Origin of the sequence: Corynebacterium sp. KPL1814, assembly GCF_000478175.1 — a bacterium.
Taxonomy (GTDB): domain Bacteria; phylum Actinomycetota; class Actinomycetes; order Mycobacteriales; family Mycobacteriaceae; genus Corynebacterium.
On record NZ_KI515774.1, the window covers coordinates 540,324 to 655,666 of the forward strand.

Consider the following 115,343-nt stretch of genomic DNA (forward strand, 5'->3'; position numbering starts at 1 on the left):
CGCGGCCCGTGGTCGTTGACCATCACCGGGGAATCCGCCGACGTCGCCGATATGCACTCTGCCCTCGATAACGAGCGCCCATTGGAATCGGTCAAGTCCATCTTCTTCGGCGGGAAGTCCGGAGCGCGCACTACCGCTACCACCCAGGTGATCATCACCTTGGACGAGCTCGACCGCATCGTCGATGGCGATGGCGAGGAAATAACCTTGCAGCTCACCAATGGCTCGCGAATCAGGGGCGCTGACTTCGTCACCCGGGTCCTAAGCTCCCACGGGTACATCACGCTGGTACACCCTGTAGAGGCCAAGGGCCAAGGTTGTTGATGGTGATCCGGTAGAGGTCTCGGGGGTCTTGCGCACGGCCCGGGCAGCCCAGGCTTCCATGATCTGCTGGACGGTGCGCTTGCGGGCTGGGGTCGATCCACTCCTCGCGGTGAAGCGCGCGCACTTGCTCCTGGAGCCAGGCTTTGGCCTGCTTCTCGGTGTCGAAGGTCTTGGAGTGCTCCCGGTCGATGTTGTTCCGGTAGCGGGCTACCCAGCGGGTGCGGCCTTTGGTGTAGGTGCTGTCGGCCTTCTTGCGGGGTTTGGTGACGCGGCGTTGGATAGCCGTGCTATGCTCCTTGGAGGTGTTTGATCCTCGTGGTGGGGGACAGGCCCGTTGTTTCCCCGGTGGTGCGCAGGCCATCGGGGATTTTCTCATTGGGATCCAAGCATAGCACGGAGGGCCACGGGTGATGTTCCCGTGTCCCACTGTGCTGGGTTTATCCTTTTGGTATGGGAGCGAAGGTTCCGTCTAGCACTATTTTTGCTGGACTCATTTTCGCTTCAACTGCTATGGATACGGCTTCGTCAAGATGTACAGCCATGAGAGAGATTGGATGGTTGTCATCCCTAGCGCATCTCTCAAAGTAGTCTATCCACTCTGAATCGATTAGTGCTATCGGAATGGAACTGACTACGTTCTTGGCGTGACCTCGGACTATATTGACCCTTAACCCATCGTCATCTTCCATAAGATGGAGCCGCTTGTGGTTAGCAAAGTATGCCACGAGTTGCTCCTTGATGGAGTTGGCCTGGGGTGACATCAGTTGCACCCGTCATCCGTCGGAAAAGTGGTGAGCACTTCATGCTTGTCGGTCAGGATCGTCCTTGTTCGCTTTGTCTTGACGACTTCTCCAGAGTCCTTGTTGACGAGATAGATCTCTGAGCTGACACACCATTTGCCACCATCTTGCGGGGCAGTTTGATCGGGATTAGTGATGTTCTTGGTGAGCGCCATGTCTGCGATGTCGCGCCAGTCACGTCCCTCGATGTCGGCGAGTGTTTGCCACTGCGGGCCGTGGCGGTTGACAATGTGGCGGAATCCGACGTTCTCAGTTCCGCATTTCAGGGTGATGTCGCCAGCGCCAAGCTGGTTTTCTGGCGGCCCGTAGGGGCCACCGTGCCATGTGCGGATCACCTTGCCAATGTCTTTTGCTCCGTCTTGTGGGCAAGCGCCCCAAACCGCAGGATCTGGCATGTCAACAGCCTGCGCGGGGATCGTAGTGAGTGGGCCGAATACCGCTGCGCTAAGGCTGACCGCAAGTAGTCTTTTGATTCTAATGTCCCCTCCTTAACTAGTGTGACTGGGATATCAATCATGGTAGGGTAGCGCCGCAGGTTTCACAACCGAGAAGAAGAGATTCCCCTCACGTCAGATATGTACGAAAGCGCCCCTGGCTTGCATGAGGTCAGGGGCAGGTAAGGAGTTTTGCAGGGGGCTACAGGGCGGCGTCGAACTTCGCTGCGCACTGTTTCGTCCATCCGGTGGTGCCGTCGGTGAATACCGTGGTGCCACGCTGGTAAAGGGTGTGGTCGGTGAGGCAGTGGGAGGTGGTCTGCCCGGTGTCCTGTACGGGCGGGGCAGGCGGTGCCGTGGCGTCATCGACCGGCTGGGCGGGTTGCGCGGGTAGCTTTGAGGTGTTGTCATCACCTTGAGCAGGGGCCGGAGCCCCCGGAAGATCCAGTACCCAAGCCTTCGTCGCACCTCGGGGTGAGATGGTGAGATTTTCCGCGTTCGCAGGTACCGCGTAGACGTTCTGCGTGCGCTGTTTTCACCCACGCGGGTGAGGCTATCCCCTGTGGGGGACAAAGATTCGCAATCGAATGCGATGCCCAGCGGCTCCGAATATCCGTCCTTCGTGAGCACTTTCGCGTCGCCGGTGGTGAAGGAGAAGTTATCCGACCAGGAGTACTCATTGACGGCGATCTCCGCGTCAAAGGTGAGATAGGTCTGCTCCTCGGTGGGGCGTCTACGTAGCTGGCGACTCGGGGACACTGGTCATGTAGAGCCACGTTGCTGATAGTGACGTCAATGTCGCAGGTCCGATCACCATCGCAGGTGATGGTGAAAGGCTCTCCTTCATTGATGGTGTCCAGTGTGGGGTCCGAGGACGCAGCCACCTCGGTGGAAGGAGCGGCTTCCGCAGTCGTGGTGATGTCCTCCTTGGCCTCATTAGCGCTGCTGCACGCGGACAGGAGCAGGGCAGCGGGGATCAAGACGCCCAGGGGCCGGATAGTGGTGCACTGCATGATGGGTTCCTTTCTAGGTGGGGCTACTCGCAGGCCACGCCGTCGCCGTCTTTGTCGAGATCGCGGCTGTTACCGGAGCTGTCTGTGTAGAGCGGAGCAGCACCGGCAGCACGCACGGCTGCGCAGTTCTTGTAGTAGGTGGATGCTGCAGGGGCGGGGCGACAGGAGCTTCATAGGCGGGAGCAGGATCCGCCACAGGGGCCGGAGCGTTAGCCTCCTCCACGTCCCCCGCAGCTGTGTCGTTGCTCTCCTCGACAGCGGTTTCCACCGGCTCCTCAACCTGCTCTGGCTCCTCCTCCTGGGTGACCACCTCGGTCAGGGTGACCTCTGCGGTCACAGCCCCCTCTGAGGTCACCTCCACAACGCAGGTCTGCATCGCCGTAGGAGTCTCCACCACAGGCTCCTTCTCGGGTACGTCGCTCTCTGTCGCCGGGACAATCGCAGACCCCACAACCAGCCCCACGATGGACCCGATGGCAATGACAGGCCACCGCCGGTTGACCTTCTCAGCGGCGGGCGGCTTACCAAGCAGGTACGATCCGCTTCGGACAAGAACGTGTAATTCTCAACCCCCTTCGCGGCTTCCGCAGAGCGTCCCTGTCGTGCTTCTCACAGTACATCCACCAGCCGCCAGGCAAGATGATCGCGACCCCCATGATGACCGCACCGATGAAGGTTCCAACACCGCCCTTCCCGATGCTGAGGAGACCTCCGAGCACCAACAGCACCCCGAGGATGATGGAGGCCCAGGCCAGGACGGTTTTCCAGGTTGGCGGTTTATGCTGCTCAGCCATAATTCAACTCCCAGTATCTCGTGTCACAGGGGGTACGAAAGTATCCTAAGCCGCCCAGCTCGCAAGGCAGAACACAACGCGGGTAGCGGGGGGACACCCCCAGGATCCCGCAAAAATCCCGCAAGCCACGCCGGAACCCCTGGAATGGCCGGAATAACCTGAATGCTCGGACGGTTCTGACCTGCGGAACTGTGAAACCACTGGTAGTGGAATCGGGTTGCAACGTTTGCAGAGAATATCGGCGTTATGGCTGCCACGCGCGTCTATTCCACGGCCGCGTATTGGGTTGCCGCCCTGACCGCTATTTTGCTGGCGTTCGTCCCGAAGTTCGGTGCGCTGATTTTCTCCATTCCCACCGGCGTGCTTGGCGGGGCCACCCTCGTGCTCTATGGGCTTATCGGCATGCTGGGCGTGCGGATCTGGATGGATAATGAGGTCAACTTCAATAACCCGGTGAACCTGACGGCGGCCGCGGTGGCCTTGATCGCGGGCATCGGCAACCTGACCCTGACCGTGGGCGGGGTGAGCCTGGAGGGCATCGCCTGGGGTTCTGTCGGCATCATCATTGCGTATCCCATCATGCGGCGGCTGTACGAAACCGTGGGCGAAGGCCACGACGCTAAATACTAAAATCTGTGGATAACTTTGTTGACCCCGCCGCGAAATAGCGCCGTGGCGGTAAGGTTCGCAGCGTAATCCACAGGCCTTCGTGCGTGCGGTCGCCGTTGCGCCGGATTGTGCGTTGTACTAGGCGGCATGAACGCACTCGACCGTTATTTAACCGCGCTGGGCCAAGGTATGGATATCATCGCCGCCGCCCGGGGCTTAAGCGAGCGCGACGTGGTGCAGCGCGGCGCCAGCGACATCGCCGCGCGCGAGGTGGTGCATCTTTGCGATGTCTATTTTGGCCGCTGTGCCTTTAGCGCCAAGCAACGCACGGCGCGCTCGACGACGCACCCGCTCGACGTGCTCAGCCTCATCGAAAAGTTCGCGCTGCGCGCTCGCACCCAACGCGATGCTTGGGCCATACGCTCCGAGTTATGTGAGTTCCGCGGAAGCGCCACTGCCTTGCGTAAGCGGGCGCGCGACCTCTTGCGGGAGCTACAGCCGCCCCGCACTCCCAAGAAAGGCGTGCGGATCACCCGCCGGCCGCGGCCCGTGGTCGTTGACCATCACCGGGGAATCCGCCGACGTCGCCGATATGCACTCTGCCCTCGATAACGAGCGCCCATTCGAATCGGTCAAATCCATCTTCTTTGGCGGGAAGTCTGGGGCGCGCACCACCGCCACTACGCAGGTGGTCATCACCTTGGACGAGCTCGACCGCATCGTTGATGGCGATGGCGAGGAAATAACCCTCCAGCTCACCAATGGCTCGCGCATCAGCGGCGCCGACCTCGCGAGCCGGGTTTTAAGCGATCATGGATACATCACGCTTGTGCATCCCGTTGAGGGGCCGGTCAACTTGTACCGCACGTCCCGGTTTGCCAACGCGAAGCAGCGCTTGATGGCGGCCGCCGTCAATCCCGTATGCCCCTGGGAAAAGTGCAATTATCCTGCCGATGAGTGCCAGATTCACCACCTAGAAAGCTGGCAGCACGGTGGCAATACCAATGCCGCTAACCTCGCTACTTGTTGCCCGTACCATAACGGCGTCAACGATGATGACCCGCAGGCCCCGCCGCGGCGCGGGCGATTGGCCCGAATACAAGGAAAAGTCCGCTGGCTTCCGCCGTGGGCCACGAACCCCGGCAGCCCGAACGAAAACGACCGGCCGCCATCCTAAGAATCCGGGACAAGAGGATTAGCGCAAAAGGATCCGCGCGCCCGCACCGATCCACAGGCTCAGGGCCAAAAATCTAAGCGACCGCGCTTGTGCGCCGCGCGAGCTGAATAGCCGGCGCAATGGGCACTAGGAAACCCGCCGATGGATCGCAAAAGCTCCCCGCCGTCAAGGCGAGGAGCGTACGAGTCGTGTTTAAACGCTAGTTATGAGCAGCAGCGCTTAGGAAGCGTCGAGATCCTGCTCGATGAGGCCGGCGATCTTCTCAACGGCTTCTTCGTTATCAGAGGTAACGGTGACCTCGTCGCCCTGCTCGGCACCGAGGGCCATGATCATCAGGGAAGAAGCGGCGTCGGTTTCGTTATCGTCATCTTCACCAACGAGGTTCAGGAAGATATCCTCGTCGAATTCGCCGGCAGCGTCAGCAATGATGGAGGCAGGACGTGCGTGCAGTCCTACGGAGGAGCCGACCTTTACAGTCTTGGAAGCCATGGAAATTATCCTTTCTGTGGTTAATTTATCGTGATCCAGTGTACGAGTGATTGGTTTATGCCGCCACGTTCTGGGAACCGGTCTTGGACTCTGGAGCAGCCTTTTGAGCAGCTTGCTGGACGGTTTTATTGGGCCAGAATTGCTTCATGGCCAAGACCGCGACGGTGGACACCGCCACGCCGGCAAGGATTGCGACCAGGTAGGCCCAGAACGGATCGATGGCGAAGGCGACGAAGACACCACCGTGCGGGGCACGGGACTCGACCGACAGCGCCATGGAGATAGCACCCGTTACGGCACCACCGGCCATCATGGAAGGGATGACGCGGAACGGATCGGCCGCGGCGAAGGGGATGGCGCCTTCGGAGACGAAGGACAGGCCGAGTAGCCAGGCGGACTTACCGTTTTCCTGCTCGGCAGGGGTAAATAGCGACTTGCGAATGAAGGTTGCCAAGGACAGTGCGATGGGCGGCACCATGCCGGCGGCCATGACAGCGGCCATGATTTGCATGGAGGCTGCGTCGCCGGTGGACAACCCCGCGGTGGCAAAGAGGTATGCGGCCTTGTTGACTGGGCCGCCCAGGTCGACGCACATCATCAGGCCTAAGATGATGCCGAGCACTACGGTAGAAGACCCAGACATGGAAGACAGCCAATCTTGCAGGCCCTCCATCAGCGCGGCCAGTGGGGCGCCCAAGAGCAGGTACATCGACAGGCCAACGACGAGGGAGGTCAAAAGCGGAATGATGACCACCGGCATGAGGGAACCGAGCCAGCGCGGGACCTTCCAATTGCCAATCCAGAGGGCGATGAAGCCGGCCAACAAACCGGTGACCAGGCCACCGATGAAGCCCGCGTCGAGGGTCACAGCGATAGCACCGCCGACAAAGCCCGGCGCAATACCAGGGCGCCCGGCCAGGGCGTAGGCGATATAGCCAGAAAGTGCGGCGACAATAAAGCCCATTGCGGCCTGGCCGATGGCAAAAAGCACCGCGCCTATATAAAGCGAGTAGCCGGAATGCTCGAACGACATCGTCTCACCGTCGACGATGATGTCATTGCCCGGCAGGTTGGATAGGGAGTAATCCGTGGAAAGCGCCTGCCAGCCATTGGCCATATCGGCGCCGCCGAAGAGGAATCCGAGGGCGAGCAGCAGGCCGCCGGCGGCAACGAACGGCACCATGTAGGACACGCCGGTCATAATCGCCTGTTGGATGCGCTTGCCCCAACCCAGCGATTTTCCTTCTTCTTCGGCGGAGGAGGAAGAGGCGGTGCCAGAGACCTTTCGGGCATTCGGGTTCTTCGCCGCCGCGATGGCTTCATCGAGCATCTTGCCGGGCTCGTTGATGGCCCGCTTGACGCCGGATTCGATGACGGGTTTGCCCGCGAAGCGTTCGCGGTCGCGCACGCCAACGTCCGTGGCAAAGATGACCGCGTCGGCAGCGTCGATGGTGGACTGCGAGACCGATTCATTATTGGACGAGCCCTGGGTTTCGACGGTGAGGTCGACGTCGTCGCGCTCGCCGGCGGTTTGGGTTAGGGCATCGGCAGCCATGTAGGTGTGCGCGATGCCGGTCGGGCAGGCCGTGATGGCAACGATGCGGGTAGCTTGTGCCGAGGAGCCCGCGCTTTCCGATGCCCCCGCTGAAGCGCCCGCCGCAGCCTCCGCGTTGTCCTGCTTTTTCTTCTTCGGCTTTTCCGCGTTGACGACGGCGAGGATTTCCTTAACAATTTCTTCCTTCGTCGATGCGGTGCGCAGGGCCTCTAGGAAGTCCTTGCGCACGAGGGCGCGGGCGAGTTTGGAAAGAATTTGCAGGTGGGCCTTGCCGCCGCCGGCGGGTGCGGCGATCAGAAAAACTAACTGGGCGTCGCCGTCTGGGCCGGAAAAATCCACGCCACGGGATAAGCGGACTAAGGCCAGTGTTGGCTCGGTGACGGCTTCGGAACGGCAGTGGGGAATGGCCACGCCGCCGGGCACGCCGGTGCCGGCCTTGGCTTCGCGGTCGATGGCGGGCTGGGCGAGGCCTGAAACCTCGGTTGCGCGCCCGGTATCGTGCACCAAGGTGGCGAGGTTGGTGATTACGGATTCGACGCTATCGCCGAAGTCGGCGTCAAGCGCTACCAGTTCGGTAGTGATGAGATCGGATGCCATGATGGAAGGCTCCTTTAGCTAGAGAGCGGAGATGGAGGTTCGGGCGGTATCGAGTTCTTCGGGGTGGGGGAATTGGGTGCCGGGCTTTGCTGCCGCAGCGGTGCCATAAGCCACCGAGAGCGCGAGGGATTCTGCCGGTCCTTGCCCCTGCGTGCGCCCCAGTAGGTATCCGGCCAATGCGGCATCACCCGCGCCAACCGTGGATTTCACCGTGGCGGGAGGCGGTGTAGCAGCCCATGCGCCATCTGCGGTGACCAGCACGGCGCCGGCGCCGCCGAGGGTGACAAGCACTTCCTTGATGCCGCGCTTCACGACATCCCTAGCAGCCTTCACGACCGGGCTATAGTCCCCAGCTGCAGCGGCGCGCTCGAGGGCGAGGCCATCCTGGCCGGTGAGCTGCCCCAGTTCGAAACCGTTAGGTTTGATGAGATCTGGGGCTGCGGAATCGAGCTGCTCGGCGATGGCTTTCATCGGGGCATCGGAAGTATCGACGGCGATGCGCGCCTGCGGGGCGGCATTCCGGATTTCCTTGATGAGGTCGGTGTACCACCCGGCGTCAATGCCTTTGGGCAACGATCCGGCAAGGGCTACCCAATCGGCGGATTGGGCATGACGGGTAAGGGTTGCGATGAGGTGGTTTTGGGTGGCATCGGAAAGCAGCGGGCCCGGGCCGTTGACCTTGGTGGTCGTGCCATCTGGCTCGGTGATGGTGGTATTGACGCGCACGCCGCCATCCATGTCCACGTTGGCGTAGGGGAGGTCGACGTCGTGGATGAGGTTGATGAACGGATCGGCCGCGCGGGCAGGGAAGAGGGCTAGGGTTTCTTTCCCTGCGAGGTGCACCGCGTGGGCGACGTTGACGCCTTTACCGCCAGCAACCTGGGTAACACTGGCGGCGCGGTGGACATCGCCTGAGGTTAAAGGCTGATTGAGCGCCAAGGTGGCATCAATGCTTGGGTTTGGGGTGAGCGTGAGGATCATCGAGAACTTATCCCTTTCGCAGTGTGCGTATATTGGGGGCCACACGCAGTCCGGTCCGGTTGGAACTCGCGCTTAAGCCCGCCGTTAATGTTTATTCTTGCCCGATTGTGTTGGAAAGTCAATAGAAACCGTGTGGCATACATTGCATTTCTGTTGGATTTGTGATGATCTGGAAATAAATAAGCCGCTATCTTCGAAGGAAGTATCGCCATGGAAAATACGCTTCAGTCCACTGTTAAAGGAACCGGCGTTGTCGCTGGAGTTGCCTATGCAGAAGCCGTATGGGTGCGCCCCCGCCCGGAGCTGCCTACTGAAGGAAGTATTGACCAAGAGGCCAGCAGCGAAGCCGAATACGATCGCTTCCTCGAGGCAGTCGATGTCGTCGCCGGCCGCTTGGAAAACCGCGCCGCAGCCGCCGAGGGCCAAGCCTCGGAAGTGCTGACGGCCACCGCCGGCATGGTCAAGGACCGCGGGTGGCACAAGGCCGTGCGCAAGAACATTCGCTCGGGCAAGAATGCCGAGTTCGCCACGGTGGGAGCCACGGATAAGTTCGTCACCATGTTTGAAGCGGCAGGCGGCGTCATGGCCGAGCGCACCACCGATCTGAAGGACGTGCGCGACCGTGTCATCGCCCAGCTGCGCGGCGAGCAGGAGCCTGGTTTGCCCATGGTGGAGGGCCAAGCGGTGCTTTTTGCCGATGACCTCGCGCCTGCCGATACCGCCACCCTGGATACCGCGCATATTCGCGCGCTCGTCACCGAGCTGGGCGGGCCTACTAGCCACACCGCGATCATCGCCCGCCAGCTCGATATTCCGTGTATCGTCGCCGTGGGAAATAAGCTGCGGGAGATCGAAAGCGGCACTCTGGTCTTCGTCGACGGTGCGCTCGGAACCGTGACGCTGGGTGCGGACGAGGAAGAATCCACCAAGGCGGTCGCGGAATACCGCGAGCGCGCCGCCCGCGTGGCCGAATGGACTGGGCCGGCGCAAACCAAGGACGGCCACCGCGTGCAGCTGTTGGCCAACGTGGCCGATGGCAACGCCGCCCGCATTGCCTCCGACTCGCAGGCAGAGGGCATTGGCCTCTACCGCACGGAGTTGTCGTTCCTGTCCGCGAGCGAGGAGCCTTCCGTTGACGAGCAGGCAAAAATTTACAAGAAGGTCTTTAACGCCTACCCCAATTCCAAGGTCGTGGTGCGCACCTTGGACGCTGGCTCCGATAAGCCGATTTCTTATGCCACGTTGTCCTCGGAAGAGAACCCGGCGTTGGGTGTACGCGGTCTGCGCATTGCCCGCGATAACGAGTCCCTGTTAACCCGCCAGCTGGACGCCATCGCCCAGGCCGCGGAGTCCCGCGGCGGCGATGCCGAGACTTGGGTCATGGCACCGATGGTGGCGACGTCGAAGGAAGCCCAGTGGTTTGCGGAGCTGTGCCGGGAGCGCGGCCTGACCGCGGGCGCGATGATTGAGGTGCCCGCAGCAGCGCTGATGGCGGATAAGATCATGCCGCATCTGGACTTCGTTTCCATCGGCACCAATGACCTCACCCAGTACACGATGGCCGCTGACCGCCTGTCGCCGCAGCTGGCGTACCTCACCGACCCGTGGCAGCCGGCCGTGCTGCGCCTGATCCAGCACACCTGCATCGCCGGACACGAATACAACGTACCGGTTGGCGTGTGCGGCGAGGCCGCGGCCGATCCGCTATTGGCCTGCGTATTGACCGGCCTAGGCGTCAACTCCTTGTCGGCTGCATCGACCGCAGTCGCTGGCGTTGGTGCCCAATTGGCCGAGCTGACCTTCGATCAGTGCCAGCAACTTGCCGATGCTGCCCTCAACTCCGAAGGCCCCTCCGCCGCCCGCGCCGCAGCGATGGAGCAGATAGAAAAGTTCAACTAGCGGCATAAGGTTTCGCCCTCCCTACCTCGGTGAGAAATGGCACCGGAGTAGGGAGGGCGAAGTCGTGCGCGTGCTGGAGCTATTCGCTGGCGAGCACGACGTCTATTTCGCGCTCGCGCAGGGCATCGACGAAGGATTCCGGTGCGCCGGAATCGGTGATGACGACATCGATATCTGCAATGGAGGCGAAGCTCACCAAGTAGTCGTTGCCCAATTTGCTGGAATCACACATGACCACGACCTTGTGGGCATTCGTGACGAAGGCGGATTTGATGGCTGCTTCTTGGGAATCGGCCGTCGACAAGCCGTGATCGAGGGTCAACGCATTGGTGCCGATGAAGGCGACATCGGCGCGCATGAGCGCCATGGTGCGCAGGGCGGTATCGCCGACGACGGCCTGGGTGATAGCGCGTACGGTCCCGCCGAGGAGCTGGACATCGGGAACGCCGCTATTGGCTAGCGACAGTGCGATGGGCAGGCTATTGGAGACGATATTGAACTGCGCCTGCGGGTATTGCTGGCTAATGAGCTCGGCAAAGGTATTAATCGTGGTGCCGGCGTCCAGGAATATGCTGCCGCCGCCAGGGGGAAGGAAGTCGAGCGCGGCGTGCGCGATGGCGGCCTTGGCCCCAGATGCGGAACGCTGGCGGGTATCAAGCGTGAGCTCCGCGGTCTGGAACGCTTGCGAAGCAACGGCGCCACCGTGAACGCGGTGGACAACGCCCTCTCGATCCAGTACGGCCAAGTCGCGGCGGATGGTTTCGGCAGTCACGTCGAAACGCTCTGATAAATCGGTGACGTTGACGCGACCCTCGACAGCAGTTTGGGACGCGATTTGGCGGCGTCGCTCCTCTGCGTACACGGATCCTCCTTGCTCCTCGCCTTCGGCCGAGCGTGAACTCTATTTGCGAATGCACGCGCGCGGTGAAAGCTAAATCATGTGGGGTTTCTCCCTCCATTGTGTCAAAATTCGGCGGTAATCGGACGAAAACAAAAATCCAGATTTGTTCCGTTGTCTGGTTTGAACAAAAATTGCTGGTCAGTAAGTTCTAATTCCCCTAGATGAAAGTCGGCCCTGTTAGCGCTTTACTTACGGATCCGTTATTTTGGGGGTGCTTTATCAATAGGCCCCGCGCGCTTAAGTTGGCTTTTTGGGGCGCGCTTGCGAGGCAGAAAGGCGTGGAATGCGTTAAAACTCGAACGGCCCTGCTCCCCAAGCAAGGGAACAGGGCAGCGTACGACGTGCAAAGAGCGGGTTTCAAGAAAGCGGGCGCAGAGTGCAGGCGGCGACAAGAACTGCAGGCGAAAACTCGCGTGCGGCTTGGTTAAAGTAGCTTGCCGAGGCCTAGAGCTTGCGGAACACGGATACCACCTTTCCCATAATCTCTGCATCATCGCCGTTGATGGGCGGATAGGCATCGTTGTGCGGAAGGAGCCAAACGCCAGAGGAGTCGCGGTGGAATTCCTTGACGGTGGCCTCGGAGCCATCGAGAAGCGCGGCGACAAACTCGCCTTCCTCAGCCACTGACTGTGACCGGATGATGACCCAGTCGCCGTTGAGGATGCCGGCATCCTGCATGGAATCGCCCACAACCTGCAACATATAAAGCTCGCCTCCGCCGACGACCTCGTCTGGCATGGGGAAATACGTGTCGATATTTTCCTCTGCGGTGATCGGTGCACCGGCAGCAATGCGTCCCACGACGGGAATATAAGCTACGGCAGCGGACTCTTCAGCGCTGCGGGCAGAGGTATCGGTGGCCTCTTTAGATTTACGCCCCGGTTTCTTTTCGCCGTCGTCAGTATTGAGGTGACGCACATCGACCGCGCGTGGCTTATTAGGATCGCGGCGCAAGAAACCCTTTTCTTCAAGCTGCTTGAGCTGATAGGCCACGGACGAAGTGGATTGCAGGCCTGCGGCATCGCCGATTTCGCGGATGCTGGGTGGGTATCCGCGTAGCATCACCGCATCGCTGATGACGTTAAGGATGCGGCGTTGCCTTTCGGAAAGGGAAGCGTAATCGTTCTTTGCATTGCTTGCTTTTTTGCGGCCCATGTGCGGCTCCTAGCTAGGGGTCTGAGATTCTGCGGTCGTAGCTTGAAAAGGGACTGGGTGGCAGCTGCGTGCCATAACCCATTTGTAGCACGAAAAGTACAGGCGTTCGAGATTTGCGCCGAAAACTGGACAGGTTTTCGAAAGGGTGCTATAAATCGAACATAGAATCAATCTCGAACACAGGAGCGACATTGTGCTCCTGTCGTGTCAAGGGGCCGCTTTAGACTTATTGCGGTCGTCGAAAGGAAAAAATGTCTCAACTACTTAACTCTCGCAATAACATGGTTAAACAGCACTCGGCACGTCCACAGATCGTACCTTCAGCCGCCATCTGGGATATCGATGATCGTAGGTGGGGTGCGCAGCATCCCCGCTCTGGAATAGAAAAAATTAGGACGCTAGATTCTGAATATCGAACGAATCCTAAAGAGGATTCGAATATGTGGACTGACGAATATTCGCTGCTTAATGTGGCAAACAACGCGATTGAAAAAGACGATACACAGAGTTCACGCAAAAACTACCTGCTTGGTGCTGTGTTCGGCGCTGCGGTATTTTTTGGCACGGTCGTCGGTGGATTGATGGGCACGAGCGCTGAGGCACCGACTGAACCTGGTACTTCGGTACAGCAAGTAGAAGCAGCGATCGTTAAGTAATGCATCTAGTACTTAAGCGGGCGCTGGGAAGGCTCTAGGTTGGGCGTCTTATCTGCCATCAGCTTGCCTCCTAGGGCAGGGGTGACCTTGCTCGCTTAAGGAGGCAGGCATGCGGGCAGCACGAGTCTGGAGTAGCGGCGTCCGATTCTTGGCTTGGCCTCGGGAGTAAACTAAGCCGAGAAGCTAAATTAGCGAAAGGACTAGTGTGTACTGCCCGTTTTGCCATAACGAACAATCCCGCGTTATCGACTCTCGCGTGGTAGATGCAGGCGCATCGATACGGCGGCGTCGCGAGTGTGCTTCGTGTAAAGGGCGTTTTACCACTGTGGAAAAAGCTGTACTGCTGGTCGTTAAGAGAAATGGCCTTGCAGAACCATTTAGCCGGGATAAACTCATTCGGGGTGTCAGGCGCGCTTGCCAAGGCCGAGATGTTAGCGATGACGCCCTTAAAAAGTTGGCGCAAGAAGTTGAGGAAACCGTGCGGGGGCATGGGTCTTCACAGGTTAATGCCAACGAAATCGGGTTAGCGATCCTTGAGCCATTGCGTGACCTAGACGAGGTCGCATATCTGCGCTTCGCCTCGGTATATAAATCTTTCGAGAGCGCGGATGACTTTGAATCGGAGATTCGACTGATGCGGCGACGCGATCGCGGGGGCCTTTAAACTGCGGGGGTTTAGGGCAGGCTCGAAGCAGCTTTAACTGGGGTTTTGGGCCCATGATTTTGGTGAGGCCGCCTAATTCTGACGTCACTGGCGGCTGAGAGAACAGATTTCCTTGTTGGTGACTGGCAGCGGTTTCTTGCCGACAGTGGTGCTTGGGCGCAAGCAGTGCTTGGGCAGCAGATGTGGCTGGGCAGCAGCTTTGGCTAGCTGGTGGGGTTTGGCCGGCCAACCAGCCAGCGATGGTGGGAGCGGAGCTCCCGGCGAGTGCCGGGAATGCGGTGATAGGAACGTCAGCGCAGCTTATCCACTGCCTTTTGGATTCTCCGCAGGGACACTGCGTGCGCCGTGCCGAGGCGCTGGGCAAATAGGGAGACCCGCAGTTCCTCGATCATCCAATGAATGTCCTTGACTTCGCGCGTCTTTTCGCGGCCCGCAGGGAGATTTCGTAGCCGGTTTGCAAGATAGGCCTTGGCATTATCGACTTCGGCCTGACGGTCGGCATCGCGATCCGGATCGAGCGACATGTCCTCCAGGCGGATGCGCATTGCCTGGATATAGCGGGGAAGGTGGCGCAGGTGCGTGGCTCCGTGCACGGTGATGGCATTCGGCGGAAGAAGGAAATTAAGTTGCTTTTCCATATCGTCGATGGCGGGACCGTCCCACTGGGAAAGCTCGGCACGGAGGTTGGAGTACTCAGCCAAGCCAGGCGCGATCGAGACGATTGATTGCCGCACGCGGCCGGGAACCTGCGGCTTCACGGTATCCTTGAGCTCGGAAAACGCTTCTGGCGAGCGCACGGGGCCGCCGGCTTCGAGCATGAGGTCGCGGATTGCTGCGACGCGGGCGTCATTGACCAGCCCGTCGGCCCCGCCATGCGGATAAGAATCCACGGCGACGCGCTGCTGCAAGGGAAGCCCCTTGACCATTTGCGCGGTCGAGACGGAAATCTCGCGCATCAAAAGCGTGAGGGTGGTGGTGACCATGGCGGCATCGGCAGCCGCCTTGGTGGGATGAACCTTAAGCTCCACGCCATCCTTGGTGGCCACCAGCGCTGGGTAAGCGGTGACCTCGTGGCCATCGACGGTGGTGGTGACGGTCTTGTCAACGGTGCCGAGGGTATCGTCGGTCCATTCGCTGACCGCGGTGGATTCGGCTGTCCGGCTTACCCGCGATACGGACGATTTAATGTGGCCAGCCTGGCGTTCGCGCAGGGCGGCAAGGTTCCTATCGGAATCGATGATGGTGCCACGCTTGTCGATGGCCGCGTAATTCATCCGCAAATGTTCCGGCAGCTTGTCCGGTTGGAAATCGGAGGCGTTGATGCCGTGGCCGCCGAGCTCGCGCAGGACATCGGCAAGTTGCTGGGTAAGGGGGCCTTCGAAGGGGATGAGGCGTTCCATGGCGCGCTCGGCAAATTCCGGGGCGGGCACGACGGTGCGCCGTAGGGCCTTGGGAAGGGAACGAATAAGTTCGTTGACGAGCTCGAATCGCAGGCCGGGGACGAGCCAATCGAAGCCTTCGGTATCAAGCCCGGCAAGCATGGGCACAGGCACCATCACGGTGACGCCATCGAGCGGGTCGCCGGGTTCGAATTTATAGGCCAGCTCGTAATCGATGGAGCCCTTGCGCCAGTGATCGGGGAAGGAGACTTCGGTGACGTCGTGGGAGTCATCGACAAGCGTGGCTGGATCGAAATTCAGCAGATCGGGTTCCTGGCGGCGCTTTTTCTTCCACCAGGAATCGAAATGGCGGCCCGTGGTGACCTTGGCGGGAATGCGCTGGTCATAGAAATCAAAGAGGGTATCCTCATCCACGATGAGGCCGCGGCGGCGGGCCTTTTCCTCGTATTCGGCCGCCTCATCAAGGGCTTGCGCATTTGCCTTGAGGAAGTCGTGGTGCGCATTCCACTCGCCGGCGATGAGCGCATTGCGGATGAACATATCGCGTGCCGCGACGGGATCCACGCGGTGGTAGGGAACGGTGCGATCCGCAACGATGGGCACACCATAGAGCGTGGACTTTTGGTGTGCGATGGCGGCCGCACGCTTGCGGGACCACGTGGGGTCGGAATAGTTGTGCTTGAGCAGGTCCGCGCCGAGCTTTTCCACCCAGGCCGGATCGATGGCGGCAACGTCGCGGGCCCAAAGCCGAGAGGTTTCGACGAGCTCTGCCGCCATGAGGAACTCGGGTGGCTTTTTGGCCAACGCGGAACCTGGAAAGACAAGGAAGCGGGTATTGCGCGCGCCGTGGAACTCTTTGGAATTGCCGTCACGGGCGCCAATATTGGACAGCAGGCCAGATAGCAGCGCGATGTGAATATCGTCGGAACGGCGCTCGGTGGCTTCCTGGTAGTTCCACCCCAGCTGCTTGGATACGTCTTTGAGCTGGCGGACCAAGTCGAACCACTCGCGGATGCGCATGTAGTGGAGGAACTCCTGCTTCATGCGCTTGCGGAACTTATTGCCCGATTGCTCATTGCGGGTCTGTTTGATGTAGTCCCACAACTTCAGCATGGACAAAAAGTCAGAGGTCTTGTCCTTAAAGCGCGCGTGCGCTTGATCGGCTTGTGCTTGGTAGTCCAGCGGGCGTTCGCGTACGTCTTGGATGGTCATGGCGGCGACGATGACGATGACATCGTGGAGGCAGCCGTTGGTATGGGCCTCGATAAGCATGCGCGCCATGCGGGGATCGAGTGGGATCCGGACTAAATTGCGGCCGGTTTCGGTCAGCGTCGGTTTCTCGTGCTTGTCCTGGAGGGCACCGAGCTCGTGGAGGAGGTTGAGGCCATCGCGAATGGCCTTGAACTCGGGGGGCTGGAGGAAGGGGAATTTCTCGATATCGCCGAGCTTGAGCGAGACCATTTGCAAAATGACGCTGGCCAGGTTGGTGCGCAGGATTTCCGGGTCAGTAAACTCCGGGCGGCTTTGAAAGTCTTTCTCGCTATAGAGGCGGATGGCGATGCCATCGGCGACGCGGCCGCACCTACCGGAGCGCTGATTGGCAGAGGCTTGCGAAATGGGCTCGATGGGCAGGCGCTGCACCTTGGTGCGCGTGGAATAGCGCGAGATACGCGCGGTGCCGGTATCCACGACATAGCGGATTCCGGGTACGGTCAGCGAGGTTTCGGCGATATTGGTAGCCAAAACGATGCGCCGCCCGCGGTGATTGCTAAATACGCGGTGTTGTTCCTGGTTGGATAGGCGCCCGAAGAGGGGCGCGACCTCGACGTTCTTCCATTTTTTGGCCTCGATTGCTTCCATGGCATCGCGGATATCGCGCTCGCCTGGGAAAAAGCAGAGGATATCGCCGTCGCCTTCTGCCATGAGCTCCTCGATGGCCTCGGTTAAGCCATCGAGCGGGTCTTGATCCACCAGCTTTCCACCGGCCTCGAATTCGAGGGGACGGTAGCGGATTTCTACCGGATAGGTGCGCCCGGATACCTCGATGATGGGCGCAGGGGTGCCATCGGGCTGGGCGAAGTGCTCGGCAAAACTTTCCGGATCGATCGTCGCGGAGGTGATAATCACCTTGAGATCGGGCCGCTTGGGGAGCAACCGCTTGAGGTATCCCAAGAGGAAGTCGATATTCAGCGAGCGCTCGTGCGCCTCATCGATAATGATGGTGTCGTATTTATTAAGGAAGCGATCGCGCTGCATTTCCGCGAGCAGGATACCGTCCGTCATGAGTTTTACGGCGGTGCTATCAGAAACCTGGTCATCGAAGCGGATGGCGTAGCCTACAGATTCCCCGATATCTTGGTCCAGCTCGGAGGCGATGCGCTCGGCGACGGTCCGCGCGGCAATGCGGCGCGGCTGCGTATGGCCGATAAGGCCGCGGCGGCCCCGGCCGATGTCGAGGCAGATTTTAGGGATCTGCGTGGTTTTACCGGAACCGGTTTCGCCGGCAATGATGACGACCTGGTTTTCTTCAATCGCGGCAGCAATATCGTCTTTGCGGCCGCTGACCGGCAGGGAATCGGGGTAGGTGAGTGGGGGAACGGCGGCATCGACAAGCGCTAGGCGATCTGCGGCAGCCTGGATATCCTGGCCGACTTCGCGCAGGGCCTTGGGGGCGCGTGCCTTCGATAGGCGGCGGCGGAAGCTGCGGGCCTCGGCGATGGTGACGTTGTCTAATGCGGCAAAAAGTTCATCGCGGCTAGGGGCCTGCGATGTCGTGGTTTCATGCTGTGTCATGGCTAATCTATGAGCTTACCCCGGTTTCGTGGAGTGGAAAAAGTTGCTATTGTGAAAATACTTATCCCAACGATACTTTTCTCGTTGCGCCCAACCCGAATGCAGAAGGAAGGCACCGCTGATGAACGACGATAAATCCGGTGGAAATGACGATTTTCCACGCTACGAACCGACTGACCACCCGGAGGATCAGCCGAGCTACGGAAACCTGCCGTCCTATGGCGGTAGCCACGAGAGCTCTGGCAATCAAGGATATGCGGGCTACCAAGCACAGGACAACACCGTAAACAACGGCGGGTTTACCGGAAAACCCTCGGCCATCGATTCTATTTCGTGGGCCTTTCGTACGGTATTTAAGAATTGGAAATTGTGGATCCTCGGTAGCTTGCTCGTTGGCGTGATTGCCATCGCTTTCTCCATCTTGGGCGCGGCCGTTGCTCCCTCAGAGGGTGCGGAGGCCTTCGGTGGAGAAGCCATTGTGCAGATCGTGTCCTATGTGTTCGTGGCCGTCATTAGCCTGATGGCGCTGCGACTGGCGCTATTCCAAATCGATGATCCGCGCACTGGTTGGAACTATGTGGGCAAGGACGTGCGGTGGTGGCAGCCGCTAGCGATCATGATCATCATCGGCATTATTACCTGGTTAGTAATGTTCATCTTCGTTGGTGGTTCATTCTTCCTTAGCCCTGATATGGGGACCGGTGCCACAGAGGAAGAGGCGTTGGAATCCATGGCAGGCCTTTTCGGAGTTGTGGCTTTATTGACTCTCATCGGCCTGTTTATTCAGCCGCTTTATATGTTGATGCAGTGGTTTGCGGCCGATGGCGACGGAGTTGGCCAAGCCATCAAGAACGGTTTTAAGGCCGGTAAAGGAAACTACGGCCAGCTTTTGCTGCTAACGGTGCTCAACATGCTGATTACGATTGGCGGTTTCATCGTGCTCCTTGTTGGCTTGATTGTTACTATACCGGTTACCTTACTGTCTACGGCTTATTTGTTCCGCCAGTGTGCAGGCCGCGCAGTCGGTCAAGCTGGGTAATCGCTTTGCCATTGTTTAAGGCCACCGAGGCACTGCTTCGGTGGCCTTAAACGTGCGTGGCGGTTTTAACCCTCCAGCGAGCGGACGAGGGCATTTTCATAAGCTGCGGTTATCAGGGTGCCGAATTCGCGGAATTCTTCACTGCGTGCGGCAGAGGAGCGGAAGACGAGGCCGATTTCGCGCTCTGCGGTGACATCGGGGGAAAAATAGGCTACACCGAGGTTCTTGCCGTGGCATTCGGTGGCCAACGCGGACTTGGGGACGAGGGTACAGCCGAGCCCACCCATGACCAGTTGCATAATAGTGGTCAATGATGAGGCGCGAGTGACGGAATTTGTTGCCTCTGCCGGGTTGACGTGGGCGTGCCGGCAGAGATCGACGATTTGGTCGCGGAGACAGTGGCCATCGTCAAGCAACAGCAAATCCAAGTCCCGCAGCTCCGCCACCTGGACGTCCGTACGCCCGGCGATGGGGTGATCGGGCGGGCTGACGATGGCGAAGTCCTCGGTGTACAGCGGGCTGTCGACCATGCCCGTGGCCTCTGAAGGCAGCGCAAGGACGGCTAAATCGAGGTTGCCGTTGCGCAGGCGGGCGATAAGGTGCTGGGTTTGCTCCTCCACAAAACGCGGCTCCAGCTCCGGGTAGGTCTCCGTAATCTTCGCCAGCAAGTCCGGGAGGATATACGGGGCGATGGTCGGGATAACGCCAATGGTCAGGGGGCCGGACAGGGTGCCGTGGGCACCGCGGGCATGCGCGAGGAAGGTATCAGCGGCCTCAAGCGTGGATTTGGCATAGGGTAGAAGGGTTTCACCGGCCGAGGTCACGATGACCTTGCGGGTGGAGCGCTCGATGAGCTGCACGCCGAGCCCCTGCTCGAGCGCCACGAGGCCCTGGGAGAGGGAAGGCTGAGAGATCTCCAGCTTGGCGGCAGCGGTGCCGAAGTGCTTGTTTTCCGCCACGGTGACGAACGTGCGCAGCTGGGCAAGTGTTGGTCGATACTCTTTATTATGCATGCCTATCACTCTAACATTTATCTATAGGATTAGCTATTGACGTGACCGGAATTAATGGTATTGTCTTTGGTGTTGGGCCGGAGAGGGTCCGGCCCGTGGTCCTCGGTACGGGACTGTCGGAAACTTGAAAAAGATTACCCTTTTAAGAAGGAGTTGAAGAACATGCCTATCATGACCGTTGGCGAAAAGTTCCCAGAATTCGACCTCACCGCCCTGACCGGCGGTGACCTGCACGACGTTAATGCTAGCCAGCCAGAGGACTACTTCGAGCAGGTTTCTTTGGACAAGTACGAGGGCAAGTGGAAGGTCGTATTCTTCTACCCTAAGGACTTCACCTTCGTTTGCCCGACCGAGATCGCTGCCTTTGGCAAGCTGGACGAAGAGTTCCAGGACCGCGACACTCAGGTGCTGGGCGGCTCCACCGATAACGAGTTCGCTCACTTCAACTGGCGCGCAACCCACCCGGACCTGAAGGACGTTCCGTTCCCGATGTTCTCCGACGTGCGCCACGACCTGATCCGCGCCCTGGGCGTAGAAAACGCTGATGGCGTTGCTGACCGCGCAACCTTCATCATCGACCCAGATGGTGTTATCCAGTTCGTCTCCGTTACCCCGGACGCTGTGGGACGTAACGTTGATGAGGTCCTGCGCGTTCTCGACGCCCTGCAGTCCGAAGAGGTCTGCGCCTGCAACTGGGAGAAGAACGACCCAACCAAGAACATCGACAAGATGGATGTCGTTCAGTCCCAGCTTTAAGCCTTAGTTATCAGTAGGTGCTTTCCCCGCCGTTCTGGCGGGGCACGCACTTGCCTTGCAATTTAAATTACTGAGAAAAGATTTAGAAGGAGAAAAACCGTGTCTATCGAGAACTTGAAGTCCTCGCTACCCGAGTACGCCAAGGATCAGAAGCTCAACCTCGGCGCGCTGACCCGCACGACTGAGCTGAATGAGGAGCAGCTGTGGGGCACCCTGTTGGCATCGGCTGCAGCTACCCGCAATGACACCGTGATTTCTGAAATCGCGGAAGAGGCGCAAGAGCACCTCTCCGAGGAAGCTATCAACGCCGCTTACGGCGCTGCCACCGTGATGGCAATGAATAACGTTGCTTACCGCGCCAAGGGCTGGTTGGGCGATGACTACGCACAGGTTAAGTTTGGTCTTCGGATGAACTTCATCTCCAAGCCGGGCGTGGAGGACGCAAACTTCGAGCTGTGGAATATCGCCGTTTCCGCCATCAACGGCTGCGAGCACTGCTTGGGCGCACACACCCAGAAGCTCAACGATACTGGCGCGACCAAGGAACAGGTCTGGGAGGCCATCAAGGTTGCTTCTGTCATTCAGGCAGTCGCACAGGCCGTTCAGATTGAGGCTGCACGCTAAAAGCGCTGCTTAATCGCCCTTTAAACTAAGCCACCCCCGCGCGCTGTTTGACTCGGTGTCCCTCACAGGACGCTGGGTGCAGCGGAGGGGGGTGGCTTAAGTCGTTTTACCCAGCCCGCACGCGCCTAATACTCAACGCGCAGCTCTGAGAGGCGGACCTCACCGGCTTCATCAGAGGCGTCCAGATCGACGGTACCGACGAATTGATAGGCGCGATCGCCTGCCGGATCCTTAATGATTTGCCGCACGGGCCAGCTGCGGGAGCTTGATTCCTCCAACCGGAAGTACTCTGGTCCGCGCGCCTCAGGGCCGGTATCAATATCGTCGTATTCGTCGAAGTAGTCATCCAAGACGGCACCAAAATCGGGAATTTCGTCCAGATAATCCAATACCTCGGCGAGGCGATCTTCTTCCTCCAACGCGAAGAGCTGCGCGAGGCGGAACATGTAATTGCGCACCATAATGCCAAAGGCGCGGCGGTTGGCGGTAAGCGCAGTAGGGTCTTCGACGCCGAAGGCTAGCTCTCGGTCGAGCGTATCTTGATCGATGGGGGAGTCTTCGCCGGCCATCTGCGCCCATTCATCGACAAGCGAGGAATCCACCTGGCGGATAAGTTCGCCTAACCAGATAATGATGTCTTCAATTTGGGGCGTCGTATATTCATCGGGGATGGACTGCTTCAGAGTCCGCCACGCGTCGGTGAGGTAGCGAAGGATAACGCCCTCAGACCGGGCTAAGCCGTAGGTGGCGACCAAATCCGAGAAGGTCATGGCGTTTTCCACCATGTCGCGCACCACGGATTTGGGCCGCAGCTCGAATTCCTTTACCCACGCATTGGTCTCCGCAAAGGTATCGTAGGCCTGCTCAAGCAGCTCCTCTAGCGGCTTGGGCCAGGTGATATCCTCCACGATATTCATGCGGTCGGTATAGTCCACCCCGTCCGCCTTGAGTGCGGCAATTTCTTCCCCGCGTCGTTTCTTCTGCTGGGCTTGTAGGACCTGCCGGGGATCATCGAGGATGGCCTCAAAGACCGAGATCACATCAAGGTGATAGCTCTCCGCCTCCGGGTCCAAGAGGGAGAGCGCGGCCAATGCAAAGGGGCCAAGGGGCTGGTTCAGGGCAAAGTCACGCGGCAACTCCCGCACGAGGTGGTAGGGGCGGCCGTAGATATCGAGCCCCTTCGTGGATTTTTGGACCACACCGGAATCTACCAATCCGCGGAAGAGGTCGAGGGCGGTGAGGATGTCCTTGTTCTGCTTGCTGCGGGGATCATGATTATCGCGCAAGAGGTGGCGCATATGCGCATAACCATCGCCGTGGCGGGCTAAGACATTGAGCAGCATCGAATTCGAGACCCGGAATTGCGAGGTCAACTGCTCCGGTTCTGCTTCTGTCAGCCGCGCAAACGTCTTCTCGGACCACGAGACTTCGCCCTCGCGTGCGGATTTCTTCTTGAGCTTTTTCAGCCGCTTCGGGTCATCGCCAATGCGCCTGCGGGCCTTGGCATTTTCAATCTCGTGCTCAGGGGCCTCGACGACGACGGTGCCTTCCGTGTCATAGCCCGCGCGCCCAGCCCTCCCTGCAATCTGGTGGAATTCGCGGGACTTCAAGATGCGCTGGCGTTGCCCATCAAACTTGGCCAGGCCGGTCATCAAGACGGTGCGGATGGGCACGTTGATGCCTACGCCCAAGGTATCGGTGCCGCAAATAACCTTGAGGAGGCCGCGCTGCGCGAGGCGCTCCACAAGTCGCCGGTACTTGGGCAGCATTCCCGCATGGTGGATGCCAATGCCCTTGCGAAGCAACTTTGAGAGATCCTTGCCAAAGGCGGTGGTAAACCTGAATCCGCCGATTTCTTCAGCGATTTCCGCTTTTTCCTCTTTGCTAATGATGCCAGAAAGCGAGGTCAGGGCTTGGGCCCGCTCGGCCGCCTCGCGCTGGGAAAAGTGCACAACGTAAATGGGGGCCTTGTTATCGGCGAGCAGCTCTTCGATAGTTTCGTGTACCGCGCTGAAAACATAAGAAAAATCCAGCGGCACCGGGCGGGTAGAGCCGGCCACCAGATTAGTCTCGCGCCCCGTGCGGCGGGTGAGGTCTTCTTGCAGCCAGTCGGTATCACCGAGCGTGGCCGACATCAAGAGGAATTGCGCCTTGGGCAGTTCCAAGAGCGGCACCTGCCATGCCCAGCCGCGGTCAGGATCGGAGTAGTAGTGGAATTCATCCATGACTACCTGGTCGATGTTGGCCTCGGCGCCATCGCGAAGCGCGATATTGGCAACGATCTCAGCGGTGGCGGCGATGATGGAGGCGTTGCCGTTTACGGTGGCATCGCCAGTCATCATGCCCACGTTCTCCGCGCCGAAGATTTCACACAGCGCAAAGAACTTCTCGCTGACCAGCGCCTTAATGGGCGCGGTATAAAAACTCCGCTGCCCGCGGGCGAGGGCGATGAAGTGGGCGGCGTTGGCCACCATGGACTTTCCCGAACCCGTTGGGGTGGCGAGAATGACATTATCTCCGGCCAGGATGCCGAGCGAGGCCTCCTCCTGCGCGGGATATAAATCGATTCCCTTGCTAGTGGTCCACGAGTTAAACGTATCCCAAATGGCCTCATCGATGAGGGACTCGGGGACTTCCGTTAAATCTGGCAGCTGCTGAGATAAGTTCACCCCCACCACCTTAGCGGCGATGGGGGCGGGTTCGTTAGATATCGTCGCCTAAGTCTCTGTCATCGTCATCAGCAGAGTCTTCGCGGTCATCAATATCGGTATGGATAATCTCTTCGCTATCGGCCTCATCGAGCGAGGCGAGGAAGGCCTCGAATTCTTCGCTGATTTCCTCAGCGCTGGGCACGGCTTCCTCGCCCGGCATGATGGCCTGCGGGTGATCCTGACGGTAGCGTTCCATGAAGGCATCGTACTGCTGCTCCAATTGCTGGACCACGCCCTCAATCTCTTCCGAGCCATTGACCTGCTCATCCAGCTGGCCCTCGACGCGGGAAATATCCGCCTCGATGCTGCCCAGCGGAATATTCAGCCGGGCGGCCTTAGCCACGGAGTCAAGGAGCTCCAGGGTCGCCTGCGGGTACGGGGACGCGGCCAAGTAATGCGGCACGTGCGCGGTATAGCCCGCTACCGTCCGGCCCTTATCCGCCAAGGCCTTTTCTATATAGAGCGCCGCGGCACCAGGAACCATCATCGTCGAATCCATCTTGACCATGCCTTCCGTCAGGCGGGAGGTAGTACCGTGCGCGGTGACCACGGTGGGGCGGGTGTGCGGCACGGGCATCGGCGCGGCGTAGAGCATGATGGTGTCTTCAATATCGAATTTCTCCACCAGCTTCACTACCGCCGTGGTAAACGCTTCCCAGCGCATATCCGGCTCTGGGCCAGACAGAAGAAGGAAAGACTTGCCGGAATTATCCCGGAGGACCTTCAAACCCAAATCCATGGGTTCTACCTCTAGGGCCCGGTCATTATCGATGGTGATGGCGGGGCGGCGGGAGCGGTAATCGATGAGCTCATCAGAGTTAAAGGAGGCTAGCTGGCGGTTTTCCAGCGCGGCCTTGAGATGATCGGCGCTCGACTCAATGGCCTGGCCTGCATCGGCATAGCCGTGCATGGCAACAATCATGGTGGGGCCTTTTCCTTCACCGGAATTGTCCTTAACCACCGGAGCGGGGTACTCCAATTCGTACATGCTGCGCTCTTCTTCGTGCATGATGTGTTACCTCCTTGGTCTCTTAATCTAGATCAACGACCGCCAGGACCGCACTATTCCCACACGCACTCAGTTCAGTGTTCGCGGAGTAGTTAAATAACCCATTATGCCCTAACGAGGAAACCCGCGCTAGGCCCGGTGCGGTGGGCCTGTGCATAACTGCTTGCCGATGCCCCTTTCCGCCCACCTTATCCACAGATTTCGGCCCTCTGCCTGTGATGGGCTTTCGGTACTTGCCGCAGGCCCCGAAGCTAGAAGCCATGAAGATCACAACACCACAAAAGCCCATCCGTACACCCGGCGATATCCTTGCCAATATTCCAGGAATCCTCGGATTCTTCCCAGCAGAATCAATCGTCCTCATCTCCATCGAACCAACCCCAGAAGGCCGCACCATGGGGCCAGTCGCGCGCGTAGACCTTTCCGATGTCCCCGCAGCCCTCGCAGAGATCATGAGCGCCTTTCACTGCGGTAATCCCGAAGTCGTTCTAGGCTTTATTATCTCTCAGCGCGAGGAAGTAGAGCTCTGGGAGATGATCGAGGCGCTCTACCACTTCGAAGATGACAGGGGCACCGGAATTGATGCCTGCTGGCTGGTGGAAGAAATCGCCACATCCACCGCCTACGACCTCGTATTCGGCTTTAGCACTGGGAACGGGAAGGGCCCGATGAAAGCCTGGACCGAAGGGACCATTCCCGCTATTTCCACCAGCTCTTCCATGCGCGCCTGCGTAGAAAACGGCACTTTGCCGGAGCTTTCCCGAGACGAACTGGTGCAGCAATTCGCCCCGCATAACCCGAACTTCGGCCAAGAAGAAATCGTGTCCATGCGGCGCTGCGCCGAGGAATTGTCCCGGCAGATGCGCGCCGGCCACGGCTACGGCACAACGGATCCAACCCGGGTGGTTCAGCATCTCATCGCGGATGTGCAGTATGTATTAAGCGAGGTAGAAACCCTGGAAGAGACCCTGGATAACGAAGAATTACTTTGCGTCGGAGCAATGTGGATGTCGACGACGTGGATGCGCGACTTGGTCATCCGGGACCTCGTCGAATCCCCGCACGCGGCCGGTACCTTGCTCCTAGCCACGGCGCGCACCTTTGGCGGCACCATCCGTTATAACGCGCTGGCGTTATTTGCAGCGACCCAGGTGGCGCAGAAATTCGGGCTCTATGCCGGCCCAGCGCTTACCGTCGCCCTCGATGAGGCACCGGGTCACAATTTGAGCCAGCTCATTGCCCAAGCCTATCGCAGCGGAATGGGGGAACGCCTCATTACCAGCCTGAGCCGCGGTTGCGACGCGGCGCGGGAGGCAGCGGGGATTGATGCCGATGGCTTTGTGTAGCCCCGCGTTTTAGCGCCGCGCCGAATGCGCCCGGTCGCCCAATTGCCGAGTGAAATTCCACGCGTCGGTCACGATGGTTTCCAAGTCGGTGCGCTGAGGATTCCAGTCCAGCTCCCGCTTGATCTTGTCTGAGGACGCAATCAGCGTGGCTGGATCTCCGGCGCGGCGCGGGGCGATCTCCGCCGGAATCTCGTGGCCGGTGACTTTCCGGCACATCTCGATGACCTGCTTGACGGAATATCCCTCGCCGGAACCCAAGTTATAGATCCGGTGGGTGCCGGGGGCATTGCTGTGGAGGGCAAGCACGTGGGCATCGGCAAGATCGCGGATATGGATGTAGTCGCGCACCGGCGTGCCATCCGGGGTATCCCAATCCGTGCCAAACATGAAAATCTTATCGCGGTGCCCCAGAGCAACCTGCAGCACAATGGGGATGAGGTGGGTTTCAATCTCGCGGTTTTCGCCGATGGAGCCGTAGGCACCAGCGACGTTGAAATAGCGCAGGGACGTTGCCGCGAGCCCAAAGGCTTGTGCAAAAGAGGTAATCATGTAGTCGATAGCCAATTTGCTAGCGCCATAGGGATTCGTGGGCTGGGTCGGCATGTTCTCAGTAATAGGGACCTGCTCCGGTTCGCCGTAGGTGGCTGCGGTAGAAGAAAAGACGAGGCTTTTGACATCGTTATCGCGCATGGCGTTGAGCAAGCGCAGCGTGGTCACGACGTTGTGCTGCCAATATTCGTCCGGCTTTTCCACGGATTCACCGACGAGCGAGCGGGCGGCGAAGTGGAGGACGCCCTCGAAGCCGCCTTCGCCCAGTACTTCTGCAGCCTTGTCGGCCACATCGCCTTCTACCACGCGGGCTGCGGGCGGCACGGCATCCCGGTTTCCCGTGGAAAAGTTATCGATGATGGTGACGTCGTGGCCTTGCTCAACGAGGACTGCGGAGCACACGCTGCCGACATAGCCGGCACCGCCAGTAACCAAAAGCTTCATGGCCTAGACCTCCACGCGCACGGCGTGTGCGAGATCATCTGACAAGGTGATGACCTTTCCCGAGGGAGTGGTAAGCGAAATCGTACCGCCATTATTGACCACGGTGACCTCGGTACCGATCCGGATTCCAGCCTCAGCAAGGTCCCGGAAGGTAGCCTCATCTACCTGCAGGATCTCATTGATCTGGATAATCTTGGCGGATTTTTCTTCGCCATCGGGGAGATCGATAGCCCGCGTCCCAATTGATGGTTCGGGGACCTGGAAGCCCAGTTGCGCCAGCGCCGGAATGGGGTTACCAAAAGGCGAGCGGCTGGGGTCATCGAGGACCGATACCATGCGCTTTTCTACCTCTTCGCTCATTACGTGCTCCCAGCGGCAGGCCTCATCGTGGACCTTGCTGATATCGAGCCCGAGGACATCAGTAAGCAAACGCTCCGCGAGTCGGTGCTTGCGCATAACCGCCGTGGCCAATTCGCGTCCCTTTTCGGTTAGATCCAAGCTCCTGTCCGAACGAACGTGGAGGAGGCCATCGCGCTCCATGCGAGCAACGGTTTGGGATACGGTAGGTCCGGACTGCTCTAGGCGTTCCGCAATCCGGGCGCGCAGGGGAGTGATGCCTTCTTCTTCCAATTCATAAATGGTCCGAAGGTACATCTCAGTAGTATCAACGAGGTCCCTCACGTGGGCATACCTTTCTTTGAAAACAGTAATGCGTGCCGTGCGCAAAGCAGACAGCGCTTTTTACATTCTGTATCCAGACTAGCTTAAGTTGCCCTAAGTTTGCTGGAGAGATTTTAAGGAGACGAGTTTGCGCTCGCCGCTTGCATAGAGAACGCGACCTCGAAAGCGCACTGGGAAAATTCTCGGCGGCACAGTCGAGGTCGCGATTAAAGAAGGTTCAGGAGGCGAAGAGTTCTATTGCGCGTACTCGCGGAGGCGATCGGCGCGGTTGCCATCGCGCAACTTCGCCATGACCTCACGCTCGATTTGGCGTACGCGTTCGCGGGAGAGCCCGAACCGGCGACCAATCTGGTCAAGGGTGCGTGGCACGCCGTCATCCAAGCCGTAGCGCAGGCGGATGACGTCCTGCTCGCGCTTTTCTAGCGTATCGATGACACCGCGGATATCGGAGTGGCGCATAGAGGCCACGACGGCGGTCTCAGCATCGGTAGCCTCAGCATCTTCGATGAAGTCGCCCAATGGGGCTTCCTCGTCAGTGCCGACAGGCATGTCGAGTGAGACGGGATCGCGGGACTGGCGCAGCAGCATCTCGATCTTGTCCTCATCGATGCCAGATTCCTCGGACAGTTCCTCATTGGTCGCCTCGCGGCCCAAGGACTGATACATCTCGCGCTTGATGCGGGAAAGCTTATTTACCTGTTCCACAAGGTGGACTGGGAGGCGGATAGTGCGCGACTGATCTGCCATGCCGCGGGTAATGGCCTGACGGATCCACCACGTGGCGTAGGTGGAAAACTTAAAGCCCTTGGCGTAATCGAACTTTTCCATAGCGCGGATAAGGCCAAGGTTGCCCTCTTGAATGAGGTCCAATAGCGGCATTCCGCGGCCGGTGTAACGCTTGGCCAAGGAGACTACGAGGCGCAGGTTTGCCTCCAGCAGGTGGGAGCGGGCCTTCTTGCCCTCGCGGGCCAAGATCTTCAGGTCGCGCTTTTCTGCACGGGTCAGCTTCTCCGCGTTATTGAGCTTGTACTCTGCATACAGGCCCACCTCAATGGTTTGCGCGAGTTCAACCTCGTCCTCAGCACTGAGCAGGGCGGTCTTGCCGATTCCGTTGAGGTAGACACGTACCAAGTCAGCGGAGGGGTTGTCATTGGTTTGATTGCGGCGAGACCCGCGGTCTACTTCCTGTTCCTCATCAGTAGTGGCAGTCGAAGTGCCATTGGCGGTGTTGGCAGATGGATTCGTCATCTTTTCAGCCTCCTGAAATTGTCGCCTGTTTCAAAAAGTACAACGGTGTGAGGACGCATTTAGTTCCCACGCATCCTGAAATGTTTAAAACGGCGACGTGCAGGCCGCTGTGCCCCACCTTTTTGGGGGCGTCGGCAAGCGCATGCGCCACGTGGATGCAGTAAAACTGCTACATCCAGGTGGCGGGGAAGTCTTAGCCGCGGACCTGTACGAGGTAGCGATAGACCGTGGGTTCAGATACTCCGAGCCGGGTGGCCGCCGCGGCAATGCCGCCTTTGAGGAGGAAGAAGCCAGCATCCTCGAGGGAAGCGATGACCTCTAGCCGTTCGTGGCGCTGCATCGACTCGACCGGGGTGGAGTGCGTGGAAATCGCGGAATCCAGCATGGAGTCCAAAAGGTGCTCAACGTTGGAACGCAGCGATTCGCTATAGGGCGCTTCCGGCTTTTTCTGCGCGGGCGCTTCCGGTGCGGGAGTGCGCTGCGGTGCGGTGGTGCCGGGGTAGCCGCCGAAGGCCTTCGCCTTATCGATGGCCGGCTCGGTACCGCCTATCAACGCGTTAGCGGCATCGCGGATCTGGATAAGCTCGGATAATTCCACATTGATACAAAGCATGCCGCGCATATGCCCGGTGGCATCGCGCAGGAAATAGCTCGAGGAGCGGCAGACTTTTCCCTCGCTATTGACCGCGCGGTACCCGGTCATCATAGGAACGGCAGCGGCGTCGCCCTGTTTCATGAACCAGAGCGCAAAGTCTGTAACCGGGCCGCCTAGTTCGCGGCCGGAAATGTGACCGTTGGCAATGGCGATGATGGATTTATCGGGTACATCGAGATCATGGAGCACGATTTCGGTGTTAGGGCCCATGGCCTGACCGAGGAAATCGACGAGTGGTATGTACTGCTCGAGGAAGTTTTCTTCGGGGGCATGGCTGCTAGAAAGGTTCATTAGCTGAAGCATGTCCTTATAATTCCTGTCAGATTATTGATAAGGTACCACAAAGTAACGACAAAGGAGGCGAGTACCCGGCCGTGCCCAAGTACTCACCTCCTTATATGGTGCTCTTTCCGGAGCCTAGGTTGCCGGCATTAACCACATACCGGGATGGGCGGGTGGACGGCTAGGGCGAGGCCGCCTTGTGAGGTTTCCCTGTACTTGGCGTTAATGTCCTTACCGGTGTTGTACATAGTCCAGATGACCTCATCGAGGCTGACACATGGCTTGCTTTCGCGGTCCAAGGCCATGCGTGCGCTGGTAATGGCGTCTACCGCAGCCACGGCATTGCGCTCGATGCAGGGGACTTGCACTTGGCCTAGGACCGGGTCGCAGGTCAGGCCCAATTTGTGTTCCATGCCGATTTCAGCCGCGACGCAGACCTGTTCCGGTGTTGCCCCCATCAGTTGGGCCAGCCCGGCCGCTGCCATGGAGCAGGCGACGCCAATTTCTCCTTGGCAGCCTACTTCCGCACCGGAAATGGAGGCGTTCATCTTGTAGAGCGCGGCGATGTGGTTGCAGGCGAAGATATAGTCCGCGAACATGCTCGGGGTAACTGGCTCGACGAATTCATCGAAATAGGCCAGTACCGCAGGAACGACGCCGCATGCGCCGTTAGTAGGTGCGGTGACGACGCGGCCACAGGCGGCATTTTCCTCCGAAATGGCCAGGGCAAACATGTGTACCCAACTCAAAATGTTGAGGCCATCGTGGGGGTCGGATTGTTCCAGCCTGCGCTTCAGGGCTGCGGCGCGGCGCGGTACGAGCAGGGCACCGGGCAGCGGGCCATCGGTTGTGGAGCCACGCTTGATGCCGGTGTACATGACATCGCGGACCTTGCGCAGGTGCTCGTCGATGTCCCCCTCGCTGCGCAGCGCCTTTTCATTGGCCCTGCCGAGCTCCGGGAGCGTCATATTATTGGTTTCACACAGCGCCAGTAATTCTTCCGCGCTGGCATAAGCGAATGGGATGTCAACGGTATCTCGGGTGCGCATGGCGAAGTCTTCTTGCTTGACGATGAACCCGCCACCCACTGAGTAGTAGGTCTTGTGCAAGATGTCTTCCTCGCCGGCAAAGGCGATAAGGCACATGCCGTTTTCGTGCATGGGGAGGTATTCATCGTGGAAGTAGAATCCGCCGTCTTTGGGGAAGCTCACCTTGTGCGTACCACCGAGAAGCAGCGTTTCGCTCTGGCTGACCTCTTTCATGAAGGCGGAGATGCCGTCGATATCGACGGTTTCTGGTTCTTCGCCGGCCAGTCCCAACAGGATGGCTTTATCGGTGGAGTGGCCCACACCGGTCAAAGACAGGGAGCCGTAGACATTGGCTTGGACGCGGGTGACCTTATCCATGAGGTCTTTTTCTTTGAGCTCGTCAACGAAGGCCTTGCCGGCTTTCATTGGCCCAAGGGTGTGTGAGCTTGAGGGGCCGATGCCGATCTTGAACATATCGAAGATGCTGATGAACATGGTTTTCTCCTGGAAAATCCTGAGAAGCAAGTGCTGCTTAGAAAGCCTGCACGATGGAGTAGATGATGGTGGCGAGGGCAATAAGACCCATGATGAACACGAAGTAGTTGGAGGCCTTGCCCTTAAAGCGGGCGAGTGCTGGAACCTTGTGGATGGCAATCATCGGGATGAGGAACAGCATGATGGCGATGGTCGGACCGCAGAGGGTTTCAATCATGCCGAGGATGGAAGGATCTGCCCAGGCAACGAGCCATGCGGTTACCAGCATGAAGACAAGCGTGATGGTGTCGAGCTTGTGGCTGGATTCTGCGTCATCTTTATTGGCATTCTTGCTGCCTTTGACCAGGAGGCCCTCGAAGCCTTCTGCAGCGCCGAGGTAGTGACCTAAGAAGGACTTGGCTACGGCAATCATGGCGATGATAGGGGCAATCCACTGGATGACGGGGTTATCAAAGTGGTTGGCCAGGTAAGACAAGATGGTGATGTTTTGTTCCTTGGCCTCGGCCATATCCGCAGGCGATAGGCTGAGCGCGCAGGAGAAGACGAAGAACATCACGACGGCGACCATGAGGATTTCCGCGCGGAGCAATATCTTGCGGGACTTGTATTCCGCGTACTTGCCGTAGGTTTGGCGGCGGTCAACGGCGAAGGAAGAAATCATGGGCGAGTGGTTGAAGGAAAAGACCATGACTGGGACTAGGAGCATCAAGGTAATGCCCATGCCGTGGCCGGAGGCTTCGCGCGCGACGTCGAGGTCGAAGCTATCAAAGAGTGCGGTATTCCACTTGGGGATGAGGTACAGCGAGAGTAGGACTAGGATGCCGATGAACGGATACACCAAGTAGGACATGACGTGGACGACCACGCTTTTGCCCATGCGTACGACGAGGATGAGGCCGCCTACGAGAACCAGCGAGGTAAGCCACCGATCCGGTGAGGTGATGCCTAATTGGTGTTCCAAAAAGGAATTGACCGTGTTGGTGATGGTTACCGAGTACACCAACAGGATGGGGTAGACGGAGAGGAAGTAGAGGATATTCATCAGCACGCCGGCTTTAACACCGAAGTGTTCCTCCACGACGTCGGTGAGATCGCCATCTGGCTTTGAGCTTGATAGGACCAGGCGGGTCATGCCGCGGTGGGCCCAGTAGGTCATCGGCAAGGCGACGACGGTCATAATAAGAAGCGGGATGATGCCGCCGATGCCAGCGTTGATAGGGAGGAAGAGCACGCCGGCTCCAATGGCGGTGCCGAATAGGGAGAGCATCCAAACGGTGTCTTCTTTGTTCCACGCTGGGGCGCCTTCTTGGCCCGCAAATGGGGTTTCTATGCCGTCAGCGGGTGGCTTTTCTTCTGCGGGTGGTTGTTCCGGAATTTGCGCACTGTGTTCCGGGTGTTCGACTTGTCCGTGGCGCAAGAGCTTGTGGGACATCTTCTTTCCTCCTCTGCATGGGGTTGACCGAAGCTTGAGGGCTCCTGTCACCCTGGAGTGAGAAAATATTTTCTCTCACCAGCGTGCCCGGGCAAGGGTCTGAAATTAAACTTTCAGCTTGTATCCAGCCCATTCGCTTCGTTACGCGTTAAGTATAAGCCCGCAGTAATGCCAAGTGATAATAATTTATTACATTTTGGGATGGGTTAATTATCACTCTGAAAAAGCTTGCGCGGCGCCCAGCGATATGCATTGTTGAACAATATCGGCCTCTTTGCGAGCTAGCTCATAGATAATCATGGGTGTGAGTGGGCGCTCGTGCAGGTAAACGCCGGATGAAGGGAAAATGCGTGAGAGGAAATTAGGTCTCGACCAAAACCGTAAACGGGCCTTCGTTGACGGACGATACGCGCATCATAGCCCCGAATTGGCCTGATTCGACCGCGATAGTGCGTTCGCGGAGGCGCTCGATGATGTACTCAATGACCGGCTCGGCCTCTTCTCCTGGAGCCGCATTGGCCCACGACGGGCGCCTCCCCTTGGCGGTGCGGCCATACAGCGTGAATTGGCTGACCACTAATACTGGGGCTCCGGCATCTGCAACCGATACTTCACCGTCTAGGATGCGCAGCTCCGCTATCTTGCGGGCCATCTTTTCTGCACGCGGTTTCCAATCGGCTAAATCCTCCCGGGAGACACCGACGAGGGCTAAAAGCCCGCCCGTTTCAGGGCAGTCGATGGCGCCGACGGTCTCGCCCGCGACGGTGACAGCTGCTTCGGATACGCGGGTTAGAACTGCGCGCATGCCTGTATCTTCCTTTCCTGACTATTCGGTGCTCTTCAGTGTTATTCAGTGTGGGCAGCCGGGGAAGTATCGTCCTCGAGCAGCAGATCGGCCGGGATGAGCAGGCCATGGCGAACCATATCGATAATGGCGGGAAGCGCGGCCGCGGTCAGTTCTGCCTCATCGAAGCCGTGCGCTACCGCATACAGGCCAACGGTCTCTCCAAGGTTAAGCCCGTGGGGAGATAGGCCAGCTACGATTGCTGCCAAGTGTTCATCGACTTCGTGGCTCCACCGGGGACCATCGGTACGCGTCAGGCGGATAACCGCCCGGTTAAAGCCTTGTTTATTATCGGTATCGGCCACGCTGACTTCTTCCTTGGCTACCTGAGGGCGCACCCGGAAGTGCTTTCCCTCCAGCTCACCAGGAACCAAGTCGCGCAGCCATGCCACGCGGGCGAAGTATTCCTCCACCTCGGGTCCCAATGGGTCACTAAAGTGCTGTGGCATTTCTTCGGCCAAGATATCGGAGGGCGCGTCTTCGGCGATCTTTTGGATGGCGACGAATCCAAACCCGATTCCCGTGACATCGTGGTGGTGGAAATGATCCAGCCAGGCCTTTGAGCGCGCCTTGCCCTCATCGCTGCGCACATCAAGCGATTCGTCCTTGAGCCAGGTGGATACGTAGAGGGAAGGATCGGCGACATCCCGCTGAATGATCCAGGCAGCCACGCCCTTATCCGGCAGCCACGAGGCCACGCGCTGCTGCCAAGTCTGCCCACCGGTATGCACCCAGGCGGCGAGCAAATGCGCGGTTCCGCCCGGGGTGAGGTGATCCACTGCCTGGGATACCACCAATTCGCTAGCCCCATCCAAGTTCAGGCCAGAATCGCGGTAGACATGGCCCACCTCAGGAAGGCCAACGACGAATGGGGGATTGGCAACGATGCGGTCAAAGGTGCGCCCCGCAACGGGCTCGAACCACGAGCCCTCAACTAGCTCTACCTCTGTACTAGTCCCTGAGGCAGCGACGGTGGCACCGGCCAAATCAAGCGCGCGCCGGTGGACATCCGTCGCCGTAATGCTGCGCGCGCACTCGAGCTGACCCAACAATTGCACTCCCGAACCGGTGCCCAGATCGAGCACCGTTGATACCGGGCTTACCGGCGTCGATTGCAAGAGTGAGAGGCTTGCCGCCCCGACGCTCAAGACGTGATCCGCGCCGGGGACGTGGTCCACCAGCGAGGCATCGACATCGGAAAAGACGAGGCGGTTGGAGCCGACGATGATATGGGGCCGGATATCGAGGGCAATGTAGATGCTGCCGCGATCATCGGAAAGCGCCACGCCGGCATCCAGGAGCTTGGCGGCAAGGCGGGCCCCGAGGGCATCGGCAAGCAGCGTGGCCGGCAGATGCTCATGCAGCAGGAAGAAGCGGATGAGCGTATCCAGCTGGGTATTACCCGCGGTTCCGCGCGCCACCGCGGCAGGCTCACCACGGTAGAGCGCCTCCGTAAGCTCTGGGCCCAAATGCCCCGCTAAACCATCGGTAGTAAAACCGGACTGCGAAAAAGCCTCCGCTAACTCTGGGGCAAGATCGCGCAGAGCGGCGGCGTCGAAATTAGGGCCAAAGGACGTCATGCTGGGAGAAGTTCCTTTCCAGTCGTGCTGAAGATGCGGCTAGTCGGAGGCTGCATCGTCATGGTCAATAACGGAATGCTGAGATTCGATTGCCTTGGAGCCGCCGCGGGAAATCTGTTGGTTCTGATACTGCGAATATAGCTGACGATTCATCGCGGGTTTATAGACATTTTTATCCCGCTTGTCCTTCTTCTCACCGCGGCTATTGCCAATGACCACGGCAATCCACGGCAAGGGAAAAGTCACGCCCACGATAATCGCCGCGATTAACCACCAATGCAGGTACAAAAAGACCCCGGCAATGAGCAGCGATGGCACGCGCAAGAATTGGAAAAAGCCGTACCACAGCTCCCGGCGCCTGCGATCTTGTGCGGGCGAGAGCTTGGCATCCGTGATGAGAAAACGTTCCTTTTTGCCAAACACTTAAACTACGCACCTCCCTGGAGCCCGCCGCGTAACCCTACAACAGGGGACGGGAAAGCCGGCGTTGGCGTGCGTAGAGTGTGCATGTTCTCCAAGGGTAGACGCATGACTCGCAAAGTTCGATGCTGATGCGGCAAAATGGGGTGCGTGACTACGACTACGAAGACAATTGAACGGCCAGATATTCGTGAAGACACTTCGAAGACGGATAATGACACGCCGAAGTTCTTCCACTACGTCAAAAAGGATCAGATTCTTGATTCCGCAGTCAACGGCAAGTACGTCGTTGCCCTGTGCGGTGAGACCTTCCCGGTAACCAAACAGGCAAAGCCGGGCTCGCCGGTCTGCCCCGATTGCGAACGCGTTTTTAAGGGTCTTCGCCGCAAGTGAGGACGTTTAAGAAGACGAACCTCCGCGCGTGGCAGCAATCAGCCCTCGATAAATTCCTCGCCACCAAGCCACAAGATTTTATGGCCGTGGCGACCCCCGGTGCGGGTAAAACCACCTTTGCTCTGCGCATCGCAACGGAGCTCATGGAAGACCGCACGGTAGAGCGCGTCATCGTCGTGGTACCTACCGAGCACCTGAAGACGCAGTGGTCTGCCGCCGCCGCGCGGGTGGGCTTGGCCTTGGATCCTGCCTTCACGAATTCCTCTGCTGTTAACCCCAGCATGGATGGCATCGTGGTGACCTATGCCCAAGTGGGCATGCATCCCTTCAAACACCGCGCCGTTGCCTCTGCGCGGCGCACGCTCGTGATCTTGGACGAGATTCACCACGCCGGCGACGCCAAAAGCTGGGGCGATGGCGTCAAGGAGGCCTACGACGACGTCAACCACCGCCTCGCGCTGACCGGTACGCCGTTTCGCTCCGATGAATCGCCCATCCCCTTTGTGCGCTATGAGGACGATGGGGAAGGACACAAGGTCTCGCGCGCCGACCACACCTACGATTACGGCGATGCGCTTGCCGATGGCGTCGTGCGCCCCGTCGTCTTCCTGTCCTACTCCGGCGAGGCGCGCTGGCGGGACTCCGCCGGGGAGGAGCACTCCGCGCGCCTGGGTGACATCATGAACGTGGAACAAACCGCGCGCGCCTGGCGAACCGCGCTCGACCCCAAGGGCGAATGGATCCCCGCCGTGCTGCAGGCGGCGCATACCCGCTTGATGCAGATGCGGCGCAATATGCCGGATGCCGGCGGGCTCGTGCTCGCTTCCGATACCACCACCGCCCGTGCCTACGCGAAAATCCTCAAGCAACTCTCCAATACCCCAGTCTCGGTCATTTTGTCCGATGACCCAGGCTCCTCGGACCGCATTCAAGAATTTGCGGACTCCACCGATGAATGGATGGTTGCCGTACGCATGGTGTCCGAGGGCGTCGACGTGCCCCGCCTTGCGGTGGGTGTCTACGCCACGTCCGCGTCGACCCCCTTGTTCTTCGCCCAGGCAATCGGCCGCTTCGTGCGCTCCCGCATGCCTGGCGAAACCGCCTCGGTATTCCTTCCCTCCGTCCCCGTGCTCCTCGGCCTTGCAGAGCACATGGAAAAATCCCGCGACCACGTCTTGGGCAAAGAAAAGACGGAGAAAGAAGGCTGGGACGACGAGCTACTCGAGCAAGCAAACCAGAAAAAGACCGAACCAGATATGTTGGAAAAGTCTTATGAGTCCTTAGGCGCCGAAGCCGAATTCTCTGGCCTGCTCTATAACGGCTCGCAGTTTAATACCGGCGATATGACCTCTGATGAGGAAGCCGACTTCCTCGGCATCCCCGGGCTCCTCGATGCCGACCAGGTCAAAGACCTCTTGCGCAAGAAGCAATCCGAGGAAATGGACCGCCGTGAGGCTGAGGAAAAGGCGCGCCGGGCTGCAGAGGCAGCCGAGGAACAGCGTCGCAAGCTCTACGGCACCCCGCACGCGCCGAAGCGTGGGGGACAGGCGGGTGCCGCGGGGGCGGCACCAAGCTCTGCCGGCTCCGATGCCGGAACGGTGGATGAAATCTCGGCGCTGCGCAAGGAACTCAACACCGTCGTGTCTATCACCGCGCAGCGCACCGGACGCCCGCACGGCGCCATTCACACCGAAGCACGCAAGGCCTGCGGCGGGCCGCCCACCGCGCTGTGCGACGCCGAGCAGCTTCGCGAGCGCATCGACTACCTGCGCAAGTGGTAAACGCTTCGAGAAGCGTCCGCTGAGTCTCAGCGGAGGTGCGCCGAACGTGCGTCTGAAAATGTGAACGGTGTAAATGTTTTTAGGAAGAGTAAGCTCGATATCATCCTGCCCGTAGGCCTTTGGCTTAAGAAGATCCAAGGAGATGGATGATGAAGAAGCTCATCAACTCGCCGGAAAACGTTGTTGCTGAATCTGTTGAAGGATTCGCGCAGGCACACAAAGACATCGTCACGCGTGCAACTGACCCTCTATTCGTAAGCCGCAAAGAGAAAAAGGAGAGCGGCAAGGTCGCCGTCGTTTCTGGCGGCGGTTCGGGACACGAGCCGCTCCACGCGGGATTCGTTGGCCATGGCATGCTCGACGCTGCTGTTCCCGGTGCGATGTTTACCTCACCGACGCCGGATGCGATTCAAGCAGCAACCAACGCCGTCAATACCGGCGCGGGCGTGCTTTACATTGTTAAGAACTACACGGGGGACGTCCTCAACTTCGATACGGCGGCTGAACTCGCCGAGTTTGATGACATTGAGGTCAGCCAGGTCATCGTAGATGACGATGTCGCCGTTGAGGACTCAACGTATACCGCTGGCCGCCGCGGCGTGGCTGGAACCCTTCTCGTGGAGAAGCTGGCGGGCGCGGCCGCCGAGCGAGGCGATGACCTTGCTGCCGTTACTGCTGTCGCAAAGAAAGTAGTGGAGAACACTGCCACTATGGGGGCAGCATTGTCTGCGTGCACCGTGCCCCATGTGGGAAAGCCCTCCTTTGATTTGGGGGAGGACGAGGTCGAGTTGGGCGTCGGTATTCACGGTGAACCCGGCCGGAAAGAAATCCCGATTGTTTCTGCTGACGACGTAACGGATCACCTGCTGGATCCCATCCTGGCGGACCTTAAACTGAGTGAAGGCGAGCGCACCATCGTTGTGGTGAACGGCATGGGAGCTACGCCTGCTTCGGAACTCTATGTGGTCTACCGCCGTGTGGCTCAACGTCTCAAGGACGCGGGCGTGACCATCGAGAGATCACTCGTGGGTGACTTCGTTACTAGCTTGGATATGGCGGGTTGTTCTGTCACCGTGATGCGCGCTGATGATCAAGATATTGCGCTGTTCGACGCCCCCTGCCACACCGCCGCTCTACGCAAAGGAATGTAATCATGACTAACCTTTCAACTGTTTGGGCACAGGACTGGATGAAGAACTGTGCTGCAGCCGCCCATGACCATCGTGATGAGCTCATCGAGCTAGACCGTGTGATTGGTGACAGCGACCATGGTGAAAACGTCGACCGCGGTTTCCGTGCCGTGGTGGACAAGGTTGCTGCCGAAACCACTGAAGACGGCTCGACCGTTGTGGACGTGCTCAAGCTCACCGCCAAAACTCTGATGTCCACTGTTGGTGGTGCCTCCGGGCCTCTGTTGGGCACCGCGTTCTTACGTGCTGCTAAGGCAGCCGGCTCTGGTGATCTCGATGCCTCTACAGCGGCTGCAGTTATCGAAGCCGCCGCTGAAGGAATCACCTCGCGAGGCAAGGCCACGGAGGGGGAGAAGACGATGGTTGATGCTTGGGCTCCTGCTGCCCGTGCTGCCCGTGAAGCAGCAAATGCCGGACGCAGCCCAGCTGAGGTTCTGCGCGCGGCTGCCGAAGCCGCAGCCGAAGGCGCCGAGGCTACCATCTCAATGGTGGCGACGAAGGGACGTGCCTCCTATCTGGGAGAGCGATCCGTAGGGCACAAGGACCCAGGTGCGGCGTCCACCGCGCTCTTTCTAGCAGCGGCTGCCGACGCAGCCTCGAGCGCAGTGACTGAAGACAGCGGCAACAACAAAGCAGAGGAGGCTTAGACGATGCCACAACCACACGTTGGCCTCGTACTCGTTTCTCATTCGGCCAAACTTGTCGAAGGTCTCGCGGAACTCGCAGCCCAGATGGCCTCGGACGTCACCATCCGCACAGCTGGTGGACTCGAAGACGGGGGAATTGGAACCTCGTATGACCTCATCGAATCTGCCATCAACGACCTCCTAAGTCAGGAGCTCGGTGTGGTTGTTCTCACTGACTTAGGCTCAGCCACGATGACAGTGGAGTCTGTACTGGAGTTCCTAGAAGATGATCCGGTGACTTTCGTTGATGCACCGTTGGTGGAGGCCGCCATTGCCGCGGCTACGTCTGCGCAACAAGGAGATGACCTTGCCGCCGTAGCCACGGCAGCAGCACAGGCCATTGATATCTTTGTCGCATCGAATTCTTCCCGCTCGGCGACAACTGACGAAAGCACTGCGAGTGCAACATCAGAAACGGGAGAGTCATATAAGCAAACCGTCACTGTTGCGGACGCAGCGGGCCTGCATGCCCGGCCCGCTTCAAAAGTCGCTGAAATGGCGGCGACGGCAGACGGTGACATCGTCATTACTTACGATGGTGAGGATGCTGAAGCAGATTCAGCAATGATGCTGATGTCTCTCGGCGCGCCTCATGGCGCGTCAGTCACCGTCAGCGGAGAAGCTGGTGACTCTGCCCTTGTCGACCAGATTGCTGACGGTATCGCTCAGGGACTCGACGAGTAAGTCAAGAGTACTTCCACGGGTGCCATGATATGAGGGGTAAATGGCCCGCCCGTGGTGGTTTCGTGCCCTGACTGGTTGGATAGCGGTTGAGGTGGAACGCAGCTAAGTTCCCGTGAAAGCGCAAAACCCTGAACCAACCAAATCCAGCGAATCGGTATGGCAACACCGGCAAGTTCCTACTACGCGCCTCATGCGGATGCTTATGGAGCCGGCCCAAGGCCGGCTCTTACTTCACGAATTCCGCGTCGGCGTAGACGGGGAAGATCTCTCGAGAGAAGTTGTGTTCGCCTTCGATGCTCGCCGTAGAGGGAATCCCGCAGGTTCCTATAAGCGCGGTAACAGTTGTCGTGCTTTCGGCGGCTCTTCTACAGTCCATCCTGTAGGAGCTTAGATCAAAAGCGGCGAGGGATACGTAATCTCCTCGCCGCTCTCCCTTTTCGCAAGGGCTACATGCAACTAGTCCAAGTAGTCACGCAGGACCTGCGAGCGCGACGGGTGGCGCAGCTTCGACATCGTCTTGGACTCGATTTGGCGGATACGCTCGCGGGTAACGCCGTAGACCTGACCAATCTCGTCTAAAGTGCGCGGCATGCCGTCCGTGAGGCCGAAGCGCAGGCGAACCACGCCGGCTTCGCGCTCCGACAGGGTGGTGAGCACGTCCTGGAGCTGGTCCTGCAGCAAGGTGAAAGACACGGCATCGACGGCGATGACGGCCTCAGAGTCCTCGATGAAGTCACCCAATTGGGAATCGCCCTCATCACCGATGGTCTGGTCCAGCGAGATGGGCTCACGCGCATACTGCTGAATCTCCATCACCTTTTCTTCGGTGATGTCCATTTCCTTCGCGAGCTCCTGCGGGGTGGGCTCGCGGCCCAAGTCCTGCAGCAGCTCGCGCTGGATGCGGCCCAGCTTGTTGATGACTTCCACCATGTGCACCGGGATGCGGATGGTGCGGGCCTGGTCAGCCATGGCGCGGGTAATAGCCTGGCGAATCCACCACGTGGCGTAGGTAGAGAACTTATAGCCCTTGGTGTAGTCGAACTTTTCCACCGCACGGATAAGGCCCAAGTTGCCTTCCTGAATAAGGTCCAAGAAAGCCATGCCGCGGCCGGTGTAGCGCTTGGCCAAGGAGACCACCAGGCGAAGGTTGGCCTCCAACAGGTGGTTTTTAGCCTTGCGCCCGTCCCTTGCGATGCTGCGCAAGTCGCGCTTTTCCATGGGGGAGAGCTTGGCAGCCTTATCGCCCTCCGCGCGAGCCTTTTCCATCTCGTCCATGCGGTGCTGCGCGTACAGACCGGCCTCAATGCGCTTTGCCAAAGAGACCTCCTGCTCCGCATTAAGCAGGGCAACCTTACCGATCTGCTTAAGGTACGCACGCACGGAGTCGGCGGAGGCGGTCAGCTGTGCATCCTTGCGCGCCTGGCGCAGGGCGACGGATTCTTCCTCGTCCCAGACTGAGGACGAATCTTCTGCTTCTTCCTCGTCTTCTTCTTCGCCCAACTCTTCCTGAATATCGTCTTCATCCAGGTCAGTAGGGGCATCGAATTCATCTTCTTCGATGTCCTCGTGGGTTGGGTCGAAGTCGGCGTCATCCGCAGGGGCGTCTTGCTCAACGGCGTCGAGCTGATCCTCTGCGTCCTCAGCTTCCGATGGTGCTTTGTCCGCAGAGTTTGCGGGGGAGTCTTGCGGTTCCGCCGCAGAGGCTCGCACGGTTTTCTTGACAGCTTTCTTGGCTGATTTCTTTGCCGACTTCTTGGCGGTCTTCTTAGCCGTTTTCTTGGCAGTCTTTTTCGCCGTCTTCTTAGCTGTCTTCTTGGCGGTTTTCTTCGCCGTTTTCTTTGCCGTCTTTTTGGCGGTCTTCTTTGCAGGAGTAGATGCCTCGACTGACTTGTCGTCCTCGCCGAGTGCCTGGTCTGAAGAATCAGTGGCTGCCACGTACGCCCTTTCGACTTACTACTTGATGGAAATAGCTCACCGCACCCGCACAGGGTGGCAATAGCATTATGAAATGCTAGCGTGTGTAGGCCTTATGCAGGTCAGACACGCCCGAGAGCCATGCAATTTTGGATCGACCGCCCAGTATAGGCGATTTTTGCACAATGCCGGTAGATAGGGTTATCGCAACGGTGATTTTATGGCTCTAGGCCTTCCAATACAGCCATTGCTGCACCTACAATGCCCGCACGATTTTCCAGTTGTGCAGGCATAACGGGGCTATCAATGGTTAAGTGGGGTCCCCATTTGTGGAATTTGCGAGATATGCCACCCCCGATGAGGAAAGCTTGCGGGTTAAATAATTTCTCGTATTCTTCCAGCACACGATTGAGCCGAACCGCCCACTCCTTGTACTTCAACCCTTCGCGTTCTTTGGCTGCGGAGGATGCGATCGCCTCGGCCTCGTCAGTTCCCACCGTGAGGTGGCCGAGCTCAGTATTGGGGAAGAGCTGCCCATTGAGGAAGAAGGCCGAGCCAATGCCGGTTCCAAGTGTCAAAAAGATGACTGGTCCGGTTTTAGCCAACTCGTTTCCATATGCGACTTCCGCAAGGCCTGCGGCATCGGCATCATTCAAGACGACAAAATCTACGTCTAAATAGCGCGAAAACAACTCGGTGGTATCCACTCCTACCCACTCAGGTGAGATATTGGCAGCGGAGTGCACCGTGTGGTTGGACACCACCGAGGGCAAGGTGATGCCGACGGGCTTGTCCCATTCTTTTTCGCGCATAATTTGGGCTACCACCGTGGCTACCTCATGTGGCGTGGCCGGCTGTGGGGTGGGGATCTTCAGCCGTGGGCCCACGAATTCACCGTTATTGAGGTCGACTTCGGCGCCCTTAATGCCGGAGCCGCCGATATCGACGCCAAAAGAGTGGCCAGTATGAGTAGTCATGCTCGCAAGTGTAGAAGAAGGCACAATGGTTGGCATGGAACATGACATAGATTTTCTGCAGCTGCGAGATTTTGCGGAAACTACCGCAATGCGTGCGGCTGAACTTATTCGCGCGCGCCGTGCAGAGTTGGTTGCTGGAGACGGTATTGCTGCACATACTCAGACAAAATCGAGCGCCGTCGACCCGGTTACGGAGGTCGATACCGCCACCGAGGAGTTTATTACGCGTACGATCAGGGAAATCCGCCCTGGAGATGGCCTGTTGGGTGAGGAAGGCGCAAGCTTCGACGGGACGACTGGGGTGCGGTGGATCGTGGACCCCATCGACGGAACCGTCAATTTCCTTTACGGCATTCCGGACTATGCGGTCTCGATTGGCGCGGAATACGACGGCCGCTTGGTAGCAGGTGCAGTGGTCAATGTGGTGCGGCGGCAGGTGTATGCCGCCGCGGCAGGAGCGGGCGCCACGGTTGCCACTGCGGATGGCACGCGGTCTTCGCTACGGTGCGGTGAGCAAGACGATCCGGCGCTTTCCTTGGTAGCGACGGGATTTGGTTACGACGCACAGCGGCGCAAGCAACAGGCGGAATTGCTGACTAAATTGTTGCCGCAGGTCCGCGATATTCGCCGCATCGGCGCAGCCGCCCTTGATTTGTGCCGCGTGGCAGAGGGGAGCGTTGACGCTTATTTCGAGCACGGAATTAACGCCTGGGATTTTGCTGCCGGTGCTCTCATCGCTCGCGAGGCAGGAGCTAAAGTTCATCACCCAGGACTGGACAAGGGGTCCGCTGATGGCGAATTAACGTGGGCCGCGGGGGTGAATTTGGCACCCGCATTTGAGGAACTTTTGGCAGCACATGGCGCTAAGGAGGCGATGCGGGGGTGAAGGGTCTAAGAAATTTTTAGCAGCAGGATGACATATCGGTATTTGTCCTTTACTATGCGCGATCGATAAATAACTATTCCTAAAGCAACTCGACTAATAGGGGCGTGTATTATGGCCACCGATTATGACGCACCGCGCCGCGGCGCAGAAGAAGAACTTGAAACTGACTCTTTAGAGGGACTGAAAGCAGCTGAACCCGAAAGCAACGGTATGGATGACGATGGCGAAATCGTCGAAGCATTCCAACCGCCATCAGTTGACCTGACCGGCGAGGAACTCAACGTACAGGTCGTTCCCCGCCAAGAAGACGAATTTACCTGCGGATCCTGCTTTTTGGTCCAGTCCAATAAGCGTTATTCGCACGAAGAAGATGGCATGCCCATCTGTAAGGATTGTGCCTAAGCAGCCGGTATTGGCCTAGCTAGTCGATATTGCGCACAATCCAAATAAAGATTCACCCCGCCGCAGTTTGCAATGGTAAACGCGGCGGGGTTTGAAGTTTCCTTGTCTAGCAGACACCCAATGTGCGTGGGACCTAACTCCCTGGGGCCTCTACTTTCTGAGGGCGGTAAATCCTCTCAGTCATCCGGTTCTATCTAGGGCTGCTCGCCTTTGCTCTTTCCATCCGGTACGCTGCCTTGCTTCTGCCGTTTCTCCCATAGGTATCTACGACCCAGGAAGATGGGCAAGACTAGAACGAAGTAAAAAGCCATGTACCCCACTACGTGAAGGAAGATGCCGTCAGAGCTTACTTCGCTCCAGGCCACCCCCTCTACGCTTGATGAGGACACTCCACGCCAACCAGTTACTTGACTGACATAGAATTCAGCGATGACCATTAGTGGCAGTAGCACAAAGGAAAACCACCACGGAGGTATCCAGGGTTTCCCATCTTTCTGAGTTCTGCGTAGAGCTCCTCCGAAACCCATTGAGATCTCCTCCTAGTCCAACTGTTTACAGACAGTACAAGAACCCGCGTAAGGTGCGACCGAAATTCTTTTTTAATTCTATCTTTCGGGCTTGCTCGGGGGATGCAGTAGCAACGAAAACACCAACGGCACTCTCACAGGTGACGCCTTCTAAAAAGCAGCGATTCCCTAGAATCTACGAACCTTTTGCGTGCTGCTCTGGCAGGAAGGCGCGGAGCAGTTGGTCTGGATCTTTCGAGGCAATGAGCCAATATGGGGTGTCATCCTCCGGATCATTGAGGACCATCATGGCGTGCTCGTCAATCCACGCATGAGAGACCAAGAATGCAGCCGGATCGAATTGCGGGCCCAGTGCGTTATGGCGCGCAGACTTTGGAACGGTAATCGAACGAGAGACAACCTCATTGGGCAACTGTGCATCCTTGACGAGCAGCCACCGCGTTCCATCTTCATCTTGTTCTACCTGCACAACGGTCCCAGACCACGTGATGAGGACCCAGATAGCGATGGCGCCGAGCAGGACTGCGGGAATGATGGTCCACCACACAGAGCGGTTAAGTCCGGCCGTGGCTGAGGTTAAAGCCACAACGATTGCTGCAAAAATCCAGAAGTACCACGGCACCCACTGGCGTTCGCGATACAACACTTTCGGGGCAGCGGGTTGAGGAGCAGAAATATCAGACACGCCTAGGCATTCTAGTCCACTCCAGGCGCAGAATGAACCGGCTGGGGCAGGTAGGATTGGCTAAGTGACTGATTCGAATTCGCTACCGCAGGAACAAACGCCAGTAGGAGACGTCAAAATCAAGCGCCTCGATAAAGGTCTCCCGATGCCATTTCGGGCGCATCGGGGTGACGCCGGCGCCGATCTCTACGCCGCCGAAGCGCTTACTCTCCAGCCTGGCGAACGCGCCCTTGTCGGCACTGGTATCGCCATGGCCTTACCGCTCGGCACCGTGGGATTAATCCATCCGCGGTCCGGCCTAGCAGCCAAACACGGGCTGTCCATTGTCAATACGCCGGGTACCGTGGATGCTGACTACCGCGGGGAGATCAAGGTGTGCCTGATTAACCACGATCCCCACACCCCGATCGAGATAGAGCGCGGCATGCGCATCGCTCAACTCGTGGTACAGCGTGTAGAACTAATGGATTTTAGCGAAGTAGAAGACTTGGATGAGACCGACCGCGGTACCGGCGGCTACGGATCAACCGGGGTATAGGAAGGATTAAAAAATGGGCATTTGGCCATTTGGAAAAAAGAAAAACGATGACGGCCGAAAGGAAGAGCCGGAGAACTCTCAGCAGTCGCAGTCGCAAGAGCCTGCTGCTGATTCCGCAGGATCGGCTTCGGCTGACTCGAATTCTTTTGAATCCGTAAAAGATACGGCTGCCGATGCCGCCGCAGCATCGGGACAGGTGCCAACGGAGTTTGCCCACGATGCCGTGAACGGCGAAACCGGGCCCTTCGATGGCGATTCCGTCAATATCGAAGACTTTGACTTTTCTGATTCTTCCATCGGCATCCTTGACCTTGGCTCGATGCGCATTCCGCTGCCCAAGGATTCCCAGGTCCAGGTAGAAATGGGCGAACAAGGCCCGAAGATGCTGCACATTGTCACCAAGGCGGGCCGTATTACTCCCGTTGCCTTCGCAGCTCCACGCAAGCCTGGCCAGTGGGCTGAATCCGTGGAAGAAATCAAGGAAGGCATGAGCCGCGATGGGCTATCCGTCACCACGGAGCAAGGCCCTTGGGGGCTGGAAATCGTTGGCAAAAATGACAACGGCCAACTGCGCGTCATTGGCGCCGAAGGCCCGCGGTGGATGCTGCGCTTAACTCTTGCAGCACCTACCGGCCTTGAAGAAGATTTAGCGCAGATCGCGCGCGACGTAGCATCGCGAACCTTTGTCTACCGCGGTGAAGATCCCATTTTGGCGGGCAATGCACTGCCGGTCATCATGCCCAAGCAGCTGGTGGAGCAGGTCAAACAAGCCATGGAAAAGCGTCAGCAGGACCAATCAGGCGCAAATTCCCAGGGGCAGGCGGCCCAAGGTCACCCAGAAAACGGGGTAGGCGGCCCCGATCCCGCAGCTGAGGCGGAAGCCGAACAGCAACTGCGCGATTTGGGCGCGCAGCCACCCAAGGGGGACAATGAATCTCCCGCACATGACAAAGACAAGGGGTCTAACCCCGATACCGATAAGTAAGTAAAGCAGAACGCTACGTGAGTAACTCTTTGCCGGAGCCGCAGGCTCCACAGCTAGGCGACGACCAGGACCGCGATACTGAGCCAACTCTGTTGGAACAAATGGGAGGCCTTCCCGGACTGGTTGCGGCCACCTTGCCCATCGTCGTCCTTATTCCAGTTAATAGCCTTTACGGCCTAACCCCGGCGCTCATCTCCGCGCTGGGTGTGGCGGTAGTGATCGCCATATGGCGCATCGTTCGCAAACAGACCATTCAGCCGGCCATCTCTGGCCTTATCGGGGTGGCCATTTGCGCCGCCATCGCCTGGTTTACCGGCGATGCCAAAGGCTACTTCCTATACGGCATTTGGATGTCACTGGCCCTGTTTATCGCCGCGTCGCTATCAATTCTCTTCCGGTGGCCGGCCGTTGGCGTTATCTGGAAGGGCTTGAACGGCGATGATATGGCCTGGCAGAAGGTAAAGCTTGCGCGCAGGGCCTATTCCATTGCCACCGCCGGGTGGGCCGTTATCTTCTTAGCGCGGTTTATCATCCAGCGGGCGATTTATGATGCCGGGGAGACGACCGCCTTGGGCATTACCAGGATCGTCATGGGCTGGCCCTTGACGCTATTGGTGACCGCATTGACCGTGTGGATGGTGCGCCGCGCAGATGCCGCGGTAGAAGCGGCAGAAAATGCCGGGCTTGCCACAAGTTCAGATCGCAGTACACAAGAGTTCGAGGCAGAAAATGAATGAGTCCGCTCTATCTCGCGGAGACACCCTGGAGGTCACCATTGACCGCATGGCCCATGGTGGACTTGGCATCGGCCACGCCTCAGACGGGCGCGTCGTCTTCGTTCCCCGGGCTTTTCCGGGGGACACGGTTCGCGCAACCGCCGGTAAGGTGAAAAAGTCCTTTATCAAGGGCGAACTCGATAGCATCGTCACCGCAGGGGCTCTGCGCGTACCCAGTAGTTGCCCCGCCGCGGAGCTTGGTGCTGGGTGCTGCGATTTTGCAGAGTTGGATCCCGCAGCGGAACTAGACATCAAGATGGACGTTCTCCGCGAACAGCTGCGCCGTAGCGGCATAGAAGGGCTCGAGTCCCTCACTATTGAACAACACGACCTGCCGCCGGTACGGGGCTGGCGGACGAGGGTCAGGTTGGGCGTCGACAAGCAAGGCCGCGCCGGATTGCGGAAGTACCGCTCGAATGAGCTGGTGACTTCTGTCGGTTGTACCCAACTAGCAGATGGCCTGATTGATGGTTTGGTAGGCGACGGCGCGCGGCGTTTTACCCCGGGGGCCGAAATCGTCGCGGTTCTCGATGGCGCGGGTAACCGGCATGTGGTGGAAACGCGCAAGGCACCGCGGGGCAGGCGCGTGGAGACCATTCGCGAGGTCATCGAGGGCTCTGGCACCGTGGTCGAATACGTCAATGGCCGCGAGTTTTCCTTCCCTGCCACGGCCTTTTGGCAAGCGCATGTGGCGGCGCCGGAACTTTATAGCGCTGTGGCGGGGCAGTGGCTGGCCGGCCGGAATTACCAGCAGAAGATTGCCTGGGATTTGTACGGCGGCGTCGGACTATTCGCGCCCGCGCTATCAGAAGCCACCGGTGGAAAAGTCATTTCCGTGGACTATTCGCCCGCGGCAACGGCGTCTACGCAGCCGGGGCTGCGCGATATCGATATTGCAGTCAAATCCGCGAAGGTAGAACAGGTTGCTGCGCAATTGCCCCAACCTGGTGCCGTGGTGCTCGATCCGCCGCGAACCGGGGCGGGCGAGCAGGTTATCCGCGCCGTGGCGGAGGCAAAGCCGCAGGCCGTGGTGCATGTGGGCTGCGATCCCGCAACCTTTGCCCGCGATCTATCCCTGTGGCACAGCGCTGGGTACAAGCCTGAGAAAATGGCGCTAATCAATGCCTTTCCTGGCACCCATCACTTTGAGGTTATCTCTCTTATTACCCCAGATAAGGAAGCAGATAAGCCGGCGCAGAGTTCCGTTTAACGCGAAAATACCTCGCCTGAAGTAATGAGCCGATATAAAAGAAAATACGGACCACGGGTACGGTGGATAGGAAGAACTAAGCACAGAAGGAGTTGAAGGCCGCTCCATGACTATCTTGGATACCATTAACTCGCCGCAAGACCTGAAGGCACTGCCTACAGAAAAGTTGGAGGAACTTGCGGCGGATATTCGCCAGCGCCTCATCGATAAGGTTTCGGTGACGGGTGGGCACTTGGGGCCCAATTTGGGCGTGGTGGAATTGACTATTGCGCTGCACCGGGTCTTTGATTCCCCGCGCGAGCCCATCATCTTTGATACCTCCCACCAGTCTTATGTGCACAAGATGCTCACTGGCCGCACGGCCCAATTCGATACCCTGCGCCAAAAGGGCGGCCTGTCCGGTTATACGGACCGCGGTGAGTCCGAGCATGACTGGACGGAATCCTCGCATGCTTCCGCCTCGCTATCGACTGTGGATGGACTCTCTAAGGCCTTCAAGATTCGCGGGGAAGGCCACCGCAATGTCATCGGCATCGTCGGCGATGGCGCGCTTACCGGCGGCATGTGCTGGGAAGCGCTCAATAATATCTCTGAAGATAAAAAGCGCAATGCGGTCATCGTGGTCAATGACAACGGTCGCAGCTATTCGCCCACGATTGGCGGCATTTCTGAAAACCTGGGGCGCATTCGTTCCCAGCATGGCTACGACGAGCTCATGGAGCAGGGCAAGCGCCGCTTGAAATCCATGGGGTGGGTAGGCGAGCGCGCCTTTGATGCGCTCCATGCCATGAAAGAAGGCGTCAAGTCCACAGTCTTGCCCACGGAGATTTTCCCTGAGCTGGGGATTAAATATATTGGCCCCATTTACGGCCATGACATCGATGGTTTGGTGCATGCGCTTTCCTATGCCCGCGATTATGAGGGCCCCATTATCGTGCATGTGGTCACGGAAAAAGGCCACGGGTTTGCGCCTGCGGTCAATGAGCCGAAGGATCAGATGCACTCGACGGGCGCTATCGATCCGGTAACCGGCGTAGCGAAGGGCACCAAGCAGCCGGGGTGGACGGCCGCATTTTCTGAAGAATTGATCGCGGCGGCGGAAAAGCGCGATGACATCGTTGCAATCACCGCAGCCATGGCGGGTCCTACGGGGCTGGCTCCCTTCCAGGAGCGTTTCCCAGAGCGGTTCTTTGATGTGGGCATCGCCGAGCAGCACGCGATGGCCTCTGCCTCTGGTTTGGCTTTGGGCGGCATGCACCCCGTGGTGGCTGTGTATTCCACGTTCCTGAATAGGGCTGTGGATCAGGTGATCATGGATATTGCCTTGCTCAAGCTGCCGGTGACCATCGTGCTGGACCGCGCGGGCGTGACGGGATCTGATGGCGCCTCCCACAACGGAATTTGGGATATGTCCTTAATGAGCATTGTCCCTGGCATGCACATCGCTGCCCCGCGCGATGGTGCGCGCCTGCGCGAGCTCTTTCACGAATCTCTGGACATTGATTCTGGGCCTTCAGTCGTCCGGTTCCCCAAGGGAAACTTGCTGCCCGATATGGAAGCCGTGGATACGCTTGCCGATGGCGTCGATATCCTCTACTACGGCGAGGCCGACGCCGGTGAGGATACCCCCGAGGTCCTCATCGTTTCTATCGGTGCGATGTCTGCACGGAGCATTAAGGCCGCGCAAGAGCTGGAGAAGCAGGGGCTCAACGTCACGGTCATTGACCCGCGATGGGTCGCGCCAGTGGCAAGCTCCGTCATCGCTATGGCGGCAGATCACGATCTGGTGGTGACGGTAGAAGACGGCCTCATTCGCGGCGGCATCGGGTCCATGATTGCTGAGGCTCTCGGAGCCGCAGAGGTGGATACCCCGGTGCGGCGCCTTGGCGTTCCTGGCTACTTCCCCAAGCACGGTTCCCGCGGCGAGGTTTTGGAAGAGTTTGGCCTAAGCCCAGAGCTCATTGCTGCATCGATTACCGAGTGGGTAGACAACCTCACCGATTAGTGCGGCTGGGAAAATAGGCTCGCGATCAATGCCGGGGCAACGAGGTTGACCTGCCATGGCCGCGCGCCCTCGCGCTCTAGGAAGGCGGGCACGTCTTCAGGCTGGCTGATGGTTCTGCTCCCACCAATGGCCGCCCACACGGCAGCGCGGAGGGTAGCGGATCGCAGGAGCAGCTCCGATGGTAGTCCGAGCTCTTCGGCGATGTCCCCAACGGCGGCGCGGATTTGCTGATACTCCTCCCACAGTTCTGGATACTCCCTGGACCACACCGATTTGGAGGGGACGGTTCTTTCCTCACGGAGCGCACCCGGGCGCCCCCGCGGTGGAATTTTCTGGGACTGCTGCACCGCCCGCAACCAGCGCTGCGCGGCGCCTTTGCGCCGGCGCGGAAACCCCTTGATGCGGGTGAGCTGCGGCTGCGTGCTGGGCAAAACCCGGGCTATCTCTACCAGCACCTTATTGGGCAGTACCCGCCCAGGCGCGGTATCGGTTCGCCGACTAATATCATCGCGCAGGTTCCACAAAGACTGCGCCGCGGCGCGCTGTTTCCCATTCTTTAGGCTCGATACTCCCTTGATATCGCGCCAGGAGCCCGGCTGTGGGGAGGTGTCATGTGCATGCTTGGCGACGATTGCCGCGCACTCCTCCAGCATCCACTCCAGCTTTTCTTGTTCGGCCAAGATATCGCGCAGCGTCGTAGCTAGTTCCAGCAGGAGCTCGACATCGAGTGCGGCATAAGCGCGCATTTCTTCACTCAACTGCGGGATGGACCAGTCATCGTCGCCGTGGCCCTTTTCTAACTGGACATCGAAAAGCTCCGCGATAATGGCGCCCAAATTGGTGCGGTGAAAGCCAGCAAACCGGGCGGCCAATTCCGTATCGAAAAGGGCGCCGGGGAAAAGCCCGAGCCACCCAAGAGAGGGGAGATCCGAGGGGGCGGCGTGAATGATCCAGTGCTGACCATTGAGCACCGGGGCCAGCACCTGGGTTAACTCCGCGCGGTGGCCTTCTGGAGCAAAAAGCATCGTCCCGGCGCCGTTACGGCGAATCTGGATGAGAAAGGCGCGGTCATCGTACCGGTAACCTGAGGCGCGTTCGGTATCGATGGCAAAGGCCCCGGTGCCCGCCTGCAATCGCGCGGCCGCCTCGGCAAATTCCGCCGGGGTGGATAAGACCTTCGGAATACCCTCCTTCGGACGCTTCCGAAATTCCACCATCTTAGCGGCCGAGCTCAGTAACGCCTTCAGGCGGCAGGCCCGCGACGTTGGCTAAGACTTGTGCAAAGGCCTGCACGTGCGGTGCTAAATCTAGTCCCTCCGCGGTCCACGATGCGCGCATTTCAATCTGATAAGCGCGCGGGGGACCGCCGATCTCTCCGAAGCGGACCGAAGCGGTGGAGGTGACGGTGCCGCCGAGGTTGGTAAGCTCCGCGCCCTCTTTTTCTAAGCCTTCATTGAGCCACTGCCAGGCGACGTCCGGCAGCAACGGATCTCCTGCTACCGAATCATCCATATCGGCCTGGATATACGCCACTAGGCGCATCGCGCCCTCCCAGGCCTCTTCCGCGCCTGGGTCATGGAGGAGGATGAGGCGCCCGAAGGCATCGCCATCTGAATCGGTGGCGATAATATCGGGCTCCTCTTCCGTGCCCACCTCAAGGCCAATGGCGTGGCTAAAGGGGGCTAGCCGCTGCGGTGGGCGAATGGACCCGAGGCTAATCTCAGGGCGAAGAGCGGCCGCGTGCATGGACTCTACCGCCTGAGTAAAAGCCGGTGGCGTCGTCGGCTCTTGTGCCTCGTCGTTGCGGCGTAGGGAGGTAAAGGCTGCACCATCTCCGGAGTTGCCTCCGGCATTCTTACCGGCGCTGGGCGTGGTCGATTCGGAATTACTCACCTTGATAAAGCTATAGTTTCGCTACCTTGAGCTGGCGGAGGCGCGCCGATAGTGGGAGGTGTACAGGGGGGGGAGAGATGACAATCGATGTAACTCGAACTTATGATGGATATGTCCGAATACTCGAATAAGCTTCTGCAAAGGAGAAGGCAATGGCGAAGCTCGATTTCAAGGAACTCAACGAGGTACAGCAATACTCCCAACACGCCGTTTTCAAGGTGATTCCAGGCGGGCTGGGCAGCGAGCGCGAAGAGATCATCTCCCAAGCCCAAGAATTCTTTGCGGAGCTAGAAAAGGACAATAAAGTCACTGTCCGCGGCGTCTACGATCTGACCGCGATGCGTGATTCTGCGGACTTCATGATCTGGTGGCACGCCGAGGAATTTTCCGATATCCAGAAAGCCTTCGGCGATTTCCGCCGGGAGACAACCTTGGGCCAGGTTAGCGAAGTAACGTGGATTGGAAATTCCCTGCATCGGCCGGCCGAGTTCAATAAATCCCACCTGCCTTCCTTCATCATGGGGGAAGAGCCCAAGGAGTGGATTTCCGTCTACCCATTCGTGCGTTCGTATGACTGGTACACGATGGAAGAAGAAAAGCGTCGCCGCATTTTGATGGAGCACGGCATGCAGGCACGCGACTACCCCGACGTGCGCGCCAATACGGTGCCGGCATTCGCGCTTGGGGATTATGAGTGGGTTCTTGCCTTTGAGGCCGACGAGCTACACCGCATTGTGGACCTGATGTATAAGATGCGCTATACCGAAGCCCGCCATCACGTTCGCGAGGAAATTCCATTCCACACCGGACGCCGCGTGAAGGACATCGCAGAACTCATCCAGGTTCTGCCCTGAGGATTGAAACAAAAACAGCGCTGGGAGCGCCCTTTATTGGAGGGAGCTCCCAGCGCTGTAGTTTGATCTCACTGCGCGTGGTAGTGAAATCCTAGTTTTCCTCGATGGGCTTTTCTTCCAGGTTCAAGGAAATAGAGTTAATGCAGTAGCGCAGGTCAGTCGGGGTATCGTAGCCTTCGCCTTCGAAAACGTGACCCAAGTGGGACTCGCAGTTGGCGCATAGTACCTCGACGCGGCGCATGCCCAGGGAATTATCTTCCCGCTCGATAATCTTGTCACCGGCTAGCGGGGAGAAGAAGGAAGGCCAACCACAGTGGGAAGCAAACTTCTCGGTGGAACGGAATAGCTCCTCGCCGCAGGCCTTGCAGGAGTAGACACCCTCTGTGGTGGTATCTGTGTATTCGCCCACGTGCGGCGGCTCCGTGCCTGCTTCGCGCAATACGTAATATTCTTCGGGGCTAAGGCGCTTTTGCCAATCGGCATCAGCAATGAGCTTAAAATCAGTCATGACTTTAAGTTTAATCCTTTATTTGCGTGGCACGCCACCACCCTGCAACGCAGGCGAAGATGATGACGATGAGCAGGCTCCAGCCCACGGTCCCTGAGAAGGTGTTCATCCACCGCCCGGCATCGGGATGCGCGTGCGACGTCCATGTCACCGGGGCCAAGAATAGGAACGCAGCCACCCATGCGCCCACCGAGTGAAAGACCGAGCGCGGCAGGAGCACGGTGAATATTAGCGGGAATAGCCACATTGAATAATATTGCTGTCCTAGCGAGGACAAGAAGAAAATCCCAACCATAATCGTGCCACTCGTCGTCAGTGCCCAAAATACTGGTTCGGATTGTCGCCACCGCAACAGTCCGAGCACCGCGCACGCGACCAAGGCGGCGAAGATTGCCCACACCACCCAGTAGAGGACGGGGCCGAATTCCACATAGGCGCGTAATCCCGCCCAGGATGAGTTGGCATAATCGCGGGTCGTGGAAAGATAGGGCACCAGCTTATCCAGGTAACCGCTAGCACCCGGCACGAGTGGCCACGCGAGGACATTGAGTACCACCGGAATCCCGAGCCCCGCGAGGAGGTTGCGCCACTGCAGCTTGACCAAGGGCAAGAAAAGGAGGGGTGCGAATTGGGGCTTAATCAAAATGGCTAGCCCGATGGCTATGCCGGAAACCCACGCGAGCTGCGGGGTGCGCTCAGCCTCTAAGAAAGCCCACAGGAAAAGCGCCATGCAGAATAAGAGCACACCGTTGATATTGGTAAACGCCAAAGTATTGGTGACAGATTCAGTGGCGAAGGCTAAAGCGATTGAGACTGGAAACACCGGCGAGCTGAGCTTTCTTCCCACCACGTGGGTCAAAAGCGCCAGTGCCGCAATAATGCCAAGGGCGTTGACTACGATGAAAAGGCCGCGCGCGAGGTTGAAATCGAGCCACGCTAAAGGCGATAAGAATAGCGTTGCACCTGGGGTGTAGAGATATAGCGGGTCCACATGGTTATAAGCCTGTTTATACACCGGAATGCCATCGACCATGCGCCTTAGCGCGCTATAGACCGTAGTGAAATCATCAGTCAACGTCCCATTGCGCGCCACGATGAAGACGCGCTGGATGACGAGGAGAACGGCAATAGGCCATGCGGCGGCGTTTATTCGAGCAGTCACGACCTTTTAGTCTACGGACTCAACTGTGCGCGAGTACCGCAGAAACACCGTGCTATCTGTATCGGCGGCAACATTGTCTAGCTGCATTCGGCGGTGGGAGTGCGTGCCATGAAAGGTAGCCACGGGCTTTTCTACGCCGGTGGAAAGGTGGGGATCCAGGGTTAAATACATCTGATCAATGGCATCGATATGCACCAGCTGGCCGATCATTCCTGGACCGCCTTCGCAGAGGATGCGCTGGAATCCACGCTGCCGCAATACGCGGAGATAGTCCTGCATGGTGCCTTCGCCCGCATCGATTACTTCTGCGCCAGTGGCTATGATCTGCTGCACAACGCCCGAATTTCGCAACTGGAAATAATGGATATCCGGAACGAGGAAGATGGGTGCTGTGTAGAAATTTGTGAAGAACTGAGTAGTAACGTCGTATTTCAAGCTTCGGGAAGGGACTACCATTGGAGCGGGACGATCATCTTTAAGCGACTTCCGTACTCCGAAGTAATTTTCGGAACGCACGGTATTACCTCCGACCAATACAGCATCAGCCCAGTCTCTTAACGCAGTTAAAAGCTGACCGTCAGTCTTGTTTCCCATCTCTTTAGAACGATTATTTATAGTCGCGGAGCCACTTAGCGTACTCGCCATAATTGCTCGGAGGACTACCTCGCCAGTCGGCTCAGGGCCCAGTAGTGATGAGATTTCTCGCAAAGGCATGGGTATAAGGCTACACTTAGGCACATATTTTGTTGGCAAGAGGACGAAAATTACTCAAGATAATAGAATCGAAGACAATGTTCAAGGAGAAAAAGATTAAACTGCACGTTAAAAACATGCCAAGAGAAGGAGATAGTCGATCAAATTTTCGCGAACAATACATCCAGGATTATGGGGATAACTGGGCAGAGACGCTCGCAGACCAGATGGCAGTCGATGAGCATGTTAACTATGATGACTTTGTAAACATATCTGATTTAGTATGGACTGCTAGACAGAACCACGTACCGGTCCAAAATCTCATTTCACCGATGGATCTTACCAATACCAGAAACGCGAAGAAAAGGTGGGCAATTGCCATAATGCTCCTTCAAGCTGAGCGTCTCGATTTTAATTATACGGGTGTTCGTGGAGTCTGCTCCATGCTGAATAAACAAGATGAATTTTTCGGTGAGTTCACTGCATTTAATATGTTCTCAGCTATGGCAAGTCCGCACGATCGGATACCGGAAAAAGAAATTCACGATTTTTTAAAGGTTCGGCGGGCCCCGAAAATTCAACATCTACTTCTGCATGGAATGTGGTTATCTCCAGAAGGAGAGTATTCGGAAACCATGGTCCTAGTAAGTAATCAAGTTCTGGACGATAATCCGCGTGATATAGTTGCTCATTTGAGATTAGCGGAGGGTTTACGGCGAAAACATGAATACAAACGGGCAGTGCGAATTTTGGACAGAGGAATCGAATTAAATGATTCGAGAGATACAAAAATCCATGAAGATTTTACACGCCAACGGATAGTCACTACTCAAGAGGGGCAAATGTGGGTGTTGCTTAAGAAACATCAAGAGTCCCTAGACGACCAGATACTTGAGTATAGTGAAAAAATTCGCAACGAACAGTACTCAATGCTATTTAGGATAGTTGAGATTTTGGCATTATTCTTCGCTATTGTTGGTCTGTTTGCAACCTCTGTTTCACTTGCCTCTTTAGGGGACCTTTCAGTAGGTCAGCGGCTATCGATTATATTCGCTGGCGGAGTAGTTTTGATAATGTTCGTACTCTTATTGCATTTCATTCTAAGACCTGAAAGTGATAGGTGGTGGATAGAGAGACGTCAAGATATTAGCGCTAGGAAGTGGAAGGCAAAGCGTGATGCCTGGCGCAGCGAGGTGGTCGATGAGATTGAGCAATCTAATTCTTTGAAAGTGGACGGTATACGTCAAGAATTAGATTCCATAAAGTGCCATATTGATAATCTGTAAAATTGGAATTGAAGCGGATGTAGTATTTATAAATCAATACTTTATTCTTAAAGAAAGGAATTGTTAATGGTTAGCACGGAGGACTACGTTTCCGACCTGGATGGCGGAATTCCTAAATTTTCTTTCGAAATAGATCGGTTGGATGCCGCGGTTGATCAAGTATCAAATTATGTTGAAACTAGATTGAAGGAAATATCGACCGTATCAGATCGGCCCCTTGCCATGATGCTCTCAGGAGGTATCGATTCGATACTTAGTGTCGCTATCGGTGCGTCTTCTGGAATTCATTTAAAAGCATTTACTTGGCATTGGGCTGGATCTGAACAATCTACCGCTGAACTGAGTGTAGCAAGGGCGGTTTGCGAGTACTTCGGAGTCGAGCATCAAACTATTTCACCAGAATTACACCAAATCCACGGGTTACTTTTAGAAGTCATTGAGAAGCTTGAAACTACAGAACCGTGGGAGATTGGAGCCGGTTTAGTCCTTCATGCTATCGCCGAAGAGGTAGATCGGAGTATGCTAGGGGCGCCAATAGTGAGTTCCGCCGGTGCAGACACTCTTTTGCTAGGCGGCAGAGATTTGCAGTATCTGACAAAAGAAGAGCACTCATTATATAAGTGGCAGAAAATGGTCTCGGAATCCATTCGGTCGAAGTTCACGAAAGGACGTTTCATACCGGATTTTTACCAACGCATTTTGTCTCCGGGACAAGCCCATTTTAAAGTTTGGCAAACCAAGACTGCTGTTGAGTTGGCTAGCCGTCTCCATCCATCAGTTGTTAAAGGTCCTAGCTGGGATAAGGATAAAATCTTGCTGCGCGAAGCGGCAGTCAATGCCGGTGTTCCTCGTGGGCTGGTTGATAATCCCAAGAGCCCGATGCAGGCTTCTTCGGGCTTTTTTCGAGCACTCGAAGATTTGGCGAGGCGCGAACTAGCCGAGGAATTTAAAGATCGTACCTACTCAGATCCTTTAGTTGAGGATCTCTCGCTGATAGTGGGCCGTCTTTATTTGGACCGCTTGATTAATGAACACCAGCGCTTTTGAGTGTATTACAAACGGTTTCTTATATAACAAAATAGTGCCCTAATCCATTGAGTTAGTTCATACTTTCTAGCGGTTTTCCATTGGCGATGCTATCGGTACGAAGTAGTCGAATTACTTCGACGAAATAGCTTGGCACGGTATTATTACGAATTCAATAAGTGTTGTTTTAGTCTGCAAAATCTAAACGTGTCCATTTGTGGCCTTTTGGTCCACTCGATTTTATTTAGGCTAGTGACTTTGGCCACCGCAAGTAGCAACTCGTAATTGAATTCGGAGCTCATCGGTGGAAGGACTTTAATCCCTCATGGAATCTGACGGTCCTAAAATAAATGTGGCAAAACCTCGATGCTTTAATGTTTGAGTTGCCTCTGCTAGTTATGGGGTTTGGTTGAACGAGTTTGGTTCTGGTCTTGGTGCGGAGGGTACGAATTTCCTATAGGCAAGCAGCTTTTTATTTGTATAAAGTTTTTGAGTCGATGCAAAACTGGAAGACAATAGGGGGATCGGCTGGGGGTGAGGGAATAAAAGTTTGAAATTTGCAGAGAAACGCGCCTTGGCGAAGTCTCTCCGCTCTAACTCGCAGGCATGAGCAATGTATAGGTTAGGTTTAATCAGAATTGCCTTCTGAGCGGCGTATTAAAAATATTCAATCCAATAGATTTGAGCTGTAAGCTGGGTTTAACCGATTTAGTTTGGCAACTCTTCCTCATCTCGTTATATGGGGCGGCAACCTCCACGCGCCTCATCAAATGCCTTCTTTCCTTGTGAACTGGAGGAGCATGGGTCTTCGTTCATTGCCCGTGCTCGGACATACAACACGCTGGAGCGCAATTGTTTTTCAGTCCTCCTATGTAAGTTGTGGATGAGGGCCCTGTTTGCAGTTTCGTGTATGTCACGGCTCATTTATAGAGAAGGAGATGGAGCATAGACAATCACAACCTGGGTCAGTATTGGGGCATAGTCTCGAATTTTGAGCTCTTTTAAGCGACACAGTTAACAACGAAAGAGGGCGGGCGGGCTTCGACAGGCGGTTTAGCGCACGTCGATGCTCTTTTAACGGGATGGATGAGTGAACTTATACATTCGCAGCCCGGCTTTGTAGAAGTCAGATTTGCAAATTTCCGATGGCTTCCGGGCGGTACTGCTCACGATGCGCTTGGGGACCTAAACCAGCCGAATAATCACAACACCGGTCAAAAGGAGGGCAATGCCCAGCACCTGGCGGGACTTAATGGGGTCGCCGCTTACGCGGTCAATGATGAGCGAGCCCAGCATTGAACCAAGCAGGCCGGCAACTACGGTGAGGCCGGTACCAATCTGCGGAACGAGGGCGGCGTTGCCGAAGATGAAAAGCGCGCCCAATACACCGCCTATCCACATCCACCACGGGTTGGGTTTTCCTTCCGGGCGCTCGATGCGCGGGCGCCAGCGCAACACAATATTGACGATGACCAAGGCGGTAACGCCGACGGCAAAAGATACCAGCGCAGCGCTCACCGGAGATCCCGTCACCTGGCCTAGGTGGCCGTTGATGGCGGATTGGCTGGCGGTAAAACAGCCAAAAATAAATCCGGCGAGCCGCCACAGCCACAGGGCGGTCGCGGAATCTTCATTACTTGTTGCTGCGCTGGGGTGGCTACCACTGCGACTACGCCGGTAAGCACGATAATGGCACCGATAGCGCGCACAACCGTCAAAGAAGACTGAGGCGACTCGAAGAGACCAAAGTGGTCAACAATAAGCCCCATGATGACTTGCCCGGCAATGGGCAAGACCACAGTCTGCACCGCACCCAGGTGCGGAAAGAGAAGAATATTTCCGGTCAGTGCGACAACACCCAGCAATCCGCCGAACCAAATCCAGAGTGGTTCATCAAAAGCCTGCGTAATACCGTAGTCCCCGCCGGTAACGGCGGTAGCCACGATGAGCAGGGTGATCGTTCCTACGGCAAAGGAAATCATCGAGGAGGAAAACGGGGTGCCGGTGGAGGCGCGAAGGCGGGTATTGACCAGCGTTTGTATCGGTAAGACGAGTCCAGCAAGAATTCCCAAAAGTATCCACAACACGGGTGGACACTTTACTCAGATAAGACAAAAGCCCACTTGAATGGGAAAGCCCACCTAAGCGAAGGAAATTAAGCTTAAGTGGGCGGTGGTGGTCCTAACTGGGATTGAACCAGTGACCTTTCCGGTGTGAACGGAACGCTCTCCCACTGAGCTATAGGACCTTGCGGGGGATAAATTTACACCCGGTGCATTCCATTTTCCTAATTGGCTGGATGGCGGGCGTGACCGGTGGGGTTAAACGTCTGCATCCCCGGGAAGGTGTACGTGCAGGGTAAATGACAACGCTGCAATTCACAGTGCGGAGAAATGGGTGATGTGTGCCGCGCAATAGGGGTGCTGGGCTGGGGATTTGGAAACTGACAGGGAGCACGATAATGTTTGTTCACGCACCGCGAAGCATTAAGCACTGCGGCGCGATGCGGATGTAGCGCAGTTGGTAGCGCATCACCTTGCCAAGGTGAGGGTCGCGAGTTCGAGTCTCGTCATCCGCTCCACGCTTTTCTAAAGGGTGTTGCATCACAAAGGAAAGTGGAACTAAATGAATAGCGCGCGATTAGCTCAGTGGGAGAGCGCTTCCCTGACACGGAAGAGGTCACTGGTTCAATCCCAGTATCGCGCACAAGGACTTTGTCCTAGAAACCGGGCCTGGTTTCGCATGCGGATGTAGCGCAGTTGGTAGCGCATCACCTTGCCAAGGTGAGGGTCGCGAGTTCGAGTCTCGTCATCCGCTCCAGCACTGTATTGTGTGAGGCGGTATCGCCACGGTGGAATGGCCGAGTGGTGAGGCAACGGTCTGCAAAACCGTGCACACGGGTTCGATTCCCGTTTCCACCTCAACGTTTTAATGCCTTCGGGCATTGGGCGCGATTAGCTCAGTGGGAGAGCGCTTCCCTGACACGGAAGAGGTCACTGGTTCAATCCCAGTATCGCGCACGAGGGTCATCTGATGCCCCTTGGTGAATCTCTTGATTCACCTGCGGATGTAGCGCAGTTGGTAGCGCATCACCTTGCCAAGGTGAGGGTCGCGAGTTCGAGTCTCGTCATCCGCTCCATTCACGCCGCCTTGTCACCAAGGCGGCTTTTTTGTATCCGGCACACCCCACACTTCTGAAGTGATGGAGATCGCAGACTTTTTCGCTTCAGTGCGGAACTATGGAGATACGGTTACCGACTATTGAAGAGACACATTGATGACCACGATTGTCACCAAGACATTCGTTGGGATTAGGATGTCTTTGCATGCACACGCAAAATTCAGAACTGAAGGAGCTGAAAATGAGCCATCGCGTACCTTGGTTGCGCCGCACGGCAGTGGCGGTGGGAGCTACCGCGCTTATCGTGGGCGGATCCGCACCTGTAGCACTGGCGCACGATTCCGTCGTGGGCGGAACCGTAAAGGAGGGCGACCAGCTCGAGGAGTTTCCTGCGGAAATCACCCTGGAGTTTTCCGGTATCCCAAAGGACCAGTTCAACACCTTTGCCGTGACCAATAAGGACACTGGCGAACAGATCTTTAGCCAGGAGCCGGAGCTAGATGAACGCGATCTCACGATCACGACTCCAGATGATGTCGACCCCGGCCCAGGAAACTACCAGGTGGGATACAACATCACCTCCTCGGATGGCCACGCCACACGCGGTGGAGTCTCATTTACGGTGAAAGGTGAGGACAGCGATGGGGCTTCTTCCACCGACGCTGCAGATGCAGATGGAGCTGCAGATTCTTCGAGCGATATGCCCACCTCGGTGAAAATCATCCTGGGAGTGGGCGGTGTGCTGGCCATAGCGGCCGTGCTCGCTTTGTTGATTGCAAAAACCCGTCGAAATGACTCGAAAGGTCACAAATAATGACTAATAAAATTTCCCACCTGATTGCTGGCGTATCCCTCAGCGCCCTAGTTCTCGCTGGTTGCTCCCCGGATAACGAAAACGATTCCAATAACTCAGAGTCGACTTCGGCTGCTTCTTCAACTGCAGAAACCAGTGAATCCACCGCGGCGGCGGATAAGGACCTGACCTTCGAGGACGCCGTCGTACGCGCGAACGAAGACAAGGATATGACCGCCATCTTCGGCACCTTGGTCAATCACTCGGATGAAGACATCGAGATCACTGGTTTCTCCACGAACCTGGACGCAGAGATGAACCAGATTCACGAGACCGTCGATGGTCAGATGCGCGAAAAGTCCAGCCCCTTGGTCATCAAGGCCGGCGAGAGCCATGAACTTGCGCCAGGTGGCGACCACTTCATGCTGATGGGAATGAAGGAAGGCATCATGCCTGGCGATTCCCTTGAGCTCAAGGTGACCTTGTCTGGCGGCGACGAGATGGACTTAGGTCCCATCCAGTCCCGGACCATGGGTGCCGGCGATGAGGACTATGGCGACATGGACGGCATGGACCACGATCACTCCGGCCACGATCACTCCGGCAAGGACGACGAGAAAGAAAACCACACGCACTAATCATGACGGGATTCAGCAGAAGGGGATTTCTCACTGGCGCTGCAGTGTCTACCAGCGCCATTGCGCTGGTGGGGTGCAACACGGATAGATCAACACCAAACGCTGAAGCGGAGGAGAACACTCCGCTTGCCGATGCCACCGTGGCTTTCGACGGCCCACACCAGGCCGGCATTGACACACCGGAGCAAGCGCACCTGAACTTGGTGGGCTTTGATCTCAAAGGGGGCATCGGCAAGCAAGGCTTTGCCCGCCTGATGAAGTTGTGGACCGAGGATGCCCGTGCGCTGTGTACGGGCCAGCCCCCGTTGGGAACTTTGGAGCCAGAAATGGTGCGCCAGCCGGCGAACCTCACCATCACGTGTGGGCTGGGTGAGCGCATTTTCTCGCTGCTGGACGTAGATAAGCCGGAGTGGCTTGGCGATGTCCGCGCCTATTCCCGCGACCAATTAGAAGACAAGTGGGGCCAGACCGACATCGTCCTGCAAATCTGCAGCGATGACCCCCTGATGAATACCTACGCCCTGCGGCATATGGTGCGCTCAGGCGAGCATTATGCCGAAGTTAACTGGCTGCAGCAGGGCTTTATTAATGCCTATGGCAGCCACGAAAAGGGCGAAACCGCGCGCAATATGTTTGGCCAAAAAGATGGCACCGTTAACCCGCACGGCGACGAAGAATTCGCCGACCAGGTCTGGATCGAGGACGGACCAAAGTGGCAGCAGGGTGGTGCGGCCATGGTAGTGCGCCGCATCCGCATGAACCTCGATACCTGGGAAAAGCTGGATCGGCCTTCCCGCGAAAATGCGGTGGGGCGCAAGCTGGAAAACGGGGCACCGCTTACGGGTGATAAGGAATTCGATGAGGCGGACTTTAAGGCCACGGATGAGTATGGCCTGCCGGTCATCGATAAGAACTCCCACATGGCGCGCGCGACTGCGCCGAAGGACCACCCGGAGCAAAAGATCTTGCGCCGGCCCTATAACTACGAATTGCCGCCGGATGGCAAGGATGGCCAACTATCCAATATTGGCCAAATCTTCATCTGCTACCAGCAGGATCCCACCAAGCAATTCGAACCCATCCAGGCGCGGCTTGATGAGGCGGACCTGCTGAATGAGTGGCTCACCCACATCGGTTCGGCGATGTATTTCTGCCCGCCGGGAACCAAAGGCGGCGATGGTAAAGAAACGTGGTGGGCGGAATCGCTTTGCACGCATGCTGGCCTGTAGAATGACGATCCGTAAATTTAACTAGTGGATGCGGCCAGGTATGCCGTATCTGCGCGAGCGCAAAAAGGAGCGCGAATATGGCGGAACTTATTCCCGCAGCACCGGTAAATTACGAATCCTTCACCGTGCCGGCCGGGCAAGCGGTTGGCGCGGTCCTCCGCGAGCTGGCCCTGCCTAATAAGGGCCCAGAGGCCGTCGTGGTAGTCCGCGGCGTGGACGGTACTCTTTTTGACCTCTCGCACACCCCAGATGAGGAATCGACGTTTGTCCCGGTAGCCGCCTGTGAGGAAGATGGCCGCGCCGTCATTCGCCACTCCTGCGCCCACGTCATGGCCCAGGCCGTGCAAGCTGAATTCCCCGGCACCAAGCTGGGCATTGGCCCATCCATTGAGAACGGCTTCTACTTCGATTTCCAGACCGCTGAGCCCTTCACTCCGGAGGATCTCAAGGCCCTGGAAAAGCGGATGAAGAAGATCATCAAGGGCGGCCAGCGCTTCGAGCGTCACACCTATGCGTCCACGGCAGAGGCCGAGCAGGCCTTGCAGGATGAGCCCTTCAAGCTGGAGCTTATCCAGGACAAGGGCAATGTGGACCCGGACTCCGATGAGGCCGCCGAGGTGGGTGCCGGCGATCTGACGCACTATGACAACGTGAACCCGCGCACCAATGAGGTGGAATGGTTTGACCTGTGCCGCGGCCCGCACGTTCCCACCACGAAATACATCCCAGCCTTTGCCCTGACCCGTTCGTCCGCCGCCTACTGGCGCGGCGACCAGGCTAACGCTGGCCTGCAGCGCATCTACGGCACCGCCTTCGAGTCCAAGGACGCATTGGCCGCCTACCAGACCATGGTGGAAGAGGCAGAAAAGCGCGATCACCGCCGCCTGGGCCAAGAATTAGATCTCTTCTCCTTCCCGGATGAGATTGGTTCCGGTTTCCCCGTATTCCACCCCAATGGCGCGACCGTACGCATGGAGATGGAAAACCACTCCCGCAACCGCCACGTGCAGGCGGGCTACTCCTTTGTCAATACCCCGCACATCACCAAGGGCGACCTCTTCCGTAAATCCGGCCACCTTGATTTCTACTCCGATGGCATGTTCCCGCCGATGCAGCTCGATGGCGAGTATGACGCCGAGGGAAATACGGTCAAGGAGCCGCAGGACTACTACGCCAAGCCGATGAACTGCCCGATGCACAACCTGATCTTTGCATCCCGCGGCCGTTCCTACCGTGAGCTTCCGCTGCGCCTTTTTGAATTCGGTACGGTCTACCGCTACGAAAAGTCCGGCGTGGTGCATGGCCTGACCCGTGCGCGCGGCTTTACCCAGGACGATGCCCACATTTACTGCACCGAAGAGCAGCTGGAAGAAGAGCTTACCCAGGTTCTGGACTTCATCATTTCGCTGCTTGAGGATTACGGCCTCTCCGATTTCTACTTGGAGCTTTCCACCAAGGACCCCAACAAATTTGTCGGCTCCGATGAGATTTGGGAGCGCTCGAACACGATCTTGCAGTCCGTGGCAGAAAAGTCCGGTCTTGAGCTCGTTCCTGACCCCGAGGGTGCCGCGTTCTACGGGCCAAAGATTTCCGTCCAAGCTCGCGATGCCATCGGACGTACCTGGCAGATGTCCACGGTGCAGCTGGACTTCAACCTGCCCGAGCGCTTTGAGCTGGAATACACCGCCTCCGATGGCACGAAGAAGCGCCCGATCATGATTCACCGGGCCCTCTTCGGCTCCATCGAGCGCTTCTTCGGTGTGCTCCTTGAGCACTACGCGGGCGCCTTCCCAGCGTGGTTGGCACCGCACCAGGTCATGGGCATTCCGGTAGCCGATGACTTCGTCCCGCATCTGGAAGACGTTGCCGCCAAGCTGCGCGTCAAGGGCATTCGCGCGGACGTGGATACCTCCGATGACCGCATGCAGAAGAAGATTCGCAACCACACGACGGGCAAGGTGCCCTTCATGTTGGTCGCCGGTGCTCGCGATGTGGAAGCCGGTGCGGTGTCCTTCCGCTTCTTGGATGGCACGCAGGTCAACGGCGTGCCCGTCGATGAGGCCGTTGAGCTCATTTCCACGTGGGTGGCAGAGCGCATTAACGAACAGCCGACAGAAGAGCTCATTCGTGCCCGGCGCTAATCCGCAAAAGGGACATAGCGAGGAGACATTCGTCTATACCGGTGCCGGTGAGCCGGACCGGTTGGAGCGACTGTGGGCGCCGTACCGGATGGCTTATATCGCGCAGCGGTCCGAGGATCCCTTCGTGGAAGCGCCCAAGGGTAGCGATGAGGATGGGCTGATCATCGCGCGCGGCAAGACGGTATATGCGCTGCTCAACCTGTTCCCCTATAACGCCGGCCACCTCATGGTGGTGCCATACCGCAAGGAATCCGAGCTGGAAAACCTCACCGAGGAGGAATCCCACGAGCTCATGGCCTTTGCCCAAAAGGCCGTGCGGGTGCTCAAGCGTGTATCACAGCCAGAGGCCATTAATGTGGGCTTTAACTTGGGGCGCGCGTCCGGCGGCTCGGTGGGAGACCACCTGCATTTGCATGTGGTGCCAAGGTGGCCCGGGGATAGTAACTTTATGACTGTCCTCGATGGGACTAAGGTATTACCGCAACTACTGCAAGACACCCGTCGTGTCTTGGCAGAGGGGTGGCGTGACATGGAAGAGGAGGACTCGCGTGCTTAGCGTGCATGGGCGAAAGCCCGCCGCCGTGGTGGTGGAACCTATAGCCAAGACCTTTTTAAAGTTGGGGCTAACACCCAACGTGGTCACGGTTGTAGGCACGATTGTGACCATCGCTATTTCGGTGATCCTCATTCCTACCGGCCACCTCTTTATCGCCGCCGTACTATCCGGCCTCTTTGCCGCCTTTGACATGCTCGATGGCACCATGGCCCGACTGACCGGCAAATCGAGCGCCTTTGGTGCCACACTGGACGCGAGCTGTGACCGCATTACCGATGGCGCGTTGTTCTGCGCCATCGCGTGGTGGCTGGTTTATACCGCAGACGCGTCCAAATGGACAGTGGCGGCCTGCCTCATTACCTTGGTGTGCTCCCAGGTCATTTCCTATATCAAGGCTAGGGGAGAGGCCTCCGGTTTCACCATGGTCGGTGGCCTTATTGAGCGCCCTGAGCGCCTCATTCTCGCGTTGGGCGGCATCGGCCTTGAGGGCTTGGGTGTAGATTACGCCGCAGCGGTATCGCTGTGGATCTTGGCGGTCGGCTCAATCTTTACCGTGTATCAGCGCATTGCCATTGCAGCGCGCCAGGATGCTGGGATATAAAATTAGCGACCGTGGGCGCAGCGGGGGCTATCATTCCGGCTAGTTCGTGGTTTGCGCACAAACTATTCTGGAGGATCCGGCACCATGTGGGATAAAGAAGATGTAGCAGCGGCCGGGTATTTGGCGGGCTGGAAGGTAGTTCGCCGGCTGCCCGTGTCCCTAGCGGGCACCATCTTCCGGTGGGTGGCGGATTTCGCGAGCGACCACGGGCGGGGCATGGACGGCCTGCGGCGAAACCTTACCCGCGTGGTGGGGGCAGAAAATGTCACGCGCGAATTGGTGCGCGATTCCATGCGTTCATATATGCGCTATTGGATGGAGGCGTTTCGCCTGCCCGCGATTCACGCGGATCCCCAGCTGCACGAGCGCCTCATGAGCGGACTAGAAGGACTCGAGCACTTCGACGCCTCCGCGCAGTCTGGACGGGGCGTCATCCTGGCGCTGCCGCACTCCGGCAACTGGGATATGGCTGGGGTCTTCTTGGTGGGACATTACGGGCAATTTACCACCGTGGCGGAGCGGTTAAAGCCGGAGGTGTTATTTGATGCCTTCGTGGATTACCGCGAGGAACTGGGGTTTGAGGTCCTGCCGCTTACCGGTGGGGCGGCCACGCCCTTTGCACGCCTGAAGGAAGCCCTGCAGGAGGGCGGGGTGGTCTGCTTATTGGCGGAACGCGATATTACCCGCCGCGGTATCACGGTAGATTTCATGGGCGAGGAAGCCAATATGGCGGCAGGTCCCGCACAGCTAGCCATTGAGACCGGCGCGGCACTCCACGTGGTGCACTCGTGGTTTGAAGGCGATGGCTGGGGGTTGTCGGTGTCTCCAGAAGTTCAGGTTACCGATATTAAGGAGACCACCCAGCGGATGGCGGATGGGTTTGCGGCTAATATCCAGCACCACCCCGAAGACTGGCACATGCTGCAGCCGCAATGGAACGAGGACGTGGAGCGGCGCCGGCAAGCGCGAAAGGAACGTTCCAGTTAATGCGCATCGGTATTATTTGCCCGTATTCTTTTGATGAACCTGGTGGCGTGCAGGCCCACATCCTCGACCTGGCCACCGTTTTTATAGAACAAGGTCACTTTGTCCAGGTTCTTGGTCCTGCCGCAGAGACCACACCGCTACCGGATTTCGTGGTCAAGGGCGGCCCGGCCTTCCCGATTGCGTATAACGGCTCCGTTGCGCGCTTGTCGGTGGGGCCAAAGGTAACCCGCAAGGTCAAGCGCTTCATTCAGGACGGTGATTTTGATGTCCTGCATATCCACGAGCCCAATTCCCCGAGTTTTTCCATGACCGCCTTGGCCGTGGCGCACGGCCCCATGGTGGCGACGTACCACGCCTCGGCGGCCAATTCCCTCATCCTGACCCTGGCAAAGCCGCTCCTCGTGCCCTTTTTGGAAAAGATTCGCGGCGGCATCGCGGTATCGGATATGGCGCGGCGCTGGCAGGTGGAGCAATTGGGCGGCGATCCTGTCCTGATTCCCAATGGCGTCGATACCTCCGTCTACGCTTTAGCGCGCAAGAAAAGCCAGCCCGCGCTTGCCGATGCCCCACTCGAGGTCGTTTTTCTCGGCCGCCTCGACGAGCCGCGGAAGGGCCTGGATATTCTGTTGGCCGCTTTGCGTCAGGTCAACACGAATATTCGCGTCACCATTATGGGTGGCGGCCGTGCCCGCGAGGTCGAGGGCGTGGATTTTGTCGGGCGCGTCAGCGACGCAGAAAAGGCACAAATCTTGGGCCGGGCCGATGTCTACGTGGCGCCCAATACGGGCGGGGAAAGCTTTGGCATCGTGTTGGTAGAAGCCATGGCCGCCGGTGCCGCCGTCGTGGCTTCGGATCTGGAGGCCTTTCGGGCGGTCTGCAACGCGGAATCGGAAGAGCCTGCGGGAGCGCTATTCCGCACTGGCAATGCCACCGATTTGGCACGTGTGCTCAACCAAGTTTTGGATGATGGCGACTACCGGCGGCGATTGGTGCGCAATGGCGTGCAGCGCGCCCAGATGTATGACTGGGACCATGTTGCCGCGGCGGTCATGCAGGTTTATGAAACGGTGCAAGATGGCACGAAGGTGAGGGTGAAGCGATGATGGCGATAGAAATAACCATCGCGCTGCTTATTCTCATTCTTGTGGGATCGTGGGCCATTTTCACAGCGCAGCGGCTAAATTTCCTGCACATCCGCACCGATGCTGCGCTGGCGCAACTGCAGGCGGCGTTGGACCGGCGCGCGGCGGTAACGGCGGCAGTTTCCCCGGAACTTGCGGCCTTGGCGCAAAGGGCCGAATCCACCGAGCTTTCGCAAGGGCATTTTCAAGCCCGCACCATGGTAGAGCGCGAGCTTTCGGCCGCCATTGTGCGCGATTTTCCGGTAGGCCAGCGCCCGGCCGCCTTGGCGGATGCGGAAGGCCGCATCCAATTGGCGCATCGCTTCTATAACGAGGCAGTTAGCGATACGCGCGCGCTGCGCCTGCGGCCCGCAGTGCGCTTCTTCCACCTCGGCGGAACCGCTAAATTACCGGAGTACTTCGACTACATGCTGGCGGATTAAGAATTTAGCTGCGGGGTGTCTGCGTAGTGGCATCGGTGCTCGCTTCAGACTCGGTAGGGGCGTCGGAGCCAGGCACGTTAATTCGCCCCGTATTCGGCGAGGACGCGTTCTCTGCGCCGGCTTCCGCGCTCGTTTCCGAGCCGCCTGCTGCCACGATGGCCTTTTCTATGCGGCGTGACAGGCTTACCTCAAGGATGAACCATATAAGTGCAAAGAGCACCGCTACGAGGATGAGCATATTGCGGGCGACGAGTACGTAGACCGGAGTCAGGTTTTCGCCCACGTACTTCCACACGAAGTCATAGTGGAACGGGTAGACGTAGGTGCCAAGCGCGGCGGCTGCAACTGCACATACAGCGAGGAGGCCCTGACAGATCTTGATGGGTATAAACCCGGCGGGGAGCTTTTGGCGTACTACCACAGCGAATAGCGGTCCGAGCCAAATGATGTACTGGGGAGAAAATACTTTATTGGTTGCTATGAGGAGCAGCACCATAAGGGTGAAGAAGGCGACGGTGGTTCGCGCGGTCCACCCTCCGGCGAAGAAACGGTACAGCGCCCAGCTCAAGGCGAATACCAGCATCCCGGCCGTCGCGATGGAGCTCCACATGATGGCGGTATCGACGCCCGGACCTGAAATTTCAAAGCTCTTGGACGGGGCATATCCCAAATGCCACTTACCTGGGTTCAGGTGTGCCTGTAACAGCAGGTTTGTCGCCGGAATGGATTCAAGTTGGAGTCCGCGTACCCCCTGATAGTTCAGTGGGGAAAGCAGACGGTCCATGCCGGAGGTGACAACTGTCAATGCTGAAAGGGCGGCAACCGAGCCGAAAAAGGACGCCAAGCGCAGCCAGGAATTGGTGCTATTAAAGCGCCCGACCAGTCCAGCTGCGAGGACGCCTGGCCAGAGCTTCATGGTGGTGGCGAAGCCTAATAGGGCGGCGCCGGTCTTGGGATGAGAAATAAGGAGCGCTGCGGCCCCAGCGACGACGACGGCAGGAAAAATATCGAGGCGCCACACAAAGACGTGGCCTGCAGCCGTGCCAAAAAAGACCCAGAACCAACCGGCGAGAAAAACGCGCTTATTGCGTTCGTGGTGGCGCAGCAGGAGGGCGAGGAAGGTGGCATCGACAAGCAGCGTCATGATGGTAAAGCCAATGTAGAACACGCCGCGGTCTCCACCGGTGAACCAACTTAAGATGATGGTGGGCCACGTGCCCGCGTGGGGGTATTCGGTCATCTGCGTGGGATCAGTGCCAAAAAGGCCGGCGAAATAATAGGCAACATCGCCGCGTGCGCTGTGGTCGAGCTTCAAAAAATAGACCAAAACCAAGCGGGCGAGAACCCAGCCCACCCATACCGCAGGAACTGTCGCGAATCTTTTCACCCAAAAGATTCTAGGGAAAAATTTGGTCGTTGAGTAGTTCGAATCAGGTTTCTCGTCACCGGGGTTGGGCTGCCCCGGGGAGTAGGGTGGCAAGGCAGACGAAGACTTACGTGATGTAGCGCATAGTAGGCGCACAAGAAAGGATGACTGTGGGCACCATTTCTGAGGTTTTGGCATTAGAAGGCACCCAAGATACGGATGTCTTTTCTGGCCCAGCGATCCCCTCGCAGATTGAGCGCACCTTCGGCGGGCAAGTTGCCGCGCAGGCGCTTACCGCGGCGCAAAAGACGGTGGAGGGGAAGCAGGTGCATTCCCTCCACGGTTATTTCGTTGGCCCAGGTGATACGAAAAAGCCGCTGGAGCTGCAGGTAGAAAGGCTGCGCGATGGTCGTTCCTTTGCTAGCCGGCAGGTTCGGGTCATCCAGGATGGCCGCCTCGTCTTTATTATGCTGGCTAGTTTCCACCGCGAAGGTGATGCAGGACCCGAGCATCAGGACGTGGCACCGCAGGTATTAAGCCCCGATGAAGCCGCTCGCCGTGGCGGTGGGGCGCCGTATTCCACCCGGATTATTTTGAAGGAGTGGACCGATTGGGATATCCGTTTAGTGCCCGATGAGGGCCGCGATGATGCCGCCGCGGAGGTGACAGGTGCCGGATATCGCCATATTTGGTTCCGCAATACGGGCGAGCTTGGGAGTGACCCCGCTTTCCACCGCGCTGCCCTGACGTATATGTCTGATATGACCCTTATTCGGGCGGCGCTCATTCCGCACCAAGGGGATAAGGTGCAATTGGCAAGCCTTGACCATGCGGTGTGGTTTCTTCGCCCATTTCGCGTGGATGAGTGGTTGCTCTATGAGCAGGTATCGCCCACAGCGGCGCAAGGAACGGCCATCGCGCGCGGTAAATTATTCAATGAGCAGGGTGAACTCGTTGCATTGATCAATCAAGAAGGCTTGACTCGGTTCCTTGATGAAAACTTAGGAAGCGGTTCTGCGCACGGCAATTGGCATAACGTCTAGCGACGCGTCCGTATCATGGGGGCGCTTTTCCCAGTTCGTGCAGGGCACGTATAATTGTCAACAGATTTAGAACCCAATTAGAAAGGGACTTAATGTCAGGCCACTCAAAATGGGCAACTACCAAGCACAAGAAGGCTGCCAATGACGCTAAGCGCGGCAAGGAATTTGCCAAGCTCATTAAGAACATTGAAGTGGCGGCGCGAACCGGCGGTGGTGATCCTGCGGCCAACCCAACGCTCGATGACATGATTAAGAAGGCCAAAAAGGCCTCCGTCCCCAATGACAACATCGAACGCGCCCGCAAGCGCGGCTCTGGTGAAGAAGCCGGTGGTGCCGACTGGGAGACCATCATGTACGAGGGTTATGGCCCCAACGGTGTCGCAATGCTGATTGAATGCTTGACCGATAACCGCAACCGCGCGGCTACCGATGTCCGCACCGCGATGAGCAAGAATGGCGGTAACCTGGGCGAATCCGGCTCGGTTGCTTATATGTTCTCCCGCACCGGTTATGTCTTGGTGGAAAAGGGTGAGCTGAGTGAGGATGATGTCTTGATGGCAGTCCTCGATGCTGGCGCTGAAGAGGTTAAAGACCAGGGCGAGAAATTTGAGATCATCTGCGCCCCCACGGATGTGCAGGCCGTCAAGGAGGCCCTCAAGGAAGCAGACATCGAGGTTGATGACTCCGATAACGATTTCCGTGCCTCCGTCGAGGTTCCTCTCGAGGCCAATGACGCCAAGAAGATCTTCCGCCTCATCGATGTTTTGGAAGAATCCGACGACGTCCAGAACGTATATACCAATATGGACCTCTCCGATGAGGTGCTAGCAGAACTCAACGCAGAGTAAGAATACTGCACATATTGGAGGCACTAGCTCGGTGGCGGCTCTTCGCGCATGCGGAGATTCCGGTGCCGAGCGTTGTTGTGTTTTTATTGGGACAGCCTAAAAGTTGCGCCGTGTTGTAGAACATGTGTGTGTAAGACATAATGGGGAATTAAGACTAGGAACGACGAGGCCGCGGAACAGGGAGTGGGCGGGTGTGAATATCGAAGGCATGCGCGTGATGGGCATCGACCCTGGGCTAACTCGCTGTGGCCTGTCCGTAGTTCAAGCTGGCCGCGGGCGCGCAATTCTTCCTGTCTCCGTTGGCGTGGTGCGGACCCCGAGTGATAAAGATTTGACCGAGCGGCTCCTGCGGCTGTCCGTTGCGGCCAAGGAATGGATGGACGATTATTCGCCCGACGTGGTTGCTATAGAGCGCGTCTTCGAACGCGGCCAGGTCTCGACCGTCATGCAGACTGCGCACGTCGTAGGAGTCCTCGTGCTCGCGGCTGCCGAGCGGGATATTCCGGTGTATATGTACACACCGTCCGAAGTAAAAAAGGCCATTTCTGGCAATGGGCGCGCAGATAAGAAACAAATGACGACGATGATTACTCGTATCTTGGGGCTTACGGAGCCGCCCAAGCCGGCGGACGCAGCGGACGCATTGGCGCTGGCTGTCTGCCATTGCTGGCGGGCGCCAGCGATCGTCAGGATGGATAGTACTGGTTTAGGGCTTGGCGCAAAGACCAGTGGTGTCCGCGGGCGGGGGAAGGGTGTTCAGCCTTAGCTCGCCACACCCCACAGGTTAAGTTTGTTCATTATTAGGTCATGTTGAAAGCGCACACAGGTAGGAAGGTACGGTAGAAAATGATTGCGGCATTGCGGGGAGAAGTCCTCCACATTGGTTTAGACCACGGCGTTATTGAATGCGGCGGGGTGGGCTATAAGTTCTTGGCTACCGCAAAGACGTTGGGAACCCTGCGCCGCGGAGAAACTGCCTTTGTGCTTACTACCTTGGTGGTCAAGGAAGATGCGTTAACCCTATACGGCTTTACCAGCGATGACGACCGCGAGATGTTTCAGGTGCTGCAATCCGTGTCCGGCTTGGGGCCCAAACTCGCCCTAGCTGCGTTGTCCGTCATGGGCGCAGAAGAGCTTGCCGCAGCCATTGGCGGGGAGGATGTGAAGGCGCTGCAGTCTATTCCGGGCGTCGGCAAGCGGATGGCCCAACGCCTTACCCTGGAGCTAAAAGATAAGGTAAAGCGCTTTGCTGGAGCTCCAACGGCTGATGCGGCGCCGGCGGCAGCAAGCGGCGGTGACCCAGTTGTCGATAGTGTCACCGAAGCCCTCCTGGGCCTAGGATTTACTGAGAAGGCGGCCCGCCCCGTGGTGGAGGCGGCATATGCCGAAGCCCCTGCGGCGGATACGTCAACCTTGCTGCGCGCGGCCCTAGCCCAGTTGGGTAAGCAGGGCTAAAAGAACACGACGTCAAGAAGACACGAAGGCTACAGCATGTCCGATATTGAGCGCACCGAGTTCAACCTCCCGGAGGGAATGAATGAGGCGCACGATTCACAGCACAATAGTGATGTGGAAGCCACCGCTCACGCCGAAGAACACGATATCGAGCGCTCCCTGCGCCCGAAATCCCTAACGGAATTTATTGGGCAGCCAAAGGTCAGGGAGCAGCTTTCCCTCGTGCTTACGGGCGCTAAGAACCGCGGGGTCACCCCGGACCATGTCCTGTTATCGGGGCCGCCCGGCCTGGGTAAGACTACGATGGCCATGATCATTTCGCAGGAACTTGGGACGTCGCTGCGCATGACCTCGGGCCCAGCGCTGGAACGAGCGGGAGACCTCGCGGCGATGCTTTCGAACCTCATGGAAGGCGACGTGCTTTTCATCGATGAGATCCACCGCATCGCCCGGCCCGCCGAAGAGATGCTCTATATGGCCATGGAAGATTTCCGCATCGATGTGATTGTGGGAAAAGGGCCGGGTGCTACCTCGATCCCGTTGGAGATCCCGCCGTTTACCTTGGTCGGGGCTACAACGCGAGCAGGAATGTTGACGGGACCGCTGCGGGATCGCTTCGGCTTTACCGCCCAAATGGAGTACTACAGCACCGAGGATCTCACCCATGTGATCAAGCGTGCGGCACATATCTTGGACGTCGCCATCGACGATGATGCCGCCGTTGAGATCGGCTCGCGTTCGCGCGGCACTCCGCGCATTGCCAACCGCCTGCTTCGCCGCGTGCGCGACTATGCGGAGGTCAATGGAACCGGGCGCATCGATCTTTCCGCCGCGCAGGGGGCGTTGGAGGTATTCGATGTTGATGAAATGGGGCTGGACCGGCTGGACCGCGCCGTCCTCAGTGCCCTGATCAATGGCCACGGCGGCGGGCCGGTGGGTGTTAATACCTTGGCCATCGCCGTTGGCGAGGAACCCTCCACCGTGGAGGAGGTGTGTGAGCCATACTTGGTTCGCGCCGGCATGATTTCGCGCACTGGGCGGGGCAGGGTAGCCACCGCAGCCGCATGGCAGCACCTGGGCCTGACGCCTCCGGATGGGGCAATTGGGCTGTTTTAAGGGCCCATGTGCACCTCGCTGGTGGGGTCCATGGGATGGAACTAGCCGATGGTTTTTGTGAACCAAACAGTCTGGCATACTGGAAAGTTATGGAAATCATCTTTCTCATAATCATTGTCATTTTGTTCATCATTCCTTCCTTTATGGCGATGCGTAAGCAACGCCAGCGCCAAAACGACATGCAATCGCTGCAAAATTCCCTGCAGAATGGGGACCGCATCGTGACCGCCGGCGGTGTCCACGGTGTGGTGCGCGGAACCACCGATACCAGTGTGGACCTCGAGGTTTCCCCGGGAGTTACCCTTACCTTTGACAAGATGGCGGTTGTTCGCACCGAAAGCGAAGCCCAGAAACTTAACCGCGGTAGTGCAGACAAAGCTGGAGAGCCGCAGCGAGACAACGGCGAGAACAATAATGATGAGGGACTCAATGGTGGGGAAGGCGAGCAGTCCTCCGACCGCTAATTCCTCGTTATCGCCCGTGCTCTCAACGAAGGCAGGCGCGGGCGTACCTTGTGCACACGGCTAGTGTTCTATGAGCCTGCAATTGGCTTAAGAGAAACGTAGAACCTGACACATTTTCGCTGAATCGCGGACCCCGTTAAGGAAAATGTTATTCCATGACGTACGATTGTGCGTTGTTAACGTGCCCGCGCCGAATCGGGCGGGCCGTATTTAATGTCTAATCACCCTGGTTTGCAGTGCACAGGAGAATATCGTTGTCCGCATCATCTCGAGGCGCTATGAAAAATAGCAACCGCCAATGGCCTAAACGCGCCCTCGCGCTTTTTGGGCTTATCGTGGTCGTTATCTATGCGCTGGTCTTTTTCACCGGAAACCGCCAAGCCACCCCAAAGCTAGGCATCGACCTGCAGGGTGGCACCCGCGTAACCTTGGCACCACAAGGTGAAGACCCCACCCAGGACCAGCTACGGCAGGCGCGCAATATTTTGGAACAGCGCGTGAACGGCATGGGCGTTTCTGGTTCCGAGGTCGTCATCAACGGAAATACCCTCGTCATCACAGTACCGGGCGAAGATGCCTCGCAGGCCCAGGCAGTGGGGCAGACCTCTCAGTTGTACTTCCGCCCAGTGGCGCAACCCTCCGCGCCGGACTTGGACAAGCTCGACAAAGAGCTGGAGGATATGGCCAACCGCTGGGTCAAATACGGCGTCCTAGATAAGGACGAGGCCAACAAGAAGTTGGAAGACGTCACCAATGCCGTTGCCCAGCAAGAAGCGCAGGCTGAGGGCAAGGAAGCGAAGGACGTCAAGGCACCAAAGGTTTCCGCTAAGCCTTTGGATGAGCCGTCCAACTCCATTGAGCAGACCGAGCGTCGCGATGAAATAACCGAAATGTTGTTAAAGGACCGCCAGTCGGACGACCCAACGACGCAAGCAGCGGCCTCTTCGCTCCTAACCTGCCAAGGCTCCGCTGACCCACTGGCTGGTGCGGACGATCCGTCCAAGCCTTTTGTTACCTGTGACTACGACAACGGCACTCCCTATGTCTTGGAGCCAGCCCCGTTGCTCAACGGCGTTGAGGATGAAGACGGTACCCGTTTGACGGGTAATGAGATTGATACCAATTCCCCGATCAACGGTGGCCTCAACCCGCAGTCTGGTCAGATGGAGATCAGCTTCTCCTTCAAGACTGGCGATGGCCCGAACGGTTCCCAGACTTGGGCTGACCTCACGCGGGACCACCTGAACGACCAGATTGCCATCACCCTTGACTCGGCTGTTATTTCTGCGCCGGTTATCCAGGGTGCTACCCCGTACGGTTCCGCTACCTCCATTAACGGTGATTTTAGCCAAGAAGAAGCCAATAACCTGGCCAATAACCTGCGCTACGGTGCCTTGCCGCTGTCCTTTGCCGGCGAAAACGGCGAGCCCGGTGGCACGGTGGAGTCCATTCCTCCGACACTGGGTAAGGCTGCGCTAGAAGCTGGCCTGTGGGCTGGCTTGGCAGGCTTGATTTTGGTCATCCTTTACTCGCTGTACTACTTCCGAGCGCTCAGTGGTGTGTCCGTCATCTTCTTGCTTGGCTCCGGCCTGCTAACCTACGGCGCCATTGTGTTGCTGGGGCGTTGGATTGGTTACTCACTCGACCTTTCCGGTATCGCAGGTTTGGTCATTGGTGTCGGTGCGACCGCGGACTCGTTCGTGGTCTACTACGAGCGCATTAAGGACGAGCTCTTAGAAGGTAGAACCTTTAGGTCCGCTACGCGGAAGGCCTGGGAGCGCTCGCGCAGTACCATCGTGACCGGTAACGCGGTGACGTTGATTGGTTCTGTCATCGTCTACTTCCTCGCCATCGGTGAGGTGAAGGGCTTCGCGTTTACCTTGGGTCTGACCACGATCTTCGACTTGGTCGTCTCCTTCTTGGTTATGGCGCCGGTGATGCAGATCATCGGCCGCCGCCCAGCGGCCGCCAAGCCATCGATGAACGGTTTGGGCGGAATTTATGCGCTAATTGAAGAGCGGCGAGAACGCGGCTATTACGGAGATTCCCGTTCTGCCGCTTCCGCGCAGCGGGAGCGCTCTACTGAAAATTCGGCATCCGTTGGCGCCGATTCGTCTGAGAGTTCTTCGCCCTCAGCAGCTGCGGAAGATGAGGAGAAATAATCATGGCCGTATCGACTAAAAATAAGATTTCGCGTTTAGATCGCCTTTATGAAGACGAGCGTGGCTATGACTTCATTGGCCACACCAAACGGTGGTACGGGATTACCGCCGCGCTCCTCGTCGGTGCCATCGTCGCCATCTTGATTCGTGGATTTACGCTCTCCCTCGACTTTGAGGGTGGCACCACCTTGTCCATGCCCGCTGGGGACTTGAAAGAAGATGAGGTAGCTACCGTCTTTGAGGACTCCACTGGCGTTGAACCGGAGCAAGTGCGCATCGTTGGTGCCGGTGATGCTGAGACGCTTGAAGTCACCTCTGAGCGCTTGAGTCAGGAGGAAGTAGACAGCGCCCGGTCCGCCATTTATGAGGAATTCCAGCCAAAGGATGAAAACGGGGAGGCCACCCCGGACGCCATTGGTTCTTCCACGGTGTCCGAATCGTGGGGTTCCTCGATTACGCAGCGCATGATCCTCGCCATGATCGTATTCCTCGTTGCAGCGACAATCTATGTGGCGGTGCGCCTGCAAAAGATTATGGCTTTTGCCGCCATTTTGGCGCTAATTATTGATGGCATCGTCATCGCCGGTATCTACGCTCTCTTTGGCTTTGAAGTTTCTCCCGCCGTCATTATCGGTTTGCTCACCGTCTTGACCTTCTCCATCTATGACTCCGTCATCGTCTTCGACAAGGTCAATGAGAACACTGCAGGGCTGGAAGGCCAACGTTCTAAGACCTACGGGGAACTGGCTAACCTGGCGATTAACCAGACGGTCATGCGTTCCATTTCCACCTCCGTCATTTCCGCGCTGCCTATTATCGCGTTGTTCGTCATCGCCGTATGGCTTATGGGCATCGGTACGCTGCGCGATTTGGCCCTGATCCAGCTCATCGGTGTTATCGAGGGTATTTTCTCCTCGATTTTCTTAGCCACCCCGCTGGTGGTGACGTTTGCTAATTGGACCAAGCGCGTCAAACAGCACACGCAACGTGTGCTGGATTACCGCGCGGGTAAGTCTGAGGATGGTGAACCAGCGGAGGCGGGTTCTGCAAAGCGCAAGGTGGTCACGCCTTCCGATGTCGGGGCCAAGACGCACAAGGAAGTGGCAGAAGAACAAACTGATCACGGCAGCAGTGCCTCCGGCCATACCGGTGCTACGTGGCGCCCGGGGCGCTAAACGACCTTAAACACGGCATAATCAGGCAGAGTAAGGCTTGGTCTTTTTAGGAGAAAAGGGGTTGTGCGTACCGTGGAACGCAGATTAGGCACCACACGGTGGTGGGGTCGCCGTCCCAAAATCACAGTAGTTGCGGCAGGGCTTTCCGCCCTTGCGCTGGCAGCGGCCTCGTGCAGCAGTGGCGAATCCGATAGCGGTGACCAATCCGCGCCCAGCGATCCGGAGTCCTATAACTACACCGGATATATGGTCAACTCCCAGCTGGCAACGACGAATGCCGGTACCGCCTTTGGCAGCACCACTTCAGCGGCACAGCTTTCGACGCGCCTTTATCCCGGCCTTTTTGTGCCGGGGCCCTCTGGACAGCTTATTCCCAATGCGGATTTAGTAGAGACCGAGGAGCTTCCGCCCGCAGGAGATAGCGATCAGGAAAGCGTGCGTTTGACGCTAGCCGATGACGCCACGTTCTCCGATGGCACCCCCGTTACCTGCGATGATTACCTGCTTGCCTATAAGGCTGGCACGCACCCGGTTGAATTTGCCTCGCATATGCCGCTGATGAATGACATCGCAGATATCGAGTGCGCACCGCACAGCAAGGCCTTTACGCTGACTTTCCAGAAAGACCAGGGACATCGGTGGCGCCAAATGTTTGGCCCTGGCACCGTCATGCCTGCACACGCGCTCGCGCAGAAGGCGGATTTGACCGTAGAAGAACTCAACGCGGCATTGCACACAGAAGACATGGCGACGCTGCAGCCGGTAGCGGATTTGTGGCGCTACGGTTTTTCCACCGCCAAGGATGACTTTGACCCCGAGTTGCAGGTGTCTTACGGCCCATTTACCGCGGATAAGGTTGGCGATTCTGGCGAGGTTTTCTTAAAAGCCAATGAGCAGTATCGCGGTGACAAACCTGCCTTGGATCGCCTCGTCGTTTGGCCGAGTACTGCCGACGCACAGGAACTCGCGGATAAGGGCGTTCTCAAGGTGGCAGATTCCGCCACTGCAGCGCCTGACTGGCTCTCAGGGAACGCAAGCAAGGACGCAGAATCCGAGGAAGGCAACGAAGCCCCCGAATCCAAAAACGGATCTGACTCGAATAAAGAAGGCAACTCCAATGGGGAGGACCCCGCGGGCGCAGAGAAAACCGAGTTTGAGACGACCACCGAGGTGGGCCTGCAAACCGACACACTGACGCTATCGCAGGCTGGGATTTTTGCAGAACCTTCCGCTAGGAAGGCATTCGCTGCCTGCGTGGACCAAGCAGCTATGGCGCAAAAGAGCTCCGAAGTATCTGGTGTCAATGTTCCACCGGCTTATCTGCGCACCGTCTCTGTCGAGGATCCGGTAGCCCAAACACTAGGATCGGTGGCGAAGGATTACGAGGGAACGGACATGACTGCGGCTGGCCAGTTGAACGGGACCACCATCAAGGTGGGCTACGTTGGCCCAGATAAGCGCTATCAGGCGATGGTCGATGCGCTGCGCGCCTCCTGTGAACCGGCGGGCATTACCATCGAGGATGCTGCGGAGGAGAAACTATCGCAGTTTTATCTCAACCCTGATCCAGAAACGGGGGAGCCAACCATCGACGCCTTCTTGGGAGCGGTCGATCCGCTGACCGAGTACTCTGCCGCTGATTCCAGCATCAAAAACTCCGTTCAGCTCAAGGAGCAGGAAGAGCAGCTGTGGGAGAGTGTTCCCTCCATTCCGGTCGCTGCACAGCCGCGCGTGTTTATCGTTCACCGCGACGTGGAGGGTGTCCTGCCGTACACTGGCATCTCGGGCATCGGCTGGAATATGGACCGGTGGCGCGTATCGGCACAAGAACCTGTGGAAAAGGCCTAGGCCTTTTCCGCTCCTAAATTAATTCTCGCTATTTAGTTGCAAGGAAGATGATGACTTCTCACTACGAATCAGCAGCACAAGCTTTGAGCGACAAGGTGCGCCTTGTGCAGGACTTTCCAGAAGAAGGAATTCTTTTTGAAGACCTCACACCGGTATTAGCCGATCCTGAGGCATTTCAGGCCGTTGTTGATGGCCTCGCCGCCGCGTGTGAGGAGTTGGGAGCGGATCTCATTGGTGGCTTGGATGCCCGCGGGTTCCTGCTGGGCTCTGCCGTGGCGTACAAGCTGGGCTTGGGTATTTTGGCCATTCGCAAGAAGGGCAAGCTTCCGCCGCCGGTATATACCGAGGAATACGAACTGGAATATGGTTCGGCGGCGTTGGAGATCCCCGCCAGCGGCGTTGATGTAAAGGGCAAGCGCGTGGTGCTTGTCGATGACGTCCTGGCCACCGGCGGCACCCTCCACGGCGCCAAGCTGCTTCTTGAGTCTGCGGGCGCCGAGGTAGCGGGCAACGTCGTGGTGCTCGAAGTTAAGGGGCTTAACGGCCGTGAACGCTTATCGGGCCCGCCGCTCATTGTGCTGGATGACGCTGACTAAGATGGTGTGTCTAAGCTAGATCACACGATCTGGAAAGGCTCTGCAGTCAGCAATATAGGCTGCGGCATTGTGAAGGGCGGTAGAGATGGCCACGGATAAGTCAGCAAAACGCCAGGCTAATAACGGGATGCGGAGCATGTCTGCCCGCCTTGCCCGGTCACTGACCGGCGGGCGGGTCAAGATTAACCCGGTGCTCGATCCCCTCATGTCCATTCACCGGAAATTCCACCCCAAAGCGGATGCGGAATTGCTCAACGCTGCCTATAACACCGCAGAAAGGCTGCATGAGGGAGTATTCCGTAAGTCGGGCGAGCCGTATATTACCCACCCGCTAGCCGTGGCTACGATCGCCGCGGAAATCGGCATGGATACCACCACCATCGTTGCAGCACTCTTGCACGATACGGTGGAGGATACCGAGTACACGCTGGAGGATCTGACTCGCGACTTCGGGCCCGAAGTGGCCCGGCTTGTTGATGGCGTGACCAAGCTGGACAAGGTGGCCCTGGGTGTTGCGGCGGAAGCCGAGACCATCCGGAAGATGATCGTCGCCATGGCCAACGATCCGCGCGTGCTGGTCATCAAGGTCAGCGACCGTCTGCACAATATGCGCACTATGCGCTTTTTGCCGCCGGAAAAGCAGGCCAAGAAGGCGCGCCAGACGCTAGAGGTCATCGCCCCCTTGGCCCACCGGTTGGGCATGGCGAGCGTGAAATGGGAGTTAGAGGATCTGTCTTTTGCCATCCTCTATCCCAAAAAGTACGACGAAATCGTGCGCATGGTGGCAGAGCGCGCGCCCTCGCGCGATCGCGCCCTGAAGGAAATCATCAACCAAGTGGGCGCCGCCTTAAAGGAAAATGGCATCGAGGCCGAAGTAATGGGCCGGCCGAAGCATTACTGGTCTATCTATCAAAAGATGGTCGTGCGCGGCCGCGAGTTTGCGGAGATCTTCGACTTGGTGGGCATCCGCGTATTGGTGGATGATATCAATAGCTGTTACGCCGCCATTGGTGTTGTGCACTCCATCTACCAGGCCCTGCCTGGGCGTTTTAAGGACTATATTTCCTCCCCGCGCTTCGGCGTCTACCAGTCTTTGCACACCACAGTGCTCGCGGATGGCGGAGCAACCCTTGAGGTGCAGGTCCGCACGCACGAGATGCACTACAACGCCGAATTCGGCGTCGCTGCGCACTGGCGCTATAAGGAAACAAAGGGAAAGAATTCTGGGCACCAAGAAGAGGTGGACCAGATGGCTTGGATGCGTCAGCTGCTGGACTGGCAGAAGGAAGCGGCAGACCCCAATGAATTCCTTGATTCCCTGCGCTATGACCTGACGGCGCGCCAGATCTTCGCCTTTACCCCGAAGGGCGATGTGGTGGATCTGCCGGCGGGCTCTACTCCGGTCGATTTCGCCTACGCCGTGCATACGGAGGTTGGCCACCGCTGCATTGGTGCCAAGGTTAACGGTAAATTGGTGGCGCTAGAATCGCCACTGAAATCCGGCGACAAGGTAGAAATCTTTACCTCCAAGGATCCCAATGCCGGTCCATCGCGCGATTGGCAGGAATTCTTGGTCTCCCCGCGGGCGAAGGCAAAGGTCCGCCAGTGGTTTGCCAAGGAAAGGCGTGAGGAGCATCTTGAAGCCGGGCGCGATGCCTTGGCTACTGAGGTGCAGCGCGGCGGCTTGCCGATGCACCGCCTGTTTACCGCCAGCTCCATGAAGCAGGTGGCAGAACAGTTGCACTATTCTGATGTCGATGCCCTGTACACTGCCATCGGCGCAGGACACGTCTCCGCACAACACGTGGCCAACCAATTGGTCGCTATGTTCGGCGACCGCGATGATGCCGTGGATGCGCTGGCTTCTCGAACCCCGCTGTCGGAGCTCGAGCAGTCCCGCGCGCAGCATACCAAGGACTCCGCCTCCGGCACGGGCATCTTGGTGGAGGGAAGCCCCGATGTCATGGCTAAGCTTGCGAAGTGCTGCCAGCCGGTGCCTGGGGACGCCATTTTTGGCTTTGTCACCCGTGGCGGGGGAGTGTCGGTGCACCGTGCGGACTGCGCCAACGCGGAAAAGCTTAAATCTGAGCCGGAGCGCATGCTGAAGGTGGAGTGGTCCTCTGGCACCTCTTCTACCGGTGCGTTTTCTGCCACGCTGCAGCTTGAGGCATTGGACCGTCAGGGCCTGCTGTCTGAGCTAACGCGGGTATTAAGCGATCAGAACATCAATGTGTTGACTATGAATTCGAACCGCGGCGAGGACCAAATTGCCACGATGCGATTTACCTTCTCTGTCTCGGATACCAAACAGCTGGGCTCGTTGATGACGACGTTGCGCAATACCGAGGGCGTCTTTGACGTCTACCGCGTGACTGCCTAACCGCCTTCCCGCGCGGCTACCTCCCTGTGCGGTTGCTTGATAGAGCAAAGCGCGGGCGACGCGCACGTGACGATTGCGTGAACTCTTGGCGGAGGAAAGGTAAAAGCCCAGTTCACGGGCGTTATGCTTCCTGCGAATTGGTTAAGAAAGCGGTATATATTGTCTGAATGCTTTCTACGACACAGGAGTAATTATGCAGTTCCGCCGCATTGGCCAGTTGGTGGCCGCTACCACCGTCACCGCCGTCGCGCTGTCTGGCACACACGCCCTAGCGCAGGAGGATACGACCACCATCTCGGTTACCAATATCACCGACTTGCACGGCCACCTGGAAGATGGCCTGAGCGAGCCTGCTAAGGCGGGCGATGAAATTGGCGTGGCTCGCCTGCAATCGCTTATCAAGCAGGTCAACGAAGGCCAGGAGTTCAACCTCACCTCTTCGGGCGATAACGTGGGCGGTTCTGCATTCGTCTCGGCCATCTCGGATGACAAATACACCCTGGAAGCGCTCAATGCCATGGGGATGAAGGTCACCGCGGTGGGCAACCACGAATTCGACAAGGGCACCGAGGACCTAACGGACTGTATCGAGCCAGCGTCTGACTATCCCATCCTCGGCGCCAATGTATTAAAAGACGGCAAGCCGCTCTTGGATGCCTCTCATGTGGAAGAAATCGACGGCGTGAAGGTCGGCTACGTCGGCACCGTCACCCAAAACACCAAGTTCAAGGTGTCTGCGGCAAAGATTCCGGGCGTTACCTTTACCGATCCCGTTGAGGCAACGAATAAGGAAGCCACCCGCTTGAAGGAAAGCGGCGAGGCAGATGTCGTGGTCTCCCTCTTTCACGAAGATGCAGAGGAATACGCAAAGGGCTTTAATAAGGACGTCGATATCCTCTTTGGTGGCGATACCCACCAGACCACCCAGGGCACGGTTGAACGCGACGGCGCGCTGCCACTGCAGTGGGCGCAAGGCTACGAGTACGGCAAGCTGCTTAACGATGCCGATATTACCTTCGACAAGGCCGCGGGCAAGGTGAAAAGCATTGATCTCAAGCAGTACGACGCGACTGCTGCGGCGCAGGTAGAACCCGATGCTGACATTACGGGCATCGTTAAGAAGGCACAGGATGAAGCCGAGGTAGAAGGCTCGAAGAGCGCTGGCACAGTCGAAACCGACTTGTTCCGCGGTTCCGATGAGGGGCAAAAGCCAGGCTCTAACCGCGGTGTCGAGTCCACCCTGAATAACTTCATCGCGGAAGGGCAGCGCTATGCCTTGAGCAAGCAGGTGGGTGAGGACATTGACCTCGGCGTCATGAATGCCGGCGGAGTGCGCGCCGATTTGCAGGGTGGCGACGTCACCTACAAGGACATCTTTGAGGTCCAGCCGTTTGGTAACTCCGTTATTACCGCGAAGGTCTCCGGCAAGGACTTCATTACCGCACTGGAAAACCAGTGGCAGGAGGGTAGTAGGCCGCGTCTTGCCATGGGGCTTTCCAATAACGTGCAGGTGGTCTATGACCACAAGGCCTCCCAGGGTGAGCGCGTCAAGTCCGTCACCATCAACGGCGAGCCCCTTGACCCGTACAAGGACTATTCCATCGCGCTTTCTTCCTTCCTTGCTTCCAGCGACAGCGAAAAGGGCGGCGATGGTTACTTTGAGGCAAGCTCCATCAAGGACAAGAACGATGTGGGATACATGGATGCCCAGGCCATGATCGACTACATTGCGTCCGGCGAGTCCGAGGTCCGCAAGGGACAGGGCCAAATTGGCGCCCACATCGATGGCGAAATTGCCCCAGGTAAAGAAATCACCGTCGATTTGTCCAGCTTGAACTACACCAGTGAGGGCGAGCCAATGGCTAAGACGGTTACGGTGAAGTTGGGGGATGAGGAAGTAACCGCCGATATCGATAATTCCAAGCAGGAAAGCGATGACCAATTTGGCGAGCGCGGACGCGCGCAGGTGACGCTGACCGTGCCAGAAGGACTCACCGGCTCCCAGAACCTAGAAATCACCACAGACGCCGGCACTCAAGCCATCCTACCCGTGGAATTGGGTGATGCCGATGGTGCCCCGGAGGTACCGCAAGGTTCCTCCTTTGGTGGCGCAGCCCTTGCCATCGTGGCGGCACTAGCGGCAGGAATCGCCATTATTGGTTTGCACCCCCAGGTGCTGCCGGCACCGCTGCGGGCCATCTTTGATGACCTGCGCAAGTCCTTTCACATCTAATTAGGAATCCAAATCCTGCGGATACACTAAAAGCGCTTTTCCTCGCTTACAGGGGGAAAAGCGCTTATTTTTCTGTGCTGTGTCTTGCATCCTAGTAACCTCAAAAGCCGTGGATATCTTTGAACGGTTTTTACGCGAGGCTACTTTTCAACTAGGAATCGAGCTACATCGAGTTCCTGTTGTCATGTTGTCTACATTAGGCATCTATCTCGCCTTTATGGTCTTGGTGAAGCTTTTTGGTTCCCGCGTATTGACCTCCATGACGGCCTCTGACGCGATCATCATCATTATGTTCGGTGCTGTTGCCGGGCGTGTGATCATTGGTGTTCCGCCCACATTAGCGGCGGGTGTTATTGGGCTGACCACGCTGATGGCCCTGGAAGCTGCATTCGGTACCATCCGCAAGGTGGTGAAGTGGACGCGATTTTTGGATCGCCGTCCTGTTCTCATCGTCTTTCAGGGCGAGATGATTGACGATAATCTCACCGTGTCTCACATCACTCGCTCTGACGTGTATTCCGCGGTGCGAAAGGCTGGTTTAGCCCGCATGGAAGACGTTCAGATCATGGTTTTAGAGCCCACCGGGCATATATCTGTCATTAAGAATGGTCAGGACATAGACCCCGATATCTTTAATGACCTCGTTGGCTCTGGGTATATCAAACAGGCCAAAGAGTCTTAAGGATTTGATAGAGGGGGGAGAACTTCAGAACTACCTTCCGTATAGCCGCCGTGCAGTTCAATAAGAGCACGGCGGTTAATCGCCCTCAAGGCGCGTTAGCGTTTAGAAAGGAAGTTTGAAGTTCTTTAGAAGGTCATCGATGTTGATGTACTTATTGGCGAAAGCGAAGAGAGTACCCAGTGCGCCGACCGCGGCAGTAATAACTTCGATCCAGGCCTTGACGGACTCAGGATTCGCGTCCTTGGAAGACAAGTCTTGCGTTTTCTTGGCATCGTTTTGCTTGTTTGCGTCAGAATCAATGTTTTGGCTAGCAGTGCCGGTGGAGGTGGTAGTAGCACTCTGAGCAACGGTGTCCGCATTCTCCGCGGCAGTGGCCACGGTGGTGCCAGCGAGAGTAACGGACAGGGCGGTTGCGCCGGCGAGGAAGGCCTTGCGGGAGAAAAGCTTCATTGTGTTTCCTATCAAGCTTGTGGTGTTCAAATTTTTTAGATATTAGACGGCTGCGTGACTGTCTGAATTACCCAAGCTGAGTTTAATAAAAAACATTATCAATAAGGAATGGGGGGGTTTGAAGGGGGTGATTAATCCAGATGGAGAGTATAGAAAGGATGTGCTTTCTGGAGTTACGTGCAGGTAGGAGGGTGGTCAAGGCAAAGCATCGGATATGAAAATGCCCCAGCGCCACGCCACGATTTAGTTCGTGCGTTGCGCTGGGGTGAGGAAAAGGTAGAGGGAATGGAGGGAGGCATCGGCAAGCGCCGATGCCGCAGACTAGGCCTTTACCGTAGCCTTTTTGATCTTTACCTCTTCTGCAGGCTTGCCATCCTTCTGGCCGCCTGGATTGTCACCTTGATTACCGGTGTCTACGCCGGCCTTGGCAATCTTGTCTAGGGTCTTTAAGCCATCTTCGGTGATGGTGCCGAAGTAGGTGTAGTTAGGAGGTAACTCCGAGTCATCGTAGTTAAGGAAGAACTGGGAGCCGTTGGTATCCGGACCGCTATTGGCCATAGCAACGGAGCCGCGGGGGTAGACAACGGGGTTTTGTGCGTCCTCGTCATCAGTTTCATCGGTGGGGTATTCATCAGCAAAGCTGAAGCCTGGGCCGCCGGAACCGGAACCGGTGGGATCGCCGCATTGGAGCACATTCAAGCCACCAGAGGTCATGCGGTGGCAGACGGTGTCATCGTAGAAGCCGGAGTCAGCCAGTTCCGAAATGGCGTGGGTGGTGCAAGGCGCGGTGGCGCGGTCTAGGTCCATCTCGATCGGGCCCTGGGTGGTATCGAAGGATACGGTGACAGTGCCCTCGGTGGAAATATCCTTGCCGTCGGGCTTCTTGGCACCGTGGCCATCCTGCCCATTGTCCTCATACTCGCACTGAACGGTTGCCGGCAGGGCTTCCGCGCGCTTGCCGCTCAAGGGCTCCGCCTTGGGGGTTTCCTGCGTGGTCTGAGCTTCCGAGGTATCTTCCGCCTGGATGTCGCCCTCAGAGCCATCGCGGGTGGAGAGGAAGTAAATTCCTCCCGCGATGCCGAGGATGACGACGAGCGAGGCTAAGGCGACACCAAAAGGACGAGTCTTTTGTTTGCGGTCACGGGACTTTAGCTCGCGGTCGAGCTTGTGCAGCGCGTCTTCTCCGCGCTTTTTATTATCTGGCACCGTGGGACAACCTTTCTAGCGATTATCGGTGACGTGTCTCAACTAGGACGATTTTAGCGGCTTTGCGGACGTGGGGCTGACTTGGCTCGGGGATTGGCATCAGCAATAAGCGGTGAGCTATAGCGGGGAAGCAAAAGTATCAGTACGCTCGGGGCCATGGCTGAAGTTAAATTTTCTGACGAACCTACCCAAACCGCTGGTGAACTTCCCGCAGTAGGGGAGCCCATCCCAGAGTTCACCCTCGTTGGCACCGACCTTTCTGAGGTCACCAATAAGGATTTCGAGGGCAAGCGCCTCGTTATCTCGATTTTCCCTTCCATCGATACGGGTGTGTGCCAGCAGCAGCTGCGCACCTTTAATGAAAAGGCTGCGGGCCTAGACAATACCGTTGTCTTGTCCGTCTCCCGCGACCTACCCTTCGCGCTGGATCGTTTCTGCGCCGCAGAGGGCATTGAAAACGTGGACACCGCGTCCGATTTCCGCTCCGATTTTGGCGAGAAGTTCGGCGTGACCTTGCAAGGCTCCCCACTCAAGGGCCTATTGGCACGCTCCGTTGTAGTCACCGACGCTGACCACAAGGTCATTTACAACGAGTTGGTGCCGGAGGTAACCACTGAGCCGGACTACGACAAGGCTCTTGCAGCCCTGCAATAAAGCTTTAAGCTGGCAGGCTCATTAAATCCAGCACCCAGCCTTGCCCACAACCCTCCGTGGCTGTGGGCGCGAAGGTTGGGTGCTTTTTACATGCTTGCTTCGTACTAGAATCCAGAGTGCCGATGCGATCAGGGAGGCGCGATGGGTGCGAGCCTCGTTAGACTTGAGCCATGGACATTAAAGGATTTACTGCGGGCCCATTTCGCACGAATACCTATATCGCGGCGGAGGGAAAGCGCGCCTTCATCGTGGATCCGGGCATGGATTCCATGTCGCAGGTTATATCGCACGACTATGACTATGAAGCTATCGTGCTCACGCACGGCCACATTGACCACACCCGCGAGGCCGGGGATTTGGCGCAGATGCTCGATATCCCCGTTTATATTCACCCCGCAGATAGGTTCATGTTGGATTCTGGGGAGGGCGTCTCCGCCCAGGCACAGGAGCTATTCCAAGCCTCGAGCATGGTACCCATTGCCGATCTCCGCGAACTCCACGGTGGGGAAGAACTAGAGCTAATCGGGCATACATTCACCCTCCAGCACGCCCCTGGCCATTCGCCGGGGTGTGTATTGATCATTTCGGATACTTTTGCCCTTACCGGTGACGTACTTTTTGCCGGGGGAATGGGGCGCGTTGATCTTCCGGATTCTAATCCACAGGCCATGCTGGATTCATTGGCGGGGCCGGTGTGGGATTTAGACGATGAGCTGGACATTCTTCCCGGCCACGGCCCAACCTCAACCATGCGTCAGGAGAGGGCGACCAACCCATTCCTGCGAAAATCCCATGGGGTACTCTAGTGACCATGAGTGAAGAGAAGCGGTTCCAGGCACTGTCCGCACCGAAGGGTGTGCCAGATTATTACCCACCAGAGTCTGCGACTTTTTATAAGGTCCGCCAGACCATGGTGGAACAGGCGCATCTTTCCGGCTTTCAGCACATTGAATTGCCCATTTTTGAAGATACCGCGCTCTTTGCCCGCGGCGTGGGCGAATCTACCGACGTGGTCTCCAAGGAGATGTACACCTTTGCAGATCGCGGTGATCGCTCTGTGACCTTGCGCCCAGAGGGAACGGCGGGCGTTATGCGCTCGGTCATTCAACACAATTTGGATCGCGGTCAGCTGCCAGTGAAGCTAAACTACAGCGGTCCGTTCTTCCGCTATGAGCGCCCGCAGGCAGGGCGCTACCGCCAGCTTCAGCAGGTTGGCGTGGAAGCCATTGGCGTCGACGATCCAGCATTGGATGCTGAGGTCATCGCCTTGGCGGATCGCTCCTACAGGGCCTTGGGTCTTAGCGGTTTCCGCTTGGAATTGACCAGCTTGGGCGACCGGAATTGCCGGCCCGCCTACCGCGAAAAGCTGCAGGAATTCTTGTTCAAGCTGGACCTAGATGAAGAAACCCGCCGCCGCGCGGAAATCAACCCTTTGCGCGTCTTGGACGATAAGCGCCCGGAAATGCAGGAGCAGCTTGCCGATGCCCCCTTGATGCTCGACTACCTCGATGCCGAGTGCCGCGAGCACTTTGAGACCGTCACCGGCATGCTGGAGGATATGGGCGTTGCATACGAAATCAACCCCCGTATGGTGCGCGGCTTGGACTACTACACCAAGACTTGCTTTGAATTCGTCCACGATGGCCTGGGTGCGCAATCCGGTATTGGCGGCGGCGGCCGCTACGACGGCCTGATGGCGCAGCTTGGCGGGCAAGATCTCTCGGGCATCGGCTATGGCCTCGGCGTTGACCGCGCCATCCTCGCCCTAGAAGCGGAGGGAATCACTCTGGAAGGCAGTGATTCCCGCGTGGACGTCTATGGAATTGCCTTGGGTACAGCGGCCAAGCGCCGCATGACTGGCATCATCAATGACCTGCGCAAGGCAGGAATCGCCGCGGATATGTCCTTTGGCGATCGCGGCCTCAAGGGTGCGATGAAGGGCGCCGACCGCGCAGGTGCGCGATTTGCTCTGGTCTTGGGAGATCAAGAACTAGAAAACGGTACCGTTGCCGTGAAGGACTTGGCCGCACACGAGCAGCGCGATGTTGAGTTATCGCAGCTGGTTGCCACTCTGGGGCAGGATCTAGAAGGCTAAGAGTAGGCTTAAAGAAAAAGGGCACCGAAGAAATTTGGTGCCCTTTTTGTGTGTTTTCGACCCTTCTTAGCACTCCACCTGGGAGACGCTAAAGCCCATCGTCTTGGCCAAGCCGCCGAGGGAGGTCTCCTTGTACTTGGAGAGCATATCGCGGCCCGTATCTGCCATGGTTTGTACTGCGTTATCGAGGGTGACGTGGTGGGTGCCTTCGCCCATCATTGCCATGCGAGCGGCGTTAATGGATTTCACTGCGCCGATGGCATTGCGCTCGATACAAGGGATCTGCACCAGGCCGCCTACCGGGTCACAGGTAAGGCCGAGATTGTGCTCAAGGGCGATCTCTGCGGCATTTTCTACCTGGGCAGGCGTAGCGCCGAGGAGTGCTGCCATTCCTGCAGCGGACATGGATGAGGCGGAGCCGACTTCGCCCTGGCAGCCGACCTCGGCGCCGGAAATGGAGGCATTCTGTTTGATGATCATGCCGATTGCCCCGGCGGTGAGCAGGTATCGGCGTGCGGATTCTCGGCAGAAGTCACCATGGAAATCACGCGCATAATGCAGCACGGCAGGAATAATGCCGCAGGCGCCGTTGGTGGGCGCGGTAATAACGCGGCCGCCCGCAGCGTTTTGCTCGTTGACCGCTAAGGCGAAGAGGTTGACCCATTCCATGGCGGAAAAACCGGAGTGTGGGTCATTTTTCTGCTCGAGCAGCTGCGCATACATCTTGGGAGCGCGCCGCGGCACGCGGAGGCCACCGGGCAGCAGCCCCTTGGTGGAAATGCCATCGGTCACGCATTCGCGCATGATGTCCCATACGAGGTCCAAGTGGCGCAAAACGTAATCCGCGCCTCCCTCATCCTTGTGGAGTACTTCCTCATTGGCGAGGACAATTTCCCAAATATCTTTGTCGTTGGCCTCGCAGAGATTGAGCAACTCTTCGCCGGTGGTGAACTTGTAAGGCACGGTGTCTTCTACGGTTGCTGCGGCAACGCCGGCGGGCACTTCGTGGCTATCGGCTACCTCTGCATCTAGCTCTTTGCGGGAGAGGATGAAGCCCCCGCCGACGGAGAAGTACTGTTCATCTTCAGCAAGGGTGTTGCCATCTGCGTCCCAGGCCTGGAAGATCATGCCATTGGGGTGCTGGGGCAGTGGCTCGTTCTCAAAGGAAATTTCGTAGTCGACGGTGCCAGAAGGGCCAGAAATGGTGCCTTCGCTGGGGATTATGCCGCCGGCTTGTGGCTCGGCATCGATGGGAACGGTCAGCGGCTCCCAGCCGGCGAGTCCCAGAATGACGGCGCGGTCGGATGCGTGGCCACGCCCCGTGGCGGCAAGCGAACCGCGCAGCTCCGCGGATACGCGGGCGGGGTGGGTATCGAGGGATTCTAGAAATTGCTTCGCGGCGCGCATTGGTCCCACCGTGTGCGAAGAGGATGGACCGATGCCGATGGCGAAAATGTCAGTAACGCTAATAGTCATGGTGAAAGCCTTAAGAAACCTTTCTTCGTTGCAAGAGAGTTAACAGTCCAAGAGCATGAAAAAGAGATTTTCTCAGGCGCGGGGATTCAGGTCGAACATTCTAAAATTCAAGCGTAGAGAAATATGTGAGATGTATCAATTTTAGAATATGCGACAGGTATTGTGGCGCTAGTGCTTTCCGTCGTATTGGGACAAAATCTGCTCAAACGGCAGGAATTCCTCGTCCGTTCCGATTCCAGTAGGGCGGGAATGGGGGCCGGGCTTGGGGGCATCGGCAAGCCCGGCGACCCGATCCGTGGGGCGGATCATCTGATCCGCAAGCTGCGTGGCGGCACGCTCGATACGGCTGCGAATGCGCGTGCCCTCGGCGGTCCCCAGATCCTCAGTTGCCTGAAAATGCCGGTCGGAACGACGTGGGCGTGCAGGTAATTCAACAGGGGGCGCAGCGCATAGTCCAAGATGAGCGCGTGGCGCGGTGAACCGCCCGTAGCGGCCACGATAGTGGGCAGCTCCTCCAAGGCGTGCGCATCTAGGACATCAAAAAACATTTTGAACAGCCCGGAATAGCTGCCTTGGAAGGCAGGCGTGACGGCAATAAAGCCATCGGCCGTAGAAAGCAGCTCTTTTGCTTCATCCAATTGGGGCGTCGGGGCCGCCCAATTAGTCATGGCCGTGGCCAACTCAGAAGCAAGGGTGCGCACCTCAATGATGTGGGTGGTCACGCCTTCTCCGCGCGCGGAAATCTTTGCTTCGGTAGCTTCTGCAATAGTCTCGGCCAATTGCCGGGTAGACGATGGTTCCGAGAGCCCGGCCGTGAGGACAACCAAAGATCGCATTGCTTAGTCCTCCTTTCCAGGGCTTACGCGAAAGTGTGGGGAATCTGGGTGTTGCTTGAGCGTGGCATGCGTCGGTGGATCTGAGGGTACATGGTCTGGTCGTCGCTGCTCAAAGCGCCGTCGGAGCTCCGGGACGACTTGCGTGCCAAGAATTTCTATCTGCTTGAGCACTACTTCTTGCGGCAAGCCCGCGTGATCAACGAGGAAAAGCTGGCGTTGGTAATCGCCCACATAGTCCGCAAATTTCAGGGTGCGCTCAATAACCTGCTCCGCAGTGCCCACGGTCAGCGGGGTGTAATCAGTAAATTCCTCCAGGCTCGGTCCGTGCCCGTACACGGGGGCGTTATCGAAGTACGGGCGGAAGAACTTCTTTGCTTCCTCTTCAGTATCGCCAATAAATACCTGGCCGCCGAGCCCCACGATGGCTTGGTCGGCTTGGCCGTGGCCATAGGATGCAAAGCGGCGTCGATACATATTGACCATCTTGGCCGTGTGTTCTTGATTCCAGAAAATATTATTGTGGAAGAACCCGTCGCCGTAATAGGCGGCTTGTTCGGCAATCTGCGTAGAGCGAATGGAACCGTGCCATACGAACGGCGGGACGCCATCAAGGGGAGCCGGGGTAGAGGTAAACGCCTGCAACGGAGTGCGGAATTTGCCCTCCCAGTTGACGCTATTTTCCCGCCACAGGCGGCGCAGCAGGTGGTAATTTTCCACGGCCAACGGGATGCCTTGGCGGATATCTTTGCCAAACCACGGGTAGACGGGGCCAGTGTTGCCGCGCCCCATCATCAGGTCCACGCGGCCGCCGGAGAGGTGCTGTAAAAAAGCGTAATCTTCCGCGATCTTTACCGGATCATTGGTGGTAATCAGCGTCGTGGAGGTAGAAAGCTGCAAGCGCTCGGTCTGCGCTGCGATATAGGCTAGATGGGTTGTCGGAGAAGACGGAACGAAGGGCGGATTGTGGTGCTCGCCGGTGGCGAAGACATCGAGGCCTACTTCTTCTGCCTTGAGCGCGATTTCCGTAATATTGCGGATTCGCTCCGCCTCAGACGGGGATTCGCCCGTCGTTGGATCGGTGGTGACGTCTCCAACCGTAAAAATGCCAAATTGCATGATATCCCTTTCTACCCTTGTTGCGTACCTAAAATCATTGTACGTGACATGTCAACAACAAGGAAGGGGGGAGATTATTCCCAGCGGGGTAAAGAAGGGCCGGGAGTTACCTATAGACCCCGCGCCCCAAGGTGTCGCACTCAGCCATCCGGCCAGAATTATAACCAGCAAGGAAAGCCTGCTGGCGTTGCTCAGAAGACCCGTGCGTCCACGCATCGGGCTGAACCTGTCCGGTGGAACGGCGCTGAATATTATCGTCACCCACAGCCTGCGCCGCGGTGACCGCATCCGCAACTTGCTGTTGGGAAATCGGCTCAAGCAGAGCATCCTCGCCCTTATCCGCGTGAGAGGCCCAAATCCCCGCGTAGCAATCTGCCTGGAGCTCGATCTTTACCGCGTTTGAATCCGCGCCGGGGTCGTTATAGTCAGAAAGCTGCAGCGTGCCCTCGAGCTGCTGAATGTGGTGGCCAAACTCGTGGGCGACGATGTACATCTGCGCGAACGGGGCATTGTGTGCACCATAGTTGCTCAGCGAATCGAAAAACGTGGTGTCAAAATACGCCGACTGGTCGGCGGGGCAATAAAACGGGCCAGTGGCTGAAGACGCAGTGCCGCAACCGGAATTGGTGGAGCCATTGGAAATAACCCGGCCAGGGTTGGTGTATTCGATGCCGGCTTGCTCGGGCAGCTCGGCGGTCCACACATTGTCCACGCTCATAGCGGTAAACATGACTCGGCAGTCATCGTATTTATTGCCGTCTTCTGCCGTTTGACAGTGATCGAAGGCAGAATCATCGGCGCCAGATTGGGTGCCGGATTGTGACTGCTCATTGCCTAGCAGGGCACCAATATCGGAGGGGTTTCCTCCCAATAAGAGGTAGAGCCCTACAAGCACGACGGAGCCGACGCCGCCGCCTATCGCGAGGCCACCGCCACCGCCGGAGGTTGCGCGCTGGCCATCAAAATCGGCACCAGATTTAAATGTCATGTCTAAATAGTGCCACACCTTTTCAGCGTCGTCAGTGCGCAGTGGGTACATCCTTTCCCGGGGGCGGGCGGCGGCGCTGGGGTCGTGACAGTGTGCTGTGGGTTAATTGGGCTTAATAGGAGCGGAAGTAGCAGTGGGATGTAGAATTGGCCAAGTTCCTAGTCTTGTGCTTGGTTGGGCGCGCGCTGTTTACGCGTGGCTGGACCCGCAAGTAACTCCATTTCAGAAGGGATTGAATTATAGTGCTGCGTACCCATTTGGCCGGTGAGCTCCGCAAAGAACTGGCAGAAGAGACCGTAACCCTAACCGGTTGGGTGTCTCGTCGCCGTGACCACGGCGGCGTCATCTTCATTGACCTGCGCGATCGTTCCGGTATTGCCCAGGTAGTCTTCCGTGAATCCGATGTGGCCGAGCGCGCCCACGACCTGCGTTCGGAATACTGCGTCAAGGTAACCGGCGTAGTGGAACCGCGCCCAGAAGGCTCCGAAAACCCGAACCTGCCTTCCGGAGACATCGAGGTCAACGTCACCGACCTGGAGGTGCTCAACAAATCCGCAGCGCTGCCCTTCCAGGTAGATGATCCTTCCGCCTCTGGCGAGGTAGGCGAGGAAACCCGCCTGAAGTACCGCTACTTGGATCTGCGCCGCGAGCGCCAGGCAAAGGCACTGCGCCTGCGCTCCGCTGCCAACCGCGCGGCCCGTAACGTGCTGGATAAGCACGATTTCGCCGAAATCGAAACCCCCACCTTGACCCGCTCTACCCCAGAGGGCGCGCGCGACTTTTTGGTGCCTGCCCGCCTGAAGCCAGGCTCCTGGTACGCGCTGCCGCAGTCGCCGCAGCTATTCAAGCAGCTGCTGATGGTAGCTGGCATGGAGCGCTATTACCAGATCGCGCGGTGCTACCGCGATGAGGACTTCCGCGCCGACCGCCAGCCGGAATTTACCCAGCTGGACGTGGAGATGTCCTTCGTGGATCAAGACGATGTCATTGCGCTTGGTGAAGAGATTGTCAAGGAGCTGTGGAAGCTCATCGGCTACGACATTCAGACCCCAATCCCGCGCATGACCTATGCCGATGCTATGAAGTACTACGGCTCCGATAAGCCGGACCTGCGTTTCGACATCAAGATTGTCGAGTGCACGGAGTTCTTCAAGGACACCACCTTCCGCGTATTCCAGAACGAATACGTCGGTGCCGTAGTCATGGACGGCGGTGCATCGCAGCCGCGCCGCCAGTTCGATGCATGGCAGGACTGGGCCAAGCAGCGCGGTGCCAAGGGCCTTGCCTATATTACCGTCGCAGAAGACGGCACCCTGGGTGGGCCAGTGGCCAAGAACATCACCGACGCAGAGCGCGAGGGCATCGCCGAGCACGTTGGTGCAAAGCCCGGTGACGCCATCTTCTTCGCTGCCGGAGATACCAAGTCTTCCCGCGCGCTGCTGGGTGCGGCCCGCGGTGAAATCGCCAAGAAGCTCGACCTCATCAAGGAAGGCGACTGGGCCTTTACCTGGGTCGTTGACGCCCCGCTCTTTGAGCCTTCTGCCGACGCCACCGCTTCCGGCGACGTGGCCTTGGGCCACTCCAAGTGGACCGCGGTGCACCACGCCTTCACCTCGCCGAAGCCGGAGTGGATCGATTCCTTCGATGAGAACCCGGGCGAGGCCACGGCGTACGCCTACGACATCGTGTGCAACGGCAACGAGATCGGCGGCGGTTCCATCCGTATCCACCAAGAAGACGTCCAAAAGCGCGTCTTCGAGGTGATGGGCATCGGCGATGAGGAAGCGCAGGAGAAGTTCGGCTTCTTGCTTGACGCCTTCTCTTACGGCGCACCTCCACACGGCGGCATCGCCTTTGGCTGGGACCGCATCGTGTCCCTTTTGGGCGGCTTTGACTCCATCCGCGACGTTATTGCCTTCCCGAAGTCCGGTGGCGGCGTGGATCCGCTAACCGATGCCCCCGCGCCCATCCCTGCCGCACAGCGCAAGGAAACCGGCGTGGACTTTAAGCCGGAGAAGAAGGGAAGCGGCGAAGAGGAAAAGGCTGCGAACAGGGGGCAGGAGAACTAGTTCCTTAGGCTCGCTATCACGACACCATTTTCAGGTTAAGCGGGGCGTGCGCCTTCGCCGCAGCGGAAATTTGTGCGGCAAGGGTGTAGCCCCGCTTTGTGGTGGAGGGCATACTGGATAGAACTATGGTTGATACACAGACAGTGCTTTCGACCGATGAGGTCATTAGTGCCGCATCGGAAATGTTGTCGCGCCGCTTTGGTGGCACGCCAGAAATGTCGGACGTTGAGGATTTAGGCGGGTCCGGCAATGCCTTAGTTCTGCGCGCGAAGGTTGCCCCTAGCGCCTTTTTGCCGCATCGCTCTGTGGTTATCAAATACAATCCAGTAACCGGCTACGGCGTTGATGACGCAGCGATGCTGCGGGAGGTCGTGGCCTACCAATTCACCACCGCCTTAGCTGAAGACGTGCGCCCTGGACCCGTGCTGCTCGCACACGATTTAGACCGGCGCATCATCGTGTTGACGGATTTGGGCGAGGCCGAAACGCTCGCGGATGTGCTTTTAGAATCCTCCGATGAGGATCGCATTCGGATCCTGCGCTCTTTGGGCACGGCATTGGGGCATATTCACGTAGGAACCGCAGATCATGAGCAGGATTTCGAGACCCTACTCAACCGCACCTTGCGGCATAACCCGGAATATGCGGACCACCAATCCGTGCGCGATCAATCCTTGTATCGCTCCATCGACATTGGGCTCAACCTGCTTGATGAGGCGGGACTCAAAGCCCCGGATAGTTTCCGAAGCTTGGCCGATCAAGCCGCTGAATCCCTCGCCTCCGGCAAGGATAGGGCCTTTACTCCCTTCGATCTATCGCCGGATAACATCATCGTTTCCAAGCGCCTGCACTTCTTGGACTATGAATGGGCCGGCTTCCGGAACGTGGGCTTTGACGTCGCCTGCGTTATCGCGGGCTTCCCGCAGTTCCTGTTTTCTAAGCCAATTACGGATAAGGAAGCAGATATATTCCTCGCCGCATGGTCGCGCGAGGTATCTGAGGTGTGGCCGCGCTTTGCCGATGAAGACGAACTGCACGGGCTTATCGTCGCTTCCCTCATCGGCTGGGCCTTGTCGAGCGTGACCACGATGCACGCCGGGGGAATTGAGGGATTGGTTGCCCTTGCTAGCGGCGACGCGGAGATTGTCCATGACCCAAAGCGTTCGATCCTGCGCTCGCCGGAAAGCGGGCCTTTTAATGAGGACGAACTTTTGGTGCGCCAAGACCTCTATGAAACCTTCGACGCGCTCGCGCGCTACGCCGCCCAGTGCGGAACCGCACCATGTACGGCAATCGCGGAATTTGGCACCATCGTTGCCCGCCGCGTCCACGACGACTAATCACTACACCTTTCTGGGGAGCTAAAACCACATGAGCCAGGATTCTCTCTTCGGCGCCTCTCCCAATGCCGGCGGCACTATGGGAGGCGATGGCTCGTCATCGTCTTTTCCCACGGCCAATCTCTTTGCCACGCACTCCGGCTCGCCCTTGGCCGCCCGCATGCGCCCACAAACCCTAGAAGAGGTTGTGGGGCAAGACCACCTTCTTGCCCCGGGCAAGCCGCTGCGCCGCCTAGTCGAAGGCTCCGGCGAAGCCTCGGTCATTTTGTATGGTCCCCCTGGGACCGGCAAGACGACGATTGCCTCGCTCATCGCGAGCCAGATGGGCCAAAACTTTGTTGGTCTCTCCGCCCTCGATTCAGGGGTGAAGCAGGTGCGCGAAGTCATTACCCATGCCCGGCAGGAACTCATCCACGGCCGCAGGACAGTGCTTTTTATCGATGAGGTTCACCGCTTCTCCAAAACCCAGCAGGACGCCTTGCTGGCAGCGGTGGAAAACCGGACGGTTCTGCTCGTTGCGGCGACGACCGAAAACCCATCCTTTTCGGTCGTCTCGCCGCTTCTTTCCCGCTCGCTGCTTTTGCAGCTGCACTCGCTGAGCGAGGAGGATCTTAAGGGCGTAGCCCGCCGCGCGTTAGACAGCGATCGGGGGCTAGGCGAGCGCGAGCTGACCATTACCGATGAGGCGCTCAATCAGCTCGTCGTGCTCTCTGGGGGCGATGCCCGGCGCAGCCTGACCTACCTCGAGGCGGCCGCGGAAGCAGTAGACGATGGCGGCGAAATCACCGCAACCACGATTACGGATAACGTGAATCGGGCGGTGGTGCGCTATGACCGCGACGGCGATCAGCACTACGACGTGACTTCTGCGTTCATCAAATCCATCCGCGGCTCCGATGTTGATGCCGCGCTGCACTACCTAGCGCGCATGGTGGAAGCCGGCGAGGATCCCCGGTTTATTGCCCGCCGCCTGATGGTTCACGCCTCAGAAGATATTGGCATGGCTGATCCCACCGCCTTGCAAGTCGCCGTCGCTGCCGCAGAGGCGGCGCAACTGATCGGCTTGCCGGAAGCGCGCATCCCACTGGCGCAGGCAACGATTCACTTGGCGACGGCGCCGAAATCGCCGTCCGTCATCGCTGCCATTACTAAGGCACAGGCCGACGTCGCCGCTGGCAAGGTCGGCCACGTGCCGCCGCACCTGCGCGATGGGCACTATGAGGGCGCCAAGCGGCTGGGAAATGCGACGGGGTATTCCTATCCCCACGATGACCCGCGCGGGGTAGTGGAGCAACAATACCTGCCCGATGAGCTCGAAGGCACCGTATATTATGAGCCCACGGAGCACGGCGCTGAAAAACGAATCTTTGACTATATTGGCCGTTTGCGCAGGATACTTCGCGGCAAGCGCCGCTAAGTTCTAGGCGGCATGGCCGCTTTTGGCCCCACCGATGGGCATAGCCTGCCTACCTGTAGGTAAAGTTGGGTGGGTTAGAAAGCTTCTTGATGGAAGATAAAAGCTTAGACAGTTAGGATTATTGCTCGTGAAGACTCATGAGATCCGGGAACGGTTTACCCAGCACTTCGTCAATTCTGGTCACGAGGTTGTCCCCAGCGCCTCTTTGATCCTGGATGACCCTAACCTGCTTTTCGTTAACGCGGGCATGGTGCCCTTCAAGCCCTATTTCTTGGGCCAGCAGACTCCACCATTTTCGCAAGGCCTTGCCACCTCTATCCAAAAGTGCGTGCGCACCTTGGATATCGAGGAGGTGGGCATTACCACCCGCCACAACACCTTCTTCCAAATGGCGGGCAACTTCTCCTTTGGTCAGTACTTCAAGGAAGGCGCCATTTCCAATGCATGGAACCTGCTGACCAAAGAAGTAGAAGACGGCGGGTTTGGCCTGGATCCGGAGCGCCTGTGGGTCACCGTGTACCTCGATGACGATGAGGCAGCGGAAATCTGGCGCGATAAGATCGGCGTGCCGGAAGAGCGCATCCAGCGCCTTGGCATGGAAGATAATTACTGGTCCATGGGCGTGCCGGGTCCGTGTGGCCCCTGCTCGGAAATCTATTACGATCGCGGCCCCGAATACGGCAAGGACGGCGGCCCGATTGCGGACGATAACCGCTACATGGAGATCTGGAACCTCGTGTTCATGCAAAATGAGCGCGGCGAGGGAACCGGAAAGGGCGATTTTGAGATAGTCGGCGAGCTGCCGAAGAAAAACATCGATACCGGCTTGGGCATCGAGCGCGTCGCCTGCCTCTTGCAGGGCGTAGACAACGTGTACGAGACCGACCTGTTGCGTCCGGTCATTGACGTCGCCGAGGAGCTTACCGGCGCCACCTACGGCGAGAAGGCAACGCAGCAGGATAATATCCGCTTCCGCGTGGTGGCTGACCACTCCCGCACCGGCATGATGCTCATTTTGGATGGTGTTACCCCAGGAAACGAGGGCAGGGGCTATATCCTGCGCCGCTTGTTGCGCCGCATCATTCGCTCCGCAAAGCTGCTCGGCGCCGAGGGTGCCACCATGGAGCGCTTCATGAATACGGTCATGGACACCATGACCCCGTCTTATCCCGAGATTGCGGATAACCGCGAGCGAATCTTGCGCGTGGCCATCAACGAGGAAAAGGCGTTTTTGAAGACGCTGGAGTCTGGCACCAAGCTTTTCGATGAAGCCGTGGAGGACCTGCGCTCCACCCACCGCGCCAAGACCCAAAAGGTGCTCTCCGGTGACAAGGCCTTCGAGCTGCACGATACCTACGGTTTCCCTATCGACCTCACCCTGGAAATGGCGCAAGAGGCCGGCCTCGACGTGGACATGGACGGCTTTAATGCCGCCATGGGCGAGCAGCGCCGCCGCGCCAAGGCCGATAACCAGGCCAAGAAGCACGGTCACACCGACCTCTCCTTGTACCGCGATTGGGTGGATAATAACCCCACCGTATTCACTGGCTATGAGGAACTGGTCTCGGGCGCGAACGTCATCGGCCTGGTCAAAGATGGTCAGAAGGTCAACGAGGTACACGAGGGCGATGAGGTTGAGGTCATCTTGGACCACTCGCCGCTCTACGCCGAGTCCGGTGGACAGATGGCTGACCGCGGCCGCATTTCCGCGGGCGAATCCCTCTTGGAGGTCAATGACGTCCAAAAGATTGGTAAGAAGCTGTGGGTACACAAGGCTTCCGTTACCGCCGGTGGGCTCGACCTTGGCATGTCCGTTGAGGCTTCCGTAGATGAGAAGTGGCGCCACGGTGCGACCCAGGCTCACTCGGCCACCCACCTCATCCACGCGGCCCTGCGTCAGGTGCTGGGACCCACGGCCGTGCAGGCGGGCTCCCTTAACCGCCCGGGCTACCTGCGCTTTGACTTCAACTACACCGAGCAGTTGAGCCAAGAGCAAATGGAAGAAATCGCCCTGATTACTAACCAGGCGATCGACTCCAATATGGCCGTCAACACCATCGAGACCTCGCTGGAGGAAGCCAAGGCAATGGGCGCCATGGCCCTGTTCGGTGAAAACTACGGTAACCAGGTGCGCGTGGTCGAAATCGGCGGACCATTTTCCATCGAGCTCTGCGGCGGCACCCACGTGGGTTCCTCGGCAGAGATTGGACCCGTGTCCGTGCTTGGCGAGTCCTCGGTGGGCTCCGGCGCCCGCCGTATCGAGGCCTACTCCGGCATGGATGCCTTCCGGTACTACTCCAAGGAAACCGCGCTGGTAGAGGGCGTTTCCCGCGAGCTAAAGGTGCAGTCTGAGGAACTCCCGGAGCGCATTTCGCAGCTTTCGGAGCGTCTCAAGGCCGCCGAAAAGGAAATTGAGGGTCTGCGCAAGGCGCAACTGACCGCGCGCGCCTCTGAAATCATCGACTCGGCTACCGAGGTCAATGGCATCAAGACCATTACGCTTCAGCTTCCCGATGGCACTTCTGGCGGCGACCTGCGCACCGTGGCCACCGATATCCGCAACCGGATGAAGGATACGGCCGCGGTCATCGTGCTTGGCGCGGTGGATAAGGGTAAGTTCCCGTTCATTGCCGCCGCTACGGGCAAGGCTGTGGACGAGGGCGTGAAAGCTGGGGACATCGTCAAGCGCCTCGGCGAATACGTCAACGGCCGCGGCGGCGGCAAGCCAGACATGGCGCAGGGCTCTGGTACCGCGTCGGAAGGTGCGCAGCGGGGCTTTGAGGCCGTCAAGGATCTGTTGCAGTCGCGATAAGGATTCATTGTGGCTAAGGTTGAACCAGATTCCCCCGGAGTGGATGACCCAGGCGAGGGCCGCCGGTTAGCACTCGACGTAGGAACAGTGCGAATTGGCGTCGCGGTATCCAACCGCGAGGCCACCCTCGCTACCCCTGTGGAAACCGTTCCCAGGAAGACCGGCTTCAAAGACCGCGATCAAGAAGACATTGATCGAATTCTCGAGCTTATTGAGGCATATTCCGCTGTAGAAGTCATTGTTGGTTTACCGCGTGATTTACACGGAAATGGGTCAAAAAGTGTAAAACACGCGAAAGAAATTGCGTTTCGGATTCGACGCCGCTTGAATCAAGATGAAAATATAGATAAAGTTCCACCACCAGTACGCTTGGCTGATGAACGTTTGACGACGGTAGCGGCAACCACCGCGCTGCGCGCGTCCGGCGTGTCCGAAAAGAAGGGCAGAAAAATCATTGACCAAGCTGCAGCGGTGGAAATACTACAGTCCTGGCTGGATGGGCGTGCTAACGCGCTCCGCTCGGATGATGCAGTAGCCCAGCCTTCAAACTCAGGAGACTAAACACGTGAGCCGTAACCAACAACGCCTCGGGCGATCGATGGATGATAAGTACGTCAAGCGGCGCCAGCGCGGCATCGCCGTGGTGGTCGCATCCGTCATCGTCATTCTAGGAGCTCTGATCTACATCGGAGTACGCATCGGCACTTCTTCGGCCGACTACGAAGGGGCCGGTAACGGCACCACGCAATTGGTGGAGGTCCCCGAAGGATCCTCCATGTCCGAGCTGGGACCCACGCTCGTGGAAAAGAATGTGGTCAAGACCCAAGAGGCATTTGACTCGGCGTCCTCGATGAACCACAGCGCCAGCCAGATTCAGCCTGGCTTCTACCGCCTGCAGGAAGAAATGAGTGCGGCGAATGCGGTTGAGGCATTGCTCGATGAAAATAATCGTGTGGACATGCTTGAGGTCCAAGGCGGTGCAACCCTGGAAGATGTGAAGGTCGTTGGCGGCGACGTGCGCTTCGGCATCTACTCCTTGATCTCCCAGGTCAGCTGCGATGACGGCAACTGCCTGGAGAAGGAAGAGCTGGAAAAGGCGGCGGCGGAAACCGATCCTAAGGAACTCGGAGCACCCGATTGGGCACTGGACGCTATCAAGAAGCGCGGCAATGACCCGAAGCGTATTGAGGGCCTGATTGCCCCTGGTCAGTACGTCTTGGACCCGAATATGAGCGCCAAGGATATCTTGAAGGACCTCATTACCCGCTCTGCCAAGCGCTATGAGGAAACCGATATCGAAAATCGCGCTAAGGCCATCGGCCTGTCGCCGTACGAGCTTTTGACCTCTGCCTCTTTGGTGGAACGTGAGGCGCCCGCCGGCGAATTCGACAAGGTTGCCCGCGTCATCCTAAACCGCTTGGACGAGCCGATGCGCCTGGAGTTCGACTCCACCGTTAACTACGGGCTGGAAGACGTTGAGCTTGCCACCACCGATGAGGCGCGTGGGGAGAAGACGCCGTGGAATACCTACGCCAAGGAAGGCCTGCCGGATACGCCGATTTCCTCGCCTTCTGATGAGGCAATCCGTGCCATGGAAGAACCTGCCGATGGTAACTGGAAGTTCTTCGTCACCGTGGATAAGGACGGAACCACCGTGTTCTCCGATACCTACGATGAGCACCTGGACCGCGTGGATGATGCCATCCGCTCCGGTGTCCTCGACTCGCAGCGCGAGGGTGAAGGGGCAGGTGCCGGCAACGGCGATGCCGCCTCGGATCAACCGGCTGAATAGGCCCTAGGCCGCAGCCAGAAAGGTAGAGACGTCCCCATGCCGCGCGCCGCAGTACTCGGTAGCCCCATTGCTCACTCCTTATCGCCTATCCTGCACAACGCAGGGTATGGTGCAGTGGGGCTCAAGGACTGGTCCTATACCCGCTTTGAGGTTACGGCCGATACCCTCGCCCCATTCCTAGAAGAATGCGGCCCCGAGTACCGCGGCTTTTCCGTGACCATGCCCGGTAAGTTCGCCGCGCTCAAGGTAGCGGAAGAACAAAGCGAGCGGGCACAGCTCATCGGTTCTGCTAATACCTTGGTTCGCACCCAGCACGGCTGGCGCGCGGACAATACCGATACCGAGGGCGTGCGCGGTGCCCTGCAAGAACTCATTGGGCTTCGACCCGTGTCTCAGGCGCTTATTATCGGCGCGGGGGGTACCTCTCGTCCGGCGCTGTGGGCTCTGGCGGAACGCGGGATCGATCAGGTCACCATCTTGAACCGTTCCAACCGCCAAGCGGAGCTCCAGCCCTTGGCCGAGCGGCTGGGACTCAATCTGCAGTACGCTACTTTTGACGATGACTTGGAGGACCTTTCTCGCTCCGCGGATTTGATTATTTCTACCGTTCCTTCGGCTGCGTTAGAGGAATATCGCTTCCAGCTTGCCCACGCACCAGTACTCGATGTGATTTATCATCCGTGGCCCACGACGCTCGCCGCCTGCGCGGCCGCGAATGGTTACTTCACCGTGGGTGGGCACGTCATGCTGGCGCATCAAGCATTTAGCCAATTCGAGCAATTCACCGGTCTTACCGCACCGCGCGAAGAGATGGTTGCGGCTTTGCAGGAAGAGCTTCGCCTCCGCAGTCTCTAATCTTTTTGGCAATACGCCCATGTGCGCCGCCTCGCTATGAAGAGCGACCTGCGGGGGCTTAGCCTTATGGCATGGGGATTTTCGGGGGAATAATTTATGGCTTGTGGGCGTGCGCGTTGTTCTGGTGGGACATCCGCGAGCGACGGTTGCCTGATGTGCTGACGATCCCTGTCGGGATTCTATCTGTCACTTTTGTCAATTGGGGCGGTCTATTGTGGCCGGTGCTGTATCTCCTGGTCGCGCTGCGGGGTGCTGGCATCGGCGGGGGAGATATTAAATTGGCCTTGCCGCTAGGAATGCTCGTTGGCGCTGTGGCAGGACCATTGGCCGTCCTCATCGCCTGTGGCGGCGCCGCCGTAATCACCTTGCTGGCAAGCGGTGTAGGGCGCGTCAAGGGCAGCGTGCCTCACGGTCCCTCGATGGTGGTATCCGCTGGGCTGGTCATGGTCTTACATACCCTCTTTGAGGGGGAGGCGAATATATTGGGGTGCCTAGTTGCTCCTTGTGGATAGGTGCCGTGCGATAATACCCGCATGCTTCGTTGGACTACCGCTGGTGAATCCCACGGCCAGGCACTGATCTCCATGTTGGAGCACATGCCGGCCGGAGTGCCCATTACCCGTGCTGATATTTCCCATCAGCTTGCACGGCGCCGCCTAGGGTACGGCCGCGGTGCGCGCATGAAGTTCGAAGCCGATGAGGTAACGCTGCTCGGCGGCGTCCGCCATGGGCTGACCATTGGTAGCCCCATTGCCATCATGATTGGCAATACTGAATGGCCGAAATGGACCACCGTCATGTCCGCAGATCCCATCGATATGGAGGATGAGGACGTAGCCAAGGCGATGAATTCGGGCCGGGGTGCACCCTTGCAGCGCCCGCGCCCAGGCCACGCCGATTTCGCGGGCATGGTGAAGTATAACCACAGCGAGGCCCGCCCCATCTTGGAGCGCTCTTCTGCCCGGGAAACCGCCGCACGTGTTGCCGCTGCGACTGTAGCGCGCAACTTCCTGCGGGAAACTGTGGGCGTTGAGGTTTTCTCCCACGTGATTTCCATTGGCGGATCGCAGCCCTATGCGGGTGCTTCCCCGAGCTTTGTGGATATCGAGGACATTGATAATTCTCCGGTGCGCGCCTTTGACAAGGACGCCGAATCCGCGATGATTTCAGAGATTGAAGCCGCAAAAAAACAGGGCGATACCTTAGGCGGCATCGTCGAGGTGATAGTCGATGGCCTACCGATTGGCCTGGGCTCACATATCTCCGGCGATGACCGCTTGGATGCACAGCTTGCCGGGGCTTTGATGGGCATTCAGGCCATCAAGGGCGTAGAAATCGGCGATGGCTTCGAAGAAGCGCGTCGACGCGGCTCCGAAGCCCACGATGAGATGGTCCGCACCGAAGATGGTATCACAAGGCTAAGCAACCGGGCCGGGGGCTTGGAAGGCGGCATGACTAATGGACAGCAATTGCGTGTCCGGGCCGCCATGAAACCGATTTCCACGGTGCCGCGCGCCTTGCACACGATTGACATGGAAACAGGTGCGGATGCAACCGCAATTCACCAGCGTTCAGATGTCTGCGCCGTGCCGGCCGCAGGAGTGGTGGCTGAAGCCATGGTCTCACTCGTGCTAGCGCGGGCAGTTTTAGATAAATTTGGCGGGGATAGCTTGAGCGAAACCACCCGCGCCATTGCTGCATATGAAGAATACGTATCGCAGCGTCTCGCCTTTAACCAGGAGTAAATGATGACAACCCCAACCGATGTAACGGGACAGCCACATCCTTGCGTCGTTTTGATTGGCCCGCCAGGTGCGGGAAAATCCACGATTGGCCGCCGGCTTTCGCATGCGCTGAATTGCGATCTGGTGGACTCGGATCACCTGATTGAAATGGCCGAGGGAAAACCCTGCGGTGAGGTCTTTAGTGAGAAAGGCGAACCAGCGTTTCGCGAGCTTGAGGCCGAACATGTCGCTGCAGCCCTGCAGAAGGGTGGGGTAATAAGCCTTGGTGGGGGCGCGGTGATGACGGCCTCCACGCGTGAGCTTTTGGAGCGCCACACCGTCGTATTCCTCGATATTTCCGCAGAAGAAGGCGCGCGCCGCACGGCCGGTGATCGCAACCGTCCGGTATTAGCGGCGGATAATCCGGTTGAACACTATCGTTCTATCGTGGAAACGCGCAGGCCCTTCTACCTGGAAGTCGCTGATTTCCGCGTGCGCACGGATACTCGCTCCCCGCAGCAGGTCGTGGGCGATATCCTGGGCTTTTTAGAAACCCTCTAGGCGGGTAATTAACCCCGCGCGATCCTGCAGGCTATCGCTCCGTAGAAAGGACAACCTCATGCCCACCATCGCCGTTAACGGACCGAGTCCCTATGAGGTCCGCATTGGGGCAGGCCTCAGCGAAGATATCGCACGGCGCTGCGCGGACACGGGCGCCGATAAGGCAGCGATCATCTTCCAGCCCGCCCTGCGCACCGCCGCAGAAGAACTTGCGGCAGCCGTAGAAGCACAGGGCGTCATCCCCGTCTTGTGCGAGGTACCGGACGCTGAGGCGGCCAAGCAGCTTAGCGTAGTGGGAGGCGTGTGGGATCGCCTTGGTGAGGCCGGCTTTAGCCGCAGCGATATTGTCATCGGTTTAGGCGGCGGGGCCACCACCGACATGGCAGGGTTTGTCGCTGCCGGATGGATGCGCGGAATTAAAGTGATTCAGGTTCCTACGACCCTGCTTGCCATGGTGGATGCCGCAGTGGGCGGGAAAACTGGAATCAATACTAAGGCTGGGAAGAATCTCGTCGGAGCCTTCCACGAGCCGGATTCTGTATTCGTCGATCTGGAACGCCTAGACACGCTGCCACAGGCGGAGATCGTGGCTGGTTCCGCTGAGATCATTAAGACTGGGTTCATTCATGATCCGCTCATTGTAGAGCGCTACGTGGAAAATCCAGATGCTTGCCTTGACCCACGCGGTGTCCTGCCCGAATTGATTGAGCGTTCCATCGCGGTGAAAGCTGCGGTGGTGGGAGAAGATCTCAAGGAAGCCGGGCTGCGCGAGACCCTCAATTATGGGCATACCTTTGGCCACGCGGTAGAAAGGCAAGAAAAGTATGTGTGGCGCCACGGCAATGCGGTAGCCGTAGGAATGATGTTTATTGCCCATCTTTCCCATCGCCGGGACCTGATAGATGCAGAACTGGTGGATTTGCACCGCAGCATCTTGCGCAATATCGGCCTGCCTACGACGTATCAGCCTGGCAAATTCGCGGAATTATATGAGGCGATGACCCATGATAAGAAAAATCGCGATGGGAAGATACGCTTCGTGGCTCTGACCGGAATCGGTGCGACGACGCGGATAGAGGGTCCTTCGCGCGAAGAATTAGAAGCGGCGTATGCCGCCATCACGGAGTAGATATGAAAATCGTTGTTCTCAATGGTCCGAACTTAAATAGGTTGGGAAAACGCCAACCGGACGTCTATGGTTCCACGACGCTGAGCGATGTTGAAAAGCTCGTGTCTGATCGTGCGGTGAAGCACGGGGCAGACATCGAGTTTTTCCAGTCTAATTTTGAAGGCGAGCTCATCGAGAAGGTCCACGCGGCCGCCGATGCTGGTAGTGCGGTCATCATTAACCCAGGTGGTCTGACGCATACCTCCGTTGCTTTGCGCGATGCCTTGGCAGAGATTGCCGATGGCGCCGGGTTCGTGGAAGTGCATATCTCCAACGTGCATGCTCGCGAAGAATTCCGCCATCATTCTTATCTAAGCCCCATTGCCCGCGGCGTCATCGCCGGCCTAGGGGTCTTTGGATACTGCGCCGCAGTAGACTATCTGTGCCAATAATCGCCGGCCCGAAACGCGCCCTTTCGGCCGCAAGCGGTAAGTAGGTACTGAACCTGGCCATCGTCGCCGCGGAAATGGATATAGTGGAAGAATAAATTCTTACACTTCAATACGATCCCCGCAAAGGATGATTTTATGGCACTTGCAGATACCCGTTTCAGCGATCGCCGCCGGAAGCTAGCCGCCGAATTAGCTGGTCAGCGCATTGACGCGGTATTGGTAACCCACTTAATCCACGTCCGCTACTTGTCCGGATTCTCCGGCTCCAACGGTGGGCTTTTGCTGCGCAAGGATCTCTCCGCGCTCATGGCTACCGATGGCCGCTATACCACCCAGATTGCCCAAGAAGTTCCGGATCTAGAAGCTGTAGAGGGCCGCGCTGTAGGTAAGGTGCTATTGCAGCAGTTCGATGATGCTCAGTCGCCGGTTCGCGTCGGTTTTGAAGCTGACTACATGTCCGTATCGGAATTGGAAGATCTGAAGGATTCTGCACCGGATGGGGTCACCTTGGTACCCATTTCCGGAATCATCGAAGATATCCGCATCACGAAGGATCCTGTAGAACTGGAAAAGCTGGAGGAGATCGCAGCGATTGCTAACCAGGCATTGGAGGACCTCCTTGCCGCAGGCTCGCTGCGGGCGGGCCGCACGGAGCGCGAAGTTGCCGCTGACCTGGAATTTCGCATGCGCATCCTGGGATCGGAGCGAGTGAGCTTCGATACCATCGTGGCCTCTGGCCCGAACTCCGCCATGCCGCACCACGGCGCGGACGACCGCGTGATCGAGGACGGGGACTTGGTCACCATCGACTTCGGCGCTCACCTGCGCGGATTTAACTCCGACTGCACCCGCACCTATGTCGTGGGCACGGCAAATGACTTTGCTAAGGAGATCTACGATGTGGTGCTGCGCGCCCAGCAGGCTGGCGTGGAGGCTGCGGTAGCGGGCACCTCGCTTTCCGATGTCGACGCCGCCTGCCGCAACGTTATCGCTGACGCCGGATACGGCGACTACTTCGTCCACTCCACCGGGCACGGCGTGGGCTTGGACGTGCACGAAGCGCCTTTTGCTGCCACGACCGGTAAGGGAGAGCTGGCCCCAGGCATGACGCTGACCATCGAGCCGGGCGTGTATGTGCCGGGCAAGGGCGGCGTACGCATCGAAGATACGCTGATTATCACCGATGGAGCCCCGAAGATCATTACCGCCGCCTCCAAGGACTTTACTGAGCTACCCGCATAGGTAGTCTTGGTCCCGTGACTCCTCCCTTTCCGGGGAGGAGATTTTAGGGGGTACCGGTGGGCCAGCGGGTGCGGGCTATCCGGTAGGCTTATACTTTGCTTTCAACCTTTCAACCACAATATTCGGGAGTTTAACCGCAATGGCTGATACTACTGATTTCAAGAACGGACTCGTTCTCAAGATTGACAACAAGCTGATGCAGATCACCGAGTTTCAGCATGTGAAGCCGGGCAAGGGCCCAGCATTCGTGCGCACCAAGCTGAAGGACGTTGTCTCCGGAAAGACCGTGGACAAGACCTGGAACTCGGGCGTCAAGGTAGAAACCGCCACGGTGGACCGTCGTGATATGACCTACCTGTACAACGACGGCACCAGCTACGTCGTCATGGATGAAAAGACCTTCGAGCAGTTTGAGCTTTCGCCGGATAAGTTTGGCGATGCCGCACGTTTCCTGCTGGAAAACATGCGCGTGCAGGTCTCCTTCTACGAGGATGAGGCATTGTTCGCGGAGCTTCCTATCTCCGTCGACCTCAAGGTAGAGCACACCGAGCCAGGTCTGCAGGGCGACCGTTCCTCCGGCGGCACCAAGCCCGCCACGCTGGAGACCGGCGCCGAGATCCAGGTGCCGCTGTTCATTGAAATCGGCAATGTACTAAAGATCGATACCCGCACCGGCGAGTACCTGTCCCGCGTCAACAACTAGGGCCTTATCTTGTCTGATAACACTGCTAAGCGGGATATCAATCATAAGCGGCATACCGCGCGCTACCGGGCGCGCCGGCGCGCAGCGGATATCCTCTATGAAGCGGAGAACAGGGACGTTGATCCCGTCGCCATCGTTGAGGACCGCGTTGCCTTGGCGCGCGAGGATCGCCACGCTGTAGCCCCCATCGCGGACTACACCAAGGTCATCGTCCAAGGTGTCGCAGAAGAGCTAGACGCTATCGATGACACGATCTCGCGGTATCTTTCCCAGAACTGGGAGCTGCGCCGGATCCCCGCCGTCGACCGCGCTATCCTGCGCCTTTCGGTCTGGGAGCTGCTATTTAATCCGGATGTTCCCACCGCGACGGCCGTCGTGGAAGGCGTGGAGCTGGCCTCGCAGTATTCCCACGATCAAGCCGCACCGTATATCCACGCGGTCTTGGATGACGTCGCGCAATCTCGTTCCGAGCTGAGCCCGATGAATAACGTCGGTCAAGAGGAAGAAAGCGACGACGTGGAAGCCAAGGATTCCCAAGAGGACTCTGCGGACTCGACGCACGCAGAGGCGCCAGGGGAGCCCGAGGAGCAAGGGGAGTCAGCCCCGGCTGCGGAAACGGAAACAGACGCGGAAGAGGAAAACTCTTAAACCAACTCGTTCCCTTCTCCCGCTGCGCTATGCCGCGGGAGACAGCCGGTTCGCACGGCCCATACCGTGGCGTTTGTACAATAATTGCCATGGGTAAATTTAAGATCAAAGATGCGCTAGACCTGCGCGCCGGAAAAACCTTTCGGCTTGCAGATGTCGATCCCACGGCGACTCCAGGATTCGATGGCTCAAAGTCTGACTTAGAGGACCGTTTCGAGCATTATGACGATGAGCTCTATGATTTGCAGGAGCGCCTTTTTGCTAATGGCAGGGCGCATAGCGATGACGCACCTTCGCTCTTAGTGGTCCTGCAAGGAATGGATACCTCCGGCAAAGGCGGGGCGATTCGTCACGTCTTTTCCGTCTTTGATCCGCAGGGCACTAAGACCGTGGGTTTTGGCAAGCCCACGGAAGAGGAAATGGAACACGATTTCCTGTGGCGCATCCGCAAACACGATCCGGTTCCTGGCCAAGTCGTGGCCTTTGACCGTTCCCACTACGAGGACGTCTTGATCCAACGCGTGCACGAGTGGGTGGATGAGGAAGAAATCGACCGCCGCTTCGAGGCGATTCGTGAGTATGAGCAAGAGCTCGCCGGAAAGCGGGTAAAGATCCTCAAGGTCTTTTTGCACATTTCGCCGGAGTTCCAAAAGGAAAACCTCATCGAGCGAACCGAGCGTGAGGATAAGTACTGGAAGTACGATCCTTCAGACCTTGAAGAGCGCGGCTATTGGGATAAATACATGGCCGCCTATGAGGATGCCATTCGCCGGACGGATGAGCTTTGGGCACCATGGTTTGTTATCCCCACGGACAATAAGAAGTACGCGCGCATGGCCTTGAAGTACCTCATTGTCGATGCGCTGCGGCACTTGAACCTGTCGTGGCCCGCGCCCGAATTCGATCCGGAGGCAGAAAAGCAGCGCATCCTCGATGCGGACTAGGCACTAGCCGCGGCGCTGAGACCCTAAGGAAGGGTAAAGGCGTCTAAAAATCCCCGCACCGTCGCCGCGCCCCAGCACGCGAATGCGTGAGGCGGGCGAACTAAGTACGGGGAGACAGGGCCTAGGAAAAGGCAGCTTAATCGTTTCCAGACGGCGCCGAGTTTCCCTCGTCGCCGTTTCCGGCCTTCGCAGCGGTTTCAGATCCGAGCTTGGCCATTTCCTCGGCGGCAGACACCATGGCGTCCTGGCCGTTGATGACGGCGTCGACGGCCTTCTTCAAAGCGGTGGTGAGCTGCTCATCGGTCATTCCGGCCGCGGCGGGAATGTCGCGCTCGGTGCGGACGACGAGCATGTCATCGTGCTCAGAAATAACGGCTCGCGCGCCAAATGCGACAGAGT

General features: G+C 57.9%; 101 protein-coding genes, 7 tRNA genes and 5 pseudogenes (1 of these 113 only partly in view). 73 read left to right on the plus strand and 40 right to left on the minus strand.

The features are described 5' to 3' along the window. Nucleotides 1-324 (plus strand): annotated as a pseudogene (locus HMPREF1257_RS02505) (HNH endonuclease); the annotation flags it as partial. Between the two features lie 28 nt (nt 325-352). Further along, entirely contained in the window at nt 353-634 is a 282-nt protein-coding gene (locus HMPREF1257_RS02510) for a hypothetical protein (protein ID WP_023022733.1), read from the plus strand. A 127-nt stretch (nt 635-761) separates the two neighbouring features. On the opposite strand, the gene HMPREF1257_RS02515 is transcribed toward HMPREF1257_RS02510, so the two are convergent. From HMPREF1257_RS02515 to HMPREF1257_RS02530, 4 genes are all read right to left on the minus strand, one after another. Continuing rightward, the gene (locus HMPREF1257_RS02515; protein ID WP_156904618.1) at nt 762-1,049 is read right to left on the minus strand and encodes a hypothetical protein; all 288 of its coding nucleotides are present in this window, start codon (nt 1,047-1,049) and stop codon (nt 762-764) included. Nucleotides 1,050-1,084: 35 nt separating this feature from the next. Further along, the gene (locus HMPREF1257_RS02520) at nt 1,085-1,519 is read right to left on the minus strand and encodes a hypothetical protein (protein WP_023022731.1); all 435 of its coding nucleotides are present in this window, start codon (nt 1,517-1,519) and stop codon (nt 1,085-1,087) included. 1,075 nt (nt 1,520-2,594) lie between these two features. Beyond that, a complete protein-coding gene (locus HMPREF1257_RS12460; protein ID WP_156904617.1) occupies nt 2,595-2,687 on the minus strand; it encodes an excalibur calcium-binding domain-containing protein in 93 nt (30 codons plus the stop codon). 405 nt (nt 2,688-3,092) lie between these two features. Then, on the minus strand, nt 3,093-3,365 hold the full coding sequence (locus HMPREF1257_RS02530; protein ID WP_023022726.1) for a hypothetical protein: 273 nt from the start codon (nt 3,363-3,365) through the stop codon (nt 3,093-3,095). Nucleotides 3,366-3,587: 222 nt separating this feature from the next. On the opposite strand from HMPREF1257_RS02530, the pseudogene HMPREF1257_RS02535 reads away from it, so the two are divergent. Both HMPREF1257_RS02535 and HMPREF1257_RS02540 read left to right on the plus strand, forming a co-directional pair. After that, nucleotides 3,588-3,995, plus strand: a pseudogene (locus tag HMPREF1257_RS02535) (solute carrier family 23 protein); the annotation flags it as partial. A gap of 126 nt (nt 3,996-4,121) precedes the next feature. Continuing rightward, a pseudogene (locus HMPREF1257_RS02540) lies at nt 4,122-5,151 on the plus strand (HNH endonuclease signature motif containing protein). A 219-nt stretch (nt 5,152-5,370) separates the two neighbouring features. On the opposite strand, the gene HMPREF1257_RS02545 reads toward HMPREF1257_RS02540, so the two are convergent. Genes HMPREF1257_RS02545 through HMPREF1257_RS02555 form a run of 3 tightly spaced genes read right to left on the minus strand, consistent with a single transcriptional unit; the run spans nt 5,371 to nt 8,773 of the window. Beyond that, entirely contained in the window at nt 5,371-5,640 is a 270-nt protein-coding gene (locus HMPREF1257_RS02545; protein ID WP_023022720.1) for an HPr family phosphocarrier protein, read from the minus strand. Between the two features lie 55 nt (nt 5,641-5,695). Beyond that, nucleotides 5,696-7,792, minus strand: a complete 2,097-nt coding sequence (locus tag HMPREF1257_RS02550) for a fructose-specific PTS transporter subunit EIIC (RefSeq protein WP_023022718.1) — start codon at nt 7,790-7,792, stop codon at nt 5,696-5,698. Between the two features lie 18 nt (nt 7,793-7,810). Next, on the minus strand, nt 7,811-8,773 hold the full coding sequence (locus HMPREF1257_RS02555; protein WP_023022715.1) for a 1-phosphofructokinase family hexose kinase: 963 nt from the start codon (nt 8,771-8,773) through the stop codon (nt 7,811-7,813). Between the two features lie 210 nt (nt 8,774-8,983). On the opposite strand from HMPREF1257_RS02555, the gene ptsP reads away from it, so the two are divergent. Continuing rightward, on the plus strand, nt 8,984-10,672 hold the full coding sequence (ptsP, locus tag HMPREF1257_RS02560) for a phosphoenolpyruvate--protein phosphotransferase (RefSeq protein WP_023022713.1): 1,689 nt from the start codon (nt 8,984-8,986) through the stop codon (nt 10,670-10,672). 79 nt (nt 10,673-10,751) lie between these two features. On the opposite strand, the gene HMPREF1257_RS02565 is transcribed toward ptsP, so the two are convergent. Together HMPREF1257_RS02565 and lexA are read right to left on the minus strand one after the other, a co-directional pair. Then, nucleotides 10,752-11,534 (minus strand): DeoR/GlpR family DNA-binding transcription regulator, encoded by a 783-nt coding sequence (locus HMPREF1257_RS02565; RefSeq protein WP_023022711.1) that lies wholly within the window; start codon nt 11,532-11,534, stop codon nt 10,752-10,754. Between the two features lie 483 nt (nt 11,535-12,017). Beyond that, nucleotides 12,018-12,728: a transcriptional repressor LexA gene (lexA, locus tag HMPREF1257_RS02575; protein WP_023022709.1), complete on the minus strand. Its 711-nt coding sequence runs from the start codon at nt 12,726-12,728 to the stop codon at nt 12,018-12,020. A 251-nt stretch (nt 12,729-12,979) separates the two neighbouring features. On the opposite strand from lexA, the gene HMPREF1257_RS12160 reads away from it, so the two are divergent. Together HMPREF1257_RS12160 and nrdR are read left to right on the plus strand one after the other, a co-directional pair. Then, entirely contained in the window at nt 12,980-13,384 is a 405-nt protein-coding gene (locus HMPREF1257_RS12160) for a hypothetical protein (protein WP_156904616.1), read from the plus strand. 205 nt (nt 13,385-13,589) lie between these two features. Beyond that, the gene (gene nrdR, locus HMPREF1257_RS02585) at nt 13,590-14,048 is read left to right on the plus strand and encodes a transcriptional regulator NrdR (RefSeq protein WP_023022704.1); all 459 of its coding nucleotides are present in this window, start codon (nt 13,590-13,592) and stop codon (nt 14,046-14,048) included. Between the two features lie 290 nt (nt 14,049-14,338). Here the strand turns inward: nrdR and hrpA are convergent, their stop codons facing one another. Then, entirely contained in the window at nt 14,339-18,241 is a 3,903-nt protein-coding gene (gene hrpA / locus HMPREF1257_RS02590; RefSeq protein WP_023022702.1) for an ATP-dependent RNA helicase HrpA, read from the minus strand. Nucleotides 18,242-18,362: 121 nt separating this feature from the next. On the opposite strand from hrpA, the gene HMPREF1257_RS02595 reads away from it, so the two are divergent. Next, nucleotides 18,363-19,280, plus strand: coding sequence for a hypothetical protein (locus tag HMPREF1257_RS02595; RefSeq protein ID WP_023022700.1), 918 nt, complete (start codon nt 18,363-18,365; stop codon nt 19,278-19,280). Nucleotides 19,281-19,345: 65 nt separating this feature from the next. On the opposite strand, the gene HMPREF1257_RS02600 is transcribed toward HMPREF1257_RS02595, so the two are convergent. Beyond that, the gene (locus HMPREF1257_RS02600) at nt 19,346-20,293 is read right to left on the minus strand and encodes a LysR substrate-binding domain-containing protein (protein WP_023022698.1); all 948 of its coding nucleotides are present in this window, start codon (nt 20,291-20,293) and stop codon (nt 19,346-19,348) included. Between the two features lie 162 nt (nt 20,294-20,455). Here HMPREF1257_RS02600 and HMPREF1257_RS02605 point away from each other — a divergent pair, with 162 nt between their 5' ends. Both HMPREF1257_RS02605 and HMPREF1257_RS02610 read left to right on the plus strand, forming a co-directional pair. Continuing rightward, on the plus strand, nt 20,456-21,049 hold the full coding sequence (locus HMPREF1257_RS02605) for a peroxiredoxin (protein ID WP_023022697.1): 594 nt from the start codon (nt 20,456-20,458) through the stop codon (nt 21,047-21,049). A gap of 99 nt (nt 21,050-21,148) precedes the next feature. Then, nucleotides 21,149-21,673, plus strand: coding sequence for a carboxymuconolactone decarboxylase family protein (locus HMPREF1257_RS02610; RefSeq protein ID WP_023022695.1), 525 nt, complete (start codon nt 21,149-21,151; stop codon nt 21,671-21,673). A gap of 125 nt (nt 21,674-21,798) precedes the next feature. Here HMPREF1257_RS02610 and HMPREF1257_RS02615 read toward each other — a convergent pair whose 3' ends face one another. Together HMPREF1257_RS02615 and HMPREF1257_RS02620 are read right to left on the minus strand one after the other, a co-directional pair. Continuing rightward, the gene (locus tag HMPREF1257_RS02615; protein ID WP_023022693.1) at nt 21,799-24,342 is read right to left on the minus strand and encodes an RNA helicase; all 2,544 of its coding nucleotides are present in this window, start codon (nt 24,340-24,342) and stop codon (nt 21,799-21,801) included. 34 nt (nt 24,343-24,376) lie between these two features. Next, nucleotides 24,377-25,393: a proteasome assembly chaperone family protein gene (locus HMPREF1257_RS02620; protein WP_023022691.1), complete on the minus strand. Its 1,017-nt coding sequence runs from the start codon at nt 25,391-25,393 to the stop codon at nt 24,377-24,379. Between the two features lie 260 nt (nt 25,394-25,653). Between HMPREF1257_RS02620 and HMPREF1257_RS02625 the strand changes: the two genes are divergently transcribed. Further along, on the plus strand, nt 25,654-26,739 hold the full coding sequence (locus HMPREF1257_RS02625) for a DUF4192 domain-containing protein (protein WP_232208509.1): 1,086 nt from the start codon (nt 25,654-25,656) through the stop codon (nt 26,737-26,739). 9 nt (nt 26,740-26,748) lie between these two features. On the opposite strand, the gene galE is transcribed toward HMPREF1257_RS02625, so the two are convergent. The 9 genes from galE to HMPREF1257_RS02670 form a co-directional block, all read right to left on the minus strand. Beyond that, nucleotides 26,749-27,732, minus strand: a complete 984-nt coding sequence (gene galE, locus HMPREF1257_RS02630; protein WP_023022687.1) for a UDP-glucose 4-epimerase GalE — start codon at nt 27,730-27,732, stop codon at nt 26,749-26,751. 3 nt (nt 27,733-27,735) lie between these two features. After that, a complete protein-coding gene (locus HMPREF1257_RS02635; protein WP_023022685.1) occupies nt 27,736-28,413 on the minus strand; it encodes a metal-dependent transcriptional regulator in 678 nt (225 codons plus the stop codon). Nucleotides 28,414-28,647: 234 nt separating this feature from the next. Continuing rightward, the gene (locus HMPREF1257_RS02640) at nt 28,648-29,661 is read right to left on the minus strand and encodes a sigma-70 family RNA polymerase sigma factor (protein ID WP_023022683.1); all 1,014 of its coding nucleotides are present in this window, start codon (nt 29,659-29,661) and stop codon (nt 28,648-28,650) included. Between the two features lie 193 nt (nt 29,662-29,854). Next, nucleotides 29,855-30,619, minus strand: a complete 765-nt coding sequence (locus HMPREF1257_RS02645; protein WP_023022681.1) for a transcriptional regulator — start codon at nt 30,617-30,619, stop codon at nt 29,855-29,857. A gap of 128 nt (nt 30,620-30,747) precedes the next feature. Continuing rightward, complete coding sequence (locus HMPREF1257_RS02650; protein ID WP_023022679.1) at nt 30,748-32,121, minus strand: L-serine ammonia-lyase; 1,374 nt, start codon at nt 32,119-32,121, stop codon at nt 30,748-30,750. Nucleotides 32,122-32,158: 37 nt separating this feature from the next. Then, nucleotides 32,159-33,553: an aromatic amino acid transport family protein gene (locus HMPREF1257_RS02655; protein WP_023022677.1), complete on the minus strand. Its 1,395-nt coding sequence runs from the start codon at nt 33,551-33,553 to the stop codon at nt 32,159-32,161. A 361-nt stretch (nt 33,554-33,914) separates the two neighbouring features. Further along, complete coding sequence (gene dtd, locus HMPREF1257_RS02660; protein ID WP_023022675.1) at nt 33,915-34,358, minus strand: D-aminoacyl-tRNA deacylase; 444 nt, start codon at nt 34,356-34,358, stop codon at nt 33,915-33,917. 41 nt (nt 34,359-34,399) lie between these two features. Beyond that, complete coding sequence (locus tag HMPREF1257_RS02665; protein WP_023022672.1) at nt 34,400-35,977, minus strand: class I SAM-dependent methyltransferase; 1,578 nt, start codon at nt 35,975-35,977, stop codon at nt 34,400-34,402. A gap of 39 nt (nt 35,978-36,016) precedes the next feature. After that, the gene (locus HMPREF1257_RS02670) at nt 36,017-36,400 is read right to left on the minus strand and encodes a DUF3099 domain-containing protein (RefSeq protein WP_023022670.1); all 384 of its coding nucleotides are present in this window, start codon (nt 36,398-36,400) and stop codon (nt 36,017-36,019) included. Nucleotides 36,401-36,538: 138 nt separating this feature from the next. On the opposite strand from HMPREF1257_RS02670, the gene HMPREF1257_RS02675 reads away from it, so the two are divergent. From HMPREF1257_RS02675 to dhaM, 5 genes are all read left to right on the plus strand, one after another. Continuing rightward, nucleotides 36,539-36,790 carry a DUF3039 domain-containing protein gene (locus HMPREF1257_RS02675; RefSeq protein ID WP_023022668.1) on the plus strand — a complete coding sequence of 84 codons (252 nt, stop codon included), beginning with the start codon at nt 36,539-36,541 and terminating at the stop codon, nt 36,788-36,790. Continuing rightward, the gene (locus tag HMPREF1257_RS02680) at nt 36,787-38,571 is read left to right on the plus strand and encodes a DEAD/DEAH box helicase (protein WP_023022666.1); all 1,785 of its coding nucleotides are present in this window, start codon (nt 36,787-36,789) and stop codon (nt 38,569-38,571) included. The genes HMPREF1257_RS02675 and HMPREF1257_RS02680 overlap by 4 nt, the downstream gene beginning before the upstream one ends. Before the next feature lie 149 nt (nt 38,572-38,720). Continuing rightward, nucleotides 38,721-39,722 carry a dihydroxyacetone kinase subunit DhaK gene (dhaK, locus tag HMPREF1257_RS02685; RefSeq protein ID WP_023022664.1) on the plus strand — a complete coding sequence of 334 codons (1,002 nt, stop codon included), beginning with the start codon at nt 38,721-38,723 and terminating at the stop codon, nt 39,720-39,722. Nucleotides 39,723-39,724: 2 nt separating this feature from the next. Continuing rightward, complete coding sequence (dhaL, locus tag HMPREF1257_RS02690) at nt 39,725-40,408, plus strand: dihydroxyacetone kinase subunit DhaL (protein ID WP_023022662.1); 684 nt, start codon at nt 39,725-39,727, stop codon at nt 40,406-40,408. Between the two features lie 3 nt (nt 40,409-40,411). Further along, entirely contained in the window at nt 40,412-41,131 is a 720-nt protein-coding gene (gene dhaM, locus HMPREF1257_RS02695) for a dihydroxyacetone kinase phosphoryl donor subunit DhaM (protein ID WP_023022659.1), read from the plus strand. Nucleotides 41,132-41,587: 456 nt separating this feature from the next. Here dhaM and HMPREF1257_RS02700 read toward each other — a convergent pair whose 3' ends face one another. Together HMPREF1257_RS02700 and ppgK are read right to left on the minus strand one after the other, a co-directional pair. Further along, nucleotides 41,588-43,066: an RNA polymerase sigma factor gene (locus HMPREF1257_RS02700; protein ID WP_023022657.1), complete on the minus strand. Its 1,479-nt coding sequence runs from the start codon at nt 43,064-43,066 to the stop codon at nt 41,588-41,590. Between the two features lie 197 nt (nt 43,067-43,263). Beyond that, a complete protein-coding gene (gene ppgK / locus HMPREF1257_RS02705) occupies nt 43,264-44,022 on the minus strand; it encodes a polyphosphate--glucose phosphotransferase (RefSeq protein WP_023022655.1) in 759 nt (252 codons plus the stop codon). Here ppgK and HMPREF1257_RS02710 point away from each other — a divergent pair. Beyond that, nucleotides 44,021-44,908: an inositol monophosphatase family protein gene (locus HMPREF1257_RS02710; RefSeq protein WP_034659138.1), complete on the plus strand. Its 888-nt coding sequence runs from the start codon at nt 44,021-44,023 to the stop codon at nt 44,906-44,908. The two genes, ppgK and HMPREF1257_RS02710, sit on opposite strands and share 2 nt — an antisense overlap. 111 nt (nt 44,909-45,019) lie before the next feature. Continuing rightward, complete coding sequence (locus HMPREF1257_RS02715; RefSeq protein WP_023022651.1) at nt 45,020-45,310, plus strand: DUF4193 domain-containing protein; 291 nt, start codon at nt 45,020-45,022, stop codon at nt 45,308-45,310. A 702-nt stretch (nt 45,311-46,012) separates the two neighbouring features. Here the strand turns inward: HMPREF1257_RS02715 and HMPREF1257_RS02725 are convergent. Continuing rightward, nucleotides 46,013-46,483 carry a DUF3093 domain-containing protein gene (locus tag HMPREF1257_RS02725; RefSeq protein WP_023022647.1) on the minus strand — a complete coding sequence of 157 codons (471 nt, stop codon included), beginning with the start codon at nt 46,481-46,483 and terminating at the stop codon, nt 46,013-46,015. A gap of 103 nt (nt 46,484-46,586) precedes the next feature. Here HMPREF1257_RS02725 and dut point away from each other — a divergent pair, with 103 nt between their 5' ends. The 5 genes from dut to dxs all read left to right on the plus strand — a co-directional run bounded on the left by dut (nt 46,587) and on the right by dxs (nt 52,036). After that, nucleotides 46,587-47,060 carry a dUTP diphosphatase gene (gene dut / locus HMPREF1257_RS02730; RefSeq protein WP_023022645.1) on the plus strand — a complete coding sequence of 158 codons (474 nt, stop codon included), beginning with the start codon at nt 46,587-46,589 and terminating at the stop codon, nt 47,058-47,060. Between the two features lie 13 nt (nt 47,061-47,073). Beyond that, a complete protein-coding gene (locus HMPREF1257_RS02735; protein WP_023022643.1) occupies nt 47,074-48,045 on the plus strand; it encodes a DUF3710 domain-containing protein in 972 nt (323 codons plus the stop codon). Nucleotides 48,046-48,074: 29 nt separating this feature from the next. Beyond that, a complete protein-coding gene (locus HMPREF1257_RS02740) occupies nt 48,075-48,782 on the plus strand; it encodes a DUF3159 domain-containing protein (RefSeq protein WP_005278951.1) in 708 nt (235 codons plus the stop codon). After that, nucleotides 48,775-50,031: a class I SAM-dependent RNA methyltransferase gene (locus tag HMPREF1257_RS02745; RefSeq protein WP_023022639.1), complete on the plus strand. Its 1,257-nt coding sequence runs from the start codon at nt 48,775-48,777 to the stop codon at nt 50,029-50,031. The genes HMPREF1257_RS02740 and HMPREF1257_RS02745 overlap by 8 nt, the downstream gene beginning before the upstream one ends. Nucleotides 50,032-50,137: 106 nt before the next feature. Then, complete coding sequence (dxs, locus tag HMPREF1257_RS02750) at nt 50,138-52,036, plus strand: 1-deoxy-D-xylulose-5-phosphate synthase (RefSeq protein WP_023022637.1); 1,899 nt, start codon at nt 50,138-50,140, stop codon at nt 52,034-52,036. On the opposite strand, the gene HMPREF1257_RS02755 is transcribed toward dxs, so the two are convergent. Continuing rightward, the gene (locus HMPREF1257_RS02755; RefSeq protein ID WP_023022635.1) at nt 52,033-53,253 is read right to left on the minus strand and encodes an HRDC domain-containing protein; all 1,221 of its coding nucleotides are present in this window, start codon (nt 53,251-53,253) and stop codon (nt 52,033-52,035) included. The genes dxs and HMPREF1257_RS02755 overlap by 4 nt on opposite strands. A 1-nt stretch (nt 53,254) precedes the next feature. Beyond that, complete coding sequence (locus tag HMPREF1257_RS02760; protein ID WP_023022634.1) at nt 53,255-53,929, minus strand: DUF3000 domain-containing protein; 675 nt, start codon at nt 53,927-53,929, stop codon at nt 53,255-53,257. A gap of 152 nt (nt 53,930-54,081) precedes the next feature. Here HMPREF1257_RS02760 and hemQ point away from each other — a divergent pair, with 152 nt between their 5' ends. Beyond that, nucleotides 54,082-54,783 (plus strand): hydrogen peroxide-dependent heme synthase, encoded by a 702-nt coding sequence (hemQ, locus tag HMPREF1257_RS02765; protein WP_023022631.1) that lies wholly within the window; start codon nt 54,082-54,084, stop codon nt 54,781-54,783. A 91-nt stretch (nt 54,784-54,874) separates the two neighbouring features. On the opposite strand, the gene msrB is transcribed toward hemQ, so the two are convergent. From msrB to HMPREF1257_RS02780, 3 genes are read right to left on the minus strand one after another with little or no spacing between them, the layout of a single operon-like run. Next, a complete protein-coding gene (msrB, locus tag HMPREF1257_RS02770) occupies nt 54,875-55,291 on the minus strand; it encodes a peptide-methionine (R)-S-oxide reductase MsrB (protein WP_023022629.1) in 417 nt (138 codons plus the stop codon). A gap of 10 nt (nt 55,292-55,301) precedes the next feature. Then, on the minus strand, nt 55,302-56,453 hold the full coding sequence (locus tag HMPREF1257_RS02775; RefSeq protein ID WP_023022627.1) for a glycosyltransferase family 87 protein: 1,152 nt from the start codon (nt 56,451-56,453) through the stop codon (nt 55,302-55,304). A 6-nt stretch (nt 56,454-56,459) separates the two neighbouring features. Continuing rightward, nucleotides 56,460-57,167: a dihydrofolate reductase family protein gene (locus HMPREF1257_RS02780; RefSeq protein WP_034659139.1), complete on the minus strand. Its 708-nt coding sequence runs from the start codon at nt 57,165-57,167 to the stop codon at nt 56,460-56,462. Nucleotides 57,168-57,244: 77 nt separating this feature from the next. Here HMPREF1257_RS02780 and HMPREF1257_RS02785 point away from each other — a divergent pair, with 77 nt between their 5' ends. Both HMPREF1257_RS02785 and HMPREF1257_RS02790 read left to right on the plus strand, forming a co-directional pair. Next, a complete protein-coding gene (locus HMPREF1257_RS02785) occupies nt 57,245-58,432 on the plus strand; it encodes a lipopolysaccharide assembly protein LapB (protein WP_023022623.1) in 1,188 nt (395 codons plus the stop codon). A gap of 66 nt (nt 58,433-58,498) precedes the next feature. Next, nucleotides 58,499-59,479, plus strand: a complete 981-nt coding sequence (locus tag HMPREF1257_RS02790) for an asparagine synthase-related protein (RefSeq protein ID WP_023022621.1) — start codon at nt 58,499-58,501, stop codon at nt 59,477-59,479. Between the two features lie 1,164 nt (nt 59,480-60,643). Here HMPREF1257_RS02790 and HMPREF1257_RS02795 read toward each other — a convergent pair. After that, nucleotides 60,644-61,545: pseudogene (locus HMPREF1257_RS02795) on the minus strand (DMT family transporter). 86 nt (nt 61,546-61,631) lie between these two features. After that, nucleotides 61,632-61,706, minus strand: a tRNA-Val gene (locus tag HMPREF1257_RS02800). Between the two features lie 257 nt (nt 61,707-61,963). Here HMPREF1257_RS02800 and HMPREF1257_RS02805 point away from each other — a divergent pair. From HMPREF1257_RS02805 to HMPREF1257_RS02875, 15 genes are all read left to right on the plus strand, one after another. Continuing rightward, nucleotides 61,964-62,039, plus strand: a tRNA-Gly gene (locus HMPREF1257_RS02805). Nucleotides 62,040-62,092: 53 nt separating this feature from the next. Then, a tRNA-Val gene (locus HMPREF1257_RS02810) sits at nt 62,093-62,164 on the plus strand. 38 nt (nt 62,165-62,202) lie between these two features. After that, a tRNA-Gly gene (locus tag HMPREF1257_RS02815) sits at nt 62,203-62,278 on the plus strand. 30 nt (nt 62,279-62,308) lie between these two features. Beyond that, a tRNA-Cys gene (locus HMPREF1257_RS02820) sits at nt 62,309-62,379 on the plus strand. Nucleotides 62,380-62,406: 27 nt separating this feature from the next. Next, nucleotides 62,407-62,478 (plus strand) — tRNA-Val (locus HMPREF1257_RS02825). 43 nt (nt 62,479-62,521) lie between these two features. Beyond that, nucleotides 62,522-62,597 (plus strand) — tRNA-Gly (locus tag HMPREF1257_RS02830). A gap of 223 nt (nt 62,598-62,820) precedes the next feature. Continuing rightward, entirely contained in the window at nt 62,821-63,393 is a 573-nt protein-coding gene (locus HMPREF1257_RS02835) for a copper resistance protein CopC (RefSeq protein WP_034659214.1), read from the plus strand. Beyond that, complete coding sequence (locus HMPREF1257_RS02840) at nt 63,393-64,010, plus strand: copper chaperone PCu(A)C (RefSeq protein WP_023022613.1); 618 nt, start codon at nt 63,393-63,395, stop codon at nt 64,008-64,010. Before HMPREF1257_RS02835 ends, HMPREF1257_RS02840 begins: the two co-directional genes overlap by 1 nt. A 2-nt stretch (nt 64,011-64,012) precedes the next feature. Next, nucleotides 64,013-65,239, plus strand: a complete 1,227-nt coding sequence (locus tag HMPREF1257_RS02845; protein ID WP_023022611.1) for a Dyp-type peroxidase — start codon at nt 64,013-64,015, stop codon at nt 65,237-65,239. Between the two features lie 77 nt (nt 65,240-65,316). Continuing rightward, entirely contained in the window at nt 65,317-67,380 is a 2,064-nt protein-coding gene (gene thrS / locus HMPREF1257_RS02850; RefSeq protein ID WP_023022609.1) for a threonine--tRNA ligase, read from the plus strand. Beyond that, nucleotides 67,367-67,936 carry an HIT domain-containing protein gene (locus HMPREF1257_RS02855; protein ID WP_023022608.1) on the plus strand — a complete coding sequence of 190 codons (570 nt, stop codon included), beginning with the start codon at nt 67,367-67,369 and terminating at the stop codon, nt 67,934-67,936. The genes thrS and HMPREF1257_RS02855 overlap by 14 nt, the downstream gene beginning before the upstream one ends. Continuing rightward, complete coding sequence (gene pgsA / locus HMPREF1257_RS02860; RefSeq protein ID WP_023022606.1) at nt 67,929-68,537, plus strand: phosphatidylinositol phosphate synthase; 609 nt, start codon at nt 67,929-67,931, stop codon at nt 68,535-68,537. The genes HMPREF1257_RS02855 and pgsA overlap by 8 nt, the downstream gene beginning before the upstream one ends. Nucleotides 68,538-68,621: 84 nt before the next feature. Then, nucleotides 68,622-69,524 (plus strand): phosphatidylinositol mannoside acyltransferase, encoded by a 903-nt coding sequence (locus HMPREF1257_RS02865; RefSeq protein WP_023022605.1) that lies wholly within the window; start codon nt 68,622-68,624, stop codon nt 69,522-69,524. Further along, a complete protein-coding gene (locus tag HMPREF1257_RS02870) occupies nt 69,524-70,627 on the plus strand; it encodes a glycosyltransferase family 4 protein (RefSeq protein WP_023022603.1) in 1,104 nt (367 codons plus the stop codon). The genes HMPREF1257_RS02865 and HMPREF1257_RS02870 overlap by 1 nt, the downstream gene beginning before the upstream one ends. After that, on the plus strand, nt 70,627-71,088 hold the full coding sequence (locus tag HMPREF1257_RS02875; RefSeq protein WP_034659215.1) for a hypothetical protein: 462 nt from the start codon (nt 70,627-70,629) through the stop codon (nt 71,086-71,088). The genes HMPREF1257_RS02870 and HMPREF1257_RS02875 overlap by 1 nt, the downstream gene beginning before the upstream one ends. 4 nt (nt 71,089-71,092) lie before the next feature. Here HMPREF1257_RS02875 and HMPREF1257_RS02880 read toward each other — a convergent pair whose 3' ends face one another. After that, nucleotides 71,093-72,475 carry a membrane protein gene (locus HMPREF1257_RS02880; protein ID WP_034659140.1) on the minus strand — a complete coding sequence of 461 codons (1,383 nt, stop codon included), beginning with the start codon at nt 72,473-72,475 and terminating at the stop codon, nt 71,093-71,095. A gap of 143 nt (nt 72,476-72,618) precedes the next feature. Here HMPREF1257_RS02880 and HMPREF1257_RS02885 point away from each other — a divergent pair, with 143 nt between their 5' ends. The 13 genes from HMPREF1257_RS02885 (at nt 72,619) to HMPREF1257_RS02945 (ending at nt 88,456) form a co-directional block, all read left to right on the plus strand. Next, the gene (locus HMPREF1257_RS02885) at nt 72,619-73,497 is read left to right on the plus strand and encodes an acyl-CoA thioesterase II (RefSeq protein WP_084529572.1); all 879 of its coding nucleotides are present in this window, start codon (nt 72,619-72,621) and stop codon (nt 73,495-73,497) included. 92 nt (nt 73,498-73,589) lie between these two features. Next, the gene (locus tag HMPREF1257_RS02890) at nt 73,590-74,345 is read left to right on the plus strand and encodes a YebC/PmpR family DNA-binding transcriptional regulator (protein ID WP_023022595.1); all 756 of its coding nucleotides are present in this window, start codon (nt 73,590-73,592) and stop codon (nt 74,343-74,345) included. 193 nt (nt 74,346-74,538) lie between these two features. Beyond that, on the plus strand, nt 74,539-75,111 hold the full coding sequence (gene ruvC, locus HMPREF1257_RS02895) for a crossover junction endodeoxyribonuclease RuvC (protein ID WP_005283305.1): 573 nt from the start codon (nt 74,539-74,541) through the stop codon (nt 75,109-75,111). Between the two features lie 80 nt (nt 75,112-75,191). Beyond that, the gene (gene ruvA / locus HMPREF1257_RS02900) at nt 75,192-75,800 is read left to right on the plus strand and encodes a Holliday junction branch migration protein RuvA (protein ID WP_023022593.1); all 609 of its coding nucleotides are present in this window, start codon (nt 75,192-75,194) and stop codon (nt 75,798-75,800) included. A 36-nt stretch (nt 75,801-75,836) separates the two neighbouring features. Further along, nucleotides 75,837-76,916 (plus strand): Holliday junction branch migration DNA helicase RuvB, encoded by a 1,080-nt coding sequence (gene ruvB, locus HMPREF1257_RS02905; RefSeq protein WP_023022590.1) that lies wholly within the window; start codon nt 75,837-75,839, stop codon nt 76,914-76,916. A gap of 89 nt (nt 76,917-77,005) precedes the next feature. Beyond that, entirely contained in the window at nt 77,006-77,380 is a 375-nt protein-coding gene (gene yajC, locus HMPREF1257_RS02910) for a preprotein translocase subunit YajC (protein ID WP_023022588.1), read from the plus strand. Nucleotides 77,381-77,658: 278 nt separating this feature from the next. Continuing rightward, nucleotides 77,659-79,542: a protein translocase subunit SecD gene (gene secD, locus HMPREF1257_RS02915; protein WP_023022586.1), complete on the plus strand. Its 1,884-nt coding sequence runs from the start codon at nt 77,659-77,661 to the stop codon at nt 79,540-79,542. 2 nt (nt 79,543-79,544) lie between these two features. Continuing rightward, on the plus strand, nt 79,545-80,717 hold the full coding sequence (gene secF, locus HMPREF1257_RS02920; RefSeq protein ID WP_023022584.1) for a protein translocase subunit SecF: 1,173 nt from the start codon (nt 79,545-79,547) through the stop codon (nt 80,715-80,717). Nucleotides 80,718-80,789: 72 nt separating this feature from the next. Continuing rightward, nucleotides 80,790-82,565 carry an ABC transporter substrate-binding protein gene (locus HMPREF1257_RS02925; protein WP_232208514.1) on the plus strand — a complete coding sequence of 592 codons (1,776 nt, stop codon included), beginning with the start codon at nt 80,790-80,792 and terminating at the stop codon, nt 82,563-82,565. 50 nt (nt 82,566-82,615) lie between these two features. Next, nucleotides 82,616-83,161, plus strand: coding sequence for an adenine phosphoribosyltransferase (locus HMPREF1257_RS02930; RefSeq protein WP_023022579.1), 546 nt, complete (start codon nt 82,616-82,618; stop codon nt 83,159-83,161). Between the two features lie 85 nt (nt 83,162-83,246). Then, nucleotides 83,247-85,541, plus strand: coding sequence for a bifunctional (p)ppGpp synthetase/guanosine-3',5'-bis(diphosphate) 3'-pyrophosphohydrolase (locus tag HMPREF1257_RS02935; RefSeq protein ID WP_034659141.1), 2,295 nt, complete (start codon nt 83,247-83,249; stop codon nt 85,539-85,541). A 193-nt stretch (nt 85,542-85,734) separates the two neighbouring features. Continuing rightward, nucleotides 85,735-87,774 (plus strand): bifunctional UDP-sugar hydrolase/5'-nucleotidase, encoded by a 2,040-nt coding sequence (locus HMPREF1257_RS02940; RefSeq protein ID WP_023022575.1) that lies wholly within the window; start codon nt 85,735-85,737, stop codon nt 87,772-87,774. A 184-nt stretch (nt 87,775-87,958) separates the two neighbouring features. Then, the gene (locus tag HMPREF1257_RS02945; protein WP_023022573.1) at nt 87,959-88,456 is read left to right on the plus strand and encodes a DUF421 domain-containing protein; all 498 of its coding nucleotides are present in this window, start codon (nt 87,959-87,961) and stop codon (nt 88,454-88,456) included. Nucleotides 88,457-88,558: 102 nt separating this feature from the next. Here HMPREF1257_RS02945 and HMPREF1257_RS02950 read toward each other — a convergent pair whose 3' ends face one another. Together HMPREF1257_RS02950 and HMPREF1257_RS02955 are read right to left on the minus strand one after the other, a co-directional pair. Next, nucleotides 88,559-88,906, minus strand: a complete 348-nt coding sequence (locus HMPREF1257_RS02950; protein WP_023022571.1) for a hypothetical protein — start codon at nt 88,904-88,906, stop codon at nt 88,559-88,561. Nucleotides 88,907-89,227: 321 nt separating this feature from the next. Beyond that, nucleotides 89,228-90,112: a peptidylprolyl isomerase gene (locus HMPREF1257_RS02955; RefSeq protein ID WP_023022569.1), complete on the minus strand. Its 885-nt coding sequence runs from the start codon at nt 90,110-90,112 to the stop codon at nt 89,228-89,230. 156 nt (nt 90,113-90,268) lie between these two features. On the opposite strand from HMPREF1257_RS02955, the gene tpx reads away from it, so the two are divergent. The 3 genes from tpx to hisS all read left to right on the plus strand — a co-directional run bounded on the left by tpx (nt 90,269) and on the right by hisS (nt 92,861). Beyond that, nucleotides 90,269-90,766: a thiol peroxidase gene (tpx, locus tag HMPREF1257_RS02960; protein ID WP_023022567.1), complete on the plus strand. Its 498-nt coding sequence runs from the start codon at nt 90,269-90,271 to the stop codon at nt 90,764-90,766. A 170-nt stretch (nt 90,767-90,936) separates the two neighbouring features. Next, a complete protein-coding gene (locus HMPREF1257_RS02965; RefSeq protein WP_023022565.1) occupies nt 90,937-91,572 on the plus strand; it encodes an MBL fold metallo-hydrolase in 636 nt (211 codons plus the stop codon). Between the two features lie 5 nt (nt 91,573-91,577). Further along, nucleotides 91,578-92,861, plus strand: a complete 1,284-nt coding sequence (gene hisS, locus HMPREF1257_RS02970; protein WP_023022563.1) for a histidine--tRNA ligase — start codon at nt 91,578-91,580, stop codon at nt 92,859-92,861. 66 nt (nt 92,862-92,927) lie between these two features. On the opposite strand, the gene HMPREF1257_RS02975 is transcribed toward hisS, so the two are convergent. From HMPREF1257_RS02975 to HMPREF1257_RS02990, 4 genes and pseudogenes are all read right to left on the minus strand, one after another. Further along, complete coding sequence (locus tag HMPREF1257_RS02975; RefSeq protein ID WP_023022562.1) at nt 92,928-94,337, minus strand: L-serine ammonia-lyase; 1,410 nt, start codon at nt 94,335-94,337, stop codon at nt 92,928-92,930. A 168-nt stretch (nt 94,338-94,505) separates the two neighbouring features. Then, nucleotides 94,506-95,173 (minus strand): annotated as a pseudogene (locus HMPREF1257_RS02980) (FMN reductase). A gap of 3 nt (nt 95,174-95,176) precedes the next feature. Further along, a complete protein-coding gene (locus tag HMPREF1257_RS02985; RefSeq protein ID WP_023022558.1) occupies nt 95,177-96,289 on the minus strand; it encodes an LLM class flavin-dependent oxidoreductase in 1,113 nt (370 codons plus the stop codon). Between the two features lie 106 nt (nt 96,290-96,395). Further along, complete coding sequence (locus HMPREF1257_RS02990; RefSeq protein ID WP_034659217.1) at nt 96,396-97,277, minus strand: neutral zinc metallopeptidase; 882 nt, start codon at nt 97,275-97,277, stop codon at nt 96,396-96,398. 242 nt (nt 97,278-97,519) lie between these two features. On the opposite strand from HMPREF1257_RS02990, the gene aspS reads away from it, so the two are divergent. From aspS to HMPREF1257_RS03070, 16 genes are all read left to right on the plus strand, one after another. Beyond that, nucleotides 97,520-99,346, plus strand: a complete 1,827-nt coding sequence (gene aspS, locus HMPREF1257_RS02995) for an aspartate--tRNA ligase (RefSeq protein WP_023022554.1) — start codon at nt 97,520-97,522, stop codon at nt 99,344-99,346. A gap of 125 nt (nt 99,347-99,471) precedes the next feature. Continuing rightward, complete coding sequence (locus HMPREF1257_RS03000; RefSeq protein ID WP_023022552.1) at nt 99,472-100,686, plus strand: phosphotransferase family protein; 1,215 nt, start codon at nt 99,472-99,474, stop codon at nt 100,684-100,686. A 31-nt stretch (nt 100,687-100,717) separates the two neighbouring features. Then, nucleotides 100,718-102,103, plus strand: coding sequence for a replication-associated recombination protein A (locus tag HMPREF1257_RS03005; RefSeq protein WP_023022550.1), 1,386 nt, complete (start codon nt 100,718-100,720; stop codon nt 102,101-102,103). 127 nt (nt 102,104-102,230) lie between these two features. Continuing rightward, nucleotides 102,231-104,915 carry an alanine--tRNA ligase gene (gene alaS / locus HMPREF1257_RS03010; protein ID WP_023022547.1) on the plus strand — a complete coding sequence of 895 codons (2,685 nt, stop codon included), beginning with the start codon at nt 102,231-102,233 and terminating at the stop codon, nt 104,913-104,915. 9 nt (nt 104,916-104,924) lie between these two features. Beyond that, a complete protein-coding gene (gene ruvX / locus HMPREF1257_RS03015; protein WP_023022545.1) occupies nt 104,925-105,476 on the plus strand; it encodes a Holliday junction resolvase RuvX in 552 nt (183 codons plus the stop codon). Between the two features lie 37 nt (nt 105,477-105,513). Beyond that, the gene (gene mltG, locus HMPREF1257_RS03020) at nt 105,514-106,707 is read left to right on the plus strand and encodes an endolytic transglycosylase MltG (RefSeq protein WP_034659142.1); all 1,194 of its coding nucleotides are present in this window, start codon (nt 105,514-105,516) and stop codon (nt 106,705-106,707) included. Between the two features lie 36 nt (nt 106,708-106,743). Next, a complete protein-coding gene (locus HMPREF1257_RS03025) occupies nt 106,744-107,562 on the plus strand; it encodes a shikimate dehydrogenase (RefSeq protein ID WP_023022541.1) in 819 nt (272 codons plus the stop codon). A 71-nt stretch (nt 107,563-107,633) separates the two neighbouring features. Further along, a complete protein-coding gene (locus tag HMPREF1257_RS03030) occupies nt 107,634-108,074 on the plus strand; it encodes an A24 family peptidase (protein ID WP_023022539.1) in 441 nt (146 codons plus the stop codon). Nucleotides 108,075-108,095: 21 nt separating this feature from the next. Further along, nucleotides 108,096-109,307 carry a chorismate synthase gene (gene aroC, locus HMPREF1257_RS03035; protein WP_023022537.1) on the plus strand — a complete coding sequence of 404 codons (1,212 nt, stop codon included), beginning with the start codon at nt 108,096-108,098 and terminating at the stop codon, nt 109,305-109,307. Further along, nucleotides 109,308-109,847: a shikimate kinase gene (locus HMPREF1257_RS03040; protein WP_084529573.1), complete on the plus strand. Its 540-nt coding sequence runs from the start codon at nt 109,308-109,310 to the stop codon at nt 109,845-109,847. 58 nt (nt 109,848-109,905) lie between these two features. Further along, nucleotides 109,906-110,976, plus strand: coding sequence for a 3-dehydroquinate synthase (gene aroB / locus HMPREF1257_RS03045; protein WP_023022532.1), 1,071 nt, complete (start codon nt 109,906-109,908; stop codon nt 110,974-110,976). A gap of 2 nt (nt 110,977-110,978) precedes the next feature. Continuing rightward, a complete protein-coding gene (aroQ, locus tag HMPREF1257_RS03050) occupies nt 110,979-111,407 on the plus strand; it encodes a type II 3-dehydroquinate dehydratase (RefSeq protein ID WP_023022530.1) in 429 nt (142 codons plus the stop codon). Between the two features lie 135 nt (nt 111,408-111,542). After that, entirely contained in the window at nt 111,543-112,649 is a 1,107-nt protein-coding gene (locus tag HMPREF1257_RS03055) for a Xaa-Pro peptidase family protein (RefSeq protein ID WP_023022527.1), read from the plus strand. 139 nt (nt 112,650-112,788) lie between these two features. Further along, the gene (gene efp, locus HMPREF1257_RS03060) at nt 112,789-113,352 is read left to right on the plus strand and encodes an elongation factor P (RefSeq protein WP_023017433.1); all 564 of its coding nucleotides are present in this window, start codon (nt 112,789-112,791) and stop codon (nt 113,350-113,352) included. Between the two features lie 36 nt (nt 113,353-113,388). Next, nucleotides 113,389-114,000, plus strand: a complete 612-nt coding sequence (gene nusB, locus HMPREF1257_RS03065; RefSeq protein WP_369707578.1) for a transcription antitermination factor NusB — start codon at nt 113,389-113,391, stop codon at nt 113,998-114,000. Between the two features lie 89 nt (nt 114,001-114,089). Then, on the plus strand, nt 114,090-114,944 hold the full coding sequence (locus HMPREF1257_RS03070; protein WP_034659143.1) for a PPK2 family polyphosphate kinase: 855 nt from the start codon (nt 114,090-114,092) through the stop codon (nt 114,942-114,944). Between the two features lie 136 nt (nt 114,945-115,080). Here the strand turns inward: HMPREF1257_RS03070 and HMPREF1257_RS03075 are convergent, their stop codons facing one another. After that, a protein-coding gene (locus HMPREF1257_RS03075) for a YbjN domain-containing protein (RefSeq protein ID WP_023022522.1) crosses the window boundary here: on the minus strand, nt 115,081-115,343 show its 3' portion. The gene runs 259 nt beyond the window's last position; 263 of the gene's 522 nt are visible here — the last part of the coding sequence; its start codon lies beyond the right edge, outside the window; it ends in the stop codon at nt 115,081-115,083.

What these genes read in the sequence shown, in the direction of transcription:
- HMPREF1257_RS02520 (WP_023022731.1), bottom strand. Translation starts at nt 1,519, where the DNA reads ATGCCAGATCCTGCGGTTTGGGGCGCTTGCCCACAAGACGGAGCAAAA.
- HMPREF1257_RS02530 (WP_023022726.1), bottom strand. Translation starts at nt 3,365, where the DNA reads ATGGCTGAGCAGCATAAACCGCCAACCTGGAAAACCGTCCTGGCCTGG.
- HMPREF1257_RS02545 (WP_023022720.1), bottom strand. Translation starts at nt 5,640, where the DNA reads ATGGCTTCCAAGACTGTAAAGGTCGGCTCCTCCGTAGGACTGCACGCA.
- HMPREF1257_RS02550 (WP_023022718.1), bottom strand. Translation starts at nt 7,792, where the DNA reads ATGGCATCCGATCTCATCACTACCGAACTGGTAGCGCTTGACGCCGAC.
- HMPREF1257_RS02555 (WP_023022715.1), bottom strand. Translation starts at nt 8,773, where the DNA reads ATGATCCTCACGCTCACCCCAAACCCAAGCATTGATGCCACCTTGGCG.
- ptsP (WP_023022713.1), top strand. Translation starts at nt 8,984, where the DNA reads ATGGAAAATACGCTTCAGTCCACTGTTAAAGGAACCGGCGTTGTCGCT.
- lexA (WP_023022709.1), bottom strand. Translation starts at nt 12,728, where the DNA reads ATGGGCCGCAAAAAAGCAAGCAATGCAAAGAACGATTACGCTTCCCTT.
- HMPREF1257_RS12160 (WP_156904616.1), top strand. Translation starts at nt 12,980, where the DNA reads ATGTCTCAACTACTTAACTCTCGCAATAACATGGTTAAACAGCACTCG.
- hrpA (WP_023022702.1), bottom strand. Translation starts at nt 18,241, where the DNA reads ATGACACAGCATGAAACCACGACATCGCAGGCCCCTAGCCGCGATGAA.
- HMPREF1257_RS02595 (WP_023022700.1), top strand. Translation starts at nt 18,363, where the DNA reads ATGAACGACGATAAATCCGGTGGAAATGACGATTTTCCACGCTACGAA.
- HMPREF1257_RS02600 (WP_023022698.1), bottom strand. Translation starts at nt 20,293, where the DNA reads ATGCATAATAAAGAGTATCGACCAACACTTGCCCAGCTGCGCACGTTC.
- HMPREF1257_RS02605 (WP_023022697.1), top strand. Translation starts at nt 20,456, where the DNA reads ATGCCTATCATGACCGTTGGCGAAAAGTTCCCAGAATTCGACCTCACC.
- HMPREF1257_RS02620 (WP_023022691.1), bottom strand. Translation starts at nt 25,393, where the DNA reads ATGCACGAAGAAGAGCGCAGCATGTACGAATTGGAGTACCCCGCTCCG.
- HMPREF1257_RS02625 (WP_232208509.1), top strand. Translation starts at nt 25,654, where the DNA reads ATGAAGATCACAACACCACAAAAGCCCATCCGTACACCCGGCGATATC.
- galE (WP_023022687.1), bottom strand. Translation starts at nt 27,732, where the DNA reads ATGAAGCTTTTGGTTACTGGCGGTGCCGGCTATGTCGGCAGCGTGTGC.
- HMPREF1257_RS02640 (WP_023022683.1), bottom strand. Translation starts at nt 29,661, where the DNA reads ATGACGAATCCATCTGCCAACACCGCCAATGGCACTTCGACTGCCACT.
- HMPREF1257_RS02645 (WP_023022681.1), bottom strand. Translation starts at nt 30,619, where the DNA reads ATGCTTCAGCTAATGAACCTTTCTAGCAGCCATGCCCCCGAAGAAAAC.
- HMPREF1257_RS02650 (WP_023022679.1), bottom strand. Translation starts at nt 32,121, where the DNA reads ATGTTCATCAGCATCTTCGATATGTTCAAGATCGGCATCGGCCCCTCA.
- HMPREF1257_RS02655 (WP_023022677.1), bottom strand. Translation starts at nt 33,553, where the DNA reads ATGTCCCACAAGCTCTTGCGCCACGGACAAGTCGAACACCCGGAACAC.
- dtd (WP_023022675.1), bottom strand. Translation starts at nt 34,358, where the DNA reads ATGCGCGCAGTTCTAACCCGCGTATCCGAAGCAGCTGTCACCGTCGCG.
- HMPREF1257_RS02665 (WP_023022672.1), bottom strand. Translation starts at nt 35,977, where the DNA reads ATGACGTCCTTTGGCCCTAATTTCGACGCCGCCGCTCTGCGCGATCTT.
- HMPREF1257_RS02675 (WP_023022668.1), top strand. Translation starts at nt 36,539, where the DNA reads ATGGGGTGCGTGACTACGACTACGAAGACAATTGAACGGCCAGATATT.
- dhaK (WP_023022664.1), top strand. Translation starts at nt 38,721, where the DNA reads ATGAAGAAGCTCATCAACTCGCCGGAAAACGTTGTTGCTGAATCTGTT.
- dhaL (WP_023022662.1), top strand. Translation starts at nt 39,725, where the DNA reads ATGACTAACCTTTCAACTGTTTGGGCACAGGACTGGATGAAGAACTGT.
- dhaM (WP_023022659.1), top strand. Translation starts at nt 40,412, where the DNA reads ATGCCACAACCACACGTTGGCCTCGTACTCGTTTCTCATTCGGCCAAA.
- HMPREF1257_RS02710 (WP_034659138.1), top strand. Translation starts at nt 44,021, where the DNA reads ATGCTCGCAAGTGTAGAAGAAGGCACAATGGTTGGCATGGAACATGAC.
- ppgK (WP_023022655.1), bottom strand. Translation starts at nt 44,022, where the DNA reads ATGACTACTCATACTGGCCACTCTTTTGGCGTCGATATCGGCGGCTCC.
- HMPREF1257_RS02715 (WP_023022651.1), top strand. Translation starts at nt 45,020, where the DNA reads ATGGCCACCGATTATGACGCACCGCGCCGCGGCGCAGAAGAAGAACTT.
- HMPREF1257_RS02735 (WP_023022643.1), top strand. Translation starts at nt 47,074, where the DNA reads ATGGGCATTTGGCCATTTGGAAAAAAGAAAAACGATGACGGCCGAAAG.
- HMPREF1257_RS02745 (WP_023022639.1), top strand. Translation starts at nt 48,775, where the DNA reads ATGAATGAGTCCGCTCTATCTCGCGGAGACACCCTGGAGGTCACCATT.
- dxs (WP_023022637.1), top strand. Translation starts at nt 50,138, where the DNA reads ATGACTATCTTGGATACCATTAACTCGCCGCAAGACCTGAAGGCACTG.
- HMPREF1257_RS02755 (WP_023022635.1), bottom strand. Translation starts at nt 53,253, where the DNA reads ATGGTGGAATTTCGGAAGCGTCCGAAGGAGGGTATTCCGAAGGTCTTA.
- hemQ (WP_023022631.1), top strand. Translation starts at nt 54,082, where the DNA reads ATGGCGAAGCTCGATTTCAAGGAACTCAACGAGGTACAGCAATACTCC.
- msrB (WP_023022629.1), bottom strand. Translation starts at nt 55,291, where the DNA reads ATGACTGATTTTAAGCTCATTGCTGATGCCGATTGGCAAAAGCGCCTT.
- HMPREF1257_RS02780 (WP_034659139.1), bottom strand. Translation starts at nt 57,167, where the DNA reads ATGCCTTTGCGAGAAATCTCATCACTACTGGGCCCTGAGCCGACTGGC.
- HMPREF1257_RS02785 (WP_023022623.1), top strand. Translation starts at nt 57,245, where the DNA reads ATGTTCAAGGAGAAAAAGATTAAACTGCACGTTAAAAACATGCCAAGA.
- HMPREF1257_RS02790 (WP_023022621.1), top strand. Translation starts at nt 58,499, where the DNA reads ATGGTTAGCACGGAGGACTACGTTTCCGACCTGGATGGCGGAATTCCT.
- HMPREF1257_RS02835 (WP_034659214.1), top strand. Translation starts at nt 62,821, where the DNA reads ATGAGCCATCGCGTACCTTGGTTGCGCCGCACGGCAGTGGCGGTGGGA.
- HMPREF1257_RS02840 (WP_023022613.1), top strand. Translation starts at nt 63,393, where the DNA reads ATGACTAATAAAATTTCCCACCTGATTGCTGGCGTATCCCTCAGCGCC.
- HMPREF1257_RS02845 (WP_023022611.1), top strand. Translation starts at nt 64,013, where the DNA reads ATGACGGGATTCAGCAGAAGGGGATTTCTCACTGGCGCTGCAGTGTCT.
- thrS (WP_023022609.1), top strand. Translation starts at nt 65,317, where the DNA reads ATGGCGGAACTTATTCCCGCAGCACCGGTAAATTACGAATCCTTCACC.
- HMPREF1257_RS02865 (WP_023022605.1), top strand. Translation starts at nt 68,622, where the DNA reads ATGTGGGATAAAGAAGATGTAGCAGCGGCCGGGTATTTGGCGGGCTGG.
- HMPREF1257_RS02870 (WP_023022603.1), top strand. Translation starts at nt 69,524, where the DNA reads ATGCGCATCGGTATTATTTGCCCGTATTCTTTTGATGAACCTGGTGGC.
- HMPREF1257_RS02875 (WP_034659215.1), top strand. Translation starts at nt 70,627, where the DNA reads ATGGCGATAGAAATAACCATCGCGCTGCTTATTCTCATTCTTGTGGGA.
- HMPREF1257_RS02885 (WP_084529572.1), top strand. Translation starts at nt 72,619, where the DNA reads ATGACTGTGGGCACCATTTCTGAGGTTTTGGCATTAGAAGGCACCCAA.
- HMPREF1257_RS02890 (WP_023022595.1), top strand. Translation starts at nt 73,590, where the DNA reads ATGTCAGGCCACTCAAAATGGGCAACTACCAAGCACAAGAAGGCTGCC.
- ruvA (WP_023022593.1), top strand. Translation starts at nt 75,192, where the DNA reads ATGATTGCGGCATTGCGGGGAGAAGTCCTCCACATTGGTTTAGACCAC.
- ruvB (WP_023022590.1), top strand. Translation starts at nt 75,837, where the DNA reads ATGTCCGATATTGAGCGCACCGAGTTCAACCTCCCGGAGGGAATGAAT.
- yajC (WP_023022588.1), top strand. Translation starts at nt 77,006, where the DNA reads ATGGAAATCATCTTTCTCATAATCATTGTCATTTTGTTCATCATTCCT.
- secD (WP_023022586.1), top strand. Translation starts at nt 77,659, where the DNA reads ATGAAAAATAGCAACCGCCAATGGCCTAAACGCGCCCTCGCGCTTTTT.
- secF (WP_023022584.1), top strand. Translation starts at nt 79,545, where the DNA reads ATGGCCGTATCGACTAAAAATAAGATTTCGCGTTTAGATCGCCTTTAT.
- HMPREF1257_RS02930 (WP_023022579.1), top strand. Translation starts at nt 82,616, where the DNA reads ATGACTTCTCACTACGAATCAGCAGCACAAGCTTTGAGCGACAAGGTG.
- HMPREF1257_RS02935 (WP_034659141.1), top strand. Translation starts at nt 83,247, where the DNA reads ATGGCCACGGATAAGTCAGCAAAACGCCAGGCTAATAACGGGATGCGG.
- HMPREF1257_RS02940 (WP_023022575.1), top strand. Translation starts at nt 85,735, where the DNA reads ATGCAGTTCCGCCGCATTGGCCAGTTGGTGGCCGCTACCACCGTCACC.
- HMPREF1257_RS02945 (WP_023022573.1), top strand. Translation starts at nt 87,959, where the DNA reads ATGTTGTCTACATTAGGCATCTATCTCGCCTTTATGGTCTTGGTGAAG.
- HMPREF1257_RS02950 (WP_023022571.1), bottom strand. Translation starts at nt 88,906, where the DNA reads ATGAAGCTTTTCTCCCGCAAGGCCTTCCTCGCCGGCGCAACCGCCCTG.
- tpx (WP_023022567.1), top strand. Translation starts at nt 90,269, where the DNA reads ATGGCTGAAGTTAAATTTTCTGACGAACCTACCCAAACCGCTGGTGAA.
- HMPREF1257_RS02965 (WP_023022565.1), top strand. Translation starts at nt 90,937, where the DNA reads ATGGACATTAAAGGATTTACTGCGGGCCCATTTCGCACGAATACCTAT.
- hisS (WP_023022563.1), top strand. Translation starts at nt 91,578, where the DNA reads ATGAGTGAAGAGAAGCGGTTCCAGGCACTGTCCGCACCGAAGGGTGTG.
- HMPREF1257_RS02975 (WP_023022562.1), bottom strand. Translation starts at nt 94,337, where the DNA reads ATGACTATTAGCGTTACTGACATTTTCGCCATCGGCATCGGTCCATCC.
- HMPREF1257_RS02985 (WP_023022558.1), bottom strand. Translation starts at nt 96,289, where the DNA reads ATGCAATTTGGCATTTTTACGGTTGGAGACGTCACCACCGATCCAACG.
- HMPREF1257_RS02990 (WP_034659217.1), bottom strand. Translation starts at nt 97,277, where the DNA reads ATGACATTTAAATCTGGTGCCGATTTTGATGGCCAGCGCGCAACCTCC.
- HMPREF1257_RS03000 (WP_023022552.1), top strand. Translation starts at nt 99,472, where the DNA reads ATGGTTGATACACAGACAGTGCTTTCGACCGATGAGGTCATTAGTGCC.
- HMPREF1257_RS03005 (WP_023022550.1), top strand. Translation starts at nt 100,718, where the DNA reads ATGAGCCAGGATTCTCTCTTCGGCGCCTCTCCCAATGCCGGCGGCACT.
- mltG (WP_034659142.1), top strand. Translation starts at nt 105,514, where the DNA reads ATGGATGATAAGTACGTCAAGCGGCGCCAGCGCGGCATCGCCGTGGTG.
- HMPREF1257_RS03025 (WP_023022541.1), top strand. Translation starts at nt 106,744, where the DNA reads ATGCCGCGCGCCGCAGTACTCGGTAGCCCCATTGCTCACTCCTTATCG.
- HMPREF1257_RS03030 (WP_023022539.1), top strand. Translation starts at nt 107,634, where the DNA reads ATGGGGATTTTCGGGGGAATAATTTATGGCTTGTGGGCGTGCGCGTTG.
- aroC (WP_023022537.1), top strand. Translation starts at nt 108,096, where the DNA reads ATGCTTCGTTGGACTACCGCTGGTGAATCCCACGGCCAGGCACTGATC.
- HMPREF1257_RS03040 (WP_084529573.1), top strand. Translation starts at nt 109,308, where the DNA reads ATGATGACAACCCCAACCGATGTAACGGGACAGCCACATCCTTGCGTC.
- aroB (WP_023022532.1), top strand. Translation starts at nt 109,906, where the DNA reads ATGCCCACCATCGCCGTTAACGGACCGAGTCCCTATGAGGTCCGCATT.
- aroQ (WP_023022530.1), top strand. Translation starts at nt 110,979, where the DNA reads ATGAAAATCGTTGTTCTCAATGGTCCGAACTTAAATAGGTTGGGAAAA.
- HMPREF1257_RS03055 (WP_023022527.1), top strand. Translation starts at nt 111,543, where the DNA reads ATGGCACTTGCAGATACCCGTTTCAGCGATCGCCGCCGGAAGCTAGCC.
- efp (WP_023017433.1), top strand. Translation starts at nt 112,789, where the DNA reads ATGGCTGATACTACTGATTTCAAGAACGGACTCGTTCTCAAGATTGAC.
- HMPREF1257_RS03070 (WP_034659143.1), top strand. Translation starts at nt 114,090, where the DNA reads ATGGGTAAATTTAAGATCAAAGATGCGCTAGACCTGCGCGCCGGAAAA.